The sequence below is a fragment of the Streptomyces sp. NPDC051104 genome, assembly GCF_040682835.1.
GTDB classification, from domain to species: Bacteria; Actinomycetota; Actinomycetes; order Streptomycetales; family Streptomycetaceae; genus Streptomyces; species Streptomyces cynarae.
Genome location: NZ_JBFBBS010000007.1, coordinates 168644 through 276641 on the forward strand (window position 1 = coordinate 168644; position 107998 = coordinate 276641).

At 70.5% G+C, this 107998-nt stretch carries 125 protein-coding genes, 1 pseudogene and 1 riboswitch (2 of these 127 cut by a window edge); of the genes and pseudogenes, 31 read left to right on the plus strand and 95 right to left on the minus strand.

What is annotated here, in order from left to right; translation table 11 throughout:
- From AB0N14_RS13540 to AB0N14_RS13620, 17 genes are all read right to left on the minus strand, one after another.
- On the minus strand, positions 1 to 530 hold the beginning of the coding sequence (locus tag AB0N14_RS13540; protein ID WP_366025803.1) for a hypothetical protein. 877 nt of this gene lie to the left of the window's left edge; the window shows 530 of its 1407 coding nt (coding positions 1-530); its start codon is at positions 528 to 530; its stop codon lies off the left edge, out of view.
- 610 nt (positions 531 to 1140) lie between these two features.
- Positions 1141 to 1998: an HNH endonuclease signature motif containing protein gene (locus tag AB0N14_RS13545; protein ID WP_366025804.1), complete on the minus strand. Its 858-nt coding sequence runs from the start codon at positions 1996 to 1998 to the stop codon at positions 1141 to 1143.
- 256 nt (positions 1999 to 2254) lie between these two features.
- Positions 2255 to 2548: an HNH endonuclease signature motif containing protein gene (locus tag AB0N14_RS13550; protein ID WP_366025805.1), complete on the minus strand. Its 294-nt coding sequence runs from the start codon at positions 2546 to 2548 to the stop codon at positions 2255 to 2257.
- Between the two features lie 514 nt (positions 2549 to 3062).
- On the minus strand, positions 3063 to 3215 hold the full coding sequence (locus tag AB0N14_RS13555; RefSeq protein WP_366025806.1) for a hypothetical protein: 153 nt from the start codon (positions 3213 to 3215) through the stop codon (positions 3063 to 3065).
- Between the two features lie 234 nt (positions 3216 to 3449).
- A complete protein-coding gene (locus AB0N14_RS13560) occupies positions 3450 to 3923 on the minus strand; it encodes a hypothetical protein (protein WP_366025807.1) in 474 nt (157 codons plus the stop codon).
- Between the two features lie 56 nt (positions 3924 to 3979).
- Complete coding sequence (locus tag AB0N14_RS13565) at positions 3980 to 4207, minus strand: DNA-binding protein (protein WP_366025808.1); 228 nt, start codon at positions 4205 to 4207, stop codon at positions 3980 to 3982.
- Between the two features lie 133 nt (positions 4208 to 4340).
- Positions 4341 to 4499, minus strand: a complete 159-nt coding sequence (locus AB0N14_RS13570) for a hypothetical protein (protein WP_366025809.1) — start codon at positions 4497 to 4499, stop codon at positions 4341 to 4343.
- 12 nt (positions 4500 to 4511) lie between these two features.
- Positions 4512 to 4994 carry a hypothetical protein gene (locus tag AB0N14_RS13575; protein ID WP_366025810.1) on the minus strand — a complete coding sequence of 161 codons (483 nt, stop codon included), beginning with the start codon at positions 4992 to 4994 and terminating at the stop codon, positions 4512 to 4514.
- A 19-nt stretch (positions 4995 to 5013) separates the two neighbouring features.
- Positions 5014 to 5340, minus strand: a complete 327-nt coding sequence (locus AB0N14_RS13580) for a hypothetical protein (RefSeq protein WP_366025811.1) — start codon at positions 5338 to 5340, stop codon at positions 5014 to 5016.
- Positions 5341 to 5559: 219 nt separating this feature from the next.
- Positions 5560 to 7683 carry an FtsK/SpoIIIE domain-containing protein gene (locus AB0N14_RS13585; protein ID WP_366025812.1) on the minus strand — a complete coding sequence of 708 codons (2124 nt, stop codon included), beginning with the start codon at positions 7681 to 7683 and terminating at the stop codon, positions 5560 to 5562.
- Entirely contained in the window at positions 7680 to 8942 is a 1263-nt protein-coding gene (locus AB0N14_RS13590; RefSeq protein WP_366025813.1) for a hypothetical protein, read from the minus strand. Before AB0N14_RS13590 ends, AB0N14_RS13585 begins: the two co-directional genes overlap by 4 nt.
- A 22-nt stretch (positions 8943 to 8964) precedes the next feature.
- The gene (locus AB0N14_RS13595) at positions 8965 to 9168 is read right to left on the minus strand and encodes a hypothetical protein (RefSeq protein ID WP_366025814.1); all 204 of its coding nucleotides are present in this window, start codon (positions 9166 to 9168) and stop codon (positions 8965 to 8967) included.
- Between the two features lie 97 nt (positions 9169 to 9265).
- Complete coding sequence (locus AB0N14_RS13600; protein WP_366025815.1) at positions 9266 to 9463, minus strand: hypothetical protein; 198 nt, start codon at positions 9461 to 9463, stop codon at positions 9266 to 9268.
- A 43-nt stretch (positions 9464 to 9506) separates the two neighbouring features.
- Complete coding sequence (locus tag AB0N14_RS13605; RefSeq protein ID WP_366025816.1) at positions 9507 to 9683, minus strand: hypothetical protein; 177 nt, start codon at positions 9681 to 9683, stop codon at positions 9507 to 9509.
- A 96-nt stretch (positions 9684 to 9779) separates the two neighbouring features.
- The gene (locus AB0N14_RS13610; RefSeq protein WP_366025817.1) at positions 9780 to 9905 is read right to left on the minus strand and encodes a hypothetical protein; all 126 of its coding nucleotides are present in this window, start codon (positions 9903 to 9905) and stop codon (positions 9780 to 9782) included.
- Positions 9902 to 10132 carry a hypothetical protein gene (locus AB0N14_RS13615; RefSeq protein WP_366025818.1) on the minus strand — a complete coding sequence of 77 codons (231 nt, stop codon included), beginning with the start codon at positions 10130 to 10132 and terminating at the stop codon, positions 9902 to 9904. Before AB0N14_RS13615 ends, AB0N14_RS13610 begins: the two co-directional genes overlap by 4 nt.
- Before the next feature lie 115 nt (positions 10133 to 10247).
- A complete protein-coding gene (locus AB0N14_RS13620; RefSeq protein ID WP_366025819.1) occupies positions 10248 to 10544 on the minus strand; it encodes a hypothetical protein in 297 nt (98 codons plus the stop codon).
- A gap of 226 nt (positions 10545 to 10770) precedes the next feature.
- On the opposite strand from AB0N14_RS13620, the gene AB0N14_RS13625 reads away from it, so the two are divergent.
- Positions 10771 to 11013, plus strand: a complete 243-nt coding sequence (locus tag AB0N14_RS13625) for a hypothetical protein (RefSeq protein ID WP_366025820.1) — start codon at positions 10771 to 10773, stop codon at positions 11011 to 11013.
- Between the two features lie 58 nt (positions 11014 to 11071).
- Here AB0N14_RS13625 and AB0N14_RS13630 read toward each other — a convergent pair whose 3' ends face one another.
- The 21 genes from AB0N14_RS13630 to AB0N14_RS13730 form a co-directional block, all read right to left on the minus strand.
- A complete protein-coding gene (locus AB0N14_RS13630) occupies positions 11072 to 11725 on the minus strand; it encodes a hypothetical protein (protein ID WP_366025821.1) in 654 nt (217 codons plus the stop codon).
- A gap of 44 nt (positions 11726 to 11769) precedes the next feature.
- On the minus strand, positions 11770 to 12462 hold the full coding sequence (locus AB0N14_RS13635) for a hypothetical protein (protein ID WP_366025822.1): 693 nt from the start codon (positions 12460 to 12462) through the stop codon (positions 11770 to 11772).
- Entirely contained in the window at positions 12459 to 12698 is a 240-nt protein-coding gene (locus tag AB0N14_RS13640; protein WP_366025823.1) for a helix-turn-helix transcriptional regulator, read from the minus strand. The genes AB0N14_RS13635 and AB0N14_RS13640 overlap by 4 nt, the downstream gene beginning before the upstream one ends.
- A complete protein-coding gene (locus tag AB0N14_RS13645; RefSeq protein WP_366025824.1) occupies positions 12695 to 12847 on the minus strand; it encodes a hypothetical protein in 153 nt (50 codons plus the stop codon). The genes AB0N14_RS13640 and AB0N14_RS13645 overlap by 4 nt, the downstream gene beginning before the upstream one ends.
- A gap of 298 nt (positions 12848 to 13145) precedes the next feature.
- Positions 13146 to 13325 carry a hypothetical protein gene (locus AB0N14_RS13650; protein ID WP_366025825.1) on the minus strand — a complete coding sequence of 60 codons (180 nt, stop codon included), beginning with the start codon at positions 13323 to 13325 and terminating at the stop codon, positions 13146 to 13148.
- Positions 13322 to 13951: a hypothetical protein gene (locus AB0N14_RS13655; RefSeq protein WP_366025826.1), complete on the minus strand. Its 630-nt coding sequence runs from the start codon at positions 13949 to 13951 to the stop codon at positions 13322 to 13324. Before AB0N14_RS13655 ends, AB0N14_RS13650 begins: the two co-directional genes overlap by 4 nt.
- A 47-nt stretch (positions 13952 to 13998) precedes the next feature.
- Positions 13999 to 14190, minus strand: coding sequence for a hypothetical protein (locus AB0N14_RS13660; protein ID WP_366025827.1), 192 nt, complete (start codon positions 14188 to 14190; stop codon positions 13999 to 14001).
- 57 nt (positions 14191 to 14247) lie between these two features.
- Positions 14248 to 14586, minus strand: a complete 339-nt coding sequence (locus tag AB0N14_RS13665; RefSeq protein WP_366025828.1) for a hypothetical protein — start codon at positions 14584 to 14586, stop codon at positions 14248 to 14250.
- Between the two features lie 54 nt (positions 14587 to 14640).
- Positions 14641 to 14883, minus strand: coding sequence for a hypothetical protein (locus AB0N14_RS13670; protein WP_366025829.1), 243 nt, complete (start codon positions 14881 to 14883; stop codon positions 14641 to 14643).
- Between the two features lie 71 nt (positions 14884 to 14954).
- Positions 14955 to 15329: a hypothetical protein gene (locus AB0N14_RS13675; RefSeq protein ID WP_366025830.1), complete on the minus strand. Its 375-nt coding sequence runs from the start codon at positions 15327 to 15329 to the stop codon at positions 14955 to 14957.
- 31 nt (positions 15330 to 15360) lie between these two features.
- Complete coding sequence (locus tag AB0N14_RS13680) at positions 15361 to 15786, minus strand: hypothetical protein (RefSeq protein WP_366025831.1); 426 nt, start codon at positions 15784 to 15786, stop codon at positions 15361 to 15363.
- A 109-nt stretch (positions 15787 to 15895) separates the two neighbouring features.
- A complete protein-coding gene (locus AB0N14_RS13685) occupies positions 15896 to 16180 on the minus strand; it encodes a hypothetical protein (protein ID WP_366025832.1) in 285 nt (94 codons plus the stop codon).
- A 300-nt stretch (positions 16181 to 16480) separates the two neighbouring features.
- Positions 16481 to 16696, minus strand: a complete 216-nt coding sequence (locus AB0N14_RS13690; RefSeq protein WP_366025833.1) for a hypothetical protein — start codon at positions 16694 to 16696, stop codon at positions 16481 to 16483.
- Positions 16693 to 16980, minus strand: coding sequence for a hypothetical protein (locus AB0N14_RS13695; RefSeq protein ID WP_366025834.1), 288 nt, complete (start codon positions 16978 to 16980; stop codon positions 16693 to 16695). Before AB0N14_RS13695 ends, AB0N14_RS13690 begins: the two co-directional genes overlap by 4 nt.
- A complete protein-coding gene (locus tag AB0N14_RS13700) occupies positions 16977 to 17285 on the minus strand; it encodes a hypothetical protein (RefSeq protein WP_366025835.1) in 309 nt (102 codons plus the stop codon). The genes AB0N14_RS13695 and AB0N14_RS13700 overlap by 4 nt, the downstream gene beginning before the upstream one ends.
- Positions 17282 to 17608, minus strand: coding sequence for a hypothetical protein (locus AB0N14_RS13705; protein ID WP_366025836.1), 327 nt, complete (start codon positions 17606 to 17608; stop codon positions 17282 to 17284). Before AB0N14_RS13705 ends, AB0N14_RS13700 begins: the two co-directional genes overlap by 4 nt.
- Positions 17605 to 17940, minus strand: a complete 336-nt coding sequence (locus AB0N14_RS13710) for a hypothetical protein (protein WP_366025837.1) — start codon at positions 17938 to 17940, stop codon at positions 17605 to 17607. Before AB0N14_RS13710 ends, AB0N14_RS13705 begins: the two co-directional genes overlap by 4 nt.
- A complete protein-coding gene (locus tag AB0N14_RS13715; protein ID WP_366025838.1) occupies positions 17937 to 18677 on the minus strand; it encodes a hypothetical protein in 741 nt (246 codons plus the stop codon). Before AB0N14_RS13715 ends, AB0N14_RS13710 begins: the two co-directional genes overlap by 4 nt.
- Complete coding sequence (locus AB0N14_RS13720) at positions 18674 to 19522, minus strand: hypothetical protein (RefSeq protein WP_366025839.1); 849 nt, start codon at positions 19520 to 19522, stop codon at positions 18674 to 18676. The genes AB0N14_RS13715 and AB0N14_RS13720 overlap by 4 nt, the downstream gene beginning before the upstream one ends.
- Before the next feature lie 75 nt (positions 19523 to 19597).
- Positions 19598 to 20434, minus strand: coding sequence for a hypothetical protein (locus AB0N14_RS13725; protein WP_366025840.1), 837 nt, complete (start codon positions 20432 to 20434; stop codon positions 19598 to 19600).
- Positions 20434 to 21153, minus strand: a complete 720-nt coding sequence (locus tag AB0N14_RS13730; protein WP_366025841.1) for a hypothetical protein — start codon at positions 21151 to 21153, stop codon at positions 20434 to 20436. The genes AB0N14_RS13725 and AB0N14_RS13730 overlap by 1 nt, the downstream gene beginning before the upstream one ends.
- Positions 21154 to 21279: 126 nt before the next feature.
- Between AB0N14_RS13730 and AB0N14_RS13735 the strand changes: the two genes are divergently transcribed.
- On the plus strand, positions 21280 to 21501 hold the full coding sequence (locus tag AB0N14_RS13735; protein WP_366025842.1) for a hypothetical protein: 222 nt from the start codon (positions 21280 to 21282) through the stop codon (positions 21499 to 21501).
- Positions 21502 to 21591: 90 nt separating this feature from the next.
- Here AB0N14_RS13735 and AB0N14_RS13740 read toward each other — a convergent pair whose 3' ends face one another.
- The 18 genes from AB0N14_RS13740 to AB0N14_RS13825 all read right to left on the minus strand — a co-directional run bounded on the left by AB0N14_RS13740 (position 21592) and on the right by AB0N14_RS13825 (position 33730).
- Positions 21592 to 24282 carry a DNA cytosine methyltransferase gene (locus tag AB0N14_RS13740; RefSeq protein WP_366025843.1) on the minus strand — a complete coding sequence of 897 codons (2691 nt, stop codon included), beginning with the start codon at positions 24280 to 24282 and terminating at the stop codon, positions 21592 to 21594.
- Complete coding sequence (locus AB0N14_RS13745) at positions 24282 to 25040, minus strand: hypothetical protein (RefSeq protein ID WP_366025844.1); 759 nt, start codon at positions 25038 to 25040, stop codon at positions 24282 to 24284. The genes AB0N14_RS13740 and AB0N14_RS13745 overlap by 1 nt, the downstream gene beginning before the upstream one ends.
- 203 nt (positions 25041 to 25243) lie before the next feature.
- Complete coding sequence (locus tag AB0N14_RS13750) at positions 25244 to 25468, minus strand: hypothetical protein (protein WP_366025845.1); 225 nt, start codon at positions 25466 to 25468, stop codon at positions 25244 to 25246.
- Positions 25465 to 25593 (minus strand): hypothetical protein, encoded by a 129-nt coding sequence (locus AB0N14_RS13755; protein WP_366025846.1) that lies wholly within the window; start codon positions 25591 to 25593, stop codon positions 25465 to 25467. The genes AB0N14_RS13750 and AB0N14_RS13755 overlap by 4 nt, the downstream gene beginning before the upstream one ends.
- Complete coding sequence (locus AB0N14_RS13760) at positions 25590 to 25934, minus strand: hypothetical protein (protein ID WP_366025847.1); 345 nt, start codon at positions 25932 to 25934, stop codon at positions 25590 to 25592. The genes AB0N14_RS13755 and AB0N14_RS13760 overlap by 4 nt, the downstream gene beginning before the upstream one ends.
- 199 nt (positions 25935 to 26133) lie before the next feature.
- Positions 26134 to 26904, minus strand: coding sequence for an ATP-binding protein (locus tag AB0N14_RS13765; RefSeq protein WP_366025848.1), 771 nt, complete (start codon positions 26902 to 26904; stop codon positions 26134 to 26136).
- Between the two features lie 11 nt (positions 26905 to 26915).
- The gene (locus AB0N14_RS13770) at positions 26916 to 27752 is read right to left on the minus strand and encodes a PD-(D/E)XK nuclease-like domain-containing protein (protein ID WP_366025849.1); all 837 of its coding nucleotides are present in this window, start codon (positions 27750 to 27752) and stop codon (positions 26916 to 26918) included.
- The gene (locus tag AB0N14_RS13775) at positions 27749 to 28087 is read right to left on the minus strand and encodes a hypothetical protein (protein WP_366025850.1); all 339 of its coding nucleotides are present in this window, start codon (positions 28085 to 28087) and stop codon (positions 27749 to 27751) included. Before AB0N14_RS13775 ends, AB0N14_RS13770 begins: the two co-directional genes overlap by 4 nt.
- 119 nt (positions 28088 to 28206) lie before the next feature.
- Positions 28207 to 28872 carry an HNH endonuclease signature motif containing protein gene (locus AB0N14_RS13780; RefSeq protein ID WP_366025851.1) on the minus strand — a complete coding sequence of 222 codons (666 nt, stop codon included), beginning with the start codon at positions 28870 to 28872 and terminating at the stop codon, positions 28207 to 28209.
- A 93-nt stretch (positions 28873 to 28965) separates the two neighbouring features.
- Positions 28966 to 29388: a hypothetical protein gene (locus AB0N14_RS13785; RefSeq protein ID WP_366025852.1), complete on the minus strand. Its 423-nt coding sequence runs from the start codon at positions 29386 to 29388 to the stop codon at positions 28966 to 28968.
- A 219-nt stretch (positions 29389 to 29607) separates the two neighbouring features.
- Positions 29608 to 30396, minus strand: coding sequence for a DNA methyltransferase (locus AB0N14_RS13790; protein WP_366025853.1), 789 nt, complete (start codon positions 30394 to 30396; stop codon positions 29608 to 29610).
- Complete coding sequence (locus AB0N14_RS13795) at positions 30393 to 30731, minus strand: hypothetical protein (protein WP_366025854.1); 339 nt, start codon at positions 30729 to 30731, stop codon at positions 30393 to 30395. The genes AB0N14_RS13790 and AB0N14_RS13795 overlap by 4 nt, the downstream gene beginning before the upstream one ends.
- Positions 30731 to 31036, minus strand: a complete 306-nt coding sequence (locus AB0N14_RS13800; RefSeq protein ID WP_366025855.1) for a hypothetical protein — start codon at positions 31034 to 31036, stop codon at positions 30731 to 30733. Before AB0N14_RS13800 ends, AB0N14_RS13795 begins: the two co-directional genes overlap by 1 nt.
- On the minus strand, positions 31033 to 31389 hold the full coding sequence (locus AB0N14_RS13805) for a hypothetical protein (RefSeq protein WP_366025856.1): 357 nt from the start codon (positions 31387 to 31389) through the stop codon (positions 31033 to 31035). Before AB0N14_RS13805 ends, AB0N14_RS13800 begins: the two co-directional genes overlap by 4 nt.
- On the minus strand, positions 31386 to 32057 hold the full coding sequence (locus tag AB0N14_RS13810) for a hypothetical protein (RefSeq protein WP_366025857.1): 672 nt from the start codon (positions 32055 to 32057) through the stop codon (positions 31386 to 31388). Before AB0N14_RS13810 ends, AB0N14_RS13805 begins: the two co-directional genes overlap by 4 nt.
- 533 nt (positions 32058 to 32590) lie before the next feature.
- Complete coding sequence (locus AB0N14_RS13815; RefSeq protein ID WP_366025858.1) at positions 32591 to 33154, minus strand: hypothetical protein; 564 nt, start codon at positions 33152 to 33154, stop codon at positions 32591 to 32593.
- A gap of 80 nt (positions 33155 to 33234) precedes the next feature.
- The gene (locus tag AB0N14_RS13820; RefSeq protein WP_366025859.1) at positions 33235 to 33546 is read right to left on the minus strand and encodes a hypothetical protein; all 312 of its coding nucleotides are present in this window, start codon (positions 33544 to 33546) and stop codon (positions 33235 to 33237) included.
- A complete protein-coding gene (locus AB0N14_RS13825; RefSeq protein WP_366025860.1) occupies positions 33533 to 33730 on the minus strand; it encodes a helix-turn-helix transcriptional regulator in 198 nt (65 codons plus the stop codon). The genes AB0N14_RS13820 and AB0N14_RS13825 overlap by 14 nt, the downstream gene beginning before the upstream one ends.
- Positions 33731 to 33984: 254 nt before the next feature.
- Between AB0N14_RS13825 and AB0N14_RS13830 the strand changes: the two genes are divergently transcribed.
- The 3 genes from AB0N14_RS13830 to AB0N14_RS13840 all read left to right on the plus strand — a co-directional run bounded on the left by AB0N14_RS13830 (position 33985) and on the right by AB0N14_RS13840 (position 36231).
- A complete protein-coding gene (locus tag AB0N14_RS13830; protein ID WP_366025861.1) occupies positions 33985 to 34566 on the plus strand; it encodes a helix-turn-helix domain-containing protein in 582 nt (193 codons plus the stop codon).
- Between the two features lie 136 nt (positions 34567 to 34702).
- Positions 34703 to 34888: a hypothetical protein gene (locus tag AB0N14_RS13835; protein ID WP_366025862.1), complete on the plus strand. Its 186-nt coding sequence runs from the start codon at positions 34703 to 34705 to the stop codon at positions 34886 to 34888.
- An 80-nt stretch (positions 34889 to 34968) separates the two neighbouring features.
- Positions 34969 to 36231, plus strand: coding sequence for a hypothetical protein (locus AB0N14_RS13840; RefSeq protein ID WP_366025863.1), 1263 nt, complete (start codon positions 34969 to 34971; stop codon positions 36229 to 36231).
- Positions 36232 to 36354: 123 nt separating this feature from the next.
- On the opposite strand, the gene AB0N14_RS13845 is transcribed toward AB0N14_RS13840, so the two are convergent.
- Positions 36355 to 37578: an acyl-CoA dehydrogenase family protein gene (locus AB0N14_RS13845; RefSeq protein WP_366025864.1), complete on the minus strand. Its 1224-nt coding sequence runs from the start codon at positions 37576 to 37578 to the stop codon at positions 36355 to 36357.
- 188 nt (positions 37579 to 37766) lie between these two features.
- On the opposite strand from AB0N14_RS13845, the gene AB0N14_RS13850 reads away from it, so the two are divergent.
- Complete coding sequence (locus AB0N14_RS13850) at positions 37767 to 38411, plus strand: TetR family transcriptional regulator (protein ID WP_366025943.1); 645 nt, start codon at positions 37767 to 37769, stop codon at positions 38409 to 38411.
- Between the two features lie 127 nt (positions 38412 to 38538).
- Here AB0N14_RS13850 and def read toward each other — a convergent pair whose 3' ends face one another.
- Entirely contained in the window at positions 38539 to 39078 is a 540-nt protein-coding gene (def, locus tag AB0N14_RS13855; protein WP_366025865.1) for a peptide deformylase, read from the minus strand.
- A 142-nt stretch (positions 39079 to 39220) separates the two neighbouring features.
- On the opposite strand from def, the gene AB0N14_RS13860 reads away from it, so the two are divergent.
- The 7 genes from AB0N14_RS13860 (at position 39221) to AB0N14_RS13890 (ending at position 47233) form a co-directional block, all read left to right on the plus strand.
- On the plus strand, positions 39221 to 40459 hold the full coding sequence (locus AB0N14_RS13860; RefSeq protein ID WP_366025866.1) for a MurT ligase domain-containing protein: 1239 nt from the start codon (positions 39221 to 39223) through the stop codon (positions 40457 to 40459).
- Positions 40460 to 40478: 19 nt separating this feature from the next.
- Positions 40479 to 41207: a glutamine amidotransferase gene (locus AB0N14_RS13865; RefSeq protein ID WP_200422046.1), complete on the plus strand. Its 729-nt coding sequence runs from the start codon at positions 40479 to 40481 to the stop codon at positions 41205 to 41207.
- A gap of 198 nt (positions 41208 to 41405) precedes the next feature.
- On the plus strand, positions 41406 to 42431 hold the full coding sequence (locus tag AB0N14_RS13870; protein ID WP_366025867.1) for a 6-phosphofructokinase: 1026 nt from the start codon (positions 41406 to 41408) through the stop codon (positions 42429 to 42431).
- Between the two features lie 120 nt (positions 42432 to 42551).
- Entirely contained in the window at positions 42552 to 43502 is a 951-nt protein-coding gene (locus AB0N14_RS13875; protein WP_366025868.1) for a cytochrome c oxidase assembly protein, read from the plus strand.
- 129 nt (positions 43503 to 43631) lie between these two features.
- Positions 43632 to 45179 carry a DUF6777 domain-containing protein gene (locus AB0N14_RS13880; RefSeq protein ID WP_366025869.1) on the plus strand — a complete coding sequence of 516 codons (1548 nt, stop codon included), beginning with the start codon at positions 43632 to 43634 and terminating at the stop codon, positions 45177 to 45179.
- A gap of 58 nt (positions 45180 to 45237) precedes the next feature.
- Positions 45238 to 47058, plus strand: coding sequence for a protein kinase (locus AB0N14_RS13885; protein WP_366025870.1), 1821 nt, complete (start codon positions 45238 to 45240; stop codon positions 47056 to 47058).
- A gap of 13 nt (positions 47059 to 47071) precedes the next feature.
- Positions 47072 to 47233, plus strand: a complete 162-nt coding sequence (locus AB0N14_RS13890; RefSeq protein ID WP_200422051.1) for a hypothetical protein — start codon at positions 47072 to 47074, stop codon at positions 47231 to 47233.
- A gap of 3 nt (positions 47234 to 47236) precedes the next feature.
- Here AB0N14_RS13890 and AB0N14_RS13895 read toward each other — a convergent pair whose 3' ends face one another.
- The 5 genes from AB0N14_RS13895 to AB0N14_RS13915 form a co-directional block, all read right to left on the minus strand.
- A complete protein-coding gene (locus tag AB0N14_RS13895; protein WP_366025871.1) occupies positions 47237 to 48442 on the minus strand; it encodes a histidine kinase in 1206 nt (401 codons plus the stop codon).
- Positions 48439 to 50151, minus strand: a complete 1713-nt coding sequence (locus AB0N14_RS13900; protein WP_366025872.1) for a cation acetate symporter — start codon at positions 50149 to 50151, stop codon at positions 48439 to 48441. Before AB0N14_RS13900 ends, AB0N14_RS13895 begins: the two co-directional genes overlap by 4 nt.
- A gap of 10 nt (positions 50152 to 50161) precedes the next feature.
- On the minus strand, positions 50162 to 50521 hold the full coding sequence (locus AB0N14_RS13905; RefSeq protein ID WP_366025873.1) for a hypothetical protein: 360 nt from the start codon (positions 50519 to 50521) through the stop codon (positions 50162 to 50164).
- 9 nt (positions 50522 to 50530) lie between these two features.
- A complete protein-coding gene (locus AB0N14_RS13910) occupies positions 50531 to 51286 on the minus strand; it encodes a LytTR family DNA-binding domain-containing protein (protein ID WP_366025874.1) in 756 nt (251 codons plus the stop codon).
- A 166-nt stretch (positions 51287 to 51452) separates the two neighbouring features.
- The gene (locus AB0N14_RS13915) at positions 51453 to 52646 is read right to left on the minus strand and encodes an RNA-guided endonuclease TnpB family protein (protein ID WP_366025875.1); all 1194 of its coding nucleotides are present in this window, start codon (positions 52644 to 52646) and stop codon (positions 51453 to 51455) included.
- 123 nt (positions 52647 to 52769) lie between these two features.
- Between AB0N14_RS13915 and AB0N14_RS13920 the strand changes: the two genes are divergently transcribed.
- The 3 genes from AB0N14_RS13920 (at position 52770) to rocD (ending at position 55448) form a co-directional block, all read left to right on the plus strand.
- Positions 52770 to 53285, plus strand: coding sequence for an Lrp/AsnC family transcriptional regulator (locus AB0N14_RS13920; RefSeq protein ID WP_366025876.1), 516 nt, complete (start codon positions 52770 to 52772; stop codon positions 53283 to 53285).
- 124 nt (positions 53286 to 53409) lie between these two features.
- Positions 53410 to 54231: a dimethylargininase gene (ddaH, locus tag AB0N14_RS13925; protein WP_366025877.1), complete on the plus strand. Its 822-nt coding sequence runs from the start codon at positions 53410 to 53412 to the stop codon at positions 54229 to 54231.
- Positions 54228 to 55448 (plus strand): ornithine--oxo-acid transaminase, encoded by a 1221-nt coding sequence (rocD, locus tag AB0N14_RS13930; RefSeq protein WP_366025878.1) that lies wholly within the window; start codon positions 54228 to 54230, stop codon positions 55446 to 55448. The genes ddaH and rocD overlap by 4 nt, the downstream gene beginning before the upstream one ends.
- 595 nt (positions 55449 to 56043) lie before the next feature.
- Here rocD and AB0N14_RS13935 read toward each other — a convergent pair.
- The 4 genes from AB0N14_RS13935 to AB0N14_RS13950 all read right to left on the minus strand — a co-directional run bounded on the left by AB0N14_RS13935 (position 56044) and on the right by AB0N14_RS13950 (position 61156).
- Positions 56044 to 56520 carry a TIGR00725 family protein gene (locus AB0N14_RS13935; RefSeq protein ID WP_366025879.1) on the minus strand — a complete coding sequence of 159 codons (477 nt, stop codon included), beginning with the start codon at positions 56518 to 56520 and terminating at the stop codon, positions 56044 to 56046.
- A gap of 8 nt (positions 56521 to 56528) precedes the next feature.
- A complete protein-coding gene (locus AB0N14_RS13940; RefSeq protein WP_366025880.1) occupies positions 56529 to 59621 on the minus strand; it encodes an FAD-linked oxidase C-terminal domain-containing protein in 3093 nt (1030 codons plus the stop codon).
- A gap of 115 nt (positions 59622 to 59736) precedes the next feature.
- Entirely contained in the window at positions 59737 to 60768 is a 1032-nt protein-coding gene (locus AB0N14_RS13945; protein ID WP_366025881.1) for an SDR family oxidoreductase, read from the minus strand.
- 58 nt (positions 60769 to 60826) lie between these two features.
- A complete protein-coding gene (locus tag AB0N14_RS13950) occupies positions 60827 to 61156 on the minus strand; it encodes a helix-turn-helix domain-containing protein (RefSeq protein WP_366025882.1) in 330 nt (109 codons plus the stop codon).
- A gap of 296 nt (positions 61157 to 61452) precedes the next feature.
- On the opposite strand from AB0N14_RS13950, the gene AB0N14_RS13955 reads away from it, so the two are divergent.
- The 3 genes from AB0N14_RS13955 to AB0N14_RS13965 all read left to right on the plus strand — a co-directional run bounded on the left by AB0N14_RS13955 (position 61453) and on the right by AB0N14_RS13965 (position 63015).
- A complete protein-coding gene (locus AB0N14_RS13955; protein WP_366025883.1) occupies positions 61453 to 62286 on the plus strand; it encodes an anti-sigma factor antagonist in 834 nt (277 codons plus the stop codon).
- Between the two features lie 208 nt (positions 62287 to 62494).
- Positions 62495 to 62785, plus strand: coding sequence for a hypothetical protein (locus AB0N14_RS13960; protein WP_366025884.1), 291 nt, complete (start codon positions 62495 to 62497; stop codon positions 62783 to 62785).
- A gap of 35 nt (positions 62786 to 62820) precedes the next feature.
- Positions 62821 to 63015, plus strand: coding sequence for a hypothetical protein (locus AB0N14_RS13965; protein WP_366025885.1), 195 nt, complete (start codon positions 62821 to 62823; stop codon positions 63013 to 63015).
- Positions 63016 to 63151: 136 nt separating this feature from the next.
- On the opposite strand, the pseudogene AB0N14_RS13970 reads toward AB0N14_RS13965, so the two are convergent.
- From AB0N14_RS13970 to AB0N14_RS14020, 11 genes and pseudogenes are all read right to left on the minus strand, one after another.
- Positions 63152 to 64535 (minus strand): annotated as a pseudogene (locus tag AB0N14_RS13970) (L-serine ammonia-lyase).
- 251 nt (positions 64536 to 64786) lie between these two features.
- Complete coding sequence (locus tag AB0N14_RS13975; RefSeq protein ID WP_366025886.1) at positions 64787 to 65389, minus strand: sarcosine oxidase subunit gamma family protein; 603 nt, start codon at positions 65387 to 65389, stop codon at positions 64787 to 64789.
- Entirely contained in the window at positions 65382 to 68690 is a 3309-nt protein-coding gene (locus tag AB0N14_RS13980) for a sarcosine oxidase subunit alpha family protein (protein WP_366025887.1), read from the minus strand. Before AB0N14_RS13980 ends, AB0N14_RS13975 begins: the two co-directional genes overlap by 8 nt.
- Positions 68691 to 68701: 11 nt before the next feature.
- Positions 68702 to 69934 carry a sarcosine oxidase subunit beta family protein gene (locus tag AB0N14_RS13985; RefSeq protein WP_366025888.1) on the minus strand — a complete coding sequence of 411 codons (1233 nt, stop codon included), beginning with the start codon at positions 69932 to 69934 and terminating at the stop codon, positions 68702 to 68704.
- Positions 69931 to 71217, minus strand: a complete 1287-nt coding sequence (glyA, locus tag AB0N14_RS13990) for a serine hydroxymethyltransferase (protein WP_366025889.1) — start codon at positions 71215 to 71217, stop codon at positions 69931 to 69933. The genes AB0N14_RS13985 and glyA overlap by 4 nt, the downstream gene beginning before the upstream one ends.
- Positions 71214 to 72074, minus strand: coding sequence for a bifunctional methylenetetrahydrofolate dehydrogenase/methenyltetrahydrofolate cyclohydrolase (locus AB0N14_RS13995; RefSeq protein ID WP_366025890.1), 861 nt, complete (start codon positions 72072 to 72074; stop codon positions 71214 to 71216). Before AB0N14_RS13995 ends, glyA begins: the two co-directional genes overlap by 4 nt.
- 22 nt (positions 72075 to 72096) lie before the next feature.
- The gene (locus tag AB0N14_RS14000) at positions 72097 to 74535 is read right to left on the minus strand and encodes an FAD-dependent oxidoreductase (protein ID WP_366025891.1); all 2439 of its coding nucleotides are present in this window, start codon (positions 74533 to 74535) and stop codon (positions 72097 to 72099) included.
- 207 nt (positions 74536 to 74742) lie between these two features.
- Positions 74743 to 75708, minus strand: coding sequence for an ABC transporter substrate-binding protein (locus AB0N14_RS14005; protein ID WP_366025892.1), 966 nt, complete (start codon positions 75706 to 75708; stop codon positions 74743 to 74745).
- Between the two features lie 13 nt (positions 75709 to 75721).
- On the minus strand, positions 75722 to 77698 hold the full coding sequence (locus tag AB0N14_RS14010; RefSeq protein ID WP_366025893.1) for an ABC transporter permease subunit: 1977 nt from the start codon (positions 77696 to 77698) through the stop codon (positions 75722 to 75724).
- On the minus strand, positions 77698 to 78789 hold the full coding sequence (locus AB0N14_RS14015) for a glycine betaine/L-proline ABC transporter ATP-binding protein (protein WP_366025894.1): 1092 nt from the start codon (positions 78787 to 78789) through the stop codon (positions 77698 to 77700). The genes AB0N14_RS14010 and AB0N14_RS14015 overlap by 1 nt, the downstream gene beginning before the upstream one ends.
- A 20-nt stretch (positions 78790 to 78809) precedes the next feature.
- The gene (locus AB0N14_RS14020) at positions 78810 to 80279 is read right to left on the minus strand and encodes an aldehyde dehydrogenase family protein (protein WP_366025895.1); all 1470 of its coding nucleotides are present in this window, start codon (positions 80277 to 80279) and stop codon (positions 78810 to 78812) included.
- A 207-nt stretch (positions 80280 to 80486) separates the two neighbouring features.
- Between AB0N14_RS14020 and purU the strand changes: the two genes are divergently transcribed.
- A complete protein-coding gene (gene purU, locus AB0N14_RS14025; protein WP_366025896.1) occupies positions 80487 to 81359 on the plus strand; it encodes a formyltetrahydrofolate deformylase in 873 nt (290 codons plus the stop codon).
- 108 nt (positions 81360 to 81467) lie between these two features.
- Here purU and AB0N14_RS14030 read toward each other — a convergent pair whose 3' ends face one another.
- On the minus strand, positions 81468 to 82301 hold the full coding sequence (locus AB0N14_RS14030) for a 5,10-methylenetetrahydrofolate reductase (RefSeq protein WP_366025897.1): 834 nt from the start codon (positions 82299 to 82301) through the stop codon (positions 81468 to 81470).
- A 3-nt stretch (positions 82302 to 82304) separates the two neighbouring features.
- Positions 82305 to 83975, minus strand: coding sequence for a choline dehydrogenase (gene betA, locus AB0N14_RS14035; protein WP_366025898.1), 1671 nt, complete (start codon positions 83973 to 83975; stop codon positions 82305 to 82307).
- Positions 83976 to 84134: 159 nt separating this feature from the next.
- On the opposite strand from betA, the gene AB0N14_RS14040 reads away from it, so the two are divergent.
- Positions 84135 to 84932 carry an IclR family transcriptional regulator gene (locus AB0N14_RS14040; protein ID WP_366025899.1) on the plus strand — a complete coding sequence of 266 codons (798 nt, stop codon included), beginning with the start codon at positions 84135 to 84137 and terminating at the stop codon, positions 84930 to 84932.
- A 49-nt stretch (positions 84933 to 84981) separates the two neighbouring features.
- Here AB0N14_RS14040 and AB0N14_RS14045 read toward each other — a convergent pair whose 3' ends face one another.
- The 5 genes from AB0N14_RS14045 to AB0N14_RS14065 form a co-directional block, all read right to left on the minus strand.
- Entirely contained in the window at positions 84982 to 86115 is a 1134-nt protein-coding gene (locus AB0N14_RS14045; protein ID WP_366025900.1) for an aromatic ring-hydroxylating dioxygenase subunit alpha, read from the minus strand.
- A 125-nt stretch (positions 86116 to 86240) separates the two neighbouring features.
- The gene (locus AB0N14_RS14050; protein ID WP_366025901.1) at positions 86241 to 87404 is read right to left on the minus strand and encodes an FAD-dependent oxidoreductase; all 1164 of its coding nucleotides are present in this window, start codon (positions 87402 to 87404) and stop codon (positions 86241 to 86243) included.
- A complete protein-coding gene (locus AB0N14_RS14055) occupies positions 87401 to 87763 on the minus strand; it encodes a bifunctional 3-phenylpropionate/cinnamic acid dioxygenase ferredoxin subunit (RefSeq protein ID WP_200422084.1) in 363 nt (120 codons plus the stop codon). Before AB0N14_RS14055 ends, AB0N14_RS14050 begins: the two co-directional genes overlap by 4 nt.
- Positions 87764 to 88009: 246 nt before the next feature.
- A complete protein-coding gene (locus AB0N14_RS14060) occupies positions 88010 to 88639 on the minus strand; it encodes an MBL fold metallo-hydrolase (protein ID WP_366025902.1) in 630 nt (209 codons plus the stop codon).
- Positions 88639 to 89724, minus strand: coding sequence for an S-(hydroxymethyl)mycothiol dehydrogenase (locus tag AB0N14_RS14065; protein WP_366025903.1), 1086 nt, complete (start codon positions 89722 to 89724; stop codon positions 88639 to 88641). The genes AB0N14_RS14060 and AB0N14_RS14065 overlap by 1 nt, the downstream gene beginning before the upstream one ends.
- Positions 89725 to 90840: 1116 nt before the next feature.
- On the opposite strand from AB0N14_RS14065, the gene AB0N14_RS14070 reads away from it, so the two are divergent.
- Positions 90841 to 91566 carry a lysophospholipid acyltransferase family protein gene (locus AB0N14_RS14070; protein WP_366025904.1) on the plus strand — a complete coding sequence of 242 codons (726 nt, stop codon included), beginning with the start codon at positions 90841 to 90843 and terminating at the stop codon, positions 91564 to 91566.
- Positions 91567 to 91642: 76 nt separating this feature from the next.
- On the opposite strand, the gene AB0N14_RS14075 is transcribed toward AB0N14_RS14070, so the two are convergent.
- The 8 genes from AB0N14_RS14075 to AB0N14_RS14110 form a co-directional block, all read right to left on the minus strand.
- Positions 91643 to 93241 (minus strand): alpha/beta hydrolase, encoded by a 1599-nt coding sequence (locus tag AB0N14_RS14075; RefSeq protein ID WP_366025905.1) that lies wholly within the window; start codon positions 93239 to 93241, stop codon positions 91643 to 91645.
- 138 nt (positions 93242 to 93379) lie between these two features.
- Positions 93380 to 94144 carry an urease accessory protein UreD gene (locus tag AB0N14_RS14080; protein WP_366025906.1) on the minus strand — a complete coding sequence of 255 codons (765 nt, stop codon included), beginning with the start codon at positions 94142 to 94144 and terminating at the stop codon, positions 93380 to 93382.
- A complete protein-coding gene (gene ureG, locus AB0N14_RS14085) occupies positions 94132 to 94809 on the minus strand; it encodes an urease accessory protein UreG (protein WP_366025907.1) in 678 nt (225 codons plus the stop codon). The genes AB0N14_RS14080 and ureG overlap by 13 nt, the downstream gene beginning before the upstream one ends.
- Positions 94810 to 95050: 241 nt before the next feature.
- Entirely contained in the window at positions 95051 to 95725 is a 675-nt protein-coding gene (locus AB0N14_RS14090; RefSeq protein ID WP_366025908.1) for an urease accessory UreF family protein, read from the minus strand.
- Complete coding sequence (locus AB0N14_RS14095; protein WP_366025909.1) at positions 95725 to 97446, minus strand: urease subunit alpha; 1722 nt, start codon at positions 97444 to 97446, stop codon at positions 95725 to 95727. Before AB0N14_RS14095 ends, AB0N14_RS14090 begins: the two co-directional genes overlap by 1 nt.
- The gene (locus tag AB0N14_RS14100; RefSeq protein WP_366025910.1) at positions 97439 to 97750 is read right to left on the minus strand and encodes an urease subunit beta; all 312 of its coding nucleotides are present in this window, start codon (positions 97748 to 97750) and stop codon (positions 97439 to 97441) included. Before AB0N14_RS14100 ends, AB0N14_RS14095 begins: the two co-directional genes overlap by 8 nt.
- A 14-nt stretch (positions 97751 to 97764) precedes the next feature.
- Positions 97765 to 98067, minus strand: a complete 303-nt coding sequence (locus tag AB0N14_RS14105; protein WP_366025911.1) for an urease subunit gamma — start codon at positions 98065 to 98067, stop codon at positions 97765 to 97767.
- Positions 98068 to 98370: 303 nt separating this feature from the next.
- Positions 98371 to 98646 carry a type II toxin-antitoxin system Phd/YefM family antitoxin gene (locus AB0N14_RS14110; RefSeq protein WP_263228719.1) on the minus strand — a complete coding sequence of 92 codons (276 nt, stop codon included), beginning with the start codon at positions 98644 to 98646 and terminating at the stop codon, positions 98371 to 98373.
- Between the two features lie 364 nt (positions 98647 to 99010).
- On the opposite strand from AB0N14_RS14110, the gene AB0N14_RS14115 reads away from it, so the two are divergent.
- From AB0N14_RS14115 to AB0N14_RS14130, 4 genes are all read left to right on the plus strand, one after another.
- Positions 99011 to 99646 (plus strand): ATP-dependent Clp protease proteolytic subunit, encoded by a 636-nt coding sequence (locus AB0N14_RS14115; RefSeq protein WP_366025912.1) that lies wholly within the window; start codon positions 99011 to 99013, stop codon positions 99644 to 99646.
- A gap of 7 nt (positions 99647 to 99653) precedes the next feature.
- Entirely contained in the window at positions 99654 to 99959 is a 306-nt protein-coding gene (locus tag AB0N14_RS14120; RefSeq protein ID WP_366025913.1) for a hypothetical protein, read from the plus strand.
- A gap of 315 nt (positions 99960 to 100274) precedes the next feature.
- Positions 100275 to 100470: riboswitch (cyclic di-AMP (ydaO/yuaA leader) on the plus strand.
- A gap of 3 nt (positions 100471 to 100473) precedes the next feature.
- Positions 100474 to 100947, plus strand: coding sequence for a C40 family peptidase (locus tag AB0N14_RS14125; protein WP_366025914.1), 474 nt, complete (start codon positions 100474 to 100476; stop codon positions 100945 to 100947).
- 282 nt (positions 100948 to 101229) lie between these two features.
- Positions 101230 to 101766: a DUF6328 family protein gene (locus tag AB0N14_RS14130; protein ID WP_366025915.1), complete on the plus strand. Its 537-nt coding sequence runs from the start codon at positions 101230 to 101232 to the stop codon at positions 101764 to 101766.
- Positions 101767 to 101819: 53 nt separating this feature from the next.
- Here AB0N14_RS14130 and AB0N14_RS14135 read toward each other — a convergent pair whose 3' ends face one another.
- A complete protein-coding gene (locus tag AB0N14_RS14135; protein ID WP_366025917.1) occupies positions 101820 to 102281 on the minus strand; it encodes an ATP-binding protein in 462 nt (153 codons plus the stop codon).
- Positions 102282 to 102532: 251 nt separating this feature from the next.
- Here AB0N14_RS14135 and AB0N14_RS14140 point away from each other — a divergent pair, with 251 nt between their 5' ends.
- Positions 102533 to 103393, plus strand: a complete 861-nt coding sequence (locus AB0N14_RS14140) for a helix-turn-helix transcriptional regulator (protein ID WP_366025918.1) — start codon at positions 102533 to 102535, stop codon at positions 103391 to 103393.
- A 9-nt stretch (positions 103394 to 103402) separates the two neighbouring features.
- A complete protein-coding gene (locus tag AB0N14_RS14145; protein ID WP_200422102.1) occupies positions 103403 to 103621 on the plus strand; it encodes a DUF397 domain-containing protein in 219 nt (72 codons plus the stop codon).
- Between the two features lie 151 nt (positions 103622 to 103772).
- On the opposite strand, the gene AB0N14_RS14150 is transcribed toward AB0N14_RS14145, so the two are convergent.
- Positions 103773 to 104900 carry an 8-amino-7-oxononanoate synthase gene (locus AB0N14_RS14150; protein ID WP_366025919.1) on the minus strand — a complete coding sequence of 376 codons (1128 nt, stop codon included), beginning with the start codon at positions 104898 to 104900 and terminating at the stop codon, positions 103773 to 103775.
- 146 nt (positions 104901 to 105046) lie between these two features.
- Between AB0N14_RS14150 and bioB the strand changes: the two genes are divergently transcribed.
- The 3 genes in view from bioB to bioD are tightly spaced (at most 1 nt apart) and all read left to right on the plus strand, a layout consistent with a single transcriptional unit that may run on beyond the window.
- Complete coding sequence (bioB, locus tag AB0N14_RS14155) at positions 105047 to 106237, plus strand: biotin synthase BioB (protein WP_366025920.1); 1191 nt, start codon at positions 105047 to 105049, stop codon at positions 106235 to 106237.
- Positions 106230 to 107510, plus strand: a complete 1281-nt coding sequence (locus AB0N14_RS14160; protein ID WP_366025921.1) for an adenosylmethionine--8-amino-7-oxononanoate transaminase — start codon at positions 106230 to 106232, stop codon at positions 107508 to 107510. Before bioB ends, AB0N14_RS14160 begins: the two co-directional genes overlap by 8 nt.
- 1 nt (position 107511) lies before the next feature.
- Positions 107512 to 107998, plus strand: the 5' portion of a protein-coding gene (gene bioD, locus AB0N14_RS14165) for a dethiobiotin synthase (protein WP_366025922.1). 230 nt of this gene lie beyond the right edge of the window; only the first 487 of its 717 coding nucleotides appear in the window; its start codon is at positions 107512 to 107514; its stop codon lies off the right edge, out of view.

Sequence of the window (107998 nt, forward strand, 5' to 3'; positions counted from 1 at the left end):
GAGCCGTCGTCGCCATCCAGCGGAGGTGACGACGTGTAGATGATCTGCGGGTTCGGGCGGGCCGACATCGCCGGCATCAGCGCATCCTGCTGCAGCGCGTTGTACGAGAACGCCTCGTCGATGATGTTGCAGTCACCCGAGAAGCCGCGACCCGAGCCCTTCGACCTGGCGATGAACTTGACGCGGGCGCCGGTGTCGAGGCGCTCGAACGACTCCTCGCCGTTCGTGTTGATGACCTTCACGTGCACGCCGTCGACGTCGATCAAGTTGTCCGACAGCGGCTCCCCCAGCGCCTTCACCAGCGCCTTGAAACGCCGGAAACCCTCCATCGCCGTCTTGTACTCGTGAGCGCTCCACATGATGAGCTTCTCGTCGAGCAAGAACAGGCCCGCCAGCGCCCGGCATTCAAGGATCGCGCCCTTACCGTTCTGCCGCGCGACGATCTCCCCGAACTCGAAGCAGGCCCACTTGCCGTCCTCGCGCACGGACAGCATCAGATCGATCGAATCCGCCTGCCACGGATCCAGCACCAAACCAGCCCGCCCCGCCAACTCCACAGCCTCCGAACCCAGCGAAAAAGCCCGCGGAGGCGTGCACTCAACCCTCGGCCTTCGCGCGCCTTTCAGCGATTCGCGCCGAGAGATCCGCGACACCAGAACCCCCCGCCCTCGCCGCCGGCCTGCCCGAAGCCGGGACCGAACCCTTCTGCGCCTGCCGAATCTCCGCCACAAGACCCCGAAGAGCAGTCGCCTGCTGCCGAGCCTCAGCGAGAAGCGGCCCAATCGCAGGAGATTCACCGTCGTCATCCCCGTCATCCGCCTTGACCGGCGAACACACCCGCGAGAGAATCGAGTCGAGCCAATCGAGCCGGTCAGCGAGACGGCAAGCCTCCTCCAAAAGCACCAAGTGCGCCGGAGTCAGAGAGCCCGAAGCCGTCATCTCCCGCCAGAGCCGAGAACCGCGGGAACCGAGACCAGGCGGAAACTCAGAAGCCACAATCCCCCCGATTCAAGATCACGCCCCCCCTGTGATTTTTTGCGGGGGGATAAATTTTTCAGGTGGGCGTCGGGTCAATACACCCGATAAGCAAAAAACGCGTGTAATGTCCGTTTCGCCCACCTATGGAGGCATTCACGCAGGTCAGGCGGCTGCCTGGTTCGACCATCTCCGAGCCCCAGGCCACTTGGCGATCACCTCGGGGTCGCCAAAGCGCTGAGCCGCGTAGTAGGCAGTGCCAGGTCCACTGAAGCCCAGCAAGTCGCTGATCTGCTGCCACTTCGCTCCGTCTGCCCGCATCACGGCGGCACGCACACCGTCTTCAGTTCGCAGAGCCTTCCGCTTCGGCTCACACTTGCGACATCGGCCATCTCGGAGCTTCGCGCCACATCTGCATCGAGGTGGCACCACGACAAGAGCAGCAGCGAGAGTTACGTCGTTTGCCCACAGGGTGGGCTGATGACCCAGCAGGTCAGAGCCATCCTTAGGGCGGGATAGGTTGCACGTCCGGCAGATGATCCTGACGTTGCCGATGGTGTGGGTACCACCTATGGCTATGGGGATGATGTGGTCTAGGTGCTTGCTAGTGGGCAGGCCCTGCTCGTCCGACAGGACCACAGAGCACAGTAGGCAGCGCCCGGTCCGCTTGCGTAGGGACCTTTCGTACTCGGCTGTGATGTCCGTGAACGCCAGGGGAATGCGACGCCTGTGATTCTTCCTTGTGTTGCGCGCCCTCTTGCGCTCGTTCGCACACGCCTCACAGAAGCGGCCAGCTGAAGTACTACCCCGCCGAGTAGGCGCCCCACAGTCACTACATATGAGCGGCCATCTTGGACCGCTGCAGTTCTTCTGGCTGCAAGATGCGCAGCGAACGCCACGTTCAGATCGGGGCGTGAACTCGCCACCGCAGCGAACACAGGTACGGGTTGTTAGCGGCATCGCCCTAACGGTTCCGCGAGCCACATCAGAGCAGCGCTTTGAGCAAGTCTTGGCCTTGAGCATCTTGTGGCTGATGTCGGCACCACACGCAATGCAGGCTCTAGTTGACTGACGTTTCTTGTCGGGGTGGCTACGTGCCCACCGTCGGCAGGCTTCGCTGCACCACACTCTGGGCCTTCGGCCAGTCGCCGGAGGTACCTCGCAGTCGCAGGCAGGGCACAGGGTCACGTTCTGCTCCCGGAAATGCGGAAGCCCCGAGCCGGGAGACTCGGGGCTTCCTACCTGCGGTAGCTAGCCGCAGGGTGCTGATGATGTTCGGTTAGAGAGCCGTCGTGTTGACCGTGAAGGCGGCGCGTGGGCGCCCCTTGGCTCGGGTCGTGTTGGACTTGCTGGTGTTGCAGCGCCGGTGCGCCAGTCGGCAGTTGGCGCGATCAGTTGGGGCGCCCTGCTGCCACAGTTCGACGACGTGGTCCACGGTGCGGGACATCGGGTGCGTGCGCGGTAGCTCCTGGTCCACATACTTCCCGCAGATCCAGCAGTCCGTTTCTTCGGCGAAGACCTGGGCTCGGAGCTTGTTCCATGCCGTGCCGGCGCGGCCCTTGCTGTACGCCACGGCCACCTCCGTGCGAGTGCTAGCAGGTGGGGCGCCACTGCAGGACCCAGCACCTGGTGCCGTCCTCTGCTGTGGGCTTGCCCTGCACCGCGGCCAGGTAGAGGCGTCCTGCACTGCTGGCGTACCGGCGCTGGAAGCTGTTCCGTGCAGCCCACACCACCAGCCATTGAGGCGTCCACCAGCGGCCTGCCATCAGGTACCGCACATCGGGGCGGTCAGAAGAGCAGGAGCTTTGGATGGTGCGGGCGATACCGCGGCGATGCAGCCAGCGAGCTACTCGATCCTTCACGCCGCACCTCCAGCCGCGGGCTATCCCCTGCCTCGCTGGCACCACCGGTATCCACAGTCCACCAGCGCAGGGTTGTAGTACTGGTCCACTAGGTCACCCTCTGCTGGGCTCTGCTGTAGCCCTAGCTCCTGCTCCAGCTGCCTGATGCGGTACTGCGAGGGAGCGTCATGGGTGGAGCAGCGTCGGGGTCTACGGCTGAAGGGCCACATGGCAGCAGGGTAGGCCCTACTGGGCGTCACCCTTCGAGGTCGTTCCCTGCTCCGCCTTCTGCGACTCGTACTCAGCCCGGATCTCGGCGAGGCAGACGGTGTACGGCTTGCCTGTTGCGGCCTGCCGCTCACGAGCCAGCCGCTTTTCCTTGCCGCCAGACTTAGGCACCAGCGACTCCTCGGTCAGGCCGTGTCGGCCGGGTCGGTGCCGTAGTCGCCAGCAGCGAGCCGCTCTGGCTGGCGGCAGATGTTCCAGTCGCATGGGGTGCCGGGCTCGGTGTGCCAGCACTGCACCGGCGGATCGTCCTCGTCGTCCGAGCACGGAGCTTCACCGCAGTTGCAGCACTGCTCCCCGACGCATCCGCAGCAGCGATCCGGGAGATCGTCGCCGTCCCAGGCCATGTCACTTCCCGATGTAGCTGCCGTCGGCACGCCACCATTCGATGCCCATCACGGTGACTGAGCGGCCCTCATGAGTCTCGAAGATGGGGGTCATCGTTGCCGCATCGGCGGGCGCGTCAGGGACGTACATCCGGTAGATGTACTGCAGCGCGTAGAGGGACTTCTCGCGACGGATCGCGCGCCCCGGGACCAGGCTGAGGTGCTGCTCGAAGTCGCAGTACTCGGCGAGCTCGACGGAGACGGGCAGGGCAATGAGATGTTCGAGGAACTGCGCCCGCTGGTTGCGCTTGTAGTTGACGCGCGCTTGCCCTGATCGGGTGCTCGCAGGCCGGGGCTTCGGGGGTGGCGGGTAGACGGCGGGGCGTCCGTAGGGCTGACCTGGGGTTCCGTAGTAGGCGTATTTGCGGGCCTGCTCGCGGGAGTAGCGGCGTCGATCAGAACGCGTCCAGCTCCTCGGAAAGATGATTTCCGGCATCGGCCACCTCCAAGTGCGAGCCCCGCCGTCCGGGAACGGTGCGGACGACGGGACGATCAGGCGGCGCGGGCACCCGCGGGTAGCGGCGGCGGCTTCCCGGGCTCCAGCAGTTCCCGCGTCCATTCGTCCCGCCGGGCCTTGGGCAGGTCGAACACGTTGTATCCGGCGCTCTTACCGCGCCCGGTCTTCCCGATGCGGCCTTCGGATGCCCAGCGCCAGATGGTGCCGACGGGAACGCCCGCGTAGTAGGCGGCATCCGCAGCACAGACGTAGCCGGGAGGCATCGTCACCTCCCCCGGGAAACACCGAAGGGCCACCGCGCGCGCGATGACCCTGGGGACACGTGTACTAGATTGATCGCAGTTTGCTTCGGCGCTGGTCAGCTTGTCAAGTGACCGCTGATGCAGGTGTGTCGGCTCACCACCACGACCGTGCCGTACCGACGATCGCGACGATAGCGACCAGGATCAGCGCCCACATCGCCATTCGCCGGATGAGCCAGCGGTTCAGCCGCTGCTGCTCACGGTCCAGCGCTTCATTCGCGCGCCGCCTGGCCTCGCTCGGGTCGTCGCTCATGCGGCCATTCTCCTACTGCTGGCTGGTGTTCTTGACCCACACGCCGCGGTTCTCGGTCCGCTGCTCGCGCTGGTCCACGATGGCGCCGTCGTAGTGGTGGTGGTGCACGTCCGGAGCGACGGCCTTGGCCCGCCGCACGAGCCGCCCGAGGGCGAGGACGAGGGCGGTGGGAGCGCCGAAGACGAGCGCGACGACGGTCGGGTCGGCATACCCGGACGCCCACAGGACGCTCGTCGCGGACCCCCCGACGACCGCGGTGAGAACGCTGCTCGTCAGGATCGTCGTGTTCAGGTCGACGGCCCGCTGCGACATCGGCGGCCGGCCCGGCTGCGGGACGGGCGGGGCGGTGCCGATGACGACGTCGGGGCTGGTGCCGTGGCGCTTCGCCTTCTCGATGGCGTGGTCGACGGCCGCGCTGATGACGGCGTCGGTGAGCGGGTTGGCAGCCTGCCCGGCCGCGGCAGCGGTGGGCGTCGGCTCGGGCAGGGCGGTCATGGTCGGGGTCTCCTTCGTTTCAGCGGTACTTGCGGGCGGCGGCGTCGGCGCGGCGCACTTTCGCGGCGGCGTCGTTGCGGGCTCGGCGGGCGGCCGTCTTCTCCGGGCCGCGGGCGGTACGCAGGGCGACCTCGGCGCGGGCGAGTTCGTCTTTGGCGGTGTCGAGCTGGCCGAACGCGTGGCCGGCCTCCCGCTCCCACCGTTCCTGGGCGCGGTCGTGGATGCGGTTCTGCGCGCGGTCGCTACCGCCAGCGTTCTCGTCACCAGCCGCGATGACACGGCGGGCGGCCTTGGTTTCGAGGCGGAGGAGATCGAGCTTCTCGCCGAACGTGTACCTGCCGGGCATTGGGTTCTCCTTCACGTGATCGTTTTCGGTGTTGTGAGGCTGTTCGGCCCGTCCATGGGGCCGTCCTGGGGTGCGTTTCCCCTGGTCACGGCCCGGCGTGGGGCCGTCTGGCGGGGTGGTGGGCCCGTCCTGGCCGGACGGGGTTGCGACTGCCAGGACGAACCACGGACGGGGGCATATGGGCACAAACCAGGTCGTCGGACTGGGGTTCGACGGGCCTTAGACGGCGATCCCGTACCGGTCCGCGACCGCCCGACGGACCGCGGCGAGCGGATAGACAGACACCTTGCTGCCGTCGATCTCCTGCCGCTTACGCTCCTCGTCGGTACGCGGCACCAACACGGCGAGCCGGTCCGCCGTGACCGTGTGCCCAGCCGCGTTCAGGCCCTCAAGGACCCGCGCCGCGGGCAGCAACTGGACGCCCTCAGCGGCATACAGGTCGACCAGGTCGGCGAGGATCACACCGTCATCGCCGGCGGCGCGCATCTTGTCGAGCGGCCCCATCGGCAGCGTGCCAGCCTCCTCGCGGAGGGCGTAGGCGCGCTTGAGGATCGCGTCGACCTCATCGTCGTCGTAGTAGTGCGCCCGGGCGAGCTCCGGGTCGGCGTCGCCGTCCATCAGGAACCCGACGCCCTGCTGCGACTTCAGCACCTGCTGCGCATTGAAGCCGGCCGACGCGCGGCCCTTGGTGAGGATCGTGTCCGACGCCTCCGGGGTGAGGCAGCGCATCGCCCACCGGATGCTGAGGATGTCGCGGATCCCAGTCGGAACAGAGTCCGAGTCGGGCTTTTGCGTCGCTGCGAGGGTGATGATCCCGAGGGCGCGGCCCTGCTGCACGATCAGCCGCAGCAAACGGTCAAGTTCCTGCCGCAGCTTCAGCTCGGCCATCGCGCTGTACGACGACCACTCATCGACCAACAGCACTGCAAGGCAGACCCGCGGGTCGACGGCCGCCATCTCCGCGGTCAACTTCCGCGACCCGTGCTCCTTCGCGAGAGCACGCCGCTCCGGAACCTCCACCGTCCAGACGTGTTCGAAGATCTCCAGCAGCCGCTCGGGGTCGCCGTCGGTGTCGTACATGGTGGCGATCGGCTCGAACGGGGTGACGTCGGCCCCAGCCTTACCGTCCGCGAGGTACATACGGACGGTCGGGTCGAGGGCGGCGGCGAGGAGCAGCGTGTTCGCGGCACTCGACTTTCCGGAGCCGGGCTCGCCGCCGAACAGGCCGGAGCGCTCCACCCAGTACAGGTCGACCGGCTCGCCACGCAGGTTCACGCCAGCTGGGACCGGCCGCCACAGGTTGATGCGCTCCGCGGCCAGGAGCGGCTTCGGCCCGGTCTTATCGGTGAACGGCACCGTGAGCGACACCCGCAGGTTGATACGGCCCTCGCGCTCCCCGCCGGTCTGGTGCAGCTGCTGCACGGCCACACCGAACGCCCCCGCCAGGCCCTCCCGGGCGCTGAACGCCTTCTTCGCGGGCGTCCCCGGCGGCAGATCGAACGTGACCTGCCACGCCCGGCCGTCCTTCGTGAGCAGGCACGGCGTGACCAGCTTCAGCTCATCGTCGACGCCGATGACCCTCGCGGCCCGGTACGCCTGGTTGAGCATGGTGTCGGTCATGGGGTCGCCGTCACCGATGGACAGGCGGCGCTCCTCCCAGATGCTGCCCGAGTTGGTGTGGCGCCCGATCCAGCCCAGGCCGGTAGCGACTGCGAGGGAGGCGGTGGTCAGGCCGAGCGTGCCGCCGTAGATCCCGGACGCGGTGACCGTGGCGGCAGGCATCCCGACGGACGCGACCGCACGGAACGCGATGGCACGCCGGGCCGCCGCCCGCGTCTTCTGCAGCACGTTGTGCGCGGCGATGGCCTCGTCCTTCTGCTGCTGCGCCACCGCGAGGAGCCGGTCCTTCTCCTTGCCGGGGAGCATCTTCCGGCGATACTTCCAGTTGGCGCGCTCGGCTTCCTCGGCCTGCACCTGCGCGTCTATCCGGGCGGCGTGGACGGTCGCGCCTTCCGCGCCGGCGGTCCACCGGTACACGCGGGCGACCCCGCGCCCGAGCATCGGCAGGTAGCCGTGCTCGGTCCGCTGCCGGCGGAGCCAGTGCCGGGAGTTCCGCACGGTCTGGCGGGCGGCGATCCGGCTGCGGGACTTCCACCCTTCCCGGCTCTTGATCCACTGCGGGGTGATCGGCGTATCACCGCCGAGGTCTTCACCCAGGGTGGTCTTGCCGAGGTTGGCGGGGCGGGGCTGGACGGGCTCCGTTTCCGGCTCGTTGATGTAGCCGGAGACGATGCGCTCCCACTCCGGGTCGGGGCTGCTGCTGGGGGTCGTCTCGATGCTCACTTGGTGTCCTTGTCGGCGGCGGCGTTGCGGGCGGTGATGGAGGCTTGGCGACGGGCGCCGGGCGTGTACTTCACGTCGCCCTTGGTGCGCACTCCGCGCCGCGCGGGCGGGTTGTACACGCGGGTCTTCTTCGAGCCGAGCACTTGCGAAGCGACCTGCGGTGACGATCCGCTCACAGGGCGCTTCTGGCGGGCTGCTTCGACCCTCGCCTCGGCGGCGTTGCGCAGTCGGATAATCTCCGCGGACTCGGCCGGGTCGGCGCCCTCGACATCACGGTGCGCGCGCTTCCACACGGCCTCGGTGACGGTCGTCTCGCCGAGCGCGGCAGCAATCTTCAGGGCGTGCTCCCACACCTTCGGGAACTCCCTCGCGCGCGCCTCGTCCAACTGCTTCCGCGCCTCCGCAGCAGCCTTCTCCGCGGCCTGCTTCTCAGCGGCGCGCCGCTTCTCCTCCGCGGCCTTCGCGGCAGCCTCCGCCTTGGCGGCCTTCTCCTGCGCGCGACGCTCCTTCCGCGTGAGCACGCCATCCCGCTTCCGGATCCGGCCGTGCTCGTGGAGATCCCACACGCCCGGGCCGGCGATCGACGCGAACGCCGTGCCGATCGCGGTCGCCGGATCGAAGGCTGCCATCCCGTGCCACAGGTTGATGCCAGCCGCGATGGCCGCGAGCAGCCAGGCGATCAGCCGGTAGTGCCAGTGCGGGCGGTGACTGGCCACTGCGGCGGCGGCACCCTTGAGGACGACCCACGCACCACCCTCCAGCATCAGCGGGGCGGCGATCAGCCACGGCGCACGGGGGCTCCAGAAAGCGGCCACCTGCACCGGCAGGGCGACGATCGCGCACACGATGTAGAAGGTGAGTGCGTAGGTGCGCCACCGGCTGTCCGCCTGCTCAACCTCGGCGACCTTCGCCTGCTCGGCCTTCTGCGCCTCCTCTGCTGTACGCCGTGCGGCCTCGCGGGCACGGGCGATCTCCTCACGCTTCCGCTCAGCCTCTTCGATCTTCGCGAGCTGCTCGGCCTCCTCCCGCTTGAAACGGAGCGCGGCCCGCTCGTTCGCGAGCTGCTGCTTCTCGTTCTCCAGGTGCAACTGCTTCGCCTGCTCGATCTTCAGGGCCTTCTCGCCCTCGGCTTTGATGCGTTCGGCCTCGGCGTGCTTCCGGATCGCCTCCGCCTCGGCCAGCACACGCGGATCAGGGCGCGGCTCGGCATGCGAGGCAACAGGCGACCCGTTGACCTTCTCGACGGATACGGCGGTCACGGTGATCAATCCCTTCAGGGGTTCAGGCGGTGGCGACGGGTGCGGGGCGGTGCTTCAGCCAGACGACGAGGCCGGCGAGCAGCAGGACGGGGCCGGGGATCGCGCCGATGACGACGGCCAGGCCGGCGCCAGCAAGAGCGATCGGGGCGACAGCGGCCGGCCACGCGCCGATCACGATCAGAACGGCGGCCAGGAGCGACCAGCGGAAGACGGGGTTGCGGAGCATGGCGGTGATCCCTTCCGGGAGTCGGTGGTCATCGGGGTGGTGCTGGCCAGTTCTCCGCCCACCCCGGCGTGGGGTGCCGGGGCGGACAGACAGCCGGTCAGCCGTGGAGCTTGATGTCGCAGGCGGTGACGACGTGGCCCTCCTTGCGGGCCTCACCGCGCACGAAGTCCTGGATCGCCGCCTTGGCCTGCAGTTCACCGGCCTCGCCGGGCGCGACCTCGACGGTGCCGCGGGCGTAGCCCTCTTCGCCGGTGCGGTGGTCACGGACCTTCGCGGTCCAGCCGAGCGTTGCCATGGGATGTCCTTTCGGGTTACGGGATGGGTGGTCGTGGGCGGGTTCAGGCGGCGGCGGGGAGGTGCAGGCCGCGGATCTCGTCCATCAGCGGCGGCTGGTCGGGGTGCTGCTCGTCGTGGTCGATCGCGCCGAGAACGATGTCCAGGGCGCGCTGGAAGTCATCGGCCGCACGCGCGGCCCGGTACTCGGCGAGCACGGCAACACGGGTCTGCTCAGACATGGGGTGGTTCCTCACTGGTCAGGCGGGGATGGGATGGGGTGGAGCGCCGCGGTGGCGGGACGGGGGCGGACACCGCCACCACGGCAGTCGGGGGGGTTAGCGCTGCTGGGCAGCCTGTCGGGCGGCCTCGGCAGCGGCGGCGGCCTGCTTCGCCGCCTCCATGTGCTGGCGGGTCTGCTCAGCCAGCGCCTTGGCAGCCGCGCCCTGCTCGGCGGGGCTCACCGGCCGGCCTCTTCCTCGCGGAGCTTGCGGCGCAGCCAGTCGGCGTTCCAGGTGAACGCGTCCGGCCTTTCCGCGGCCTCGCCGAGGGCCCCGTCCACACTGACGCGGGCGAAACCGGCCCGCTCGAGGATCCGCCGGTCGTAGTCGTCGACGTCGAACGGCAGCGTCAGCGCCTCCAGGACGGCGGCCAGCAACTCGCGCTCGGGGCTGCTCGGGGTCTCAGCCACCGTCACCACTTCCTTGCGGCGATCGCACGACGGCGAGCGGCCGGCTGCTGCGGCAACGGGGGCAGGTCCGGGGTGGGTTCGACGCGGCGCGTGTCCACGGGCTTCTGCTCGGCCATCACTGCACCTCGATCAGGTGCAGCTGGCCGGCGGCGGCGAGGGTCGCCTGGGAGGCGGCCATCACGTCCTGCGCGAGGACCAGGGAGTCGAACTCGGCGCCGGTCAGCTGGCGGGTGTCCATCGCCGCCGACAGCTCGACCGTCCGGGCGGACGCCACCTCGTACCGGGTGACAGCGCGGGCGATCTCCGGGGAGGCGAGCGCCAGCTCCGGGCGGTGCATCGCGTCGCGAGCGGCCAGGGGAAGGACCGCGTGGTCGGCGAGCATCTGCGCGCCGATAAGATCGGGGTTAGCCACGTGGGTCTCCTTGTCAGACCTGGTGGTGAGGGCCGGCCCGCGAGGTAGGAGTCGCGGTGTCCGGCCCGTCTTCGGTTGTGGCGGTCGTCCTCGGACCGGGGTCCGGTAGGAGTGGACGACCAAGCGCCTCAAGCTTGCGCTTGGGACGTCTTCGACGGTAGAGGGATTCTCCAGCCGCGTCAAGCGATTGCTTGATGTCGCCGGAAAACAGCCCTACTCTCAACGCATGACCGAATCCCCAGACGCGCTCCGCCGCAGACTGATCGCCGCACTCGACGCCATCAGCAACCCTGAAGAGCGCCTCGGGGAATACCTCGACATCGAAACGAAACTCAAAGACGACATCCGCATGGGCAAGGCCCACATCGCCCGGCAACTCAAAGGCGACGGCCGGACATGGGACCAAGTGGGTGAAATCTTCGGCGTCACGGGGTCACGCGCCGAACAGATCTCCCGCGGCGCAAGGTGACCAAACCGTAGCCGGGCACGCGAAAGGGCCCCGGCCGCCGATGCGGTCGGGGCCTTCGTCATGCGGCTTGGGTGGCGACGGCGAGAGCGATGAGGGCGTGGTGGCCGTAGTCGGTGCCGCAGCTTTTGCAGTGCCGGATGGGGGTGTCGAGGTGGAACTTGATGCGGGTTCCACAGGGGCAGATCGCGGAGAGCGGCCGGGGCGGGACAGCTCCGATGATCAGTGCCTCGCAGGTGCCGCGGATCATCTGGAGTTCCTCGGCGAAGCTGTTGATCGCTTCATGCCGACGGACGGCCGTGTCGAGGTTGAACCGGAGCGTGGTGACGGCCTGGTCCATGCGGTACTGGGGTCGGACGCCGTTGCAGGGGGTGGCGTAGCCGCGGCTGGCCCAGTCGCGGACCCATTCCTCCAGGTCGTTGACGAGGCCGCCGTTCGCGGAGTCGTTGAGCGGGCCCATGCGGGCGGGTATGGGTGCGCTCTTGCTGCCGGAGATACGCGGGCCCGCGCCGCGGGCGCCGGGTTCCAACTCTTCGGGGAGGGCGGCGAAGAGGCCGGAGACGAGTCGGCGTCCGCGTTTGGTGTCTTGCCAGACGGGCGGGCCGGCCAATGCGGCGAGGTTGTCGTCGATGCGGTGCTGGCAGGGGCGGCAGCAGTAGCGGTCCCATTCGTCGTCGTACAGGTCGTTGCGGCAGACGATGCAGACGGCGTCCATGGCGGGCTCCTTGGTGCGGGTGTGCGGGCGGGGCGGTGGTGCGGCTATTCGCCGTGCTTCTGCAGCGGCCAGCGCAGGTCGTCGGCGCGGCATTCGGTGACGGTCGGCCCGGCGTTGTGGGCGGGCGCGGGCGACTGGAGGGCGGCTCCGATCACGGCGTACAGCTCCGCTGTGCTGATCAGTTGCTTTCGGTGGAGGGCGGCGGCGTCCTGCACCCGCGCAATGGCGGCCTCGGCCCGTTCGGCGCGCTCCCTCACCAGGGTGGTGAGGTGGGCGGCTGCGGTGGCCGTGGCGTTGGCCTCCTGCTCGGCCTGTTCGGCGCGGTCGTGTTGCCGCATCGTCTCCTCCTCCTGCTCGGCCAGGCGGGCGCGGAGCTGGGTGCGTTCGGCGGTCAAGTTGGTGATGCGGCGCGCGCGGTCCTCGGCGGTCCGGTCGAGCCGGTCCAACTCGGGCTGTATGACGGCGAGGACGGTGTCGGCGAGGGCGTCGATGTCGTTGACGCATAGTGCGCACCAGCCGAGGTATCCGGACTCACCGGGCTGGTGGTGGCTGGGGAAGCCGAGCGCGGTGGCGGCGGCGAGCGCGCTGGGTGTGGTGCGCAGCGCCTCAGCGACCTGCTCCCGCAGCGGGCTTCGGTGGCATTTGCACCAGCGGCAGTTCGTGGCGCTGGGGTGGTGGATGCCGAGGCAGGGGCAGGTGTCGGCCTCGGTCGCTGCCTGCTCGGGCTGGTCGGTCATCGGGGCTCCGGGGTTTGGTCGGGGCGGGTGTCGATCACGAGGCTCATCTGGCAGAGGCCGAGGAGTCCTTCGGCCCAGGTGAGGGTGAGCGGCGCCTTGCCGGTGAGCATCTGGCTGAGGTGCTTTTGGCTCAGGCCGAGTTGGCGGCAGGCTTCGGCCTGGCTGACGCGGTGGGTGGCGAGGGCGCGGCGGACGTGGGCGCGGAGTTGGTCTTCGGCGGTCTGGTCGTCGGTCACGCCGCCGCCTCCTTGCTGGGGTAGGCGCGGGCGTATAGGGCGCGGACAGCGGTGCGGAGTTGGGCGGCTTCGGCGGGGAGGATCACGCCGCGTTCGGCCCGGTCGACGAGGTGCAGGAGGCGGGCGAGGGGCGCGGGTCGGTCGGTCATTGGGGGCTCCGGTCGGTTGGCGGGGCGTCGTGGCGGCTCTGAGGGGCGTTCTCGGGTTCGTCCGCACGGATCGGTGCGCGCGGGGAGTTCGGCCGCGAGAGGGGCGCTGAGGCCGTTTCTCGGCCCTCCTGCGCCCCGACGCGTCCCCGCCGTCGCTTCGCGGCCCGTCGTGCGGCCCGGTTCGCGCGCGGCTCCGCACCGTCGACGACGACCCGCTCCCCGGACCACACGAGTTCCGTCTCCCACCGCGCGCCCGGCGTCCCAGCCCGCTCGGCGCGCGGAGTCGACGACGGCCCGGTCACGTCCGCCTCCCGCTCTTCGGCCGCCCGTCAGCGCCGAGCAGCCCGTCCGCGGTGGCCTTGAGGACCGCGGCCTGCTCCAGGACGTCTTCGGGGATCTCGCCCCGGTAGCAGCGGCGCAGGATGTCCACGGTGCGGGCCGTGACACGCACCAGCGGACGACGCGCGGCGGCGGTCACGACGCCGACCCGTCCTGCTGCGCCTCGCCAGCCAAACGACGCAGCCCCTCGCTGACCGCTAGCTGCACGTAGGCGATGAGCGCGTAGGGGCCGCCGTTCTTGAGTGCCTGCTCGGCTGCCTCGGTGTTGTACGGGGTCCGCCCGGTCTGCACGTGGGCGGCAGCTTCCAGCAGCACGGCGGCCCGCTGGTCGGGCGCGGGCAGCACAGCCAGCACCGCGTCGGCGATAGCGAGGACGTCGGCTTCCTCATCGAGATCGGCGAGCGTGCCACCTTCGTTGAGGCCGCGAATGGCCTCGGCGATGCGGTCCCGCACGGCCGCCCGGTCTGCGGCAGGCGCCCGCCCGGCAGACGAGGCGGCCTTCGCGCGAACCTTCCGGCGCGGCACAGCCCCGGATTCCAGCCGCTCACGGATCGCTGCGCAGGTTTCGGCGCTCGGCGGGGTGTTGATGGCGCGGTCGTAGGCGTTGGCGCCTGCCCGCTCCTCGATCGCTTCGTGCGCGGCCTCGGGGCTCGGGCACTCCAGTCGGCTACAGGTGATGTAGCCGCCGTCGCCAAGGAACAGGCTGGCCCACCCGCAGGCGGGGCAGCGGCCTTGGACGGTGGTCATGCGGTCGGTCACGGTCATCTCCAGGTTGGTGGCTGCGCGGGGTGCGGGCGGACGACGTGGCCCCGTCATCGGGTGGCTCCTGCCGGGGTGTGGTCGGGGCAGTAGTCGCGGCCCTCCAGGTCGGTCCATCCGTCGGCGGCAAGCTGGGCGCGATGTTCGGCGGCGACCTGCTCGGGGTGGTCGTTCTGCAGGGCCGCGGTGATGGACCACTCGCCGCAGTCGTCGTGCGCACAAGTGATCTGGTGAGTACGAGGCATCGGGTTCTCCAGGCGGGTTGGTGGCTGCCCGGGGTGCGGGCAGCCAGGGGCGGACGGTCAGGCGGCGTTGATGCGGCGGGCGAGGGCGAGGGCTCGGACAACGTGGGTCGGAGTGGTGACGTTGAAGTCGCAAAAGTCGGCCGTGGCCGTCAGCCAGTCGGCGAGGGCGGCCCCGACACCGGGATGCATGGCGGCGATCAGTTCGGCGTTCGCGGAGTTGCTGACCGGCTCGTCGACCACGTAGTCGGCCGGGCCGAACTCGATGCCGGGGCCGTCGTGGATGATCCGGTCCCCGCCGTCGAGGCAGAGCCACGGGCCAGGGGTGACGTCGGGGTGGGTGGCGATGGCGCGCAGCTTCTCGGCGGCGGCCCGTAGTTCGTCGGCGGGTGTGGGCATGGTGCGGTTCCTTCCGGGCGGGTTGGGGCCCGGCCTGCGGGCCCCAGAGACGGATCAGGCGGAGGAGACGGCGGCTGGGATGGTGGCGGTGGACGACCACCAGGCGTCGCGGGTCTCCGGGTTGTCGGGGCCGGTACGGCGGGAGAAGTCCTCGCCCGCCGTGACCCGGTACTCGTAGGAGCCGTCCGGCCACGGGCCCTTGACCTCGCGGACGGTGGCGGTCCCGGAGCGGGCTGCGGGCCACTGCTGGCCGTAGTGCCGGACGCGGGTGCCGACGGGAAGCGGGTGGTCGGTCACGGTCATCTCCTGGGGTCGTTGGTACGGTCGGCGGCAGACCCCCGCCACAGCCCGGCGGGGGTCGCCTGCGGTCACGGGGCGGCCGGCTCGCGGAGTGCGGCTTCGAGGTCGGCTTTGCTGATCCGGCCGGGAGCTGCCAGCAGGCCGCGTATCCGCTTGTGCCGGGCGTCCAGCTCCCGGATGGCGTGCAGCGGCGGCAAGCCGCGGAGGCTGCGCTGTGCGGCCTCGGCCTGCCGCTGGTACTCGGCGGCGTTCCACTCGGCCAGACGCAGCCGCCGCATCAACTCCAGCAATGGCACACCGGCGTAGTCGCGGGCGAACTCGGCGAGCTCGATCGGGTTGGCGTCGGCGAGGGACAGGTCGCCGCTGTCGAAGGGGTCGCCCTCAACGGCGGGCCACAGGACGGCCCGGCATTTGACTGTCGGCTGGCCGGCGGGTGTGGGCACGGTTTCCTCCAGGCGGGCGGTCGGGCGGGGATCAACGCGCGACAGGCGCGGCAGGGGCGGTCACGGCGGCGCGTTGGCGCATGTCCTCGGCGACGGCGCAGTGGCAGTCCATCCACACGCCGTCCTGGTCCTGCGGGCTGTGGTCCGGGCAGTGGAGGACGATCTCGTCGGCCTCCGTCGTCAGGGTCTTGGCCCGCAACTCGGCGAGTTCGGCGCGGAGGCGGCGGATCTCGGCGGCCAGCGCGGGCACGTCGGTCCGGGCGTGGGCCATGAACTCGGCGTCGGCCTTGGCGCCTTCCGGGTCTTCGATGCGGAGGGTCTCGGCCTTCCACTGCTCGATGTCGAGGACGCCACAGCCGCTGCCGTAGATCTCGTGGCCGTCGGCCATCCACGGTCCGGGGGTGGCGGCGTTGGCGCGGGCTTCGATCGCGTCGAGGTTGAGGGGCGTGGTGCTCATCGGTGTGCTCCTTCGTTGGCGGGCGTGCAGGGGCGGGCGGGACGGTGATGCGGCGGGTAGGGTCCGGGACAGGCCCGGGCGCGGTAACGGCGCGCCCGGGTCGCGGTGTTCACGGGGTGGGGAAGACGAGCTTGGCGGCTGCTCCCCGACGCCGCTTCCCGCCAGTCCGGCCGGTGCGGTTGTCGTAGTCGCGCATGTAGGGCCGCATGTAGGCCGTGTTGGCGGCCTTCGACTCCTTGCAGGCGGGCAGGTTGCCGGTGCGCTGGTGCCACTGGTAGCCGCGCCGGTCACCCGAGCAGCAACTGGGCGTTGTGGGCTCCGGCTCGGGCTGGGAGGTCGGCTTGGTGGTGGGGATGGCTCGGAGTTCGGCGAGCGCACGCTGGATCGGGTCCATGTCAGTCCTCGCATTCGTGGTCGTGGCCTGCTCCGGCGCATTGGCCGCAGTCGAGGCAGGTGTCGCAGTGGGTGCAGTGGCCGCAGGGCCGTCGTGTGGGCGGCGTGCAGCCGCAGCTGGTCAGGGTTGGTGTGGGGTCGGGCCAGATGGGGAGTTCGATCTGGCCGAGACAGGGGGCGCGTTGCGGCATCGGGTCCTCCGGTGGGTGGGACGGTCAGGCGGCGGGGTCGTGGCCGTGGTGGGCGGCCGGGGCGGGGACGGGCCGGTGCAACGCGCACACGCAGCGGCCAGGCGGCGGGGTCAGGCGGCTTGGCCGTCGATGACCCGCAGTTGGGGCCGGCGCGGGCCGCGGGTCTCGGTGCCATCGAGGGCGGCTTCGAGCGCGGCGAGGTGGGCGGCCTGCTCCTCCGGCGTCCAGGCGGGTGCCGGGGCGGCGTTGCGGCGGCGGGTGGGGCGGGCTTCGCCGAACGTGCCGGTCGGCAGGGCCTCCGCCATCAGGCGCTCGTAGGGGGTCACGGCTTCGCCGCCTCGCGCTTGGCGGACTGGTCGAGCCAGTCGATCCAGCCGCACATCGCATCGTGCAACGCGTCGAGGGCCGTCGTGACTGCGGGCGGGACGTCGGTCCGTTGCAGGGCCTTGATCGCGTGATGCCAGTCGCCGACCTCCTCCAGGAGGGTGCTCGCGATGTGCTCGGCGGGCCGTTCGGCGTAGGACACCGCGGACGCGTCCGGGTCGTCCATCGAGCACATGAACATCCACGGCGTGTGGACGCCGGGGTGCGGCTTGAAGTCCGTGCTCATGCGGCGGTTTCCTCGGCTTCCTGGTAGCGGCGGGCGTGGACGGATCCGCGGGCGCGGCCTTCGTCGTGGCAGGGCGTGGTCGGTTCGACCTGGCACTCGGGGCAGCACGCGGAGGCTTGCGCCCACGCGGAGATCCGCTGCGGGTGGGGCTGCGCGAGGAGTCGGCCGGTGGAGCGCAGGCGGCACGGCCGGTGGGCGGCGGCCCCGCAGTGGGGGCATTCGACGGCGCGGGCCGGGTTCTGGGGGGCGCGCAGCGTGTGGCGGATCGACTCCGGCATCGGAGCGCCAGTACGGCGGGCGGTCATCGACGGGCCTCCATGGCGATGGCGTCAGCGACGGTGAAACCGTTGACGGTGATGTGCGGGGCGGCTTCCTTCGCGAGCTTCAGCGCGGTCTCGAGGTCGAAGCGGTGCTCGGCCAGCCACTCGTCGGTGCGCTCGGACGGGATCGACTCGTAGGACCAGGTGCCGTCGGCGCCAAGGCAGGAGCCCATGCGGATCACGGCCCACAGGCCGCGCCCCCGGTACTCGACGGCCAAGTTGAAGACGGCTCCCTCGTGGTCGTCCGGCTGGAAGCAGGAGACGACGTAACGCGTCGCCTGCACGGTGGGCTCGGGTACGGATGTCATCGGGTCTCCTCAGGCGGGCAGTTGCCGCAGTCGCAGGGCTGGTCGGGTCGGTGCTCGGTGTTGCGGTAGTGGCGGACGGCCGCATCCCAGGCGGCTTTCGGATAGCGCCAGTCGAGTGGAGGGCCGGGCGGGTGGGAGCCCTTCGGCCAGGCGCCGGGCTTGTGGCCGGGCGGGGACGTCACCGCGGGCTTCGGCTTGTCGTCGCGGCGGGACCGACCGATCGCGATCTGCGCCCGCATCAACGCCCGGAGCTCGCTACGCCCCTCGGCGCGGACCGCCTTGATGTCGTCGATCTGCAGGTTGTCGTCAGCCGGGATCTGGGAGTCGGTCACGACGCGGCCTCCCCGTCGACGATCTCCGCGTCGTGGATCTCGTCCTCGAGGCGCTCGAGCGCCCGCCGGGAGGCTTCGCGCACCCGCTGCTCCTCGGCGGCCCGCTGCTCTGCGGTGAGCTCCGACTCCCCCGAGGCGGCCCGCAGCCGGGCGCTGTGCGGCTTGGAGCGGGGCTTGCCCAGCGGCTGACGGTCGTTGCCGCCGGGCGTCTTGCACGGCCGGCCTATCGCCGCGCCGCAGGCGGGGCACTCGACGCCGAGCGGGCCGGACCGGCGGACCGTCTCGGCAAGCGACTCCTCGTCGGAGTCCGGGACGGCGCGGCCAATGCCGCCCGCCTCGAGGGCCTTGGCGACGTCGCGGTGCGGGCCGCCCTCAAGCGCCAGCGGGCCCGTGGGCGGGGCGACATGACCGGAGGCGATGGCCTGCACCTGGCCCCGGTAGCGGGCGATGTATTCGCGGACGGTCTCGTCCGGGCGCGGCTCGTACTGGAAGTTCTCCAGCCGCTGGGAGCGGATCTTCGAGCGGAGGGTACGGACGTGGTGCGGCAGGATCCACAGCTTCGCGTCCGGGTCCTTCGGCGGCGTCGAGTAGTAGGCGGCGACCGCGGCCTTGGCGTCGGCGTCGAGGGGGATGTCGTGCAGGGCGGAGGCCCAGGCGACGGCGGCTCCCTGGCTGGGCTTTCGGCCGTCGAACATGGCGCAGTGGCCAAGCAGCTCGGCTGCTTCTCGCGGGTTCATGCGGAGTCCTCGGTGTCGAAGGAGGCGGCAACAGCGGCCCAGCCGGCGAGGGTGGTGTCTGGACCAGGCAGGGGCTGGCCGGAGGCGAGGGCGATGACGTTGTTGGGCTGGTAGCTGCCGCGGATCTTGGAGAAGGCGAACTGGAGGGTGTTCGCGGTGACGGGCTTGCTGGTGTCGCCGAGCTGCTCGAGGGCGCGCCACAGCTCGCTGGGGTCCGTGTTGTTGGCGAGCGCGTCGGCGATGGTCGTGCGTACCTGGCGGCGCTTGTAGGAGTTGCCGCGGGCGAAGCGGTCGAGGAAGGCGTCGGTCATCCGGTCTTCGATGGCCCTCTCGCCCGTCTGCACGACGGCGGGGCTGCCGGACGACTGCCGGGGGGTAGGGGGGTTTCCCTTCCCTTCCCTGTTCCCTTCCTTTCCCTTCCTTTCCTGTGGTGAGCCCTCACTGAAATGTGCGTGAGCGTTCAGTGAGTCACTTTCGTACCTGGTCACAGGGTCGGGAGGCGTCGGATCGCCCTCTTCAGGGGCCGGAAGCTTGCTGTCCGTCGGACGGTTGATCCTTTGGTGCTCGCGCCAGTTCGTGACGGCGATGTACCGCTTGCGATTGAGCGTGTAGCGAGTAATCAGTGAGAGCTCAGTGAGTGCCTTCAGGTCGATCTCGATATCGGCCGCGGTGCGGTCGTCGAGGGGCCAGATCGCTGCCTTGATGAGGCGCGGATCGTCGACGCATCGGCCGGCGTCGTCGACGTGCGTCCACAACCCGATGAAGGTGAGCCGCTGCTCCGGCGTGAGGTCAGCGATCGTGAGCGAGGTGAAGAACTCCGGCTTGATCGTCCGGATGCGCGCCATGAGTCGGTCTTCCTTCAGGCGGTGTGGATAGGGGGTAAGGCGGGGCCGCCGCGCGCGGCGGCCCCGCAGGTGCGGCTACTTGGGCTGGGGGAACTTCTCCGGGTTAGCGCCACCGGGCTTGAAGGCGAGAACCTTGATCTGCTGGCCGTCGCGGTAGGCGTTCCATGCCTTGATCACGCAGGCAAGGAGCATGTCCTCGGGCACGCGCCCGGTGTTCTGGTCAGCCAGTTCGGCGCGCCTGCGGAGAGTCCAGACCGGGTGGTACTGGTCGAGATTGGCGCCGGTGCCGAGCTTGTCGAAGAACCAGGCCGCGTCCTCCGCGTGGATGCGGGAGAACAGCCAGTGCGTCAGGCCGAGGACGGAAGCAGGAAGCTTTGACGGCTTGCGGAGCGCTGCGGCGACCTGAACGGATTCGCGCACCTCCGGGTGTTCCTCGAGGAAGGTGAGGCATTCCGTGTTGGTCGGCGTGTAGGTGCCGCTGTTCCGGTAGGAACCGTGCTCCCACATCAGGGTGCGCCGGAGGATGGAGCCGAGGATGGAGGAGTTGGTCTCCCCGCGGAGGTGGAGGGCGTCGGAGAGGGACCGCTTGCGGCCAGCGTCCATCGTTTCCTGGTCCGTGTGGTCGAGGCCGGTCACGACGAGCATGCGCACGGAGACGCCCGCTTCGGTGATCGCCCAAAGCCGGTGCTGGCCGTCCAGGAGAGTGCCGTCCTTGGCGAACTTGATGGACTCGCCGTTCTCCGTCCAGTTGCCGGCCTGCATGTCGCGTGCGTATGCCGCGACAGCACGGTCACGCAGGTTACGGTTGTGGGTGTTCTGGCTGAGCCACTTCTCGGCGAGATCCGGCGTGACGTCGACGACGTTGTACGTCGGGCCTTCGGGGATGATCCCGGGTACGGTGTTCTTAGGCATTACAGCTCCTTCTCGAGGGAGTTGGCGACGTCGGTGAGGGCGTCGCTGATCTTGTGGAGGCTCGTCGCCCACCAGCGGCGGGCCTCTTCGCTTGCGTTGGCGGCGGGCAGGTTCATGGCCTGCACGAGCCGGGTGGTGTGTTCCAGGGCGCCGAGGAGTTCGGGCATCTGGTGGTGGGTGGTCTCCCGGTTCCGTGCGAACCGGTCGTCTTCGGTGAGCCGGGCGAGGCGCTCGGCGGCTCGGGTGAGGTCGCGGCCGGCGTCGGTGAACGCCTCGGGCAGCGGGCGCCGCTTGACCTTCGGCGGTTCGGGGCTGACGGGCTCGTCGATGAGTTCGGCGTCGATGACCTCGGGCTCGCGGGTGACGATGTACGTCTTGCCGTCGGTGCCGCGGATTTCAGGTGTGGTACTTGACGACACCTGAAGGTCCTTCTGCACGGTCCGCGTGCTGTTGCCTGTCGCCGCTGCGATGGCACGGACGCTGAGCCCGCTGTCTCGTAGCGACGCCACGACTTCCTGTCGCTCCTCACGCGGCAGTCGGAGGCGTGTCTCGCCGAACTCGGCGGTGCAGTAGGCGTCCCAGGTGTCGTAGCCGAGGACCGCCCAGGTGCGGCTGGTGTACGCCTCGCGGATGAGCTGCCAGGTGCCTTCGACGGCAATCTTGATGCGGTCGGTGAGGGCGCGTGCCTCTTCCCTGGTCGGCAGGGCGATCTCGTTCACGCGGTCCTCCTTTCGGTTGAGAGGCAGGGGGAAGCAATGCGGTCTGGCGGTGCCAGCTGCGCACCACCCATGCTACTTTAAAGATTGGAAAGATTGGAGAGATTGACCATGACTTACACTCTTGCCATGGCTGCTGAGCAGGGCATTGAGATCGCCGAGGACGGCGTCGCCGAGGTCTCGATGACCAAGGCCCGCGCATCGCTGACCGCGCTCATCCGTGAGGTCGCATGGGGCCGCAAGGTCGGCGCCTTCAAGGAACGCGGAGAACGCACGGCGTACCTCGTCACGCCCGACTTCTACCGACAGGCCCTCGAGGACCGTGCTCGTCTCAAGTCGCTGGAGACCTAGCTGCTCCACGTCTCTTCCTCTCCCGCCCCGCGCTGTGCGCGGGGCGTTGTTGTGTCGGTCAGGGCTGGGTGCGCGGCCGGCGGACGGCGGTCACGCGGCGAGGGCCTGTTCGGGCTCGGCGTGGCGCTCGATGTCCTCGCCGCTGATGGCCTCCACCAGGGCGGAGACGATGACTTCGGCGCAGTTCGGGGTGACGGCGTTGCCGTACTGGCGGACCTTCTCCCGCTTGTTGCCGAGCACGACGTAGGCGTCGGCGAAGGACATCGCGCGGCCGATTTCGTGGGGTTCGAGCATCCGGAAGCGGACGTCGTCCAGGTTGACGTCGCCCTGGACGAGGGCGTACCGGTCGCGGGTGGAGAGGGTGCCGACGGGCTCCCGGACGGTGCGCGCGGTGCCGTTTCCGTAGTACGGGACGAGCAGCGACTCCCAGGTGACGAGGGACTGGTGGCCCATCGTCGTCAGGGTGCGCATCGGGTCGGCGGCGCTGGTGCAGTGCTCGCCGCCGTCGCCTTTGCTGCCGTTGTTCCGCATCACGAACGCCGGGATGTCCGGGGTGACGACGCCGTGGTGGTTGCCGTCAGCGGAGACGGTGCCGAGGGCGTCGAACACCGACAGCGCCCGGCCCTGGTCGCCGCCTCCCCGGAGCTTGATCATGAACGGCAGCCAGGCGAGGCCGGTCTCGTTGCGGGCGGTCTGGGTGCGGAGCGGGTTGTTCGCGCTGGCGGGCTCCTTGCCGTCACGGCCCTCGACGGGGATGAGGAGCGGCGGGATGGCCAGCCCGTCGTTCTCCCGCGTCGTCCGGGTCGGGATCGGCTCGGCGATGGGAGTGGCGTCGTTGCGCCACGTCCCGCCGGCGGGGACGACGAGGGGCTGCGCGAACTTCTTCAGCCCCGCCTGGATCCGCGCCAGGGTCTTCTCGGCGAGCGGCTTCGTGCGGTCGCCGATGCGCTGTCCGGGCAGGTTCCAGTCGATCGCGACGGCGGCCGGGAGGGTCTCGGGTTCGATGATCTGGTTGCGGCAGGTGGTGTTGGGGCAGCGGTAGACGTACTGCTGGCGGTAGCGGCCCATGTCGCGGCCGGGGTCCTTGAACCGCTGCACGGCCTGCACCCACGTCTCGCATCCGGGGCACCAGGCGCGTGGGCGGAGCCACTTGTCCCAGTCGGGGGTGCGGCCGAGCGACTTGTGCCAGTAGGCGACGTACAGGCGGTCCCTGCTCTGCGGGGCCTTGTGCACGGTGCGCGGGTCGGCGTGCATGCTGTTGAGGGCGATGACGCGGGTCTTGTAGCCGAGCTTGCGGATCTCTCCGATCCAGCGGTCCCACTGGTCCCAGGCGCGGACGTCGACGACGTTCTCGACGACGCCAGCCTTGACCAGTCCCCCGCGGGCGATGACGCCGCGCAGGTACATGGGGACCTCTTCCATGAGCGCGCGGGAGCGTTCGACTTCTTCGGACGGGCCGAAGCCGTCGAAGAGGTCGCCCTGGAGGCTGGCGTCGAAGTCGCGTCGCTTGCCGCGGGCGTTGGACCACTGCGGGCATTCCGGGGACGCCCAGAAGATGTCGGTGACGGGCCACTTGTCGACGGGGGCTTCGCGGATGTCGCCGCGGTAGTGGTCGACCTCCGGGAAGTTCGCGGCGTGCGACTCGATCGCCCGCTCCCAGTGGTTCGCCGCGCGGGCCATGCGGACACCGGGGATCGAGTGCATGCCCTGGGAACTGCCGCCGGCCCCGCAGTTCCCGGTCCAGTGCACCAGGCCGTTGCGGCGGCACAGCCACGTGCCGTGTTCGACGGTGGGGCACCACACGATGCCGGAGTAGGTGGTCCACTCGGCGGTCGCCTGGCGAAGCGGCTTCGCGGTGACCCGCTCCAGCAGCGACACCCGCCACATCGGGTAGACGGCTCCCTTGTGCTGCATCTCCCATCGGTGGATGGAAGTCGCCCGCCCGGCAAGAATGGCTGCGAACTGGAAGGCTTCGGCACGGTCCTGCCGGTTCTGCGAGAGGGAAGAGTCCCGTGCGCCGTTGCGCACTCGGGTCGTGCCGTCGGCGAGCATCGACGTTTCCACCAGCAGGTTCAGCTGCTTGGCTGTGAGCGTGAGCAGCCAGGCCGGGTCCAGGACGTGGTCCGGAGCGGCGGCGATGATGGGCGCAGCGGCGGCGACGTTCAGCCGCCAGTACCTGGTCCCCTCGTACTCGGCGACGTTCCAGGCTGGCTTACCGACCTGGCGGCCGGCCCGGCCCATCGGCGCCCCGTAGAGCGCTGTCAGTGCCTGCTCGATCCGCTCACACTTGCCGGGGTTCACCGACGGTGATTGGGACAGGTGAAGGCCGCCGTTCGAGCGGTAGCTTCCCTCGGTCCAAGCCCACCCGACGAGTTCAACGAGCGCGTCCTCGTGGACGCTGGTCTCGGGGTGCTCAAAGGGAGCACTACGGACCACCGACGACTCCAGGTTGAGCTGGTCAGAGGTTCGGATCTGCCATTCGAGTCGACGCCCGGAGGGAGTGCCGGCGCGCTGCTGGACGGGCCAGCGGTGCCCGGTCGTCACCAGCGCGGAAAGGGCCTTGCCCTCGATCTTCAGCATCTTCTCGTCGGTCAGCTCGAAGATGTTCATCCTCTGGACCGGGACCCAGCGGGCGACTCCGTCCTCGATGCTGAGGCTGGCCACCAGGTCCCCGACCTCGACCTGGTTGTAGCGCCGCCATCCACGGGCGGTGAGAATCTCGGTCTCCGTGTCGGCGCAGAACCAGTCCATGACCGTCAGCTCGTTGTCGTGGCGGAACATCAGGCGGCGGCCCTTTCGGTCTCGGGGTGGCGGATGAGTGCTTGCTGGAGGTGCTGTCGGGTGACGCCGAGTCGTTCGGCGGCCTGTTCGGTGTTGGCGCCGAAGCGGATGAGTTCGCGGGCGTCGTGGGCGAGGTCGGCTTCGCGGGAGAGGGCGCCGGCGCGGGCTTTGAACATGGCCTGGTTGCGGAGCTTGGGGTCCAGGTGGGCGTGCTCGGCGAGCCACTGTTCGTGTGCGGCTTCGCAGCGCAGGCACATTGGCAGCTGCTGCCGCTTGTGGACCCACCAGCCGCGGTCGGTGCCGCAGTAGCCGGTCCAGTCCGGGACGGCCGCTGGGTCGTCGATCGTTTCGTCGTCCCAGGCGCCGGGCGGCGCCCATCCCTGGTTGGCGGCGCGGCGGGCGGCCTTCCAGCTGGTGCCTTGGGTGTCGCCGAGGAGGCGGTAGGCGAGGCGGATTGCGGCGTCGATACGGCCGTCGATGCTGGTGTAGCGGCTGTTGGCGATCTGGCCGATGGTGCAAACCGACAGGCCGCAGGCTGCGGAGATGCTTTCCCGTCCGTGGCCGATGGCGTAGAGGGCGCGGGCTCGGCGGCATGCTCCGATGGCGGGTCGTTCGGCGAGTTCGTCGAACTGGCCGGGTTGGACGGCGAGGATGCCGAGCGCCTTGGCCCGCTGGCAGGACTGGATCTTTCCGTTGAGGAGGTAGCTGATGGTGGTTTGCGAGACGTGGGCGTGGCGGGCGATGAGGGCTTGGCTCATGCCGCTGTCTCGGAGGGCGTCGAGGTGCGGGAGGAGAATGTCGCGCCCGATGAGGAGGTCTTCGCCGGCCGCGCGGGCTCGGGCTCGTCGGATTCCGGCGAGTCGGTTGGCGCGGGTGCAGAGCTTGCAGCGGCAAGGGGGACGTCCGAAGCGCGTGCCCTTGTAGCGGGCTTCGCTTCCGTGCGGGGGGATTGGGCGGCGGTTCACAGCTCCTCCTCTCGGGGCTGGTGGCGGTGGTTGGCGGGATGGTTGGCGTGGCGCTCGAGGCGCCGGATGCAGGCGCGGATGTGGCACCGGACGATGGCGTTCCCGGTCCGGTATCCGGCGGCGATGGCGAGGGCGGTGGCTGCGTTGGTGAGGAGCACGGCGGCTCCGACCCCGGTGGCGAGTACGCCGTCGATGACCGCGTCGACGAAGTGGAGGCTCACGGTCGCCTCCGCTTCTCGGCACGCCGGTTGCACCAGCCGGTGAACCCGCCCGCCGCGGCGACCAGGCCGCCCAGGGCGATCAGGCACAGCCAGGTCAGGCCGAGGTTGAGGTGGGCGTTGATCACGCTGCGGCCCTCCTGGCTGCTGCGGTGCCCTTCCAGGTGCGGACGCCGGAGTGGTGGGCGGTGGGCCGGTTGGTGCAGGCCCATCCGGCGGTGCGCACGTAGCCCTCGTCCTTGAGCAGGGTCATGAGCCGTCCCCAGTGGGCTTGTGGGTTGGGCGGGTCGGGGAGGTGGTGGGCGTCGGCTATCTCGAAGCAGGTGAAGGTGCGGCCGGTCGCGGCGGCGGCTATGAACTTGGGCCAGACCTCGGCGAGCCACGTCTCGTAGTCCTCGGCGCGCTGGACGGTGCGGGTCTTCCGCGGCTCGGGCAGGGTTCCGTCGAGGGCGGGCTGGATGGCGGTCATGTCCGCATTCGAAGCCTCGACACTGACACGTTCGGTTTCACGCGATGTTCCACGATCACGCATGGCGGGTGTTCTCCCTGGTCATCGGCCGGGTGGCGGCTTCTTGATGTGGCGGGTGCTGGTCACGAAGCCGAACTCGGCGTCTACTTGGGGTGGGGGCCGCCCGCACTGCCCGCGGGCGGCCTCCGATGTGTGCGGGCTACTGCTGGGTGGGCTCGGGGCTGGTGTTGAGCCAGGCGAGGAGCGGGGCGGCGATGTCGCGGGCCCCGTTGGGCCGCTGGATGACCTTGCGGTGGAGGTCGGGGCACCGGGACTTGAGGACTTCGAGCTGGTTGTCGAGGTCCATGGCGACGGCGACGTCGAACTCGTACTCGATGCCCTTGCGCTGCTCGGGCCGGGTGCCGACGCGCTGAGGTTTGCCGCCTTCCAGCACCCACTCGGTGTAGGAGCGCATCGAGGCGACGACGTGCCCGGGGTAGGCGAGGATGGCGGCGACCATGTCGTTCTGGAGGGGGGTGCCGTCCTTCCAGCCGGCGAACTTGTTGCCGCCGTACCGGCTGCTGGCCTTCTCGACCTGGTCGAGGGTGCCGTCGGTGCCCTTCCAGAAGTGGGAGAGGCTGTCGACGAACACGGTCGGGTATCCGGCCTGCGCGGCGGCGTCGAGGACGCGGATCAGGTCGCGGGGGTCGTAGCGGTCCATGGGGCAGCTGTCGAACTGGATGCCGCGGTGTCCGGCGTAGAGGCTGGCGGCGCCCTTCTCGGTGTCGATGACGGCGAACTTGCGGCCCTCGGACAGGCCGCTGGCGATGGACAGGCCGGTCCAGGTCTTGCCGGAGCCGGACATGCCCTGGATGGACAGGCGAGCCTTGCGGCCGGCCTTGCTGGCGGGGCGGAACGCGAACTGCCCGGCGTTGGTGTCCTGCTGCTGTGCAGGGCGCGCGGTACGGACGGGCGGCGGAAGCTGCGACATGGGGGTTGCTCCTAGGCGTACTGGCGCTCGACCCACGAGGGCAGAGCGGTCATCGGGTTGGGCGGATAACCAGGCCACTCGTCGCGTTCGCGACAGATGGCGTAGGTGTTCAGGGCGACCTCGTTGAGGTGGCGGCCGATACCGCGGGCCATCGGGTCGCAGGTGGTGACCACCACGAGGTAAGGCGGGTCTTTCTCTTGCAGCACGAACTGCATCGGCAGTTCGGGGTCGGCGACGTCGAGCGCGGCCCCGGCGTCCTCGTACCAGCCCTGCTGCTGCGCATAGCCGTGCTCGTTGAAGGCCTTTTCGAGGTCTTCGCGGCGGCAGGAGCGGGCCGTCTTGTAGTCGACGATCTGGCCGTCGTGGCGCAGCCAGTCGAAGCGGGCCCGGCGCCAGATGCCGTTGTCGCACCAGAACGCGGACTGTTCGGCGACGCCGGATCCGGGCTCCAGCAGGCGGGCCGCTTCCTCGTGCTCGCGGAGGGCTGCGGCCATGGCCTTGACCTGCTCGAGCTCGTGGCGCTTCAGCGGGATGTTGCCTTCGGCCCGTATGGCGGCGATCTCCGCCTTGATGGTGTCGGTGTTCCACTTCTCGGCGTCGACGAGGACCAGTTCGGGTCCGTCGTCGAGGACGAGCTTGTGGGCGGCGGTGCCGAGCTCCAGCTCCTTCTTGTAGGGCTGCGGGTTGTCGAACTGCCACTTGAAGGCGGCCGGGCACTTCTTGACCAGCGTGCGGGCGCCGGTCGAGGAGAGGCTGCCTCCTGGTACGGGGTCGCTGTGGTAGAGCTCGGCGGAGATGTTGTAGACGCCGGGCTCGACCTCGGCCGGCGCTTCTACGGCGGCGGTCACTGCTGGGTGCCCTTCTCGTAGCAGGGCTCGCACAGCGGCTGCTTGGGCGCTCCGACGAACGGCCCGTCGGTGTCGCCGCAGCGGATGCAGCGGATGGCAACCACGAGACGCTGGAGGTGCTCCACGCCGTTCGGGTCGTACTGGATGGCGGCGACCGCGGCGACGTAGTCGGGGAAGCCGGCGGCCAGGCGGTCGAGGTTGGCGGGGTCGGCCATGCCGATGGTGGTGAGGAGTTGTTCGGTGAAGCCGCCGGGCTGGTAGCCGCCTTCGTGGCCGTAGTGCCAGAGGACGTGCGCCGCGACGTCGGCGGGGATGGTGGGGCTGCTGGTGTGCATGGGACCTGCTTTCGGGTGTCGTGTGGCCGGGCAGCCGCCCCGTTGGGGGTGGCGGGGCGGCTGCCCTGGGGTGCCGCGGAGCGCCGGGGGGTGCGCTCGACGCGGCGTATGGAAAGAGCTCAGGCAGCTTTGCGCCTGCGCTCCCGGAGGGCGGCTTGGTTGTCCCTGAGGCACTGCCTGCAGCGCGGGCGCCGCTCATCGGAACCCGCCCGCCACTTCTCCCAGACAGTGTTCTCAGGGCTCATGGGGTGACCTCTGTGGCACGCGTCCTCACGGCGCGCTCCCCGAAGTCCTCCCTTGCGGCCCCATGTGGCAGTGGGTCGCTGGGCGGCTCGCTTCGTGTTCTCGCTCGTCGGCACAGGCTCGAGGTGGTTGGGGTTCACGCAGCGTCGGTGCAGGCATTCGCGCCCGCCGCGGCAAGTGAGTGATCGGTTGTGGCAGACGTGATCGATGGTCATGCCGTCCGGTATCGGGCCAACGAGGAGTTCATAGGCCAAGCGGTGGGCGCTGGCCTCTCGGCCACGCCCGAGGGAGACGCCGCCGTACCCTTCTCCTCGCTCCCGGCCCGTGAAGATGACGCATCCTTCGGGGCCTGGGGTCGTTCGGGCAAAGACCCGCGCGAAAGGGTCCACCAGTCCCGTACTGCGAGGTTTGGCGCCTCGCTTGCGCCTCTTGTAGCGCTCATAGCAGGTAGGGCACAGACCACGTTTGAAGATGGCGGTCTTCTCTAGCTGGCATTCGCCACAGACGGCCCTGCGTGGGGGACTTGGCATCGAACTCTCCATGGGATCGTTGGTGGTGGACCCCCGTCGGCTGGACCCCGGCGGGGTTCTTGCTGCGCCGGCCGGGCGGGGCGGGTCACCGCTCCGGCCGGCGGGTCAGGTGGCGGGGATGTGCGCCGGGTTGGTCGCGTCGGGCTGGGCTGGGCGCTCGGTGACCTGGAACCTGGGACGCTCGGGGATCGGGACGACGGGGAAGATCGCGCGAACCTGGCTGACGTCGGTCGGTACAGTGGGCCGCTCGTCCACCGGCCGCAGGTCTCGGGGTGCGGGCACGTGGACGGGGTGGGCGTTGGCCCAGCGCGCTTCCCACGCCCGTAGTGCGGCCTGGAGACGCTTCTGTTCGCTGGCGTGCCGGGCTTCCGCATCGGCGAGCTGGCCGTGCAGGGTCTTGATGAGGGAGTCGGCCCACTGCAGCCGCCGGGTGAGCCGCTCCACCTCGTCGACGGCGCGGTGCCGCGGCTTGCGGGTGGGCCGCTCCCACAGGTGGCCGAGGCGTATCGGCTGGATGCTGGTGCTCACGACTCGGTCTCCTCGTTGACAGTGCTTTCACGTATGCGGCGGTTGGCGATGTGCTCCCCGGCGAGGAGCAGGAAGACGGTGGTCGCGCAGAGGGCGATACCGATCGCGGTGATCACGGCTTCTCCCTGATGGCGTGTTCGAGGGCGATGACGGTGTGCAGGGTTGTGGCGAGCCAGGCGAGGAGGGCCGTGTACAGCGCCAGATGCAGGCCCGGGGCGGTCACGCTGCCTCCATCTGCGCGGCGAGCCGTTCGGCTGCCTGGACGCGCCGCACGGCCAGCTCGGCGAACTCGCGCTTGTACTCAACGAGGAAGCAGCGGCGGCCTTCGAGGACTGCGGCCACCCCGGTGGAGCCGGAACCGGCGCACGGGTCGACGACCAGATCGCCGAACACGCTGGAGGACTCGATCAGTTGCGCCATGACCTGCCAAGGTTTTTCCGTCGGGTGCCGCAGGACGCCGCTGGGGCGGGGCCAGCGGATGACGGAGCCACGCCTGAGGCGGGCGGTGAGTGCGCCGCGCCCGGCGTTCCGATCGCTAGGGCGCTTGAAGTGCACCCCGAACGTGATCGGTTCGTGGCTGGTGGCCCACACGGAGGCGACGTCACCGGATCCGGGGATGACCTTGTCCCAGATGAGTTCGATGGTGGCGCTCAACCGCAGAGGCTGTGCGAGCGTGTCTGCGTCGTAGCCGAACACCATGACGTGCCGTTTGTCGGCCATCCCCACGCTTTGGGTGCCGTCCGGGCCGACCCACTCGCCGAGTACGGCAGGCCAGTCGACACTGCCGTCGTCGCCGGCGAGCTGGTCGAACTGCTTCGACCAGTTGGATCGGTAGCCGATGCCGTAGGGCGGGTCGGTGGCGAGGAGTCCGTAGCCGCGAGGCACGGAGGCGATGATCTGCGGGTCGCGGCAGTCACCCCAGATGATCGTGGCTCGGTCGGAGGCGTGCAGTACCTTCCCGCCCGGCGGGGGCTCGACGGCGAGGTCGAGCATGTCCATCGCGGTCACGCTGTCCTCCATCCGGTGAGCTGGTTCGAATCGGCGCGCCAGGTGTGGGTGCGGTCCCAGTCGGCGGTGGGGTACGCGCCTTGGATGAGGGCGGCGATGTCGCGGGAGGCGCCGCGCGGGAGGCGGAGCTGCTGGCCGGTGGTGTCGCGGCAGACGATGACGAAGACGCGCTCCATCGGGCCCTTCGCGTCGCTCCACACGGGCGTGAGCAGGATCGTGGCGGCGCCGGGGACTATGCGGTGCAGCCTGTAGCGGAGCTGCGTGACGTGGCGGCGGCGACGGCCCGCAGAGGCTTTACGCGGGCGGACGGGCAGGTACTCGTGGACCAGAGCCATCACGCCACCTCGGCTTCGGCTTTGAGGCGGGCGATCTCCGCGCGGGCGACGGCGAGCTCGTCGACGGTGGTGCGTTCGCGTTCGACGTCGCTGACGATCTGGTCGCGCCAGGCGGTGACGTTCTTCAGGAACTCCTCGGCGATCTTCACGCGCTCGTCCGAGGACAGGCCCTGCTTCATCTGGAAGGAGACGTCGCTGGGGCCGTGCCAGCCGTCGGGCTCGACGTGCAGGACCGGGTTCGGTATGCCCGTGCCGCGCACGTTGGTCTTGCGGTCCAGGAACACGGTGATGTGGTAGGCGCTCACGGCTTCCGTCCCTTCCGGAGGTCGACGAACTGGCGGGTGGTGGCGTCGGGGTCGGCGTCGATGAGGAGGTGCCGCAGTTCGGCGGCCTCGCCGTCGGTGGCGTGCGTCCGGACGTCGATGTGGCTGAGGGCGATGCAGGCGCTGTGGCCGTGGACCCAGACGACAGCGGTGTGGCCGCCGAGGACGGTGGCCTTGCTGCGGGTCGTCGTGACGATGCGGGTGGCGTCGGGGTCGTCCTCGGGACGGAAGCCGGGGTAGGCGATCACTGGGGTGCCGACTGGGTGGGCGAGGTTCCAGGCCTCCGCCTCCACCACGGGCAGCGGCACGTCCAGGTCGGAGATCGGGCGGGTCATGACGCCGACTCCCATTTGATGACCTCGTAGCGGCCGAAGCCCTGCGAGCGGGATGCGCCGACGCCCTGCTGCTCACCGGTGAGCCAGAGCATGGCCCACTCCTCGTCGGTGAACGCGTAGTCGGAGATGATCGTGAAGTTGAATTCGGCGACCTCGATGAACTCCGTGTACTGGATGCCGGTCTGGCCGGTCCGCGGGTTCTTCGGGAACGACTGGAGGACGCCGGTCGGTTCGGTGACGCCGAGGTGGAGGATGTCCTCGACGACCATGATGTGTTCGGCGACGAAGCCCTGGACGCCCTTGTTGGTGGAGCCCCAACGGGCCTTGAGCTTGTCGACGGAGCGGGCGACGGAGGCGGCTTCCTTGATGGCGGCCTTGAGCTGCCGGCCCTCGATGTAGAGGCCCTGGTCGTCGCGCTTGAAGCCGTTGAGGTGCTTGTTCTGGTCGACGAGCTTGGCGGCTTCGTCGGCGGTGACGCCGCGGTCGACCATGGTCTGGGCGACGGCTTCGCGGATCAGGTCGTCCTTGTCGGCGAGCTTGGTGCGGAGCCATCCCTCGGCGACCTTGGGGTCGGTGGGGACGCCGCCCGCGAGGTTGCGGACGCGGATGGTGCCGTGGAAGCGGTGGGGCCACGCCTTGTCGGTGTAGCCGGCGAAGATGCTGGTCATGTGGTGAGTTCCTTTCGGTGACCTGGGTGGTCGTTTGGGATGGGCGGGATTGAGATGGGCCAGGCGGGGTCGAGATGGGTCGTCGCTCAGAGGCGGCCTGAGACGAGAAGGCTGGGCATGTCGCTAGGGATTGGGATGGGCCGGGTCAGGACGACTTGCGACGGCTGGGCTTGTCGGTCAGTGCGGGGTCGGATCGGGATGGGTAGAACCGTCGGCCAGGGCGGGGTCGGATCGGGATGAATAGGGCCGTCGGGCGGGGTGGGGATGGGCGAGCGGACAGGGCAGGAGTCGCGTCGTCGCCTCGTGTAGTGCTGGGATGCGCGGAGCAGGCGGGGGCAGAAAAGTCGGCGGGGCAGGGAAGCGTCGGTCCGGTGGGAGATGAAAAGTCGCTTGGGCCGGGCGGAGGTGTGGTGAGGTGGGTAGTCGGTGGGGGCAGGCTGGGGCCGGGCCGGCGGGGACGGCTCGGAACTGGAATGACCTGGGGCGGACTGTCGAATTGGCGTGGGGCGCGGTGTGTCGGCCGGTGCTCTTCGTCATGCCGCTGCTCGCGGTACCGCTCGCGGACCCTGCTGGGTCACGGACCGGTACATCTCCAGGTACTGCTCCTCGGTGAAGACCTCGCCTATGACCTGGCCGCCGATCTTCTTCGCGACCGCCCGATGGAACGCCGCCTCCAACTTCGAGATCCGCGCCGCCTCCTCGTACCTCGACGCTACGAACCTGCAGTCGTCGGCGGTCATGTGCGCCACCGTCCGCCGCGTGTTCGCCTCGTCGACCACGTACTCGGCGGCGAACGGGCTCAACGCTCGAACGTCTCCGTCGGTGCTGAAGCTGCGGGCCGCCTCGGCGAACGCCCGACGCGGAGCGGCGATACGAGCGGCCTGCCGCTTCGAGTTCGACTGGCGGGCCACAACGTCCGCGAGGATCACCGGCGCCTTCAGGTGCAGCCAGCCCGAGAGCAGCTCCGGGTCCTCCTCCCGCAGGCGGTCCACGAGCTCGGCGGCGACCACCGACGCCACGTAGTCCCCAGCGGGGATCGCGTCCTCTACCGCCTGCCGCATCTCGGCTATGTAGTCGCGGTCTGTCACACTGGTCATGCGGCCTTCCCCTTGTGGTGAGTTCAGGACGGTCGTGCTGGCCGGTCGCCTCTGGTGGCCGGCCTTCTGCTTTGCCGGGCTCATGCGGCGATCGGCCTGGCGTACTTGTGGGGCAGGACTTCGCCCTGCTGCTGGATCCAGCGGATGTGCGCGGCGGTGAGCCGAGGTGACTTGCCGACCCTGGTGTGTGGGATGCGGCTGTCCTGGCAGGCTTCGACGATCCAGTTCGGTGACTTGCCGATGAGCGGTGCGGCCTCTTCTGGGGTGAAGAGCTTGAGTTCCAGCTCGGCGGCGCTGGGGGCTGCGGCAAGGCGCTCGACGGCTGCGGTGAGTTCCGCGAGCCGGAGGATCAGGGTGTCCTCGGTGGGGGGAGCCAGGTCATTCCTGGTCACGGGATGTCTCCTTGTGAGTGATGGCTTCTATGGGCACGTCGAGCTCTTCGGCGTAGCGGTGGAGGGTGCCGTCACCTGCTCCCTGTTTGCCGTTCTCGACGCGGGAGAGGTAGCCGGGATCGATGCCGATGGCTTCGGCGAGACGCCTGAGGCCAATCCCCCGTGCCCTGCGGATGGCTTTCATTGCGTCTCCATTGGGTCTCACGGGACTCAACGTAGACCCATTAAAGGCAGAACCGCAAGGCGTTGCACGGGGTTCGTTGGGTGTTACTCGGGCTTCGTTGGGTGTTGCGTGGGCAAAACAGACCGCATCCGTGGCCAGAGGTGCGCGGAGCGCAGGGGCGCATGTACGGGGCGCAAGCGCAAGGAGGCGCTAATGAGGCAACAAAAAAGCTTCCCTAAGACCGATCAATCCTGGTCAATTAGGGGATCCGGTGGGTGCGTGTTGCCAAACCGTGCGGCATGATGAAACTCATGACAGAGGACCGGACCAAACTGCACTGGGCCGAGCTCGCGGTAGCCATCAGGTCAGCCCGCGAAGCGCGCGGGCTCTCGCAGGGTGCCCTCGCCGAGCTCGCCGGGGTCAGCGAGGGGAGTGTCCAGAACCTCGAGGGCGGCAAACCGCGCAACCGGATGCCGCAGACCCTCACCAAGATCGAGCCTCACCTCGGATGGGCGCCAGGTTCCGGTCGCGCCGTCCTCGAGGGCGGCAAGCCCACGCCCGTCGCCGTCGTCCACGACATCTCAGCCGACCTTGTTGCCGCGGAGAACAAGCTGCGCCGCAAGCTTCCGCTCCGGATCGTCGACGAGCTGGAAAGCGACGATCCGCTGCTCGACTCCACCGTGATTCAGCTTCCCGGCGTCGATGGGGCACGCATGACCGTCGTCGTCCACGGTCGACCCGACGCCACGCCCGAGCAGATCCAGGAGGCCCTCCTCGCCTGGCGTGCCGCGGAGCGGAAGCTTCGCCGTCTGCCTGATGGTGGAGACGATGAGCCTCAGGCTGCGAACGGTTCGTAACTTCTCGCACACTGATCGCATACGCACCCTCGCCATATCACCCGCCCCTGTGGTGTCATATGCGGACACCACAATGGGGGGCGCCCGCGGTGGTCTTGGGGGACCTATGTCCGTGCGGGTTCTGCCTGTGTCTGGAATGCCTCACAACGTCAAGGTCTGGGTTGATGACGATCCGGATTGCTTCCGGGTGTACATCGACAAGGAACTGATCACCGACCAGGGCGCCAGGGCTCTTGAGGCTGTGCTCCAGAGGCACGTCAAGGGCTGGCGACGCCTCGACGAGTCCTTCGTGCACCGCACCTTGCGGGCGATCACCGGTTGACAATGAGCATGGGTCGACCACGCCGTTCCCCCACCGGCGTTATCGGTCTCGCTCCTTTCAACGGCTCCGCGAGGTGAACTATGGCGCACGCCGAGAAGCGCACATACGACAAGCGCGCACGCAAGTGGCGCTACCGCGGCCGGTACAAGCTGCCCAACGGCAAGTGGGGCTCCGTCAGCCGGGACGACAACGGCCAGCCCTTCTACACCGAGCGGGCCGCCGAGCAGTACGCGCACGGCCTCGAGGTCGACGTGCGGCGCAAGACCTTCATCAACCCGCGCGACGGCAGGATGACCGTCGCTGAGTGGGCAGAGAAGTGGCTGCCGTCCATCGACGTCGGCCCGCTCACCGAGAAGGAGTACCGCCTCCGCCTGAAGAACCAGATCCTGCCCGAGTGGGGAGACGTCGCCGTCGGTGACCTGTCCCCCACCGGCATCGCGGCCTGGGAGAAGCAGCTGCGGAAGCGGATCTCCAAGAACTACGCGGACGGCGTCCTGAGCGTCCTCCGCACCATGCTCGACGACGCTGTTGCCGAGAAGATCCGCGGCGACAACCCTGTGGCCGCGCGCAAGTCCGGCCGGCGCGGAAAGTACAAGCCGAAGCCGAAGGACGAGAAGGTCCTCGCGACACCGCGGCAGGTTCTGCTGATCGCCCGCAACGGGCTGGAGATGTATGGGCTCAACGAGTATGCGCTCGTCATCGCTGCCGCCTACACGGGCCTGCGGATCGGGGAGCTGGCCGGCGTCCATCGCAGCCAGCTGGAGCTGACGGACCGCGGTCGGGGTGCCCGCATCCACGCGGAGCAGCAAAGCCAATACGTCGAGGGGGCCTTCACCGAGATCCCGGCGAAATACGATTCTGGCCGCGGGCTCATCATCCCCCCGTTCCTCGCCGAGCTCCTGCATCAGCTGCTGGACTCGCGGCCGAAGTCGGAGTGGGTGTTCACCGCGCCGAAGGGTGGTCGTCTGCTGCGCAGTGGCGACTGGTACTCGGGTCCGTGGCGGTTCATGGTGGAGGGGCGTCCGGAACGGCCGGCCAAGCCTCGTGTCGGCTACCGGCCCGGGCTTCGCCCGGTGTTGGGCGTGGAGGGCCTGGTGCCGCACGGGTTGAGGCACTCGCACAAGGTCTGGCTGGATGAGGACGGGCATCCTAGAGTGGCTGTTGAGGAACGCATGGGCCACGCGCTCCAGGGCGTTGAGGGGACGTACTCCCATACGACGTTGCCGATGGAGCTGAAGATTGCCGAGACGCTTCAGTCTCGTTGGGAGCAGTCTCTGCGGCCGGTCGTTGACCGCCGCGAGTTCGGCCCGGTTCCCCCCGCTGATCCCCCCTCCGCTAGTTGATCTCCCAGCCGTCTCCCAGGTCGCTTATTGATCATCAGGGAGGCGCAAGCAACCGCCCTCCCGATGCGTCGGGAGGGCGGCCTTTTGCTTGTTGATCTACGCGCGTCTTGCTGCCAGGATGAGCTAGCGAATGGGCATGCCGGAAAGCGTCCGGGCGATCACCAGCCGCTGGATCTCGCTCGTACCCTCGAAGATCGTGTAGATGGCCGCGTCGCGGTGCATGCGCTCCACGGGGTACTCCCGGGTGTACCCGTTGCCCCCGAGGATCTGTATCGCCTGCGCCGTGACCTTCTTCGCCGTCTCGCTCGCGAACAGCTTCGACATCGACCCCTCGGCAGCGGTGAACGGCTTGCCGTTGATCGCCATCCACGACGCCCGCCACACCAGCAGCCGCGCCGCGTCGATCTGCGTCCGCATGTCCGCGAGCTGGAAGGCGACGCCCTGGTTGTCGATGATCGGCCGCCCGAACTGCTCGCGCGTCCTGGCGTAGTCGAGGGCCACCTCGTAGGCGGCGCGGGCGGTGCCCACCGCCATGGCTCCCACCGCGGGGCGGCTCGCCTCGAACGTGGCCATCGCCGCGTTCTTCACGCGCTCGCCCTTCCTGGCCCTCTCCCGGGCGCGGGCGAGCCGCTCGTCCAGCTTCTCCTTGCCGCCGAGCAGGCAGGAGCCGGGGACGCGGACGTTGTCGAGGATCACCTCGGCGGTGTGCGAGGCGCGGATGCCGTGCTTCTTGAACTTCTGGCCCTGGGCGAGGCCCGGCGTGTTGGGCGGGACGATGAAGGACGCGTGGCCCTTGGAGCCCAGCTCGGGGTCGACGACCGCGACCACGACGTGGACGCCCGCGATGCCGCCGTTGGTCGCCCAGGTCTTGGTGCCGTTGATCACCCACTCGTCCTTGGCCTCGTCGTACACGGCGCGCGTGCGCATGGAGGCGACATCGGAGCCGGCGTCGGGCTCGGAGGAGCAGAAGGCGGCCACCTTGACGTCGTTGGCGTCGCCGTACATCTGGGGGATCCAGGTGCCGATCTGCTCCTCGGTGCCGTTGGCGAGGACACCGACGGCGGCGAGTCCGGTGCCGACGATCGACAGGGCGATGCCCGCGTCGCCCCAGAACAGCTCCTCCATCGCCATGGGGATGCCGAGACCCGTGGAGTCGAAGTACTGCTGGGCGTAGAAGTCGAGGGAGTAGATGCCGACCTTCGCGGCCTCCTGGATGACCGGCCAGGGAGTCTCCTCACGCTCGTCCCATTCGGCGGCCGCGGGGCGGATGACATCGGCGGCGAAGCCGTGCAGCCAGTCCCGGACCTCCTTCTGTTCGTCGTTGAGCTCCATGGTGAACTCGGCCATGTCCCCTCCAGCACTGCGCTAACGTGTTACTTGCGGTAACAGCAGTCTGTTACTCACCAGTAGGAGAAGTCAAATCCCGGGCCCGGCCGGGCCGCCTCCTCGCGAGTCGGCAGCTCGTTCGATACCGACCCGCCTTTCAGTGTTACTTTGCGCAGGCGTCACCGAATCAGGACGGGTGGGGAGAGATGATGGACACCACGCAGCGGACCGATCAGGAGCGGTCCGCCGACCGCCGACGGCGGGAGTTGCTCGAGGCCGCCGACCGAGTGGTGCTGCGCGACGGCCCCGGGGCGTCCATGAACGCCATCGCCGCCGAGGCCGGCATCACCAAGCCGATCCTCTACCGCCACTTCGGCGACAAGGGCGGGCTGTACGCGGCGCTCGCCAAACGCCACACGGACGCGCTGCTCGACTCGCTGCGGGCGGCGCTGGACGCCCCGGCCGACCGGCGCGAGCGGGTGGAGTCCACGCTGGACACGTACCTGGCGGCGATCGAGACACGACCGCAGGTGTACCGCTTCCTGATGCATCCGGCGGAGGGCGGCTCGCAGAACGACCAGGGCTTCGACACCGGCCGCCACTCGATCCCGCTGCTGCGCCGCATGGGTGAGGAACTGGCGCAGGTCATCGAGGAACGCCTGGACCTCGGCCCGGACACCCACCAGCTGGCGCGGGTGTGGGGCCACGGCATCGTCGGCATGATGCACGCCGCCGGCGACTGGTGGCTGGGGGAACGACCTTGCTCCCGGGCGGAGTTGGTGCGGAGCTTGGCCGACCTGTTGTGGGGTCGCTTGGCCGCAGCCGGGGATCGCATGGGAGGCCCCGGGTTCTGAAGCGCGCCGAGAGGGGCGCGGGGCTGTGTCGATATGCGGCTCCGCCGCGACGGGGGTTCCCCCTGTTCGAGCGAAGCCGAGAACTTGGGGGAGCGACAAGCCACGCCGCACCCGCAGTCGCCGACGCTCATCGCCCCCACGGCGCTCGCGCGGCCTGCCGCAACACCCTCCGCTTGCGCCACCCCGCCAGGTGGTCCACATACAGACCACCGGCCAGGTGATCGCACTCGTGCTGAAGGCACCGGGCGAACCACCCGGTGCCCTCCACCCGCACCGGCTCTCCAGCCACCGTGACCCCCTCGACGAGCGCCCGGTCGAACCGCTCCGTCCCCGCCTCAAGCCCCGGCAGGGACAGACACCCTTCCGGCCCCCGGATCACCACACCGTCCGCCTCCACGAGCCGTGGGTTCACCACATGCCCCAGGTGACGCACGTCTTCGTCGTCCGGACAGTCGTACACGAACACGCGCAATGCCTCGCCGACCTGATTCGCGGCCAGGCCGACCCCCCGCGCGGCGTACATCGTCGCGAACATGTCCTCGACGAGCCGGGCGAGTTCGGGTCCGAAGTCGGTGACGTCCCTGCACGGCTCGCGAAGTACGCGGTCACCGAGCACGGTGATGGGCCGGACGCGCCCTCGGGCGCCCGGGATGGTGCGATGTGGCATGCGGGCAAGGGTACGGTCGGCAGGGCCGCGCGGGCGCCGGGGTGGTGCCGCGGTTCGGGGGCGTGCGGGGATCTCGATAGGCTGAGGCCCACACGTTGCCGGAACAGGGCGCGGCGCTGTACGCAAGGAGGATCGAGAACTGATGGCAGGCAACTCGGACCCGCTGACGCCGCGGGCCAAGCTGGCCGTGACCGCGGGCAAGGCGGTCGCTGCGGCATCGCGCGCCGCTGGGCGCGGCAGCGGTTCGGTGATCGGCGGCCGAGTGGCGCTGAAGCTCGACCCCGACCTCCTCGCCCGGCTCGCCCAGAACCTGGACGTCGTCCTGGTCTCGGCGACCAACGGCAAGACCACGACCACCCGCCTGATCGCGGAGGCGCTGGGTGCCGCGGGCCCGGTCGTCTCCAACGCGCTCGGCGCCAACATGCCCGCCGGCATCACCTCGGCGCTGGCCGGCGGTTCGGACGCCAAGTTCGCCGTGATCGAGGTCGACGAGAAGTACCTCGCCGGGGTCGCCCGCGACACCGACCCGAAGTGCATCGCGCTGCTGAACCTCTCCCGCGACCAGCTCGACCGCGCCGCCGAGACCCGTATGCTCGCCGAGAACTGGCGTGAGGGCCTGGCCGGGTCCAAGGCCGTCGTCGTCGCGAACGCCGACGACCCGCTGGTCGTGTGGGCCGCGTCCTCCTCGCCCAATGTGATCTGGGTCGCCGCCGGCCAGATGTGGAAGGACGACGCCTGGTCCTGCCCGTCCTGCGGCGGTGTGATGCAGCGCCCCGGCGACGACTGGTACTGCGGCGAGTGCGGCTTCCGCCGGCCGACCCCGAGCTGGGCGTTGTCCGGGGATCACGTCCTCGACCCGCACGGCTCGGCCTGGCCCATCCACCTCCAGCTGCCGGGCCGCGCCAACAAGGCGAACGCCGCCAGCTCGGCCGCCGTCGCCGCCGTGTTCGGCGTGCCCCCGCAGGTGGCGCTGGAGCGCATGTACCAGGTGCAGGCGGTGGCCGGGCGCTACGACGTCGTCCAGTTCCAGAACCGCGACCTGCGCCTGCTGCTGGCGAAGAACCCGGCCGGCTGGCTGGAGACGTTCTCGCTGATCGATCCGCCGCCGACCCCGGTCATCCTCTCCGTGAACGCGCGCTCGGCCGACGGCACCGACACCTCCTGGCTGTGGGACGTCGACTACACGCGGCTGACCGGCCACCCGATCTTCGTCATCGGCGACCGCAAGCTGGACCTCGCCGTGCGCCTGGAGGTCGCGAACCAGTCCTTCCAGGTCTGCGAGAACCTCGACCAGGCCGTGCAGCTCGCGCCGCCGGGCCGGATCGAGGTCATCGCCAACTACACCGCGTTCCAGGACCTGCGCCGCCGCGTCGGCAACTGAGCACGAAGGACGATCATCGATGAGTGACAACCAGCTGCGTCTGGTGTGGATCTACCCGGACCTGCTGAGCACCTACGGCGACCAGGGCAACGCGCTCGTCGTGGAGCGCCGGGCCCGTCAGCGCGGCCTCGACGTGGCCCGCCTCGACGTGCGCAGCGACCAGCCGATCCCGACCTCCGGCGACATCTACCTGATCGGCGGCGGCGAGGACCGTCCGCAGCGGCTCGCGGCCGAGCGGCTGCGTCGTGACGGGCATCTGTACCGGGCCGTGGAGAACGGCGCGATCGTCTTCTCGGTCTGCGCCGGCTACCAGATCCTCGGCCACGAGTTCATCAACGACCTCGGGCAGCGCGAGCCGGGCCTCGGACTGCTCGACGTGGTCTCGGTGCGCGGCGAGGGCGAGCGGTGCGTCGGCGACGTCCTCGCGGACATCGACCCGCGCCTCGGCCTGCCCCCGCTCACCGGCTTCGAGAACCACCAGGGCGTCACCCACCTGGGCCCCACGGCCCGCCCGTTCGCGCAGGTGAAGCTCGGCAGGGGCAACGGCACGGGCGACGGCACGGAGGGCGCGTACAACGACACGGTCTTCGGCACGTACATGCACGGTCCCGTGCTGGCGCGCAACCCGCAGATCGCGGACCTGCTGCTGAAGCTGGCGCTGGACGTCAACGCGCTGCCGCCGGTCGACGACCGCTGGTACGAAGCGCTGCGCAACGAGCGCATCGCGGCCGCGCAGCAGCCTGCGTAGGCACCGCCCAGGTCAGTACACCCGCCGGCCAACCTGCGGCAACCGGCCCGTCTGACAGTACGTCCGCACAGCTGAGCGGGGGCGTCCAGCAGGCGGACGCACGGTGCGGCCCCGCCCCCCTCCGCCGGTAGGGTGGCGGGGATCGAGCCGGACAGCGCGGTCCGGTCCCGTGCCCACGTTGAGAAGGTTGTTCGGGCTATGCGCATTGGTGTCCTCACGTCCGGTGGTGACTGCCCCGGTCTGAACGCCGTCATCCGGTCCGTCGTGCATCGCGCCGTCGCCGACCACGGCGACGAGGTCATCGGCTTCAGGGACGGCTGGAAGGGTCTCCTGGAGTGCGACTACCTCAAGCTCGACCTGGACGCGGTCAGCGGCATCCTGGCCCGCGGCGGCACCGTCCTCGGCTCCTCCCGGGTCCGTCCCGAGCACCTTCGGGACGGCGTGGAACGGGCCCGGGGCCATGTCGAGGAGCTGGGTCTCGACGCGATCATCCCGATCGGCGGTGAGGGCACGCTCAAGGCGGCCCGGCTGCTGTCCGACAACGGTCTGCCGATCGTCGGCGTGCCGAAGACCATCGACAACGACATCGCCGTCACGGACGTCACCTTCGGCTTCGACACGGCCGTCGGTGTGGCCACCGAGGCGCTGGACCGGCTGAAGACCACCGCGGAGTCGCACCAGCGGGTGCTGATCGTGGAGGTCATGGGCCGCCACACCGGCTGGATCGCGCTGCACTCCGGCATGGCGGCCGGCGCCCATGCGATCGTCGTGCCGGAACGCCCCTTCGACATCGAGGAGTTGACGGCCCGGGTCGGCGAACGGTTCGCCGCGGGCAAGCGGTTCGCGATCGTCGTCGCCGCGGAGGGGGCCAAGCCGAAGCCCGGCACGATGGAGTTCGACGAGGGCGGCAAGGACATCTACGGGCACGAGCGGTTCGCCGGGATCGCCCGGCAGCTCTCACTGGAGCTGGAGCAGCGGCTCGGCAAGGAGGCCCGTCCGGTGATCCTCGGCCATGTGCAGCGTGGTGGTACGCCCACGGCGTACGACCGGGTGCTGGCGACGCGGTTCGGGTGGCATGCGGTCGAGGCCGTGCACCGGGGCGAGTTCGGCATGATGACCGCGCTGCACGGCACGAAGATCGTGATGGTGTCGCTGGCGGAGGCGGTGGAGACGCTCAAGACGGTGCCGATGGAGCGCTACGCCGAGGCGGAGTGTGTTCTGTAACGCATCGGCAGACTTCAGCCGCCCCCGGTCGCAGCCGCGGCCGGGGGCGGTTCTACTCTGGGTGCGGACAGACAGCTGTGGACAGACAGCGCACAACCCCCACGAAACAGGAGCCGGCGGATGGATCACAGCGGGCACGGCATGACCATGGATCTGCCGCCGTTCACGCTGGGGCGGGGGCTCGTCTGGTCGACGGACCCGTTCTTCCTCGTCGCCTGCCTGATCGGGCTCGGGCTGTACGGGTGGGGCGTCGTCCGGCTCGTGCGCCGCGGGGACAAGTGGCCGGCCGGCCGGACCCTCGCGTACGTCGTCGGGGTACTGATCGTGCTGCTCACGATGTGCACCAGGCTGAACGACTACGGCATGGTCATGTTCAGCGTGCACATGGTGCAGCACATGCTGATCAGCATGCTGGCGCCGATCCTGATCCTGCTCGGTGCGCCGATCACCCTGGCACTGCGCGCCCTGCCGACCGCGGGCCGCGGCCGCAAGGGGCCGCGCGAACTGCTGCTGATGCTGTTGCACAGCCGCTATCTGCGGGTCGTCACGCACCCCGCCTTCACGATCCCGCTGTTCATCGCGAGCCTGTACGGGCTGTACTTCACCCCGCTCTTCGACTTCCTGATGGAGTCCAGGGCCGGGCACATCGCGATGATGGTGCACTTCCTCGCCGTCGGCCTGGTGTTCTTCTGGCCCATCATGGGCGTCGACCCGGGCCCGCACCGGCCCGGATATCTGATGCGGATGCTGGAGCTGTTCGCGGGTATGCCGTTCCACGCGTTCTTCGGTATCGCCCTGATGATGGCGTCCACACCGATGGTCGACGCCTACCGGAACCCGCCCGCCTCGCTCGGCATCGACGCCCTGGCGGACCAGACGTCGGCGGGCGGCATCGCCTGGGCGTTCAGCGAGGTCCCGTCCGTGCTGGTGCTGCTCGCGCTGCTGTTCCAGTGGTACAAGTCCGAGCAGCGGCAGGCCAAGCGGAAGGACCGGGCCGCGGACCGCGACGGCGACAAGGAACTCGAGGCGTACAACGCCTATCTCGCCTCACTGGACGCACGCGGCCGCTGAGTTCCGTCACACCACTGAACTCCCTTTCTTTTCAGGCTGCCTGAAGTACCGCTCCATTCGGTAGCCTGGTGCGGTGACGCCCTGCCGCCGCTCTGCAGGGCGCCGGGGGGACCGCAGGGGGGAGCGGTGATGACAATGCGTGCGTCTCTGCACAGGGCGGGGAAATCCCTGGCCCGCAGGATCGGCGTTCTGCTGGCCGCGGTACTGGTCGTCGCCGGCTGCGGAAAAAGCGCACAGACGTTCGCGGTGAAGGCCGTCGCCGTCGGGAGTCCGTCGCTGAATCCCTTTTTCGACGAGCGCAGCGGTCTCGGGCACGACACCACGGTCCGGATCCGGGAGCTGCCCGGAGGTCTGCAGGCCGGAAGCACGCCCGGGCTCTACGGCGGTTCCCGGCAGCCCACGATCTGTGACGTCGAGCGGCTGAAGGAATTCCTCACCGATCCCGGGAACGACCGCAAGGCGAAGGTCTGGGCGCAGGTCCTCGGAATTACCCAGGTACAGATCCCCGCCTATCTCGAGCGGCTCACACCGGTCCTGCTGCGTCACGACACCCTCGTTCAGAACCACGACTACAAGAAAGGCAGGGCCACCCCTTTCAACTCGCTGCTCCAGGCCGGAATCGCCGTATTGGTGAACGACCAGGGGCAGCCCACGGTGAAATGCTCCTGCGGAAACCCGCTGCGCCCGTTCCAGGGCGACTCCACACGGATTTCGGTCACGTTCGAGGACGGCAACAGGAAATGGGCCGGATATGACCGTTCCTCGGTGGTGGCGGTCAGGCCCGCGCCGCAGCCGCTGACCCGGCTGGTGCTCGTCGACGTCGACGACCCGGGCCGCGGGATCAGCCGCCCTGTCGGGACGACCGGTGGTCATGACTCCCTCTTCGACGCCCGGGCACGGCACCGGGTGCCCCGGGTCACGGGGATGCCGTTCGCCGAGGCCGGCCGGCGGCTGACGGAGCTGGGACTCGCGGTCGCCTACGCCGGGAAGGGGGCGCCGCCCGACGAAGCCGTGGTCACGGGCTCGGATCCCGCGCCGGGCACCGAGCTGGCGTTCGGGCAGTACGTCACGCTGTCGGTGGACACCGCCACGACGGACGGACCCGGCGGCGGCACGAGGGCGACGCCCACTCCCCCACCGTCGGGCGGGACGACGGCACCGGGGAAGGGCGGCGGCGCCTCTCCCTCGACGCCGGCCGACAGCGGGAAGGCGTCCTCCCCACCGGCGTCGGGCGGCTCGTCCTCGCCACCGGCGAGCGGCACGGGCACCTCGGGCGGCTCCTCACCGTCCAGGACCGCCCAGCCTCCCACGTCGAGCAGCGCGGCCCCGTCCGGTACGGCGCCCGAAGCGACCGGTTCCCCGACCGCCGGCAAACCGGGCTCGAGCAGCGCGCCCGCGACGTCGACGCCCGGCCCTTCCAAGACGCCCGGCTCGTCCAAGTCGCCCGGCCCCTCGAAGTCGCTCGACCCGTCCGAGCCACCCGACTCGCCCAAGCCATCCCCGTCCAAGCCATCCAAGCCCGTCACCTCGGTGCCCGAGACCAGCAGGCCGTCGACAGGCACGCCGCCGACCGGGAGACCGGCCACGAGCAAGCCCGCCACCAGCGCACCGGCCACGAGCAGGCCCGCCTCCCGCACACCGGCCACCAGCGCGTCACAGGTCACGCCCAGCCCGTGACCGGCCGGCTCACGGACGTCCCGCACCAGACCGCCGCATCAGACCGGGGAGCGACGCGATGCCATCAGGATCACCGCAGTCGGGTGTGGGCCGGACCATCGCCGGTCGTTACCTCCTGCTGAACCGGCTCGGCAGCGGCGCCATGGGCCATGTGTGGCACGCCCATGACCAGCGGCTGGACTGCGAGGTCGCCCTCAAGGAGGTCGTGTTCCGAAACCCGGTGGAGGCGGTCGATGAGCGGGCCGCCCGGGTCGCCCGCGCCCGGGCCGAGGCCCGGCACGCGGCCGGGCTGCGCGGGCATCCGCACGTGGTGACCGTGCACGACGTACTGGAGCACGAGGGCCTGCCGTGGATCGTCATGGAGTACGTCCCGGGCGCGCTCGACCTGCGCGAACTGGTCCATCGTCGCGGCCCTCTGGCCCCCGCGGAGTGCGCCCGCATCGGGCTCGCCGTGCTGGACGCCCTGACCGCCGGGCACGAGCGGGGCGTCATGCACCGGGACGTGAAGCCGGCGAACATCCTGCTGGCGCCGGACCGCGGCGGGGCCCCGTACGCCCGGGTCCTGCTCACCGACTACGGCATCTCGGTGCAGCCGGACGCGGGCGAGCCCCGGTACACACTGACGTCCGCGCTGGTCGGCACGCCCGGCTATCTGGCGCCCGAGCGTGCGACCGGCGGGCCGCCCACCGCGGCGGCCGACCTGTTCTCGCTGGGCTGCACGCTGTACTTCACGATCGAGGGGTGCGGGCCCTTCGAGCGGGACACCCAGCTGGCCGAGATCACCGCGGTGGTCCTGGAAGAGCCCCGGCATCCGGTGCGGGCCGGGGCTCTGGGACCGCTGCTGTCCGCCGTACTGGTCAAGGACCCGGCCCTGCGGATCACGGCGGCGGACACGGCAGCCGCACTGACGGCGATCGCGGCTCCGAGCCACCCGGTCCCGGGCTCGTGGACGCGGTGGGCACGTCCGCACGCGCCGACCGAGACCTCGCACAGCCCGGCGAGAGGCGGCCTGCCGGTGTCCCCGGCCGCGCCCTCCCCGCCGACCGGGCAGGCACATCACCCCCACCGCGCGCACCTCCTGCGCGCCCTCCTCGCCTGCGCCCTGGGCCTGGTCCTCGCCCTGGGCGGGGTCTGGTACGCCGTTGTGCACCCGTCCGGCGCTGGGGCGGCCAAGCCGTACGGGGACGCCGTCGGCCTCGCGCGGCCCCTGAAGGACGGTGACTGCGTGGTCGCCGACTGGCCGGGGAGCCCCTTCCAGGGCGGTCCTCCGCGGCTGACCGTGGACCCGACCTGCTCCGAGAGGACCCCGGACGGGCAGGTCATGGCGCTCGTCAGCAGCCCGTCCGCGGACGAGGCCCGTCGGCACGGGCCCGACGCATGCGAGCAGCGCACACAGGAGGTCCGCGAGAAGCTCGCCGACGTGCGCGGTTACGCCATCGTCCCCACCCGGGCCGGGTTCGAGGCGGCCGGGCGGCGCACCGCGTGTCTGGTGCTGGGCGCGCACGGGCCGGTGTACGGGCCGCTCGGGGACCACCGCAAGCCGGGGATGCCGTTCGTGGACACCGCCGACATGCAGAAACGGGACTGCCTGGACGCGCCCTCCCTGCGGGTCGCCCGCCTGGTCTCCTGCACGGGGACACAAGACCAGCAGGTGCTCGGCTTCACCAGGCTCGGCCCCGACACCACCCTGACCGAGGCCAAGAGTCTGTCCGACGCGGCGTGCGCGCGGGACGTGCCGCCGAAGGACTACGGCTTCGACCCGTCCCGCTACGAAGCCGCGTCCTGGACGGGCACGAGCGCCTGGTTGTCCGGAACTCATCTGGTCGTCTGCACCGTGCGCAAGCAGAACGGGGGCACCATGGGTGAGGACGAACCATGAGGAGGGTGTTGCCATGCCCGGTTCCACGAAAGCGATGGGGGTGCTCACCGTCGGTGCGCTCGTCGTGGTGACGGCCTACACGGTGGCGCTCGGCAGCAGCGGCTGGCTGTGGTTCGGCTGGGTCGTCCTCGGCCTGATCACCCTCGGCATGGTGGTCACCACCCGCAACCCCTGACGCTCACGGGCGCGGCAGTCGCCCCGCCGAGTGCACCCCCGGCTGGTACTTCGGCAACCGGATCGTGATCTTCATGCCCGCTCCCGGCGCGGTCTCGATGACAAGTGCGTGCTCATCTCCGTAGACCTGGCGCAGCCGGTCGTCGACGTTGGACAGTCCGATACCGCCGGACGGGCTGATCTCCCCGGCGAGGATGCGGCGCAGCAGCTCCGGGTCCATTCCCGCGCCGTCGTCCTCGATGACGACCAGGGCCTCGGCGCCCGCGTCCTGCGCGGTGATGCCGATGTGCCGTTGGTCGGTGGTGCCCTCCAGGCCGTGCTTGACGGCGTTCTCGACGAGCGGCTGGAGGCAGAGGAAGGGCAGGGCGACCGGCAGTACCTCCGGCGCGATCTGCAGGGTGACGGTGAGCCGATCGCCGAAGCGCGCCCTGACGAGGGCCAAGTAGTGGTCGATGGCGTGGAGTTCGTCGGCGAGCGTGGTGAAGTCGCCGTGCCGGCGGAACGAGTAGCGGGTGAAGTCCGCGAACTCCAGCAGGAGTTCACGGGCCCGCTCGGGGTCGGTGCGCACGAACGAGGCGATGACGGCGAGCGAGTTGAAGATGAAGTGCGGGGAGATCTGGGCGCGCAGGGCCTTGATCTCGGCCTCGATGAGCCGCGTACGGGACCGGTCGAGGTCCGCCAGCTCCAGTTGTACGGAGACCCAGCGGGCCACCTCCCCCGCGGCGCGGACGAGGACCGCGGACTCGCGGGGCGCGCAGGCGACCAGCGCGCCGTGGACGCGGTCGTCGACGGTGAGCGGCGCGACCACGGCCCAGCGCAGCGGGCAGTCGGGCGCGTCGCATTTCAGCCGGAAGGCCTCGCCGCGGCCGGTCTCCAAGGGGCTAGCGAGCCGCTGGAGCACCTCCTCGCGGTGGTGCTCCCCCGCGCCGTCCCAGGCCAGCACGGTCTCCCGGTCGGTGAGGCAGAGCGCGTCGGTGCCGAGCAGGGAGCGCAGCCGTCGCGCGGACTTGCGGGCGGTCTCCTCGGTGAGCCCGGCACGCAGCGGGGGTGCGGCCAGGGAGGCGGTGTGCAGGGTCTGGAAGGTGGCGTGCTCGACCGGGCTGCCGAGCCCGCCGAGGCGCTCGGGGCGGGCGGTGCGCCGGCCGAGCCAGAACCCGGCGGCCAGCAGGGGCAGGACGGCCACGCACAGCCCGGCGAGGAAGCCGCTCACGCCGTCACCTCCGCCCGCAGCTCCTCGGGCAGGTGGAACCGGGCCAGGATCGCCGCCGTCCCGGCCGGCACCCGCCCGGGCGTGGCCCGGGACACCAGCACCATGGTCAGGAACCCGAGCGGCACCGACCACAGCGCGGGCCAGGCGAGCAGGGCGTGCAGGGTGCCGCTGCCGGGACAGCCCGCCATCGTCGCGGCCACCGCGAGGAACGCCGCGCCGCCACCCGCCAGCATCCCGGCCGCGGCGCCCGGCGGGGTGAGCCGGCGCCACCAGATGCCGAGCACGAGCAGCGGGCAGAACGACGACGCGGACACCGCGAAGGCGAGGCCCACCGCGTCGGCCACCGGGAGCCCGCCGACCAGCACGCTCGCCGCCAGCGGCACCGCCACCGCCAGCAGCGTGCCGAGCCGGAAGTGCCGCACGCCCCGCGTCGGCAGCACGTCCTGGGCGAGCACCCCGGCCACCGCCATGGTCAGCCCGGAGGCGGTGGACAGGAACGCGGCGAAGGCTCCGCCCGCGAGCAGTGCGCCCAGCAGGTCCCCGCCGGGTCCGCCGATCATCCGGTCGGGCAGTAAGAGGACGGCGGCGTCGGCGTCGCCGGTGAGGGTGAGTTCGGGGGCGTAGAGCCGGCCCAGGGCGCCGTAGACGGGCGGCAGGAGGTAGAAGGCACCGATCAGGGCGAGTACGGCGACGGTGGTGCGGCGGGCGGCGACCCCGTGCGGGCTGGTGTAGAAGCGGACGACGACGTGGGGCAGGCCCATGGTGCCGAGGAAGGTGGCGAGGATCAGCCCGTACGTGGCGTACAGCGGGCGTTCCGCGCGGCCGGAGACGAGCGAGGTCGACATGCCGCCGTTGCTGCCGTGCTCGGCGACGGGGACGGGGTCGCCCCGGGTGAAGGTGAGCCGGGTGCCGCGCTCGACGCGGTGGGTGCCGGCGGCGAGGTCCGCGCGCTGTCCGTCGTACCGGCGGCCGTCGACGCTGCCCGAGGCGGTGACGGCGAGCGGGCGGGACAGCGTCAGGTCGAGGGTGTCGTCGATCCGTACGACGCGGTGCTCGCGGAAGGTCGCCGGTTCGGCGAACGCCCCGCGGGGTGCGCCGTCGCCCTGCCAGGCCAGCACCAGGAACAGTGCGGGGACGAGCAGGGCGGTGAGTTTCAGCCAGTACTGGAACGCCTGGACGAAGGTGATGCTGCGCATGCCGCCCGCGGCGACGGTCGCCACCACCACGACGGCGACGATGATCCCGCCGAGCTGCTGGGGAGCCCCGGTCAGCACGGCCAGGGTGAGTCCGGCGCCCTGGAGCTGGGGCAGCAGGTACAGCCAGCCGACGCCGACGACGAACGCCCCGGCGAGCCGCCGCACCGGCTGGGAGGCGAGCCGGGCCTCGGCGAAGTCGGGCAGGGTGTAGGCGCCGGAGCGGCGCAGCGGCGCGGCGACGAACAGCAGCAGGACGAGGTAGCCGGCGGTGTAGCCGACCGGGTACCAGAGCATGTCCGGGCCCTGGACGAGGACGAGTCCCGCGATGCCGAGGAAGGAGGCCGCGGACAGGTACTCACCGCTGATCGCGGCCGCGTTCAGGCGGGGACCGACGGCGCGGGAGGCGACGTAGAAGTCCGAGGTGGTGCGGGAGACGCGCAACCCGAAGGCGCCGACGAGGACGGTCGCGAGGACGACCAGGGCGACGGCGGGGACCGCGTAGTTCTGGTTCACTGCCCTGGCCTCAGCGGTCCTCGACGAGCCGGACGAAGTCCTTCTCGTTGCGTTCGGCGCGGCGCACGTACCAGCGGGCGAGCAGGATCAGCGGCGGGTAGAGGCCGAACCCGAGCACCGCCCATTCCAGACCGCCCGTGCGGGTGGCGGCGAAGAACAGGGGAAGGGGCCCGATCAGGAGCACCAGCACCGTGAACACGGCGAGGGCCACGCGGAGTTGGCTGCGGATCAGTGAGCGGACGTAGGTGTGGCCGAGGGTGGTCTGCTCGTCGATCTCGGTGCGCGGGCGGTAGTAGCCCAGGGCGCGGCGGCGTCCGCTCCGGGGCGGCCCGGTGACGACGACGCGGCGTTCGGTGGGGTCCTGCGGCACGTCGTCCCCCTAGCCCGCGGTCCGGCGTATCAGCATCTCCCGCAGTTCGCGGGCGTGCCGGCGGCTGACCTGGAGTTCGACGGAGTCGACGAGGACGCTCACGGTGCCGGCGTCCAGACGGAGTTCCTCGATGTGCCGCAGGGCGACGAGGTGGCGGCGGTGGATGCGGACGAAACCGCGCGAGCGCCACCGCTCCTCCAGGGCGGACAGCGGGATCCGCACGAGATGGCTGCCCTGGGCGGTGTGCAGGCGGGCATAGTCGCCCTGCGCCTCGACATGGGTGATGTCCTCCACGGGCACGAACCGTGTCACGCCGCCGAGTTCCACCAGGACGTGGTCTGGATCCGGCTCGTGCACCGGGATCAGTGGCGTGGTCTCCCTTAGCTGTTCGGCGCGGCGCACCGCCTCCGCGAGCCGCTCACGGCGTACGGGCTTGAGGACGTAGTCGACGGCCTTGAGGTCGAACGCCTGCACGGCGAAGCCTTCGTGGGCCGTCACGAACACGACGAGCGGGGGCTTCGCGAACCCGGTGAGCAGCCGGGCCATCTCCAGGCCGTCGAGGCCGGGCATGTGGATGTCGAGGAAGACGACGTCGATCGCTTCGGGGCCGTCGGGCCCGGACTCCAGGGCGCGGTTGATGCGGCGCAGTGCCCCGGTGGCGTCGCCCGCGCCCTCCACGCTGCCGATCCTGGGGTCCGCGCGGAGCAGGTAGAGCAGTTCCTCGAGCGAGGGGCGTTCGTCGTCGACGGCGAGGGCGCGCAGCATGGACGTGGAGTCTAGGAGCAATCCGTACCTGTGGGCATGTGCGGAGCATGGACGGCGCCGCTGGACGCGGTGGCGCCGCGGCGCCGCGGCGCCGGACACGGTGCCGGTCCGGGGTCTGGTTACAGTGCCCGCTTGGCTTCTTCCCCCTGCTGAAGGAGAGGGATTCCTACGGCTCGCGCCGTGGGGTTTCCTGCTTCGTCGCCGATTGCCCGCCCGGAGTGCTCCGTTGAGGTCTTACACCGGCTCCACAGGCCGACACCGCCAGCCCGGCGGCCAGAAGATTCTTCGCCGCGTTCCTGTCGCGGTCATGGGTGACGCCGCAGTCACACGTCCAGGTGCGGACGTGTAGCGGCATTGTGCCCTGCAGTCGCCCGCAGCTCGAGCACAGCTTGGAGGAGGGAAACCAGCGGTCGACCGCGATCACCTCACGGCCGTACCACTGGGCCTTGTACTCCAGCATGCTGCGGAACTCGCTCCACGCCGCGTCGGAGATGGCGCGGGCGAGCCTGCCGTTCTTGAGCAGGTTGCGAACGGTGAGGTCCTCGATCACGATCGTTTGGTTTTCACGAACGAGTCGAGTGGTGAGCTTGTGCAGATGGTCGCGTCGCCGGTCGGCGATGCGCGCGTGGATGCGGGCGACCTTCCTGCGCGCCTTCTCCCGGTTCGTCGACCCGTTGGCCTTTCGGGACAGCTCCCGCTGGGCCCTGGCCAATTGGGTGCGGTCTCGCCGTTCGTGCCGGGGGTTGGTGATCTTCTCCCCGGTGGACAGGGTCAGCAGGTGGTTGCGTCCCGCGTCCACGCCGACGGCCGTGTCCTTGGTGGGGAGCGGCTTGACGTTGGGGTCTTCGACCAGAAGGGACACGTACCAACGCCCGGCCGGATCCTGAGAGACGGTCACCATGGACGGCTGTGCCCCCTCGGGCAGGGGACGGGACCAGACGATGTCGAGCGGCTCGCTCATCTTCGCCAGGGTCAGCTTCCCATCACAGAACCGGAACGCGCTGGTGGTGTACTCAGCTGTTCTGCGGGATTTTTTCTTCGACTTGAACCGCGGATACTCGGCCCGCTTGCCGAAGAACGCCGTGAAGGCCGCCTGCAAGTGCCGCAAGGCCTGTTGGAGAGGGACGGAGGAGACGTCGCCCAGGTAGGCGAGTTCCTCGGTCTTCTTCCACGCCGTCAGCATCGCCGACGTCGCGTTGTAGTTGATCCGCTCGGCCCGCAGCGTCCACGCCTCCGTGCGCGCCTGGAGCGCCATGTTGTAGACCTTGCGCACGCACCCGAACGTCCGCGACAGCTCGGCGGCCTGCGCATCGGTCGGATGGAAGCGGTACTTGAACGCCCGCTTCACGTGCGTGATCATACCTCACAAACTAGCATTTCCAATTGTGAAATCCGGGATGAGAGTGGCGGCGATGCGGCTGCTCACTCCGCACAAGCCCCGTTTCTTCCCCGCCTGAGAACGGGGTTTCCTCGGAGGTTCCAGGTGAACAGCAGGCCGGCATCGTTCGACGAGCTCGACCGGAAGATCATCACCGCTCTGATGGCGAACGCCAGGACCAGTTTCGCCGAGATCGGCGCGGCCATCGGCCTGTCGTCCACGGCGGTCAAGCGCCGGGTGGACCGGCTGCGCGAGACGGGTGTGATCACCGGGTTCACGGCCACGGTGAGGCCGTCGGCGCTGGGCTGGCGCACGGAGGCGTACGTCGAGGTGTACTGCGAGGGCGCGGCGCCGCCCCGGCGCCTGGCGGAGGTGGTGCGCAACCATCCGGAGATCACGGCGGCGATGACGGTGACCGGCGGCGCGGACGCGCTGCTGCACGTGCGGGCGAGGGACGTCGAGCACTTCGAGGAGGTGCTGGAGCGCATCCGCGCGGAGCCGTTCATCCGGAAGACGATCAGCGTGATGGTGCTGTCCCACCTCCTCCCGGACAGCCCTGAGGCGGGCGCGACCCAGGCCGCGCCCGACGCCGCCGCGGGCGACGCAGCAGACGTGCGCTGACCGGCTCCAAGACGCAGCATTGCTGCGCGAACACGCAGCTCTCGTTGCTTGTCGTCCGTATCCGCCGCTTCCTACCTTGGTGTCAGCCCTCAGTCGACACTCCAGGAAACCGAGGAACCCCTCTGTGCCTGACAGCCGTGTGCCGCGCCGGCGGCGCTTCCTCGTCTGCGAACCCAGACACTTCGCCGTGCAGTACGCGATCAACCCGTGGATGCATCCCGACACCGCGGTCGACGTGGATCTGGCCCGTGAGCAGTGGCAGGGGCTGATCCGCGCCTACCGCGCCCACGGCCACGCCGTCGACGCCGTGGACCCGGCCCCCGGTCTGCCGGACATGGTGTTCGCCGCGAACTCGGCGGTCGTCGTCGACGGCCGGGTCTTCGGCTCGCTCTTCCACGCGCCCGAGCGCCGCCCCGAGTCCTTCCACTACGAGACATGGTTCAAGGCGGCCGGTTACGACGTCCACCGCCCCGAGTCCGTCTGCGAGGGCGAGGGCGATCTGGTGTGGACGGGCCGGTACCTGCTGGCCGGCACCGGGTTCCGTACGACCCGGGAGGCGCACCGTGAGGCGCAGGAGTTCTTCGGCCACCCGGTGATCAGCCTGACGTTGGTGAACCCGTACTTCTACCACCTGGACACCGCGCTGTTCGTCCTCGACGACGACAACGTCGTGTACTACCCGGAGGCGTTCTCGCCGGGCAGCCGGGAGGTGCTGGCGCGGCTGTTCCCGGACGCGGTGCTCGCGACGCACGAGGACGCGATGGCGTTCGGGCTGAACTCCGTCTCCGACGGGCGCCATGTCTTCATCGCGCCGAAGGCCGAGGCGCTGGCCTCACGCCTCGCCGACCAGGGTTACGACCCCGTCCCCGTCGACCTGTCCGAGTTCCACAAGGCCGGCGGAGGCATCAAGTGCTGCACCCAGGAGATCCGGGAGAACCGTTCATGACCGCACCCGCCCGTACGCGTTCGTCCGCCGAGTTGATCCAGGCCGAGGAGCCCGTCCTCGCCCACAACTACCACCCGCTGCCGGTGGTCGTCGCCCGCGCCGAGGGCACCTGGGTGGAGGACGTGGAGGGCCGCCGCTACCTCGACATGCTCGCCGGGTACTCGGCCCTCAACTTCGGTCACCGCAACCCGGTGCTGATCGAGGCGGCGCACCGTCAGCTGGACCGGCTGACGCTCACCTCGCGGGCCTTCCACAACGACCAGCTTGCCGAGTTCGCGGAGTCGCTTGCGGAGTTGACGGGCCTGGACATGGTGCTGCCGATGAACACCGGCGCCGAGGCGGTGGAGGGCGCCGTCAAGGTGGCCCGGAAGTGGGCGTACGAGGTCAAGGGCGTGCCGGCCGACCGGGCGACGATCGTGGTGGCGGCCGGGAACTTCCACGGCCGTACGACGACGATCGTCAGCTTCTCCACGGACGAGACGGCGCGGGCGGGATTCGGGCCGTTCACGCCGGGTTTCCGGATCGTCCCGTACAACGACCTGGCGGCGCTTCAGGCGGCGGTCGACGAGACGACGGCGGCCGTGCTGATCGAGCCGATCCAGGGCGAGGCGGGTGTGGTCATCCCCGACGAGGGCTACCTCACCGGGGTCCGTGAGCTGACCCGCCGCGCCGGGTGCCTGTTCATCGCGGACGAGATCCAGTCGGGTCTCGGGCGTACCGGCCGCACGCTGGCCGTGGAGCATGAGGGCGTCCTGCCGGACGTGCTGCTGCTCGGCAAGGCGCTCGGCGGCGGGATCGTGCCGGTGTCGGCGGTCGTGGCGCGCCGGGAGGTGCTCGGGGTGCTGCGGCCCGGTGAGCACGGATCGACGTTCGGCGGCAACCCGCTGGCCGCGGCGGTCGGTTCCGCGGTCGTCGGGCTGCTGAAGACGGGGCACTTCCAGCTGCGGGCGGCCGAGTTGGGTGTGGTGCTGCGGGACGGGCTCACCTCGCTCGTCGGCAAAGGCGTCGTGGGCTTCCGCTCGCGCGGGCTGTGGGCGGGCGTGGACGTCGACCCCACGATCGGCACGGGACGCGAGATCAGCGAACGCCTGATGGTGGAGGGGATCCTGGTCAAGGACACCCACGGCTCGACGATCCGCCTGGCGCCGCCGCTGACGATCACGGAGGAGGAGCTGCGGTCGGCGCTCGGGGCTCTGGAGAAGGTACTGGCCGCTTGAGCACGGCGCCACACCGACTGTGATCCGCCCCCGCCGCCCCTGCCCTTCCCGTCCCTGGGGGCTGCGTCCCCAGACCCCCGCTGTCGGCCTGACGGCCTCGTCCTCAAACTCCCCGAACTCCCCCAAGCTCTTCGAGCAGGGGGAACCCCAGACGGGCTGAACGATGCCGACCCGGCGCTGACACATCAGCCCCGGAAATTCAGCCTCTCCGGCGTTTGAGGAGCGGGGGTCCGGGGACCGGCCCCCGAAGGGGTCTGGGGCGGAGCCCCAGCGGGGTGCCGGGGGCGGAGCCCCGCGAGGGGTCCAGCGGACGCAGTCCCCGCCGGGGTCCCGGGGCGGAGCCCCAGCGGGGTGCCGGGGGCGGAGCCCCGCGTGGGTGCAGGGGACGCAGTCCCCGCCGGGATGCCCGGGGCGGAGCCCCCCGAGGGGTCCAGCGGACGCAGTCCCCGCCGGGATGCCCGGGGCGGAGCCCCCCGAGGGGTCCAGCGGACGCAGTCCCCGCCGGGATGCCGGGGGCGGAGCCCCGCCGGGGTGGAAGGGGCGGAGCCCCTGGGGACGGGAAGGGCAGGGGCGGCGGGGGCGGAACCGGTGTCGGTCAGGGCCAGAGTCCCGTCACGTCCAGCGCCTCCGTCGGCGTCCGCGCGTACCGTACCCCCCGCACCTCCCGCCCGTCGGCGTCCACGAGGCGCCAGCCGTCGCCGAGTTGGACCACGGGCACGCCGCCCCGGCGCATCGCCAGGGCCAGTTCCGAGAGCGTGCCCCAGGAGCCGCCGATCACGATGACGGCGTCCCCGCTGTGCACGATGACGCTGTTGCGCGCCTGCCCGAGGCCGGTGGCGATCGCGACGCTCAGGTCCGGCCCGGCGCCGGTACGGTCGGCCCCGGGCAGCACCCCGACGACGACGCCGTCGCGCGACCGGGCACCCGCCGCCACCGCGGCCATCACCCCGCCGTGCCCGCCGCAGATCACCACGGCCCCGCGCTCCGCCAGCAGCCGACCCACCCCGTACGCGAGGGCCCGCTCGCTCTCCCCGCACTGCGCGGGCCCGCACACCGCCACCTGTACCGCCATGGCCGCGCTCAGGTACGCCGCCTCAGACGGCGGGCGAGCGCCGCCACGGGGGCCGTCGCCACGGCAGCGGCGACGGCCGTCGTCGCCCAGGCGCCGACGCGTGAGGGCGGCTCGGGGCGCTGCGCCAGCCGCTCGGGAAGCTCCGCGGGCAGGGGTCCGTCCAGACCCAGGGCCAGCGCCTCGGCCAGGTGCAGGGCCCGGCGGCCCGTACCGCCCTGCTCGATCTGGGTGCGGCAGCTGAAGCCGTCCGCGAGGACCAGACCGGACGGGGCGGCCCCGCGCACGGAGGGCAGGACGCCCTGTTCCGCGACGGCCATGGACACCTCGTGGTGGCCCCGCTCGAACCCGAAGTTGCCGGCGAGCCCGCAGCAGCCCTCGTCGAGGACCTCGGCGTCGAGGTGGGCCCGCCGCATCAGTGCCTGGTCGGCCTCGAACTTCATGATCGCGTGCTGGTGGCAGTGGGTCTGCACGGTCGCCTGCCGGGCCAGGGCGGGCGGCCGCCAGTCGTCGGGGGCGTGGTGGACGAGGTGTTCGGCGAAGGTGCGGAACTGCCCGGCCAGGCGCTGCACGTCCTGGTCGGCGGGCATCAGTTCGGGCGCATCGGCCCGGAACACGGCGGTGCAGGACGGTTCGAGGCCGATGACGGGGGTGCCGGCCTCGATCCACGGGCGCAGGACGTCGAGCGAGTGCCGCAGGACCTTCTTCGCCACCGGGAGCTGACCGGTGGAGATCCAGGTCAGTCCGCAGCAGACGGGCCTGGAGGGTACGGCGACCCGGAAGCCGGCGTCCTCGAGGACCCGCACCGCGGACTTCGCGATCGAGGGGTGGAAGTAGGTGCTGAAGGTGTCGGGCCACAGCACCACGGCCCGCTCGTCGCCGGGCTCCGGCTCCTCGCTGCCGCGCGCCCGCCACCACTGCAGGAAGGACTCCTCGGCGAACACGGGGGCCTGGCGCTCGCCGTCGACGCCGGCCAGCCGTTTGCCGGCGGCGGCCAGTCCGGGCGCGTGCAGCAGGCTGTTGACGACCGGCTGGGCGAGGCGGGAGAGCCGGGCCCACAGGGGCAACCAGCCCATGGAGTAGTGGGCGGCCGGGCGGGGCCTGCCCGCGTAGTGGTGGGCGAGGAACTCGGCCTTGTAGGTGGCCATGTCGACGCCGGTCGGGCAGTCCGACTTGCACCCCTTGCACGCCAGGCACAGGTCCAGGGCGTCGCGGACCTCGGTGGAGCGCCAGCCGTCGGTCACGGCGGAGGCCGCGTGGCCGTCGAGCATCTCGAACAGCAGCCGCGCCCGGCCGCGCGTGGAGTGCTCCTCCTCCTTGGTGGCCCGGTAGGACGGGCACATCACCCCGCCGTGGTGGCTGCGGCAGTTGCCGATTCCGACGCAGCGCAGCACGGCACGGGTGAAGGAGTGTTCGTCCTCCGGGTAGCCGAAGTGCGAGTCCAGGGTGGCGGGCCGCCAGGCGGGGCCGAGCCGCAGCTGGCCGTCGACGGGGTTGGGGTCGACGACCTTGCCGGGGTTCATCCGGTTGTGCGGGTCGAAGAGCGTCTTGAGTTCCCCGAACGCGGCCACGAGCCGCTCGCCGAACATGCGGGTCAGCAGCTCGCCCCGGGACTGGCCGTCCCCGTGCTCGCCCGACAGGGAGCCGCCGTAGGAGGCCACGAGGTCGGCGGCGCGCTCCAGGAAGCGGCGGAAGCCGGCCACGCCCTCGGCGGTCTTCAGCCCGAACGGGATACGGGTGTGCACACAGCCCTGCCCGAAGTGCCCGTACAGCGAGGGGTGGTCGTAGTCGAACTCCTGGAACAGCCCCATGAGATCGCGCAGGTAGTCGCCGAGGCGGGCGGGTGGGACGGCGGAGTCCTCCCAGCCCTCCCAGGTCTCGCGGTCGTCCGGGGGCCGCGCGGTGACGCCGAGTCCGGCCTCCCGGGCCTTGAGCATCCGCTGCTCGCGCTCGGGGTCGTCGGAGAACGCGACGGTGGGTTCCTTCTCGCTCCGGCCGACCGCGCGCAGCAGCGCGTGCGCCTTCTCGTCGACCTCCTCCTGGCTGTCGCCGCTGAACTGCAGCAGCAGCCAGCTGTCCCCCTCCGGGAGGGAGTTGAGGGACTCCAGGTAGGCGTGCTCCTCGCGCATCAGCTGTGCCATCCGCCCGTCCAGGGCCTCGAGCTGGCTGGGTGAGCAGTGCTCGAGGAGGTCGGGGACGTCGTCGGCGGCGGCGCAGATGTCCTCGTATCCGAGGACGAGCAGCGACTGGTAGCGGGGCACGGGGACCAGGTCGAGTTCGGCGCGCAGCACCGTCACCAGGGTTCCCTCGCTGCCGACCAGGGCCTTGGCGACGTCGAAGCCGTTCTCCGGGAGCAGGGAGTCCAGGTTGTATCCGGAGACGCGGCGCGGGATCTTCGGGAAGCCCTGGCGGATGTCCGCCAGGTACTCGGTGACGATGCGGTCGAGACCGTCGTAGATCTCCGCCCGGCGTCCGCCCTCGGCAGCGATCTGCACCCGCTCGGCCTTCGAGGTCGGCCCCACCCACATGCGGGTCCCGTCGTAGGTGAGGACTTCCAGACGGCGTACGTTGTCCACGGTCTTGCCGTACGCCTGCGCCGACGCCCCGCACGAGTTGTTGCCGATCATGCCGCCGAGCGCGCAGTGGCTGTGCGTGGACGGTTTGGGCCCGAACTGGAGGCCGTGGTCGGCGAGCTTGCGGTTGAGCTCGTCCAGGACCAGCCCGGGCTCCACGACGCAGGTGCGGGCGTCGGGGTCGACCGACACCAGGGCGTCGCAGTACTTGGTCCAGTCGATGACGACGGCCGTGTTGGTCGTCTGGCCGGCCAGGCTGGTGCCGCCGCCCCGGGACAGGACGGGCGCGCCGAACCGCGCACACACTTCGACCGCCCGGGCACCCGCCTCCACACCGCGCGGGACGACGACGCCGATGGGGACCTGGCGGTAGTTGGAGCCGTCCGTGGAGTACGCGCCCCTGGTGCCCGCGTCGAACCGGATCTCCCCGTCCACGGCGCTGTGCAGCGCCGCCTCCAGCCCGGCCACATCGAGCTCGGCTCCCGCCCGGCCGAGGGCCGGGGCCGTGTCGTTGCGGGATGTCAGGGCCATCGATCGAGACCGCCTTTCCTGCACCGTGGACTATGCAAGGGAGTTTCGCGATCCGTGCCGCCCAAACGGGCGCACATGGGCGACCTGTGGGCCCTCGGTGACCCCACCGGGGGTGTCAGCCGACCTTGCGGCCCTGCAGCGGTGCCGTCGGGGCGCCGGCGCCCTCCTGAAGCCCGTGAAGGAACTCCTCCAGCACCTCGGTAGCCGTCCGCCGCGGCTGCCAGCCGAGCACGGTGCGCGCGCGGGTGCAGTCCATGAGCGGCAGCCTCAGGACGGCGTCGAAGAGGTGGGGGGAGGCGGGCAGCAGCCGCAGCCCCCAGGCCGCGGCGATCGCCGACCGTGCGGCCGTGCGCGGCAGCCGTACGGGGCGGGATCCGAGCAGCTCGCCCAGGATCTCGGCGTCGAGGGGCGGATCGGCGGCCAGGTTGAAGGCGCCCCGGACCTCGGTGTGGATGGCGAGCTGGTAGGCGCGGGCCGCGTCGTCGGTGTGCAGGGCCTGCACGCGGAGCCCCTGAATGTCCGGCAGGAAGGGCAGCAGTTCGGGGCGGGCCAGCGGTCCGGGCAGGAACTTTCCGCCGAAGATGCGCCGCTGTTCGCTCGCCGATTCGCGTTTGAACAGGAACGCGGGCCGCATCCGTACGACGCGGATCCCGGGGTGCCGGAACTCGAAGGTGTCGAGATACCGCTCCAGATAGGCCTTCTCCCGGGTGTAGGCGGCGTCGGGCCAGCCGTGCGTGGGCCAGGACTCGTCCACGGAGCGGTTCTTGGGCCCCGGGGAGTAGGCCCCCACGGAGGAGGCGTGCACCAGTGTGGGCACCGTCGCGGTGGCGGCGACGGCTTCGAAGACCCGGATGCTGCCGAGCACGTTGGTCCGCCAGGTCGCGACCGGATCGTGCGTCGGCTGGAACGCCCACGCCAGGTGCACCACCGCGTCGGCGCCCCGGAACTCCCGTAGCAGGTCGACGTCCTTCGCCGCGAGGTCCACCTGCGACCACTCCACGCGGTCCGGGCCGAGGTCGGGGATGCGGCGCGCCAGGCCCCGTACGCTCGCGACGGCCGGATCCTCGGCGAGCAGCCGCACGAGGCTGGTGCCCACATTGCCGGTGGCCCCCGTGACCACGATCTTCCTGCCTGCTTCGGTGCTCACTTCGGGCTCCTCTCGGTGACCGGTGACCGAGACCTGCGAGTACCCACGGTGAGGGGCGTTACTGCTGCTGGCGCCGCCTGCTGTGTTCGGCGTCCTGACGGACGAGGAGGGCGAGCAGCTCGGCGACTGTGAGGCTGGCCTCCGCGGGGTGGCGCAGCGGCGTGCCCGGCTGGATGTGGTACGTGTTGCTGCGCCCCTCGCGGGTGTGCGTCAGATAGCCGTCCTGCTCGAGATCGGCGATGATCTTCTGAACGGCACGTTCCGTCAGCCGGCAGTGGGCCGCGATGTCACGGATGCGGACACTCTGGTCGTCGGCGATGGCCGCCAGCACGCGTGCGTGGTTGGTGAGGAACGTCCATCCCATATGCGGCTCCCGCACTCCACCCATGCATAGAGAGTAGGCGCCGCGATTCGCGAATACAAAAAGGTGAATTCCAATTCGTGTATCCCTTGACATATGACCTGGGGCGGGCAGAGGCTGGCTAGGGGGTGTCCGTCAGTTCGCGCCGGATCAGCGCGAGGCGTCTGGTGCGGTGCATCGCAAGGCGCAGGATCTTCCGCGTACTGGGCGTACGCGGAAGATCCGACAACGGCGAGGCGCGGTGCCATGCGTCGCGCGCCCGACGCGAACTGCCGGACACCTGGGTCCGGGGGGCGCGGTATGGGCGAGCTCGGGAGGCTGCCATGGTCGAGCGCGTACTTCCCGAGCCCGACAGCGCTGACGGTGACGTCCGGGTGACCTGGGCGCACCCGCCGCAGCACCTCCTGCCCCCGAGCCTGCGGGTCGAGACCCACCAGGACGGGGACCGGGTGGCCGTGGTGGTGTCCGGTGAGCTGGACATCGACACCGAGCAGGCTCTGCAGGACGCCCTGCGGGAGGCCGTACGGCGCTCGGTGAGAGGTGTCGACGTGGATCTCGGCGGTGTGGACTTCTGCGACTGCTCCGGCCTCAACGTGCTGCTGAGCGCCCGCCGCCAGGCCCTGGCGGACGCCAAGACGCTCACGCTCGGCCCCATCGGCCCCTCCGTGGACAGGCTGCTGTCGCTGACCGGCACCCGAGCCCTGTTCGACACCTCCCCCACCGCCGGTACGGCCGCCGGAGACGGCCAGGACGGGCGGATCCCGCAGCGGCACGGCCCTCCGCGGCTGGAGGAGCGGCCCGAGGACACCGACCGGGACCCGCACATCGCCCAGGACCTGGCCCCCGACCGGGACCTGGACCCGGCGAGCGAGCGGGACCTGCACATCGAGCTGGTCCAGCTCAGGCGGGCCATGCAGACGCGGCCGGTGATCGACCTGGCCCGGGGGGTGCTGATGGCGTCCTTCGCGCTGACCCCGCAGGACGCCTGGGACGTCCTGGTCACCGTCTCCCAGAAGACCAACACGAAGTTGCACAACGTCGCCGAGGACCTGGTGGCGGCCGTCAACGGCGACGCTCCGCCCGGCCCGCTGCGTCAGGAGCTGGCGGCCGCGGTCACCGCGCTCAAGGAGCCCTCGGGCGCGCATTCCACGGACTGAGGTCCGCCGCGCGGTGGGGTGCGGTTCGGGGGGGGTGCGGTTCCCCCGCCCGGGTGCACGCCACGGGGTGCGACCACCCGTCGGCGGTACGCGCACCGCCCCGGAAACAGCGGCAGGGTAAGCCTTCCCCCATGACCTTCAAGAGTCCCGCCCACCGCGGCGGCCCCAACGCGGGATGTTCGAGGAACTGGCGGAGAGGGCCTCCAACTTGACGAGCTCTCCACTCTTCTTCCTGATCTGCCTGGCCTTCGTCGGCTTCTTCACCGCCGCGCACGCCGCGCACCTGCCCCTGGAGCTGCTCCTGCTCGCCGGGGAGTCGATGACCGCGGTCACCCTTCTCCTCCTCGCCCTGCTCAAGGACTCGGAGATGCGGGCGGAACACGCCACCCAGCGCAAGCTCGACGCCATCGCACGCGCTCTGCTGGACATGAACGAGGACAGGGACAGCCGTGCCCTGAGAGAGCTCAAGGAATCGATCCGCATGGAGGAAGAGACATAAGATGACATTCATCGATATGACGGGAGTGAACCGATATGACCGACCGAGAGCATGGCCGGTACGCGGATGACTCCGGCCACCTCAGGGACATGACCGAGGAAACCCTCGGCGCCCAGGAACAGGCACGCCAGGAGCGTCAGCACCGGCTCGAGCAGCAGAGCGGCCGTCGGGCGGACGACGAGTCCACCTACCCAGAGCTCTTCGACCAGGGAGAGGACGACTATCTGTAAGGGCCGTTCCCGCGGTGTGACCGCTCCCCCTTCGAACACCGCATGGCCGGCGGGACGACCCTCAGGTCGGTGGCGACGCGGCAGAAGGTGTCGATGAGCACGGCTGCGGCCCCTTTCCCGCTCCGACAGCCTCCCCTCAGCACTCGATGACTTTGACGGCGAGGCCGCCGCGGGCGGTCTCCTTGTACTTGACCTTCATGTCGGCTCCGGTCTCCTTCATGGTCTTGATGACCTTGTCGAGGGAGACGTGATGCCGGCCGTCGCCGCGCAGGGCCATCCGGGCGGCTTGTCACGGCCTTGACCGCCGCCATGCCGTTGCGCTCGATGCAGGGGATCTGGACCAGGCCGCCGACGGGGTCGCAGGTCAGGCCGAGGTTGTGCTCCATGCCGATCTCGGCGGCGTTCTCCACCTGCTCCGGGCTGCCGCCCAGCACCTCGGCGAGGCCGCCGGCGGCCATCGAGCAGGCCGAGCCGACCTCGCCCTGGCAGCCGACCTCGGCGCCGGAGATCGACGCGTTCTCCTTGAAGAGCATGCCGATGGCACCCGCCGCGAGCAGGAAGCGGACGATCCCGTCCTCGTCCGCGCCGGGCACGAGGGTGAGGTAGTAGTGCAGAACGGCGGGGACGATGCCCGCCGCGCCGTTCGTCGGGGCGGTGACGACCCGGCCGCCTGCGGCGTTCTCCTCGTTCACCGCCATGGCGTACAGGGTCACCCACTCCATCGCGCGGGCCGCGGGGTCGCCCTCGCTGCGCAGCGCCCGGGCCGCCGCCGCGGCCCGCCGGCGGACCTTCAGGCCGCCGGGGAGGATGCCCTCGCGGGACAGGCCGCGGGAGACACAGCCCTCCATGACGCGCCAGATCTCCAGCAGACCCGCACGGATCTCCTCCTCCGTGCGCCAGGCCTTCTCGTTCTCCAGCATCAGCGCGGAGATCGACAGGCCGGTCTCCCGGGAGAGCCGCAGCAGCTCGTCCCCCGTGCGGAACGGGTGGGGCAGCACCGTGTCGTCGAGCTTGATCCGGTCCGCCCCGATGGCGTCCTCGTCGACCACGAAGCCGCCGCCGACCGAGTAGTACGTCTTCTCCAGCAGCGGCAGTCCGTCGGCGTCGTAGGCGAAGAGGATCATGCCGTTGGCGTGGTACGACAGCGCGCGCCGACGGTGCAGGACCAGCTGGTTCGAGACGTCGAAGTCGATCTCGTGGGCGGCGCCGATCTCGGCACCGAGGAGGCGAATGCGCCCGGTGGTGCGGATCCGCTCGATGTCCAGCTCGGCCTGGGCGACGTCGACCGTGTGCGGCTCGTTGCCCTCCAGGCCGAGCAGCACGGCCTTGGGGGTGCCGTGGCCGTGCCCGGTGGCACCGAGGGAGCCGAACAGTTCCGCCCGCACCGCGGCGGTCTGGGCGAGCAGGCCGTCCTTCTTCAGCCGGGCGGCGAACATCCCGGCCGCGCGCATCGGGCCGACGGTGTGCGAGCTGGACGGGCCGATGCCGTTGGAGAACAGGTCGAAGACGCTGATTGCCACGCCATACTCCGTGGGGTGGGAGAGGCGTGCCGAGATGTCACGGGCGCGCCCCTGCGGGAGGTTGTCGGTTACGGGCCTGGGTGGAGCGGGTGCTTCTCCCGGGTGCCGAAACGGCTGTGAGCCCTTCTTGTCCTCATGGTTCGAACAGGCGGGCAGCCGGGCGGTCCGCACGCATGCCGCGGCGGTGCCAGGCCGCCTGCCCGAGACGGCCTGGCACCGCCAGGTCACCCCTTACCGCCGTCCCGGGCCGCTCACCCGTATTCCACGGCCGCGTCCAGCAGCCAGTCCGTCAGGTAGCCGGCGAAGGAGGAGCGCACCAGTACCCAGAAGCCGGCCCTGGCTTCGTCGCGGGCGACCAGGACGACCTGCGTGCGCGCCAGCGTCGTCTGGGCGCAGCGACCGGGGCCGAAGGCGCGCGGGTGCAGGTCCAGCGCGCAGCCGTGGGACAGCAGGTCGCGGGCGCGGGGTCCGGCGACCAGGAGGGTGGTGCGCTGGGCGGAGACGTCGGTGACGGAGACGGGTTCGTCCCCGGCCGCCGCACGGATCCGGCCCTCCAGTTCCCGCTGGGTTCCCGGCGGGCCCACCAGCAGCCATTCGTCGGGACCGAGCCACACCGAGGTCAGGTCGCCGGCCCGTACCACGGTGTTCGGCTCCAGGGGCAGCTGGAACCCCAGGGCGAGACCCACGGCGTCCGCCGCCGGGCTCTTGGCGTCGAGGCGGACGCTCACCTGGGCCAGGAAGGGGAGTTCGGCCAGGCGGACGGCGCCCCCGGAGGAGCGCGTCGCGGCGGCCAGGCGGTCGGCGGCGTGCGCCAGGGGGCTGCGCTGCCGTGCGGTCAGGACGGTGTCAGCCATCGCGGCGGGCTCCCTCGGGGTCGTAGAGGACGGGGTTGGCGACGGTCACCGGGACCAGCCGGTCGCCGACCGGCGCGTAGAGGCGTTCCCCGATGCGGTCGCGGCCGCCCTTGATCAGGGCGAGTGCGAAGGTCCGGCCGAGCGCCGCGCTGCGGTAGCTGGAGGTGACGTGACCGAGCATCGGGACGGGCGGGGCGGGCAGTTCGCTGTCGGCGACCAGGTGGGTGCCCTCGGGGAGGAAGGCGGCCGGATCCTCGGGGAGGAGGCCGACGAGGTGTTTGCGGTCGGGGCGCACGGTGTCGGCGCGGGCGTAGGAGCGCTTGCCGATGAAGTCCGGCTTCTTCTTCGACACCGCCCAGCCCATGCCGAGGTCCTGCGGGGTGACCGTCCCGTCGGTGTCCTGGCCGATGATCGGGTAGCCCTTCTCGGCGCGCAGGACGTGCATGGTCTCGGTGCCGTACGGGGTGATGCCGTACGGGGCGCCGGCCTCGTACAGCGCCTCCCACAGGGCGAGGGCGTCCCAGGGCGACACGTTGATCTCGTAGGCGAGTTCGCCGGAGAAGCTGATCCGGCACACGCGCGCGTCGATGCCGGCGACGGTCGTCTCACGCCACGCCATGAACGGGAAGTCGTCGTTGCTCACGGCCAGTTGGGGCGCGAGCGCACCCAGGACCTCGCGGGAGCGGGGGCCGACGAGGGCCACGGTCGCCCACTGCTCGGTGACCGAGGTGCAGTGGACGCGCAGTTCGGGCCACTCGGTCTGGAGCCACTCCTCCATCCAGTCCAGGACGGCGGCCGCGTTGCCGGTGGTCGTGGTGACCAGGAAGCGGTCCTGCGCGAGCCGGATGACCGTGCCGTCGTCGAAGACCATGCCGTCCAGACGGCACATCACGCCGTAGCGGATCATGCCGACCTTCAGGGTGCTCATCATGTTGGTGTAGAGCCGGTCGAGGAAGAGCGCGGCGTCCGGGCCCTGCACGTCGATCTTGCCGAGGGTGGAGGCGTCCATGAAGGCCACGCCCTCGCGGGCGGCGCGGCACTCGCGCAGTACGGCGGTCTCCATGTCCTCGCCGTCCTGCGGGTAGTACCAGGGCCGCTTCCACTGGCCGACGTTCTCGAAGAGCGCGCCGTGCTCGACATGCCATGCGTGCAGGGCGGTGGTGCGGATCGGGTCGTGCAGCGGACCGCGGTCGCGCCCGGCGAGGGTGGCGAAGGAGACGGGGCTGAACGGCGGCCGGAACGTGGGCAGGCCGAGCGCCGAGATGTCCACGCCGAGGAGTTCGGCGACGACGCCGCTCGCCAGGACGCCGGCCGTCCTGCCCTGGTCGCCCCCGGTGCCGGCCGTGGTGTAGCGCTTGGTGTGCTCCACCGAGCGCAGGCCCGCCCCCGTGGCGCGCGCCAAGTCGTCGACTGTCACGTCGCGTTGGAGGTCGACGAAACGGGGGGCGCCGGTGGAGGTGGGGACGGTGAAGACCTGCATGGGCGGAGTGTGCGGCTGGGCGGCCACGGCCGGGAGGGCGGGCGCCTCGGCGGTGTAGCCCTCCGCCTCGACCGCTCGGGTGCCGGCGGCCGCGCCCTGCGCGAGAGCCGTGGCGAGGTCGAAGGCCCCGCTCGCACTGCCCGCGACCTCCACCGCCTGACGGCAGCTGTCGGGAACGAACGTGCCGAGTGCCTCGTCGTGGCGGAGCTTGCCGCCCGCCTGGCTGAACAGGTGCGCCACCGGGTTCCAGCCGCCGGAGACCAGGAGCAGGTCGACGGCGAACTCCCGTTGCCCTGCGGACTCCCCGTACGGGGCGACCGTCACGGCGGTGAGGCGGGCCCCGCCCTCGGTGCCGGTGACCGCGTGTCCGGCCAGCACCTCGATCCCGGCGGTGCGGGCGAGCTCGGCACAGTCCCCCGGCTCGGGCCGGGTGTCGACGATCGCCGCGATGCCCACTCCCGCCGCCGCCAGGTCGAGTGCGGCGGCGTAGGCGCTGTCGTTGGTGGTGAACACGACCGCGCGACGGCCGGGCAGAACGGCGTACTTGTGGAGGTACGTCCGGGCCGAGGCGGCCAGCATCACGCCGGGGCGGTCGTTGTCGCCGAACGCCAGCGAACGCTCGTGGGCACCGGTCGCGAGGACCACGCGGCGGGCGCGGATCCGCCAGACCCGCTCGCGGGAGACGTGGTCCGGGGCCTCGGCGCCGAGGTGGTTGGTGCGGCGCTCGACGGCGAGGAGGTGGTTGTCGTCGTAGTGGCCGAAGACGGTGGTGCGGCGCAGGACGCGTACCTCGGGAGCGGCCTCGAGTTGAGCGCGCGTCGCCTGCACCCAGTCGAGGTGTTCGCCGGAGCCGAGCAGGCTGCCGCCGAGTTCGGGCTGGTCGTCGGCGAGGATGACGCGGGCGCCACTGTTCGCCGCCGCCGCTGCGGCTGCGAGGCCGGCGGGGCCTGCGCCGACGACCAGCAGGTCGCAGTGGGCGTGCACGGCGTCGTAGCGGGCGGGGTCGGGTTCGGTGGCGAGGCGGCCCTGGCCGGGGAGGCTGCTCGCGACGAGGCCGTCGTAGAGCTCGACGGTCGTGGCGGGGAGCATGGGCTCGGGGAAGGGGGCCTCGATCTGGACGACCGCGTTGGGTTCTTCGACGCCGGCCGAGAAGATGCCTCTCGGTCGGCCGAGTTTGATGCTGGTCGCTGCCGCGATGACGCCGTTGGCGAGGAGGGCGGAGGCGAGGGTGTCGCCGCGGTAGCCCTGGTATTCGGTGCCGTCGAAGACAAAGGTGAGGGGGGTGCCTCGGTCGACTCGGCCGCGGGTGGGGAGACGGAACGGCTGGTTGTTCTCCCCCGCTCCGCCCCTTCCCGCTGTACCCGACGTGCGGCTGCCGCCGCGTGGCAGGGGCTCCGCCCCCGGACCCCCGGATCGCCCTTCGGGCTCAAACTCCCCCAGAGGGGGCACCCCCAGACGGGCTGGTTGTGCCGATCCTGACTCGATGGTGACCGGACGCGGCGGTGCAGTAACCGGACGCGGCCCCGTCGTAGCCGGACGCAGCCCAGCCGATTCCGGACGTGGCTCCCCCGCCCGGTACACCGCCAGGATCTCGTTCGTCGCCGTGTCCCGTACCGCGTTGAACCACTTGCGGCAGCCCGCCGCATGGCTCCACCGTTCGGCGAACGGGCCCTTCGGGTTTGCGCGGAAGAACAGGTAGCGCGCCCACTCCTCGTCGGTGAGGGCCGCGGGGTCCTCGGGGTAGGGCACATGGGCCTGGCCACCGTAGTGGAACTCGGCCTCGTCACGGGGCCCGCACCACGGGCAGGAAATGAGCAGCATGGTTCGGCTCCCTAGTGGGCCACCGCGGCCGCGCCGTGCTCGTCGACGAGCGCGCCGGTGGTGAAACGGTCGAGCGAGAAGGGGGCGTTCAGGGGGTGGGGCGTGTCGTGGGCGATGGTGTGGGCGTAGACCCAGCCGACCCCCGGGGTGGCCTTGAAGCCGCCCGTTCCCCAGCCGCAGTTGAGGTAGAGGTTGTCGACCGGGGTGAGGCCGACGATGGGCGAGGCGTCCGGGCTGACGTCGACGATGCCGCCCCAGGTGCGCAGCACGTGGGCGCGGGCGAAGACCGGGAAGAGTTCCAGGGCGGCGGACATCTGCTCCTCGATGATGTGGAACGCGCCGCGCTGGGTGTAGGAGTTGTACGCGTCGATGCCGGCGCCCATGACCAGCTCGCCCTTGTGGGCCTGGCTGACGTACACGTGGACGGCGTTGGACATGACGACCGTCGGGTGCACCGGCTCCAGGAGTTCGGAGACCAGGGCCTGCAACGGGTGGCTCTGGAGCGGGAGTTCGATGCCTGCCATGGCGGCGAGGACCGAGGTGTGGCCGGCGGAGCACAGGGCCACCTTGCCCGCCGCGATCGGGCCGAGCGTGGTCTGCACGCCGACCACCCGGCCGCCGACCACGTCGAGGCCGGTGACCTCGCAGTTCTGGATGATGTCGATGCCGGCGGCGTCCACGGAGCGGGCGAAGCCCCAGGCCACGTAGTCGTGCTTGGCGATGCCTGCGCGCGGCTGGTAGGTGCCGCCGAGGACCGGGTAGCGCACGTCGGGTGAGGTGTTGACGATCGGGCAGACCTCTTTGACCGCTTGCGCGTCGAGCCACTCGGCGTCGACGCCGTTGAGCCGGTTGGCCTCGACACGGCGCACGCTGTCCCGGACGTCCTGCAGGCTGTGGGCGAGGTTCAGCACGCCGCGCTGGGAGAAGAGGATCGGGTAGTCGAGCTCCTCCTCCAGTCCCTCCCAGAGTTTGAGGGCGTGCTCGTAGATGCCGGCGCTCTCGTCCCACAGGTAGTTGGAGCGGATGATCGTGGTGTTGCGCGCCATGTTGCCGCCCGCGAGCCAGCCCTTCTCCAGGACCGCCACGTTGGTGATGCCGTGGTTCTTCGCCAGGTAGTGGGCGGTGGCCAGGCCGTGTCCGCCGCCGCCCACGATCACCACGTCGTACGACCGCTTGGGCTCGGGGGTGCGCCAGAGCCGGTCGGGGTGGTCGGGGAGGTCGGCGCCGGGGGTGCGGGGGCTCATCGGGCGTCTCCTGAAGGACCGGAAAGGTGCGGGTAGAGCGGGTGCTTGGCGGCCAGGGCCGCTGTGCGGGCGCGCAGCGCGGCCACGTCCGGCTCGGGCTCGAGGGCGAGCGCGATCACCTCGGCGACCTCCGCGAAGTCCTCCTCGGTGAAGCCCCGGGTGGCGAGCGCCGGGGTGCCGATGCGCAGGCCGGAGGTGACCATGGGCGGGCGCGGGTCGAAGGGGACAGCGTTGCGGTTGACGGTGATGCCGATCTCGTGCAGCAGGTCCTCGGCGCGCCTGCCGTCGAGTTCGGACTCACGCAGGTCGACGAGGACGAGGTGGACGTCCGTGCCGCCCGTCAGCACCTTCACTCCGGCGGCGGCCGCGTCGGGCTGTGTGAGGCGCTCGGCGAGGATGCGGGCGCCGGTCAGTGTGCGGGCCTGGCGCTCGGCGAACTCTGGCGATGCGGCGACCTTGAAGGAGACCGCCTTCGCTGCGATGACGTGCTCCAGGGGGCCGCCCTGCATGCCGGGGAACACCGCCGAGTTGATCTTCTTGGCGAGGTCGGCGTCGTTGGTGAGGATCACTCCGCCGCGGGGACCGCCGAGCGTCTTGTGCGTGGTGGTGGTGACCACGTGCGCGTGCGGGACGGGGCTGGGGTGCAGTCCGGCGGCGACCAGGCCGGCGAAGTGCGCCATGTCGACCATGAGGAGGGCACCGACCTCGTCGGCGATGCGGCGGAAGACCGCGAAGTCCAGCTGCCTCGGGTACGCCGACCACCCCGCGATGATCATCTTGGGGCGGTGTTCCTTGGCGAGCCGCTCCACCTCGTCCATGTCGACGAGGTTGTCCGCCTCGGAGACGTGGTACGGCACGACGCTCAGCATCTTGCCGCTGTAGTTGATGCGCATGCCGTGGGTGAGGTGACCGCCGTGCGCGAGGTCGAGACCGAGGATGGTGTCGCCCGGCTGGAGGAGGGCGAAGAAGACCGCCGTGTTCGCCTGCGCGCCCGAGTGGGGCTGCACGTTGGCGAAGCCCGCGCCGAACAGGGACTTGACGCGCTCGATGGCCAGGCGTTCGGTGACGTCGACGTGTTCGCAGCCGCCGTAGTAGCGGCGGCCTGGGTAGCCCTCCGCGTACTTGTTGGTCGCGACCGAGCCCTGGGCCTCCATGACGGCGGAGGGCGCGAAGTTCTCGGAGGCGATCATCTCGAGGGTGGACTGCTGGCGGTGCAGCTCGGCGCCAAGGGCGGCGTGGACCTCGGGGTCCAGCTCCGCCAGCGGGGTGTTCAGCACGTTCATACGGTGTTCGCGTTCCTCTCGGCGGCCTCGACGACGTTGGCGAGCAGCATCGCCCGGGTCATGGGTCCCACTCCCCCGGGCATCGGCGCGAGCCATCCGGCGACCTGGGCGGCCTCCGGGTGGACGTCGCCGACGAGCCCGTGCTCGGTGCGGGTGATGCCGACGTCCAGGACGGCCGCGCCGGGGCGCAGCATGTCCTTGGTGATCAGTCCGGGCGATCCGGCCGCGGCGACGACGATGTCCGCCTCGCGTACGTGCCAGGCCAGTCCCTTGGTTCCGGTGTGGCACAGGGTCACGGTGGCGTTCTCGGACCTCCGGGTGAGCAGGAGCCCGATCGGCCGTCCGACCGTGATGCCTCGGCCGATCACGCACACGCGCGCTCCGGCGAGCGGGACCTCGTACCGGCGGAGCAGTTCGACGATGCCGCGCGGGGTGCAGGGCAGGGGCGCGTCGACGCCGAGGACGAGCCGGCCGAGGTTGACGGGGTGCAGTCCGTCGGCGTCCTTGGCGGGGTCCGTGCGCTCCAGTACGGCGCCCGAGTCCAGGTGGCGCGGCAGCGGGAGTTGCACGATGTAGCCGGTGCAGGCGGGGTCGGCGTTGAGTTCGTCGATGACGTCCTCGACCTGCTGCTGGGTGGCGTCGGCGGGCAGCTCCCGGCGGAGGGAGGCGACTCCGATCTGCGAGCAGTCGCGGTGCTTTCCTGCGACATAGGCGTGGCTGCCCGGGTCGTCGCCGACCAGGACCGTGCCGAGACCCGGCGGGCGGCCGGTCGTGGCGGTCGACTTGGCCACGCGCTCGGCGAGTTCGCGACGGATGGCGGCTGCGGTCGCCTTGCCGTCGAGCAGTTGTGCGGTCACCGGCGATACCTCTTCCCCACGGTCAGCCACGAAGTCGGGACATGGTCGGGTCGAACAGGGGCTCCTCGACGACGACCGCCTCGACGCGCTGGTCGAAGTAGCCGATGTGGACCGTGGTGCCGGGAGTGGCGAGCTCGGCCGGCAGCCAGGCGTAGGCGATGCCCTTGCCGATCGTGTAGCCGTAGGCGGCGCTGGTGACGTAGCCCACGGCACGGTCGCCGTCGTACACCGGCTCCTTGCCCATGACGACCGAGTGCGGGTCGTCGATGGTGAGGCAGGTCAGCTTCCGCCGTACGTCCCCCTTGCGGCGCTCCAGTGCGGCCTTGCCGATGAAGTCGCCCTTGTCGAGCTTGACGGCGAAGCCGACGCCGGCCTCGTAGGGGTCGTGCTCGTAGGTCATGTCGGTGCCGAAGGAGCGGTAGCCCTTCTCCAGGCGCAGGCTGTTGAAGGCGCCGCGGCCGGCGACGATGCCGCCCAGCGGTTCCGCCGCCGCCCACAGGGTGTCCCACAGCTTCTGGCCCAGGTCGGCGGTGGTGTACAGCTCCCAGCCCAGCTCGCCGACGTAACTCAGGCGCATCGCGGTGACGGGGACGGAGCCGATGTGGGCGCGCTTGGCGCGGAAGTACTTCAGGCCGTCGCCCGAGAAGTCCTCGTCGGTGAGGGGCTGGAGCACCTTGCGCGCCAGCGGGCCCCACAGGCCGATGCAGCAGGTGCCGGCGGTGATGTCGCGGACCTGGACCGTGCCGTCGGCGGGGAGGTGGCGGGTGAACCAGTCGAGGTCCGGGTTGCCGTTGGCGCCGACCTGGAAGAGGTCGCGGGCCAGGCGGGCGACGGTGATGTCGCTGCGGATGCCGCCGTCGTGGTCCAGAAGCAGGGTGTACGTCACCGAGCCGACGGACTTGGCGACCTTGCCGGTGACGAGGCCCTCCAGGAAGTCGGCCGCACCGGGGCCGCTGACCTCCAGGCGCTTGAGGGCCGTCATGTCGTACAGGGCGACCGTCTCTCGGGTGACCTGGGCCTCGGCGCCGACGACGGGCGACCAGTACTGCGCGGCCCAGTCGTTGGGCGTGGGGACGGAGCGCCCCTCGACCAGATGCGCGTTGGACTCGTACCACTGGGGGCGCTCCCAGCCGTTCGCCTCCAGGAAGAACGCGCCGTGTTCCTGCTGGCGGGCGTAGAAGGGGCTGGTGCGGATCGGGCGCGGCCTACCCGAAGGCTGGAGGGGGTGGAGGATGTCGTAGACCTCGACGAAGTTCTGGCAGTCCCGGGCCAGGACGTACTCCGGGGAGAGCTGGTGCGGCTCGAAGCGGTTGACGTCGCACTCGTGCAGGTCGAAGGAGGAGCAGTAGCCGTCGACGAGCCATTCGGCGACGGCCCGGCCGACGCCTGCGGAGTGGGTGACCCACACGGCCTCCGCGACCCAGAAGCCCTTGACGTCCGGGGACTCACCCAGCAGCGGGTAGCCATCGGTGGTGAAGGAGAACAGGCCGTTGATGCCCTCCTCGACCTTGGCCTCGCGGGTCGCGGGGAGCAGCGATTGGGTCTCGCTCCAGGCGTCCTCGAAGTCCTCCTCGGTGAACTTCAGGACCGAGGGCATCTCCTCGGCCTCGTCCACGGAGAGGATGTCGTCGGCGGAGACGGGCATGGGGCGGTGGCCGTAGTAGCCGATGCCGATGCCGTCGAAGCGGTCGCGGTAGTAGAGGTCGGCGTCCTGGTGGCGCAGGATCGGGCGGACCGCTTCCTCGGTCTGGCCGGCGAGGGCGGGAATCGGGCCGGTCCAGGCGAGCTGGTGGGCGAGCGGGGTGAGCGGCAGGTTCATCCCGACCATGCGGGCGATCTTCGGGCCCCAGATGCCGGCGCAGCACACGACGATGTCGGCGGGGATCTCCCCCTGGTCGGTCAGCACGCCGGTCACCCGGCCCTCGCTCTGCCGCACGTCGAGGACTTCGTGGCGGGCGAGGAAGCGGACGCCGCGCCCGGTGGCCCGGCGGACCTGCGCCTCGACGGCGAGGACGGCCTTGGCGAGGCCGTCGGTGGGGACCAGGAGACCTCCGAGGACCTTGTCGCGGTCGACCAGCGGGTGTTGCTCCACGCACTCGTCGGCGGTCAGCAGGCGCGCCTCGATGCCCCAGGCGGTGATCCAGCCGTGGCGGCGGTGGAGTTCGGCGAGGCGCTCGGGGGTCGTCGCCACTTCCAGGCCGCCGACCTGGAGGAAGCAGGGCTTGCCGTCGACGTCCAGGGAGCAGAACTTCTCGACGGTGTAGCGGGCCAGCTCCGTCATGGTCTTGGAGGGGTTCGTCTGGAAGACGAGGCCCGGGGCGTGCGAGGAGGATCCCCCGGTGGCCGGGAGGGGGCCCTGGTCGACCACGGTCACCTCGGTCCAGCCGCGTGCGGAGATCTCGTCGGCGAGGGCCGCTCCCACGACGCCCGCTCCGATGATGACCACTCGGGGTCCCGCCATCGCCCAACCTCCGAACTTGAAACCGGTTCAGTTGCTTTCTGCGCAACTCGATTCAGGCTGCGCAACTCAATGTGCCTGTCACCGAGGAGAGGTGTCAAGGGGTCCGTGACGTCGGAAAACAGCCCGAAACACGGCAATGCCCGGCGGGCGGTGCGCACCTGAACGCACCGCCCGCCGGGCGTGTTCGACCTGCTCGTCCGGGCTCGGCTACTTCAGCCAGGCGTCGACCTTGTCGCGGTTGGCGTCGACCCACTTCTTGGCCGCCGCGTCGTCCGACATCTTGTCCACCGCGATGTACTTGGCCACGGTGTTCTGGTCGTCGTTCGTCCAGTTGAAGTTCTTCACCAGGTTGTACGCGGGACTGCCGGACTTCGCGAAGCTCGCGCTGACGACCTTGTCCAGGTTGTAGACGGGGTAGTCGCACGCCACCTTGGCCGCATCCGCGTCACAGCCCGTCTTGTACGCCGGCAGGTTCACCTTGACCAGCGGCACCTCGGACATGAACCACTGCGGCTCGTAGAAGTAGCCGATCATCCACTGCTTGTTCTTCTCGGCGGTCCGGAACGCCTGGATGAGCGCGGTCTCGCTGCCCGCGTACACCACCTTGAAGTCCAGCTTGAGGTTCTTCACCAGCGCCGCGTCGTTGGTGACGTAGGACGGGTCGCCGTCGAACAGCTGGCCCTTGCCGCCCGACTCGGAGGTCTTGAACTTGTCGGCGTACTTGTCGAGGTTCTTCCAGTCGGTGATGTCCGGGTGCGCCTTGGCCAGCCACGGCGGCACGAACCAGCCGATGATGCCCTTGTTGCCCGTCTGCCCGGCCTCGACGGCGGTCTTCTGCTCGGTGATGTACTTTTTCTTCAGATCGTCGTGGCCCCAGTTCTCCAGGACGGTGTCGACCTCGCCGGTCCCGAAGCCCTGCCAGGCGATCTCCTCCTTCAGGTCCTTCTTGTTGACCGTACAGCCGAGGTCGTGCTGCGCGACGTACGCGACGACCGCCGCGTCCGCCTCGTAGCCCACCCACGGGTTGACGGCCAGGTTGAACGTGCCGCACTTGCCGCCGGAGGACTTCGAGCCCGCGGAGGAGTTGTCGCCGACCTTCGCCCCTGCGCACGCCGTGAGGGTGAGGCCGAGGACGGCCAGGCCGGCCGCGCCGGCTCGCCAGTGTCTTGCCATGGTGTCGTGCTCCTTATGCCCTGGTGCGTCGCGCCGCAGCCTGAGTGATCCGGTCGAACATGACTCCGAGCAGTACGATGGCGAGTCCCGCCGCCAGCCCCTTGCCGTACAGCTCTCCCTGCGAGAATCCGGCCACGACGTCGTAGCCGAGGGCGCCGGCCCCCACCAGGCCGCCCACAACAACCATCGACAGCACGTAGATCAGCCCCTGGTTGGTCGCGAGAGTCAGGGCGCTGCGTGCCATCGGCAGCTGAACCTTGGTGATGATCTGCCAGGTGTTGCACCCGGCCGAGGTGGCCGCCTCCACGGTGGACTCGGAGACGTTCCGCACACCGTCCGCGATGATCTTGATCGCGACGGGTGCCGCGTAGACGACGGCCGCGACGATCGCGGTGAAGCGGGTGGCGCCGAAGAGCGCCAGGAACGGCACGAGATAGACGAACGGCGGCATCACCTGTGCGGCGTCCAGGGTGGGCCGCACCAGCCGGTCCACGAGCAGGCTGCGTCCCATCCACACACCGAAGACGACACCGAGCAGCATCACCAGCACTGTGGCCACGGCGGTCGAGGCGAGGGTCGTCATGCCGTCCGACCACAGGCCCGTGCCGACGAGCAGCCCGACGCACACGGCGGCCGTCACCCCGGCGCGCCAGCCGCCGAGCACCGCGCCGAGCGCGGCCAGGGTGACGCCGACGAGCCACCACGGGGAGTCGGTGAGCAGCGTCTGGAACGGGTTGAGCAGGCCGTTGGTGATGACGTCCCGAAGCGCGTTGGTCAGGCCCGAGAGATGGTCCTGCAGCCAGGTGGTCGTGGTGTCGGCCGCGCTCGCGATGTGACTGCCGGTGCCGCCGTTGCCGGGGAACTCGGCCGCCCAGACGTAGGTGTGGGACAGATAGACCAGGACCGCGGCCGTGATCCCGCCGGCCACCAGCATCGGCCGGCGCCACTTGAGGAGCCGGCCGCCCGTGCGTCGGGCCGCCTCGGTTCGTGCGGCAGCGGCCGTGGTGACCCGGTCGAGGACGATGGCCATGACGACGATGGCGAGGCCGGCGTTGAAGGCGGTGCCGACGTCGAGCGACTGCAGGGCCTGGACGACGGTCTTGCCGAGCCCGGGCGCGTCGATCAGGGCGGCGATGGTCACCATGGCCAGGGCGGCCATGATGGTCTGGTTGACGCCCATGACCACCGTGCGCTTGGACATCGGCAGCAGCACTTTCAGCAGTTGCTGCAACCGCGTCGTGCCGAGCGAGTCCGCCGCCTCGACGGTGGTCTCGGGCACGGAGCGGATGGCGTGCGCGGTGATGCGGATGGCGGGCGGTGCCGCGTAGATCACTGTGGTGATCACGGCGGATGCCCCGCCGATGAGGAAGATCAGGGTCAGCGGGGCGAGGTAGACGAAGGTCGGCATCGTCTGCATGAAGTCCAGGAAGGGCGTCATGATCCGGTTGAACCGGTCGGAGAGACCGGCCCACACGCCGAGCGGGATGCCGATGACCAGCGCCACGATGACCGCCGACAGGGTCAGCGCCAGGGTGTCCATGCTCTCCTGCCACAGCCCCTGCAGCCCGAAGAACGTGAAACCGGCCACGGCGAGCAGGGCGACCCGCCAGTTGCCCACGGCCCAGGAGACGTAGCCGGTGAGGCCGACGACGCCGAGCCAGCCGATCTGCGGGACCGGGCGGCCGCCGGTGGGCTGCGAGACCAGGGACTGGACGAAGGTCACCAGGTTGTCGATGACCAAGCGGATCTCGTTGAAGAAGTACAGGAAGAGCGGGTTGGAGTTGCGGTTGGCGCCGATGCTGTCGTTGACGTCGTTCAACCAGCGGTGCAGACCGGTCAGATCGGCCGCGGCGAGGGACAGCGTCTGCCGGCCGCGCAGCACGGCGAAGAGCACCACCCAGACGATCAGGATCGCCGCCAGCACCGTGGGACGGCTGACCTTTCTGCGTACGGTCGCGATCGGCGCGGCCGCGTCGGCGGCGACGGCCATCACGCACCGCCTTCCTGTCCGGCGACGACGGAGAGGATCTCCTCGTCGCCGACGATGCCGAGCAGCTTGCCGCCCTCGACCACCTTGACCGGCTTCTCGGCCGCCAGCACCGCCCGGGTGGCCTCGCGCACCACGACGTCCGGGCCCAGCTCGGGGCCGTCGAGTGCGTCGTCGGGCTGGGCGGGGCGCATGATCCAGCGCAGGGTCAGGACATCGCCGCGCGGCACGTCCTTGACGAAGTCCCGTACGTAGTCGTCGGCGGGGGCGCCGACGAGTTCGTCGCCGGTGCCGCACTGGACCATCCTGCCGTCGCGCATGATCAGGATGCGGTCGCCCAGCTTCAGGGCCTCGGAGAGGTCGTGGGTGATGAACACCATGGTCTTGCCGACCTCGTGGTGCAGGCGGATGACCTCGCTCTGCATGTCGCGGCGGATCAGCGGGTCGAGGGCGGAGAACGGCTCGTCGAAGAAGAGGACGTCGGGGTCACCCGCGAGGGCGCGGGCGAGGCCGACGCGCTGCTGCATGCCGCCGGAGAGCTGGTCGGGATAGGAGTTCTCGTATCCGGCCAGGCCCACCAGCTCCACGACCTCCAGAGCGCGCCTGGTCCGCTCGGCCTTGCCCATGCCCCGGATCTCCAGGCCGAACGCCACGTTCTCGACGACCCTGCGGTGCGGCAGCAGGCCGAAGTGCTGGAAGACCATGGAGAACTTGCTGCGCCGCATGTCCCGCAGCCGCTTGGCGTCGGCGCCGCGGATGTCCTCGCCCTCGAAGACCACCTCGCCCGCGGTGGGTTCGATCAGCCGGGTCAGACATCGCACCAGGGTGGACTTGCCGGAGCCGGACAGGCCCATGACGACGAAGACCTCGCCGGGCGACACGTCGAAGTTCACGTCGCGTACGGCGGCGGTGCACCCGGTGCGGTCCATGAGCTCGCGGCGAGTCAGCCCGCACAGTTCCTCGGAGTCCGGCACCTGGTCGGCCTTCGGCCCGAACACCTTCCACAGCCGGCGCACGGAGATGACCGGGGTCCGGTCCTGGGAGTCCTGGGACGTGCCGCGCCGCTGCGACACCTCGGTCTGTGTGGGGGTCACGATCGACCTCTTTTCGGCGTTCAGCCGCGGAACCAGTGCTGCGGCCGGGGTTGGATGTTCTGCCAGACGTGCTTTGGCTCTCGGTATTCGTCGAGGCCGGTCGGTCCCAGCTCCCGGCCGACGCCCGAGTGCCCGAAGCCACCCCATTCCGCTTGCGGCACATAGGGGTGGTAGTCGTTGATCCAGACCGTGCCGTGGCGCAGCCGGCGAGCGACCCGCTGGGCCTTGCCGGCGTCCTGCGTCCAGACGGCGCCGGCGAGTCCGTACTCCGTGTCGTTGGCGATGCGGACGGCGTCGTCCTCGTCACGGAAGCGCTCGACGGTGAGCACGGGGCCGAAGGACTCCTCGTGCACCACCCGCATGTCCTGCCGGCACTCGTCGAGGACGGTGGGCGGATAGTAGAAGCCGCCCGCCAGCGCGGGGTCGTCGGGGCGCTCGCCGCCGCAGCGCAGTACGGCGCCCTCGGCGAGCCCTGCGGAGACGTACGCCTCGACCTTCTCCAGGTGCTGTGCGGAGATCAGCGCCCCGGTCTCGGCCTGGGGGTCGAACGGGCCGCCGAGGCGGATGAGCCGGGCGCGGCGCACGATCTCCTCGACGAAGGCGTCGTGCAGGGAGTCCTCGACGATCAGGCGGGCGCCGGCCGAGCAGACCTGTCCGGAGTGCAGGAAGACGGCGGTGAGCGCGAAGTCGACCGCCGTGTCGAAGTCGGCGTCCGCGAAGACCACGTTGGGGTTCTTGCCGCCGAGTTCCAGGGCGACCTTCTTCACCGTCGCGGCGGCGGTGGCCATGATGCGGCGCCCGGTCTCAAGGCCCCCGGTGAAGGACACCATGTCGACGTCCGGGTGCACCGACAGGGGCGCGCCGACCTCCGCTCCGGCGCCCAGGACGAGGTTGGCCGCGCCGGCCGGGAGTCCGGCCTCCTCGAGCGCCTTCATCAGCAGGATCGAGGTGGAGGGCGTGAGCTCGCTGGGCTTGAGCACGATGGTGTTGCCCGCGAGGAGTGCCGGGGCGACCTTCCAGGACGCCTGGAGCAGCGGGTAGTTCCAGGGGGTGATCAGTCCGCAGACGCCGACGGGTTCGTAGGTGACCCGGCTGAGGGCGTCGTCGCGGCCGGTGTCGACCACCCGGCCGGCGCTGGTGCCGGCGATGCCGCCGTAGTAGCGGAAGCAGGAGACGACGTCGGCGATGTCGTACTCGCTCTCGACCAGGCGCTTGCCGGTGTCGAGCGACTCGGCGCGGGCGAACTCCTTGGCATCGCGTTCGAGGATGTCGGCGGTGCGCAGCAGCAGGACGCCGCGCTCGCGCTCGGGGGTGCGCGGCCAGGGGCCTTCGTCGAAGGCGCGTCGGGCCGCGGCGATCGCGGCCTCGGTGTCGGCGCGTGTCCCCTCGGACACGGTCGCGACCGGCGTGCCGTCGGCGGGACAGCGGATCTCACGGTGACCTCCGGCCACCGCCTCGCGCCATTCTCCGTCCACATACAGGTCTGCCACGCGCGGAGCCCTTCGACCGTTCGTTGCGCATCGCGCATCGAATTGCTTGTGGGGGAACCCTGACCGAAGGGCCGACGTACGTCAAGAGGTCCCGTCGTTTTCACAAGGGACGAACGTCCCCCGTCTTGACCGCCGACCGCCTTCACCCCAACTATGTTGCGTATTGCTCATCGCGTTGTGCATTACGCACCCGACGGAGGCCTGCGCATGTCCCCTCGACCGCAACCCGGCGACGAGTACGTCCTCACCTTCTCCTGCCCGGACAGAGCCGGACTGGTCCATGCCGTGAGTGGCTTCCTGGTCAGGAACTCGGGCAACATCCTGCAGAGCCAGCAGTTCGACGAGCGCCTTCGGGGCCGCTTCTTCATGAGGGTCCACTTCGATGTGTCCGATCCGGACATCACCCTGGAACATCTGCGTTACCGCTTCGGCCCCGTCGCCGAGGCCCACGGCATCTCCTGGACCCTCCGGGACGCCGCGACGCCGACGCGGACGCTGATCATGGTCTCGAAGTTCGGTCACTGCCTCAACGACCTGCTCTTCCGCCGCCGCACCGGCGCCCTCAACATCGAGATCCCGGCCATCGTCTCCAACCACCGGGACTTCGAGACCCTCGCGGAGACCTACGACGTCCCCTTCCACCACATCCCGGTGACCAAGGAGACCAAGCCCGAGGCCGAGGCGCGCCTGCTGGAGCTGGTCCGGGAGCTGGACGTCGACCTCATGGTCCTGGCCCGCTACATGCAGGTGCTCTCCGACGACCTGTGCAAGGAGCTGGAGGGCCGCGCCATCAACATCCACCACTCCTTCCTGCCGAGCTTCAAGGGCGCGAAGCCCTACCAGCAGGCGTACGAGCGCGGTGTGAAGCTGGTCGGCGCGACGGCCCACTATGTGACGCCGGACCTGGACGAGGGCCAGATCATCGAGCAGGACGTGGTCCGGGTGGACCACTCCCTCGACCCCGACGAACTGGTCACGGTCGGCCGCGACGTCGAGGCCCAGGTCCTGGCCCGCGCGGTGAAGTGGCACACCGAGAGCCGCGTGATGGTGGACGGCAACCGCACGGTCGTCTTCCGCTGAGGCGCTCCTGCCGATCGGGCGGGGCCGGAACCACCGGGGTTCCGGCCCCGCCCGATGTTCGTACACGGCTGTTGTATACGGCTGTCCGGTACATACGGCTGTCCGGGCTCAGCCGAGCCCGTCGAGCAGTGCGCGGCGCCAGCTCTCGGTCTCCGCGATCTGGTTGAAGGTGAACAGGTGCAGGCCCGCCACGCCCGACGAGGGCGCCGTGAGCGTCTCCGCCGCGCGCGTGAGCAGTCTCTCGGGCGCGTACCCGCCCGGCGTCGCGAACCGCAGGAACCACGACGGGTGCCGGCTCAGGAAGCGCGTCGACTCCCCCACGCCGATCTTCGTCGCCATGGTCAACAGCTTGGCCCGCTGCACCGGCCCGGCGACCCCCACGTACACGGGCAGCGTGATTTCCCGGCGCCTTATCCGGGGGATCCAGTCGCCGAGCACGCGCGGGTCGAAGCACAGGTTGCCGACGATGTACGTGGCGTGCGCGCGCTTGTCCCACATCGCCTGGATGGTGATGTCGTCGTGGATGAGCGGATGGCTCTCCGGATAGCCGGTGATCCCCATGTGCGCGAAGGGCCTGCCCAGCTCGCTGAGCCTGCGCAGCACCGGCAGGGCCCCGTCGTAGGTCCCGGCCGGCGGATCGGCGTCTCCCGCCGGCACGAACACGTCGTCGACACCCGCCGCACGCAGCCGCTCGGCGACGTCCTTCAGGTGCGCGTCGTCCCGCAGCAGACGTGCGGGCACGTGCGGGACGACGCGGAAGCCGTGCGCGGTGAGCCGTTCGGTGAGGGCAAGGGTCGGCTCCAGGCCCTTGACCGGCGACGCCGTGACCGTGACCACGACGTCGGGCGGAACATGGGCGAGGACCTTCTCCTCGGTCGCCTTCGCCGGCAGCACCTCGTAGCGGACGCGGCCGAGCAGCGCCCGCAGGGCCTCGGCGCCCAAGGCCTACCCGGCCTGCTTCTGGGCGTCGCGGTGCCGGTAGTAGGCGGCCTTGGAGGGCGCCGGCGGCTCCTTGCCGAGGATGAGGTCGGCCGCCTTCTCGGCGATCATCATCACCGGGGCGTAGATGTTGCCGTTGGTGACGTACGGCATCACCGAGGCGTCCACCACGCGCAGCCCCTCCAAGCCGTGCACCTTCATGCTCAGCGGGTCGACGACGGACATCTCGTCGGTGCCCATCTTGCAGGTGCACGAGGGGTGCAGGGCGGTCTCGCCCTCCTTGGCGACCCAGGCGAGGATCTCCTCGTCGGACTCGACGGAGGGTCCGGGCGAGATCTCGCCGCCGTTGTAGGGGGCGAGCGCGGGCTGGTCGAGGATCTGGCGGGCGACGCGGATGGCCTCGACCCACTCGCGGCGGTCCTGCTCGGTGGACAGGTAGTTGAAGCGCAGCGCGGGGTGTTCGCGCGGGTCCTTGCTCTTGATCTTCACGGAGCCGATGGCGTCGGAGTACATGGGCCCGACGTGCACCTGGTAGCCGTGGCCCCCGGCCGGTGAGGAGCCGTCGTAGCGGACCGCGACGGGCAGGAAGTGGAACATCAGGTTGGGGTACTCGACGTCCTCGTTGCTGCGGGCGAAACCACCGGCCTCGAAGTGGTTGGTGGCCGCCGGGCCCTTGCGGAACAGCCACTGCAGCCCGATGAAGGGGGCGCGCCACTTCGCCATGTACGGCTGCATGGAAACGGGCTGCTTGCAGGCGTACTGGACGTACACCTCCAGGTGGTCCTGCATGTTCTCACCGACACCCGGCAGGTCGTGGACGACGTCGATGCCGAGGGCGGACAGCTCGGCGGCGTTGCCGACGCCGGAGAGCTGGAGCAGCTGCGGGGAGTTGATGGCGCCGCCGCACAGGATGACCTCACCGGCCCTGACCTGCTGAGGCGCGCCACGGCCGTGCCGGTACTCGACGCCGACGGCGCGCTTGCCCTCGAAGAGGACTCGGGTGACGAAGGCGCGGGTCCTCACCGTGAGGTTCGGCCGCTTCATCGCGGGCTTGAGGTACGCCTTCGAGGCCGACAGCCGACGCCCGCGGTGGACATTGCGGTCGAACTTGGCGAAACCCTCCTGCCGGTAGCCGTTGACGTCGTCCGTGGGGGCGTAGCCCGCCTCCTGGGTGGCCTTGAGGAAGGCGGTGAAGAGCGGGTTGGTCGCCGGGCCGCGCTCGAGGACGAGGGGACCGTCGTGGCCGCGGAACTGGTCGTCGGGGTCGGCCGCGAGGCAGTTCTCCATCCGCCGGAAGTACGGCAGACAGTGCGCGTAGTCCCAGGTCTCCATGCCGGGGTCGGCGGCCCAGCGCTCGTAGTCCATCGGGTTGCCGCGCTGGAAGATCATTCCGTTGATGCTGCTGGAGCCGCCCAGCAGCTTGCCGCGGGCGTGGTAGATGCGCCGACCGCCCATGTGGGGTTCGGGCTCGGACTCGTACTTCCAGTCGTAGAAGCGGCTGCCTATGGGGTAGGTCAGCGCCGCGGGCATGTGGATGAACACATCCCAGGGGTAGTCGGAGCGGCCCGCCTCCAGCACGAGCACCCGGTTTCCGGGGTCGGCCGAGAGCCGGTTCGCCAGTGCGCTGCCGGCTGATCCACCGCCGACGATGACGAAGTCGTAATGCAGGGGAGCCATGGTGCCTCGTCTCGCTCGCTCGCTCGCGCCGTCGATACGCGGGGCATGCTAGTACGGGTATCGCTATACGCACTAGGTTGCGGAAAGCGCAACTTGCAAGGTCTTCGTTTCGCGGGGGTTACTTGCATGGTCGTTGTTTACTGCGCGTATAGTTTCACCATGAGCAACTTCAGTCCGGATACCGAAACGAACGGTTCACACGCCGGCGGGGTGCAGTCCGTCGACCGCGCCATCAGTGTGCTCGAGATCCTGGCCCAACGCGGCGAGGCAGGCGTCAGCGAGGTGGCCGCCGAGATCGATGTCCACAAGTCCACCGCGTTCCGGCTGCTCGGCGCCCTGGAGGCGCGCGGTCTTGTGGAGCAGTCGGGCGAGCGCGGCAAGTACCGGCTCGGCTTCGGCATCGTACGCCTGGCGGGCGCGGTCACGGGGCGCCTCGACCTCACCCAGCAGGGCCGTCCGGTGTGCGAGCGCCTCGCGGAGGAGATCGGCGAGACGGTCAACATCGCCGTCATGCAGGAGCACTACGCGATCAACCTGTACCAGGTGCGCGGTCCCGCCGCCGTCGCCGCGCACAACTGGGTCGGGGAGCTGACCCCGCTGCACGCCACCTCCAGCGGCAAGATCCTGCTGGCCCACCTGCCCGCCAAGGAGCGCGCCGCGCTGCTGGCGGAGGCCGGCCTGAAGAAGGTGACCCCCCACACGGTCACCGCCAAGACGAAGCTGGAGAAGAACCTCGCGGAGGCCCGCGAGCGCGGCTACGCCTGGACGCTGGAGGAGCTGGAGATCGGACTGCACGCGATGGCGGCGCCGATCCGCGACCGCGAAGGCCAGGTCATCGCGTCGATCAGCGCCTCCGGACCCTCGTACCGGTTCACCGAGGAGCGCATGCACGAGCTCGCGCCGGTGCTCCTCAAGGGTGCGGAGGAGATCAGCCACCGCATGGGATACCTCGGCTGAGCGTGCTTTCGCGTGCGCGCCGGCCGCGGCCCCTCCGCCTCCCCCAGGGCTACTCCGGCTGCCGGGTGCCGAGGCGCTCGTGCACCCAGTCGTGGAAGGCGCCGATGTGGTGCTCGCTGGGCACGAGCACGCCGCCCTTGGCGTACAGCCGGGAGCTCATACCGGGCTGCGTGCGCTCACAGGCGTCGAAGTCCTGGCGGTTGACGCGGTCGAAGAGCTCCACGGAACGGCTGACGTCCTTGCCGCTCTCCACCACGCCCGGCAGGTAGAGCCAGTCGCACTCGACGATCGTGCGGTCGACCGCCACCGGGTACATGCGGTGGAAGATCACGTGGTCGGGCACCAGGTTGATGAAGACCTGCGGCTTGACGGTGATCGCGTAGTAGCGGCGGTCCTGCTCCTCGGAGACCCCGGGGATACGGTCGAGGCCCTCGGAGCCGTCGACGGTGAAGCCCTGGATCTCCCCGCCGAACTCGGCGCCGTGGCCGACGTAGTACTGAGCCGCGTAGCCGTCCGCGAACTCGGGGAGCACCTCGGTCAGTTCCGGATGGATCGTGGCGCAGTGGTAGCACTCCATGAAGTTCTCGATGATGAGCTTCCAGTTCGCCTTGACGTCGTAGACGATCCGCTTGCCCACCGCCAGGTTGTCGATGTCGTAGCGCTCGATCGACTCCACGTCGCCGAGGCGGGTGATCACCTCGCCGATGACGTCCTCCTCGAAGGAGGGCGGGTTCTCCGCGAGGCACACCCAGACGTAGCCGAGCCATTCGCGGACGGCCACGCTCACCAGGCCGTACTCGGTGCGGCCGACGTCGGGCATCTTGGTGAGGTTGGGGGCCGCGACGAGCTTGCCGTTCAGGTCGTAGGTCCACGCGTGGTACGGGCACTGGAAGGCGCGCTTGACCTCGCCGGTCTCCTCCGTGCAGAGCTTGGCGCCGCGGTGCCGGCAGACGTTGAAGTAGGCGCGTACGGAGTTGTCCCGGGCCCGGGTGACGAGGATGCTCTCGCGGCCCACGTCGACGGTGCGGAAGGCGCCGGGCTTGGGCAGGTCGGACGCCCGGGCGACGCAGAACCACATCGTCTCGAAGATCCGCTCCTGTTCCTGGGCGAAGATGCCGGGGTCCGTGTAGGAGGAGCCGGGGAGGGTGGCGATCAGGCTCTCCGGCAGGCTTGTCGAGGTCACGCTGCACTCCTCGGGAAACGTCATGGAAGGGTCGGGCACGCGCCGGGAAGAGCACGGGCTGCGTTGTGTATGAAGCAACGCTGCGTGTCATATGCAACGCAGCATGAGAGGCCGCATCGGCGGTGTCAAGACCTGGCCGCGGTGAACTGCTTGCGCCAACGGGTGAACAGCCTCGGCTGGTTCATCCCGAGCACGGCGACCGGCGTACCGGCCCTGCGGTAGACGGCCAGGAAACTCCGCTCGTCGGTGGCGCCTTCCTCGACCGTCACACTGTCGGCACCGGCGGCATGGCCGACGAACTGGATCTTCACGCCGTACTGGTCGGACCAGAAGTACGGCGGCCGCGGCACGCCCGGCTGCGTCGCGCCGTACGCGAGCAGCGTGGCCACGGCCGCGTCGGGCCGCTCCAGTGCGCCCGTCCAGTGCTCCACGCGCCGGTGGGTTCCGGTGTGCGGGTCGTACCAGTTGGCGCAGTCGCCGACGGCCACCACTCCGGCGAGGCCGGTGCGGCCGTCGGCCCCGCACTTCACGCCGTTGTCGAGCGCGACGCCGGATCCCTCGAGCCACTCGACGCAGGGACGTGCGCCCACACCCACGACGACGGTGTCGGCGGGGATGCTGCGGCCGTCCTCGAGCAGCACGGCTTCCACGCGCCGCTCCCCGCTCAGCCCCTTGACCCCCATTCCGCACAGGAGCCGTACGCCGTGGTCCGCGTGGAGGGCGGAGACGACGCCGCCCATGGTCTCGCCGAGCGGTCCGGCAAGCGGGGTGGGGGCCGCTTCGACCACCGTCACGTCCACTCCGAGGGTGTAGGCGGTGGAGGCGACCTCGGCGCCGATGAATCCGCCGCCGATCACCACCAGCCGCCCGCCGCGGGCCAGGTCGTCGCGCACGGCGCGGGCGTCGTCCAGGGTGCGCAGCACATGGACGCCGGCGAGGCCCTCGGTGCCGGGCAGCGTGCGCGCGGCCGCACCGGTCGCGATGACGACACCGTCGGCACGGATCTCCCGGCCGTCGGCGAGCCGGATCACCCGCTCGGCGCGGTCGAGCCCGGTGGCACGGGTGCCGAGCACCCATTCCGCCTGCAGGTCCTCGTCGTCCCTCTCCAGCGCGAGATCCGCTTCGCCGAGTGTGCCGGCGAGGAACTCCTTGGACAGCGGCGGCCTGTCGTACGGGCGGTGGGGCTCGTCGCCGATGACGACCAGCCGACCGTCGTACCCCCGTTTCCGCAGCGAGCGCGCGGCCGACAGTCCGGCCAGCGAGGCGCCCACCACGGCGACGGTCCTCACGCGGGGCCTCCGGCCAGGCGGGAGGCGATGCAGGGCGGCAGGTTGGGGGCCTCGGTCGACAGCTGGACGTAGATCATGCCGTCCTCGACCAGGACCTCGTGGGTCCGCACCGGCAGCTTGGCCGGCGGGGCGTCCACCGCTCCGGTCCTCAGGTCGAACTTCGAGGCGTGCAGCGGGCATTCCACCTCGCAGCCCTCCAGCCAGCCGTCGGCGAGCGAGGCGTCCTGGTGGGTGCAGGTGTCGTCGATGGCGAAGAGCTCGCCGTCATCGGTGTGGAACACCGAGACCGGCGGGTCGATGTCGAGCCGGTGGGCCTCGCCTCGCGGCAGATCCGCGAGACGGCACGCGGGAATCATCATGACACCTCGGTGCGTATAGCGAAACGGATTGCGATTAGCGCAACGTCAGTCTGCGGGCCGTCCTGAACCGTTGTCAAGGCGTCCAAGGCCCGGGTTGAGCCGGGTCCGCGGCCGGTTCTCCGCGCACGCCGAAGCGCCCTCGAAAGCGGAGGTGAGCAGGCGCGACAGGCGTGGGCGCGGGGCAGCGGCGGCCTCGCCGACGGCGCCGTCGTCGGACGTCACCGGGGCGAGGCCGTGCTGCGGCGGTCAGAAGCCGCGGTCGATCCACTCCTGAAGGTGCGGCGCTTCGGCGCCGATGGTGGTCGTCTCCCCGTGGCCGGTGTGTACGACGGTGTCGCCGGGCAGCGCCAGGAGGCGTCGACCGATCGAGTCGATGATGGTGGGGAAGTCGCTGTACGACCGCCCCGTCGCCCCCGGACCGCCGGCGAAGAGCGTGTCGCCACTGAAGAGGGCGCCGAGAGCCGGCGCGTACAGGCAGACGGCGCCCGGGGCGTGGCCGGGCGTGTGGAGCACGGTCAGCTCGGCGCCGGCGACCGCCACGGTCTGCCGGTCTGTCAGTTCCGCGTCGGGCGCCCGGTCCGGATGGGTCTGCTTCCACAGCGGCAGATCGTCGGGGTGCAGGAGGACCGGGGCGCCGGTGCGCTCGCCCAGGGCGGGGGCTGCGCCGATGTGGTCGTTGTGGGCGTGGGTGCACACGATCGCCGTCAGGCGCCGGTCGCCGACGGCGGCGGCGATGGCGTCGGCGTCGTGCGCGGCGTCGATGACGATCACCTCGTGGTCGTCGCCGACGATCCACACGTTGTTGTCGACGTCCCAGGTGCCGCCGTCGAGGGTGAACTGCCCCGAGGTGACGAGCCGTTCGATGCGCGCGTCCATCACAGCACCACCACCGAGCGCAGCACGTCGCCGTGGTGCATGCGCTCGAAGGCCTTCTCGACCTCGTCCAGTGCGATGGTCTCGGTGACGAAGGCGTCCAGGTCCAGGCGGCCCTGCAGATAGAGGTCGATGAGTATGGGGAAGTCGCGGGAGGGCAGGCAGTCGCCGTACCAGGACGACTTCAGCGCCCCGCCTCGGCCGAAGACGTCCAGCAGCGGCAGCTCCAACTGCATCTCGGGGGTCGGTACGCCGACCAGAACGACCGTGCCGGCCAGGTCGCGGGCGTAGAAGGCCTGTCGGTAGGTCTCCGGACGGCCCACCGCCTCGATGACGACATCGGCGCCGAATCCGCCGGTCAGGTCCCGGATCGCCGCCACCGGATCGGTCTCCCTCGAGTTGACCGTGTGGGTCGCGCCCAGTTTCTCCGCGGTGGCCAGCTTGCGGTCGTCGATGTCCACGGCGATGATCTTCGCCGCACCCGCCAGGTTCGATCCGACGACCGCCGCGTCCCCGACACCGCCGCAGCCGATGACGGCCACGCTGTCACCGCGTCCCACGTTCCCGGTGTTGATCGCCGCGCCGATGCCCGCCATCACGCCGCACCCCAGCAGTCCGGCGGCGGCGGCCGACGCCGCCCGGTCCACCTTGGTGCACTGCCCGGCCGCCACCAGCGTCTTCTCGGCAAAGGCACCGATGCCGAGCGCGGGCGACAGCTCCGTGCCGTCGGTCAAGGTCATCTTCTGCTGGGCGTTGTGCGTGTTGAAGCAGTACCACGGCCGACCGCGCAGACAGGCACGGCACTGGCCGCATACCGCACGCCAGTTGAGGATGACGAAGTCACCGGGCGCCACGTCCGTGACACCCTCGCCCACCGCTTCCACCACGCCCGCGGCCTCATGCCCCAGCAGGAAGGGGAAGTCGGCGCTGATGCCGCCCTCGCGGTAGTGCAGATCGGTGTGGCAGACGCCGCAGGCCTCTATCTTGACCAGCGCCTCGCCCGGACCGGGGTCGGGCACGACGATCGTTTCCAGGCTGACGGGGGCGCCCTTGCCCCGGGCGACGACAGCACGGACCTGGTGAGCCATGGCCACTCCTCGGCTGACAGAAGGTCGAGACGTTGCCGTTGCCTATTACGACACGCATCTCGTATTTCGCAACACAGCATCGTGGAGAGCGCAGCAGGGGTCAAGGATCCGTCATGCAATCCGAGGGAAGCTGTCGGCATTGGTCCGGGCAAGGGCGGACCGTATCGCGCTGCCGGCCACACGAGCGAGGCCGCGCTGCGCTGACGCCCGTCGTCAGCCTTGCCGGAGGTGACGACGAAGGTCACCAGCCTGCTCGCGGCTGGTGACAGCGGGCGGTGAGCCCCGGTCTGTACAAACCTTCGACGCGACGGGCTCAGGCCACCCAGCGGGGCCGGCCGGCGGCGGCCGAGGGCAGGAGGCCGTCGGCGAGGGCGGTGGCCATACGGCGCACGGCCTCGCGCAGGGTGTCGGGAGGCATGGTGCAGGGGATGAGGAGGCGTTGTTCGAAGATGCCGGGGTCGGTGTCGCGAAGTAGGCGCCGCCCTCGATCCGCACGCCGTAGTCCAGTGCGCTCTCGGCCGGCGCCGAGGCGATGGGCTCGGTACCAGCGCGCTGATCGCCTGGGCCAGGTGGCGGTAGGCGGGTCTCGTCCCGGCCGGGTCGGGCAGCATGGCGGCGAGCTGTGAGCCCCCGGTCTTCGCTCGACGCGATGCACGCTCTCCAGGGGCCGGTACGGAGTCGAGTCGGCCATACCACTCTCCCGGGAATTGGCCGTGCTGCCGGAGCCAATCACACGAACGGGCTCGCAGTCGGCGGCCTCGATGAACCGGGCGCTGAGGCCGACGGCTGGGCAAGGAGCGTCGGCATGTGGGCACGGCCCCGGTGATCGGGGCTTCCGTCCGCTCGGTCCCCTCTGCTTCACCGTGGCACCGTGGGCTGCCGCGCTCCCCCGGTGAAGCCGGAGGAACACAGACCTGCACGGGGCATCATCGCCCTGACGTCACTTCGAAGCGGGCGGGTGCGGCCGGCTTCTGAAGGAAGCCCTGAAGCAGCATGAGCCCGACCAAAGGCGGTTACAGATGACTACAGTCGCACCTGGGCCAACCCTTGGGACCCTGGCCTTGACCTGGGAAAAGCGCCGGTTCGAAGCCGACATGGCAGAGTGAGGGGCCAGCCGTGTTCTATTACCTGCTCAAATACGTCCTTCTCGGACCGCTGCTGAGACTGGTCTTCCGGCCGCGCATCGAGGGCCTCGAACATGTTCCGGCTCAGGGGCCGGCCATCATCGCCGGCAACCATCTCTCTTTCTCCGACCACTTCCTGATGCCCGCGATCCTCAAACGGCGCATCACATTCCTCGCCAAGGCCGAGTACTTCACCGGCCCCGGCATCAAGGGCCGGCTCACCGCCGCGTTCTTCCGCAGCGCCGGTCAGATCCCGGTGGACCGCTCCGGCAAGGAGGCCGGGCAGGCCGCGATCCGCGAGGGCCTCGGCGTCCTCGGCAAGGGTGAACTGCTGGGCATCTACCCGGAGGGCACCCGCTCCCACGACGGCCGCCTCTACAAGGGCAAGGTGGGCGTCGCGGTGATGGCCCTCAAGGCGAAGGTGCCGGTCATCCCCTGCGCGATGATCGGCACCTTCGAGGCGCAGCCGCCGGGCCAGGTCATCCCCAGCATGCACCCCGTGGTGATCCGCTTCGGCAAGCCCCTGGACTTCTCCCGCTACGCCGGCATGGAGAACGAGAAGGCCGTCCTGCGCGCCATCACCGACGAGATCATGTACGCCATCCTCTCCCTGTCCGAGCAGGAGTACGTCGATCAGTACGCGGCGGTCGTCAAGGCGGAGGAGGGGGCGAAGAACGCGGAGCGGGCTCGCAAGCTCCCGCGGCTGCCGCTGAGTTGAGGGCACGTCGGCGGACGACGAAGGGGCGGCCGGGATCGGCCGCCCCTTCGCGCGTGCGTGTGGCGAAGACCGCGTACTACGGCTTCGGCGTGGCGTGCGGCGTGCACGTCACGTCGGCGCCGTCCGTCCTGCCGGTGAGCAGGTAGGTGTCGACCCGGTTGTTGATGCACGGGTTGACCAGACCGGTCACACCGTGGGAGCCCGCGTCCTTCTCGATGATCAGGCGGGAGCCCTCGAAGCGCTTGTGGAGCTCGACCGCGCCGTCGAAGGGCGTCGCGGCGTCACGGGTGGACTGCACGATCAGGACGGTCGGCAGGCCCTTGCCGGTCCCCACGTCGACCGGGTTCTGCTGCTTGACGGGCCAGGTGGCGCACGGCAGGTTCATCCATGCGTTGGCCCAGGTCATGAAGGGGTAGTCCTTGTTGAGCCGGGTGTTGTCCCGGTCCCACTTCCGCCAGCTCTTCGGCCACTTGGCGTCGGTGCACTCGACGGCCGTGTAGACGGCGTTGCCGTTCTCGGAGGCGATGTTGCCCGCCGTGTCCGACGGGTCCGGCGCCGCCGCGTCGACGAGCGCCTGGGTGTCTCCGGCGACGTACTTGCTGAAGACGGTGGCGACCGGCACCCACGAGGAGTCGTAGTACGGGGCGCTCTGGAAGAAGGAGATCAGCTCGGCCGGGCCGACGACACCGCCGATCGGGCTCTTCTTCGCCGTGGCGCGCAGCTTCAGCCACTTCTCCTGCACCGCCGCGCGGGTGGTACCCAGGTGGAAGGAGGCGTCGTTCGCGGCGACCCAGTCCTCCCAGTCCTTCCAGCGGCCCTCGAAGGCGACGTCCTGGTCGAGATTGGCCTGGTACCAGATCTTCTCGCGCGACGGGTTGACCACGCTGTCGACGATCATGCGCCGGAGGTGGCCCGGGAACAGCGTGCCGTAGACGGCGCCCAGGTAGGTGCCGTACGACACGCCCAGGTAGTTGAGCTTCTTCTCGCCCAGCGCGGCACGGATGACGTCCAGGTCGCGCGCGGTGTTGGGCGTGGTCATCTGCTGGAGCATCGCGCGGCCGGTGCGCTCCAGGCAGCCCTCCGCGTACTCCCGCGCCAGCTTGCGCTGAGCGAGCTTGTCCGCCTCGGAGTCGGGGACCGGGTCCGCCTTGGGCGCCTTCACGAACTCCTGCGGGTCCGCGCAGGAGATGGGCGCCGAGTGGCCGACGCCGCGCGGGTCGAAGCCGACGAAGTCGTACGCCTTCGCCACGTTGGCCCAGACGGGGTTCTTGGTGGTGACCCGGCGCGGGAAGCGCAGCCCGGAACCGCCGGGTCCGCCCGGGTTGTAGACGAGGGCGCCCTGGCGCTCCTGCTTGGTGCCCGTGTTCCCGATGCGGTCGACGGCGAGCCTGATCTGCTTGCCGTTCGGGTGGGCGTAGTCGAGCGGGACGGTCACCCAGCCGCACTGGATGGGCTTCTCCAGGCCCCAGTCGGCCGGGCAGTCCTGCCAGTCGATCCCGTCCTTGGCGGCCCGTGCGGCGGCGATCGCGGCGCCGCGGGCCTCCCGGTCCTGGCCGTGGCGCGAGTCGGCGGTGGCCGACGGTGCCGCCACGGCGCCGGCTATCAGCGTCGCCGTGACGAGCGCCCCCGCGGAGCCGAGCGCGGACGCTCGCCTCGTCGGTCTGATTCCCCTCAAGAGGGACCTCCCGTACATCGTTGCGTTGGGTACGGGGGATCCTTTCGGCTGTGAGCTCCCTGAGAACAGGGGGTATTTGACTTTCTTTACCAATCCGATAACCGGTACAGCGCTGTCCGTTGAGCGGGGAGTCGGGTTTCAGCCAAGTGCGCGCAACGCCTCGTCCAGCGTCCGCCGCAGCCGCAGCGCGTCGGGCGCGACCGCGGTGACGAGCACGCCCGGCCCGGCCAGCGGGGTGAGCGCGGCGCACTCCCCGAGCGGCCGTGCCGTCGCCGGCGTTCGCTCGAACTCGGGCCGCACGACGAGCAGTTGCCCGAGCGCCCGATGTCCCGCCAGCACGGCGGCCCCGTCCCAGCCGCCGGGGGCGCCCGGTCCGCAGGCCACCTCCTGGTCGAGCAGCGGCCGTCCGTCAAGCCGTACGGTGAGACGGCTGGTGAGCCGCCCGGGCTCCTCACCGGCGCGCCCGAGGACCTGTTCCTCGCGGAAGACGAGACGGGCGCCCGGCGCGAGGTCGATGCGCGAGGAGACGTACAGCTCGCTTCCGTTGGCCGAAATCAACTGTTCGGGCAGCCAGCGCAGTTCACCGTCCGCGGCCACGTCGAGCCGGAGGTCGTAACGGGCCTCGCCCTTCGCCTGCCCGGGCAGCGCGATGGTCGCGGCGGCCGATCCGACGTGCAGCAGGGCGCCACTTCCCACCTCGGCCTCGACGGTGAAGTGGTCCCCGCCGAGCGGCCCGCTCATCGCGCCGACGAGCATCACGCGCGCCTCGTCGTCCCGCGCCCGCGTCCGGCGCAGCGCGAGCGGCCCCTCGCCCGCCAGCACCGGCAGGGCCGTACCGCCCCGGCCGTCGTCCCGGGCCACGATCCGCGCGGTGGCCCGTACCCCCGTGGTCACGCCGCCCATGCGGCGAGCCGCTGCCGCACCCAGTCGGCGACCGCGCCCACACCGGCCTCACTGCGCAACGACTGGAAGACGACGGGCAGCTCGCCCCGCTGCGCCTTGGCGTCGGCGGCCATCCGGGCGAGGTCGGAACCGACGTACGGCGCCAGGTCCGTCTTGTTGACGACGAGCAGATCGGCGGTCGTGACACCGGGACCGCCCTTGCGCGGGATGTCGTCCCCGCCGGCGACGTCGATGACGAAGATCTGCGCGTCGACGAGCCCCTTGGAGAAGGTGGCGGTGAGGTTGTCGCCGCCGGACTCGACGAGGATGAGGTCGAGCGGCCCGACGGCGTCCTCCAGGTCCTCGACGGCTTCGAGGTTGGCGGAGATGTCGTCCCGGATGGCGGTGTGCGGACAGGCGCCGGTCTCCACGGCGGTGATCCGCTCAGGCGGCAGCACGGCCTCCCGCAGCAGGAACTCGGCGTCCTCCCGGGTGTAGATGTCGTTGGTCACGACGGCGAGCGACAACTCGTCCCGCAGGGCTCGGCAGAGCGCGGCGACCGTGGCGGTCTTCCCTGACCCGACGGGCCCGCCGAGCCCGATACGCAGAGCTCGGCGGGATCCGTCGGGCCGGTGGGCGTCGGCGCTGAGGGCGGAGGGGCCGTCGTGAGTGTGGTCGAGGTGCATAAAGCGGCTCCAGGATTTCATGGCTGAGGTCGAACGAAGCTCAGAGGGCGGCGCCTTCTCAGCCGGGTCCGGCACCACCAGCCCGTCTGGGGATCCCCCTACTCGAAGAGCTTGGGGGGAGTTCGAGGACGAGGCCGTTCAGGCCGACGGGGTCCAGGGGGCGGAGCCCCCTGGTGGGGTCGCAGGAGCGGAGCCCCTGGGGGACGGGAAGGGGTAGGGGCGGGCGCGGGCGACAAACCTCCTAGGATGCGAACAGGCGCACGGGCCAGGCGGCATGCGCCTCAGCGCCGATCTCCAACAACGGCGCCGAAGCCGCAGGCAACCTCTCGACCCCGTCGTCGAGCACGCGCCGACCCGCCTCCACTGCCCGATCGGCAACACGATCGAGCTCCGGCGCGAGCCGAGCCAGAACCGCCGTGGCGTCGAACGGATCGAGACTCAACAACCGCACAACAGCGGTCGCCGGCCCGCTGACACTCTCATAGGCCGAGCAGTACGCCGCATCCTCGGCCCCCAGCCCTGCCGCGCGCGCCGTCACCCCCAGGACAACTGGCTGATGCGCCCCCTTGGGGAACGCGTGCGCAAGAGCGTCCAGTTCCCCGGAGGGCCATGTCGCCCGAGCGGCCCGCATCAGCTGCCGCCCCAGCCTGCGCGCGGTGACGCGCAGCGCGGCCGACGGCGTACGGGCGTCCGCGGCGGCGTCGAGCAGGGCCGGGTCGACGCCGAGGGCGGCCGCCGCGGCCAGCGAGGCGGACACCAGCCCGGCCGTGCGCAGCCGCCCGCGGCAGAAGTCCTCCAGACTCGCGGCCCCGGTGATCCGTCCCGCGCGGACGGCCGCCTCGGCCCCGCCGGAGTGGGCGTGCCCTCCGGCGGGGAAGCGGCCGTCGGCCAGGACGAGAAGCGCTGCCCGGGACATCAGAAGAGGAAGTAGCGCTGGGCCATGGGCAGTTCCGCGGCGGGTGTCGCCTCGACCAGCTCGCCGTCGATGTGGACGGCGAAGCTGTCCGGGTCGACCTCGACCCGGGGCCGGGCGTCGTTCTCGCGCATGTCCGCCTTGGTGACGCCGCGCGTCGACTCGATGGCCACGAACCTCTTCCCCAGTGCCAGCCGCTCCGGCAGCCCGTCCTCGATCGCGAGCGGTGCCACGAAGTTGAAGGAGTTGGACGCGGGCGCGCGCCCGATCGCCCCGTACATCGGGCGCGGCAGGATCGGCTGCGGGGTCGGGATGGACGCGTTGGCGTCGCCCATCTGGGCGTACGCGATCTGCCCGCCCTTGATCACGAGCTGGGGCTTGACGCCGAAGAACGCGGGCTCCCACAGCACGAGGTCGGCGAGTTTGCCGGTCTCGACGGACCCGATCTCGCGGGCGAGGCCCTGGGCGAGGGCCGGGTTGATCGTGTACTTGGCGACATAGCGACGTACGCGGTGGTTGTCCGCGCGGCCGTCGCCCGGCAGCGTGCCCCGCCGTCGCTTCATCACGTGGGCGGTCTGCCAGGTCCGCAGGACGACCTCGCCGACGCGCCCCATGGCCTGGGAGTCGGACGAGATGATCGAGATGGCGCCCAGGTCGTGGAGGATGTCCTCCGCCCCGATCGTGGACGGCCGGATCCGTGACTCCGCGAAGGCCAGGTCCTCCGGCACGGCGGGGTTCAGGTGGTGGCAGACCATCAGCATGTCGAGGTGTTCCTCGGCGGTGTTGACGGTGAACGGCCGGGTGGGGTTGGTGGAGCTGGGCAGCACGTGCGGCTCGGACACCACGGTCATGATGTCCGGCGCGTGCCCGCCACCCGCGCCTTCGGTGTGGTAGGCGTGGATGCCCCGGCCGTTGATCGCGGCGAGGGTGTCACCGACGAACCCGGCTTCGTTGAGCGTGTCCGTGTGGATGGCGACCTGGATGCCGGTGCGGTCCGCGACGGTCAGGGCGGCGTCGATGACGGCGGGCGTGGAGCCCCAGTCCTCGTGCAGCTTCAGGCCGAGGGCGCCGCCGCGGATCTGGGAGAGCATCGCGTCGTGCGAGACGGTGTTGCCCTTGCCGAGGAGGCCGATGTTGAGCGGGAAGCCCTCCATCGCCTCCAGCATCCGGGCGAGGTGCCAGGGGCCGGGCGTGACGGTGGTCGCCTTGGAGCCCTCCGCGGGTCCGGTGCCGCCGCCGACCAGCGTGGTGATACCGGCGGCGAGGGCCTCGTCGGCGATCTGGGGGCAGATGAAGTGGACGTGCGCGTCGATGGCGCCGGCGGTGAGGATGCGGCCGTTGCCGGCGATGATCTCCGTCTCCGGGCCGAGGACCAGGTCGGGGTGGACCCCGTCCATGGTGTCCGGGTTGCCCGCCTTGCCGATGGCCGTGATGCGGCCGTCGCGGATGCCGACGTCCGCCTTGACGATGCCCCAGTGGTCGATGATGACGGCGCCGGTGATGACGGTGTCGGGGGTGCCGTCCGCGCGGGTGGCGCGGGACTGGCCCATGGATTCCCGGATGACCTTGCCCCCGCCGAACACGGCCTCGTCACCGGCGAGCCCGGGACCGCCGGCACGATCCTCCTCGATCTCGATCAGGAGGTCGGTGTCGGCGAGCCGGATGCGGTCCCCGGTGGTCGGGCCGAACAGGTCGGCGTACGCGGCGCGCGAGATCTCAGGCATCGAGGGCACCTCCGGTCTCCCCGCGGAGTCCGGGCACCACACGGGCCCCGGCGAGCGGGACGAGTTCGACGTCCACGGGGATGCCGGGCTCGAAGCGCACGGCGGTCCCGGCGGCGATGTTCAGCCGCTTGCCGCGCGCGGCGGCCCGGTCGAAGTCCAGGCCGGGGTTGGCCTCGGCGAAGTGGTAGTGGGAGCCGACCTGGACGGGCCGGTCGGCGGCGTTGAGGACGGTGAGCCGGGTGACCTCGCGGCCCTCGTTGTAGACGATCGGGCCGTCGTCGAGCAGGATCTCTCCGGGAATCATGCGGCCTCCCCCCGTCAGACGATCGGGTCGTGGACGGTGACGAGCTTGGTGCCGTCCGGGAAGGTCGCCTCGACCTGGACGTCGTGGATCATCTCGGGGACGCCCTCCATGACGTCGTCCCGGGTGAGCAGCTTGCGCCCGGAGGCCATGAGCTCGGCGACGGTACGTCCGTCCCGTGCGCCTTCGAGGATGTGCGACGTGATGAGCGCGACCGTCTCGGGGTGGTTGAGCTTCAGCCCCCGGGCCCGGCGCTTCTCGGCGACGTCGGCCGCCACATGGATCAGCAGCCTCTCTTGCTCGTGCGGGGTCAGTTGCACGTCCCACCTCACAGTCCTCGCTCCGGACCGTGCGGGGCCCGGTTGCCGCAGCCACGGGGCAAAAGTGCCTGGTGGCGTGGAGGGGCAGGCTAATTGCAACGCGTTTCGAGCACGTTAACCGGGGACCGGCGGCCACTGCGCCGGGCGCGAGTCCGGCGCGTCGCTCGCCGAACGCAAAAAATCCGCGGCGCGGCACGGCTCGCGGAGCCCGAGCCCGGGTCCGGCGGCGCGCCGTTCATCGCACCTCGACCGTCCTGCAGGGCCTTCGCCCGCCGTCAGGAGCCGCCCGGCCACCGGCCCCCGTCAGGAGGCGCCCGGTCGCCGGTGTTCCGCAGCGATGCCGAAGCGGTGGCGTTCGCGGGGGGCCGAGCCGGCTTCGCGGACGCTGGAGACCGAGCTGATCACCTGCTCCTCCGCGGCGTCCAGCTCGGCGAGCCGCTCGAGGTCGGCGGCGGAGACCAGGGCGACGAGAGGCTTTCCGTGCCGCGTCACGACGACGCGCTCGCCGCCGTACACGACGCGGTTGATCAGATCGGCGAGCTCAGCCCTGGCTTGCGTCACCGGAATCTCGTAGGCCATGACGTCCAGCTTAGAGCCCCGAACAAAATGGGCGCCCGGCTCGCGACGCCTGGCACGCACTCCCCCAAGCTCTTCGAGCAGGGGGGACCACCCCCAGCCGCGCTGCCGGAAGGCCCTGGTAGCTCCGCCACGAGGACCTTCCGGCGCCTTGCGATCGGACGCGCCGGACGCCGCGAGCTGATCTGACTCCCCTCTTGTTCGGGGCTCTTAGACCGAAGCCTCCACCGGCCTCCCGGGATGGAAGCGGGGCCTCGGGCGGGCTCGATCCGACGCGCAGCCGTTTTCGCTGACAGCATGCTTCCCACCAAGGAGAACGTACGTCCTGTACATTTTTTTACGGAGCCAGCCCGAGGAGGCGTATGTCATGAACCGACCGTCCGCCCGCCATGTCCTGCCCGAGTTCACCGAACGCACCGGCTACGGCCACCGGACCCTCGATCCGTACGCGAAGCTCCTCCAGGAGCGGATCGTGTTCCTCGAGACGCCGGTCGACGACACGTCGGCCAACGACGTGATGGCGCAGTTCATGCACCTGGAGTACCTGGACCCGGACCGGGACATCTCGCTGTACATCAACTCCCCCGGCGGCTCCCACAGCGCGATGGCCGCCATCTACGACACGATGCAGTACGTCGGCTGCGACGTGGAGACGATCTGCCTCGGACAGGCGGCGTCCGCCGCGGCCGTCCTGCTCGCCGGGGGCACACCCGGCAAGCGGTTCGCGCTTCCTGGCGCCCGTATGGTCATCCATCAGCCGTCCCTGCCGGAGCCGGTTCAGGGGCAGGCCGGCGACCTGTTCATCCAGGCCGACGAGCTGACGCGGATCCGCGGCCGCCTGGAGGAGATGCTCGTCCGGCACACCGGGCAGAGCCCGCAGCGGATCGCCGCCGACATCGAGCGGGACACGATCTTCGACGCGCCGGCGGCGGTGGAGTACGGCCTGATCGACCGCGTCATCCCGAGCCGCAGGGCCTCGCGCACCACACCCGGCGCGAGGTGAGCCGCGGATGCTGCCACCGGAACTGCCCCCGCTGCCCGCGCTGACCCGGGCCGAGGCGGAGTTGATCGACCGTTATCTCGACGTGGTCGACCTGCTGGGCCGTATCAACCCGGCGCACTCCGGGGACACCTACCGTGGCCTGCGCGCCGCCCAGGCCCTGGTGACCAAGGCGACGGCGCTGCGCGAGGCGCTGACGCTGATGCACCAGCGCGGCGAGAACGAGCTGCACGGACCGACCCTCGCCCGGGCCCTCCGTGTCCTCGACGGCGAGCGCCGCGCGGCCCGCGTCACGCTGCCGCCGGACCCGGACTGACGAAGAGTGAGCGCTCCACGCACGGCGGACGGTTGCCCATGCGGGCCGAACGGGGTACCGCCGGCTGGGTAGTTCTCTCTCCTCCCGGAGGCCCGGAGCAGTCGCACAACATGTGGAGCGCCAGGGCGGAATGATCTGCTCCGATGCAGGTCCGGGCCTCGCCCGCCCTCTCAACCCCCTTCGAACAAAAGGTTGTCCACCCGAACGGGCGAGTGGTGAGTAATGCCACAAACCCCCGATTCCGTTGTGATTTTCCGACGCCTTTAGGTGAAGATCCCTTCCTGACGACAAGCCCCCGCCACCGCGGCGGGGCGGTCCGGGCGGACGCCGAGTCCTGCCGCCGCCCGGATGACCGGTCGACAGGAGTGGATCGGCAGGAGTGGAGGACCCAGCAAGGCGGGCCGCCGGAGAGATCCGGGTGGTCCTTGGGGTGAAGCCGCGTCAGCGGCCGGGCTACTTCGCCAGCCCGAATCCGACAGGTCATCCTTCACAGGCGGCTGACGAAGGGTTGCGCATGACTGCGCTCAATCGAGTCCCGTCGCTGCTGGGCCGGGCCGGAACGGCCTCCGCCCTCACCATCGCCGCCGTCGGCGGCAGCATTGCGGTCCCCGGCATCGCCTCCGACGCGTCCGCCGTGACCCCTGCGACGAAGGCACTGCAGGTCGCGGCGTCCAAGAAGGGATCTCCCTACCAGTACGGCGCCGCGGGACCGCGTCGCTTCGACTGCTCCGGGCTGACGCTGTACGCGTTCAAGAAGGCGGGCAAGACCCTGCCCCGGACGGCGGCGGCGCAGTACAACAAGACGCGGCACATCTCCGCCTCCCAACGGCAGTCCGGGGACCTTGTGTTCTTCCACTCGGGCCGGAACGTGTACCACGTCGGCATCTACGCCGGAAAGGGCAAGATCTGGCACTCCCCGAAGACCGGGGCGGTCGTCAGGCTGGAGAAGATCTGGACGAAGAGCGTCTGGTACGGCCGCGTCCGCTGAGGCCGTACGGCGGGGGTGACGGCGGTTGTCTGCCGTCACCCCTCGACGCGCTCCGGACCCGCCAAGCCCACCGCTGGGAGCAGAGGGCGCGCAGGGCACAGCGCGCACAAGGGCGCAACAGGGCGCTGGAACCCCCGTAGGTGCGGCGCGCGAACGTGTCGCGGACGCCCGCGCCCGTCACCCCGAGGAGCGACCGTCGGGAGCCTCCGTTCTCCCACGGGCGTGTGAGGACGGGCGCACCGGGGCGGGCGTGAGGAGAGGGGAAGCGGATACTCGTTGACCATGGCCGATCGACCTTCCGAGCAGGCACGACGCGAGACCCCCCTGGAGCGTGCCGACCGCAACTTCGCCGAGTTGCTGCAGGAGCTGCGTGTCACCCAGACAGGGGTGCAGATCCTGTTCGCGTTCCTGCTGACGCTGGCCTTCACCCAGCGCTTCCCGACCCTGGACACGGTGCAGCGCGCCACCTACGTGACGACGCTCCTGCTCGCCATGCTGGCCGCGGCCCTGTTCACGGCGCCCGCCGCACTGCACCGGTCGCTGTTCCAGCAGAACGCCAAGCCCGCCATCGTGAAGGTCTCCTCCCGTCTGGCCACGATCGGAATGGGCGTGCTGATGCTGGCGTTCACCGGATCGGTCCTGCTCGTGGTGGACGTGTCCCTCGGCCGCGTGGCCGGGATCGCGGCCGGCGCGGGAACGCTGCTGGTGTGCGTGGCACTGTGGCGCGTCCTGCCCTGGGTGGTGCGGCGCGCGGTCGTCGCACCGCGGCGGGCTACCGGAGCGCCGGAGAAGCGAGAGCCGCACGAGGGACACCGGTGACCGCCGGGTCCTCGGCAGCGGTACGCACGGCGGCGGCCCGGCGCGAGCACCGTTCACGCTTCCCCTGGTCCCGGTGATGCCGCGACCGGCTGCATCGGCTTCGTCCACGGCAGTTCGATCGCGACCGTCTTGCCGCCTTCGCGCGTGGGCCGCACGCTCAGCTTCCCGCCGCACTCGGCGGTCAGACACCGGATGATCACCATGCCCCGCCCGTTGTCCTGCTGCACGGCCGCCGGCAGGCGCTTGGGGAAGCGCGGGTGGCTGTCGGTGACCCCGATGCGCAGTAACTCGTCCCGGTCGAGCGCGATGTCGACCGTGAACGTGGGCGACTGCCCGAGGGTGTGCTGAACGGCGTTGGTGGCGAGTTCGGAGACGATCAGGCGGACGGTGTCGGCGACTTCGGCGTCGCCGGGCATCCCCCATTCGACGAGGACGCTCGAGACGTATTTTCGGGCGGCGGAGACCGAGGCGGGATCGCTCGGCAGAGTGACGGATGCTTCCTGATGGTCTGCCATGGCGACGTCGTCCCTTTCCTACGGGACCGGAGTCCGACACGGAGCGGTTGGTACGAGTAACGGTCCCGGACTTGGTGCTGCGCGCCAGACTGCCACCACCTGGGCCCTGTCGGGCCCGATCCCCCGAGATATGCATATATCTGTCGCTCGAAGCGGTGAACTCTGCGACGACCGAGCGAGTTCGGGGTGCGCTCGGGCTCATCCTCTACCGTCTCGCCCTGAAACCGCGCGCCGTGCGGAAGGAGTCGGCCATGCAGTACGGACCAGCGGTGCGCCGCCGCAAGCTCGGCGCCGAATTGCGCGCCCTGCGCGCCCGGGCGGGGCTCACGAGCGGGGAGGCTGCCGGCCTCGTCGGCTGGCACCAGTCGAAGGTGAGCCGGATCGAGACGGGCTCCAGCGGGGTCAAGCCGGCGGACGTACGCCTGCTGCTGGACGCGTACGACGTCCAGGATCCCGAGTTGCGGGACCTGCTGCTGGCGCTGGCGGGCTCGGAGGAGGGCGGTGGCCGGCAGAACTGGTGGCACGCCTACCGCGGGGTGCTGCCGCCGACCTACCGGGATTTCATCAGCCTGGAGTCCCAGGCGAGCGGCATGCGCACCCTGGAGACCTCCGTGGTGCCGGGCCTGCTGCAGACGCCCGAGTACGCCCGGGCCGTGACCCGGGCCGCTGTCGGCACCCTGGAGGACGCCAAGCTGGACGCCCTGGTGGAGGTGCGGCTGGCCCGCCAGGACGTGCTGCGCGCGGATCCGCCGCTGGAACTGAGCGCGGTCCTGGACGAGGCGGTGCTGCGGCGGGAGATCGGCGGGCCGGGGGTCATGGCGCGGCAGCTGAGGCGCCTGCTGGAGGCGGCCCGGCTGCCCCAAGTACGGCTCCAGGTCCTGCCGTTCACCGCCGGGGCCCACATCGGCATCACCGGACCTTTCGTTATCTTCTCATTTCCGAGCAGATCCGATCTGGATGTAGTCGTTCTCGACCACTTGACGAGTAGCCTCTATCTCGAGCGGAAAGAAGACCTCCAGGCCTACAGCGAGGCCTTCACGTCCCTTCAGATCCACGCCCTTTCGCCCGAGGAATCGTTGGATTACATCGCCGCGTTGGCCGGCGACGCGTAAGGAGGCAACATGTCAGCCCCCCACATCCCTTCCAGCACCTGTCTCGACGGTGTGCGGTGGTTGCGCAGCAGCCGTAGTACGGGAATGAACAACTGTGTCGAGACCGCCCGCCCGGGCCCCGGTCCCTGGGCCGGACGGGTGGCCGTACGCGACTCCAAGAAGGTGACCGGACCGGCCCTGACGTTCAGCCCCGAAGCGTGGAAGGAGTTCCTGAAAGGGCTGAACTGACCACGTCCATCGGCGGAAATCGGCGGTGAGTGAGCCGATTTCGAGCCACATTCCGAGTCGCTCCGCCAAGGGCACTTCCGTGGGACCGCCTCCGTACGACGGCGTACGGGTCAGGTCCCCGTGACGCGCGATGCACGGCCGTCCCGCCGACTCACGGTCGCGTCTCGCCGATCACCCGTACGGCGTGCTCGACCTGCCCGTCGGTGAGATCCGCACGGGCGGTCAGCCGCAGCCGTGAGATGCCGTCCGGCACGGATGGCGGGCGGAAGCAGCCGACGACGACCCCGGCCGCCCGGCAGTCGGCCGCCCACCGTACGGCCTGCTCCGGGGAGGGGGCCCGCACGGAGACCACGGCGGCGTCCGGACGCACCGTCTCATGGCCCTCGGCCGTGAGACGGGTGTGCAGGGCCGCCGCCACCGTGCGGGCCCGCTCGGCGCGCTCCGGCTCACGGCGCAGCAGACGCAGCGCCGCGAGTGCCGCGCCCGCCGCGGCCGGGGCGAGCCCGGTGTCGAAGATGAACGTCCGGGCCGCGTTGACCAGATGGTCGATCACATGCGCCGGTCCGAGGACGGCGCCGCCCTGGCTGCCCAGCGACTTCGACAGCGTCACCGTCGCCACCACGTCCGGCGCGCCCGCGAGCCCGGCCGCGTGCGGGGCGCCCCGGCCGCCGGACCCGAGGACGCCGAGTCCGTGCGCGTCGTCGACGACCAGCCCGGCGCCGTGAGCGCGGCAGGCGGACACCAGTTCGGCCAGCGGTGCCGCGTCGCCGTCCACCGAGAAGACCGTGTCGGACACCGCGACCGCGGGCCCTTCATGGGTGCCGAGGGCCTTGCGCACGGCGTCGGGGTCGGCGTGCGCGACGACCTGGGTGGTGCCGCGCGCCAGCCGGCAGCCGTCGATGAGCGAGGCGTGGTTGCCCGCGTCCGAGACGATCAGGGAGCCGTGCGGGGCGAGCGCGGTGACAGCCGCGAGGTTGGCCGCGTACCCGGAGGACAAGACGAGGGCCGCCTCGAAGCCGCAGAACTCCGCCAGTTCGCGTTCCAGCTCGCCGTGCAGCTCGGTGGTGCCGGTGACGAGCCGCGAGCCGGTCGAACCGCCGCCCCACCGCCGGGCCGCCTCCGCGGCGCCCTCGATGACCTCCGGGTGGCGGGCGAGGCCCAGGTAGTCGTTGCTCGCGAGGTCCAGGAGCGGGGAGTCGGCGGCGCGGGGGCGCAGGGTGCGGACCAGTCCGGCCCGGCGGCGTGCCTGTGCCTGCTCGTCGATCCAGCCGAACGCCATGGCTCCTCCGCGGTTTTGTAGGCAGTGCACAGACCCTAACGGGACGACCGGCCGCCCAGGATGTGGCAATACCCACACGTCGAACCGTCTCTGTTGTGCAAACTCTCCTTGGCCCGAGGCGGTCCCGTAGGACAGGATCGGCTCTCATGGACCTGCTGAACACGCTGGTGGACAAGGGGTTGCGGCGCGAGCCGCCGACCCGCGAGGAGGCTCTCGCCGTTCTCGCCACTTCCGACGACGACGTGCTCGATGTGGTGGCCGCGGCCGGCAAGGTGCGCCGCCACTGGTTCGGCCGACGGGTGAAACTCAACTATCTCGTCAACCTCAAGTCCGGCCTGTGCCCCGAGGACTGCTCCTACTGCTCCCAGCGGCTCGGCTCGAAGGCGGACATCCTCAAGTACACCTGGCTGAAGCCGGACCAGGCCTCCCGGGCCGCCGCGGCCGGTGTCGCGGGCGGCGCCAAGCGGGTGTGCCTCGTCGCCAGCGGTCGCGGGCCCACCGACCGGGACGTGGAGCGGGTCTCCGACACCATCAAGACGATCAAGGAGCAGAACGAGGGCGTCGAGGTGTGCGCCTGCCTCGGCCTGCTCTCCGACGGCCAGGCCGAACGGCTGCGCGCGGCGGGCGCCGACGCCTACAACCACAACCTGAACACCTCCGAGGGGACGTACGGGGACATCACCACCACGCACACCTACGCCGACCGGGTGGAGACGGTGCAGAAGGCACACGCCGCCGGCCTGTCGGCCTGTTCCGGTCTCATCGCGGGCATGGGCGAGAGCGACGAGGACCTGGTCGACGTGGTCTTCGCGCTGCGCGCGCTGGACCCGGACTCCGTTCCGGTGAACTTCCTGATCCCGTTCGAGGGCACCCCGCTCGCGAAGGAGTGGAACCTGACGCCGCAGCGGTGCCTGCGGATCCTCGCGATGGTGCGGTTCGTGTGCCCGGACGTCGAGGTGCGCATCGCGGGCGGCCGCGAGGTCCACCTCCGTACGCTGCAGCCGCTCGCCCTGCATCTGGCCAACTCCATCTTCCTGGGCGACTACCTCACCAGCGAGGGCCAGGCGGGCAAGGCGGACCTGGAGATGATCGCGGACGCCGGGTTCGAGGTGGAGGGCACGGACCAGGTGACCCTGCCCGGGCACCGGGCCGCTACGAGCGGATGCGGCTCGCAAGAGAGCGCCGGATGCGGCTCCCATGAGGGCGGCGGGTGCGGGTCCCATGAGGGCGGCGGTGTGTGCGGTTCCGCCGCGGTGCCGTCCGCCGACGAGCCCCGTACGGACCTGGTCGCCGTACGACGCCGCGGTGCCGGAACGGATCTCGCGCCCAATGCCTGACCTGCCCGTGGACGTGCTGCTGGCGCTGGACCGGCAGCACGTCTGGCATCCGTACGGTCCCATGCCGGGACGGCAGGAGCCGCTCGTCGTGGAGTCGGCGAGCGGGGTCCGGCTGCGGCTCGCGGACGGCTCGGGAGAGCTGGTCGACGGGATGTCGTCCTGGTGGTCGGCGATCCACGGCTACAACCACCCGGTGCTCAACGAGGCCGCGCGCGAGCAGCTGGCGCGGATGAGCCATGTGATGTTCGGCGGGCTCACCCACGAGTCCGCCGTCCGGCTGGCGAAGCTCCTGGTCGACATCGCGCCCGAGGGTCTGGAGCATGTGTTCCTCGCGGACTCCGGGTCGGTGTCGGTCGAGGTCGCGGTCAAGATGTGCCTGCAGTACTGGCGCTCGCTCGGCCGCCCGGACAAGCGGCGCCTGATGACCTGGCGCGGTGGCTACCACGGCGACACCTGGCAGCCGATGTCCGTGTGCGACCCCGAGGGCGGGATGCACGAGCTGTGGCAGGGCGTGCTGCCCCGCCAGGTGTTCGCCGACGCGCCGCCGGCGGAGTACGAGGAGGCTTACGCGGAGCATCTGAGCGCCCTGGTGGAACGGTACGCGACCGAGCTGGCCGCGGTGATCGTGGAGCCGGTGGTGCAGGGAGCGGGCGGGATGCGGTTCCACTCCCCCGCGTATCTGCGGGTGCTGCGCCAGGTGTGCGACGCGCACGACGTGCTGCTGGTGTTCGACGAGATCGCCACCGGGTTCGGGCGTACCGGCGCGCTGTTCGCGGCGGAGCACGCGGCGGTGACACCGGATGTGATGTGCGTCGGCAAGGCGCTGACCGGTGGTTACCTGACGATGGCGGCGACGCTGTGCACGCCTCGGGTGGCCGACGGTATCTCGCGGGGCGAGGTGCCGGTGCTCGCGCACGGGCCCACGTTCATGGGCAACCCGCTGGCGGCCGCCGTGGCGTGCGCCTCGGTGGACCTGCTGCTCGGCCAGGACTGGCGGTCGGAGGTCAAGCGGATCGAGACGGGCCTCAGGGAGGGACTCGCCGAGGCGGCGGACCTGCCGGGGGTGCGGGATGTGCGGGTGCTCGGCGCCATCGGGGTCGTGCAGCTCGACCACGAGGTGGACATGGCGGCGGCGACCCGGGCCGCGGTGCGCGAGGGCGTGTGGCTGCGGCCGTTCCGGAATCTCGTCTACACGATGCCGCCGTATGTGACCGGGGACGCGGACGTGGCACGGATCGCGCGCGCGGTGTGCGCGGCGGCACGGGAAGGGTGACATGACGGTACTGGTGATCACGGGGACCGGCACGGAGATCGGCAAGACGGTCACGACGGCCGCCGTCGCCGCGGTGGCAGTCGCCGCCGGGCGGTCCGTGGCGGTGCTCAAGCCCGCGCAGACGGGGGTACGGCCGGACGAGCGCGGGGACGCCGACGAGGTGGCCCGGCTCTCGGGGCCCGTGACGACGCGTGAACTGGCCCGCTACCCCGAGCCTTTGGCGCCCGCGACGGCCGCCCGGCGGGCCGGGATGGCGCCCGTGCGGCCGCACGAGGTGGCGGAGGCCGCCGCGAAACTGGCCGCCGAGCACGACCTGGTCCTCGTGGAGGGGGCCGGCGGGCTGCTCGTACGGTTCGACGACGAGGGCGGCACCCTGGCGGACGCGGCACGGCTGCTGGGGGCGCCCGTGCTGGTGGTGGCGTCGGCGGGCCTCGGCACGCTGAACGCGACGGAGCTGACGGTACGTGAAATGCGGTGCCGGCAGCTGG

Excerpts from the sequence above, each read along its gene's own strand:
- AB0N14_RS13630 (WP_366025821.1), bottom strand. The coding sequence starts at position 11,725 with ATGGACGCCGTCTGCATCGTCTGCCGCAACGACCTGTACGACGACGAA.
- AB0N14_RS13595 (WP_366025814.1), bottom strand. The coding sequence starts at position 9,168 with ATGCTCCGCAACCCCGTCTTCCGCTGGTCGCTCCTGGCCGCCGTTCTG.
- AB0N14_RS13935 (WP_366025879.1), bottom strand. The coding sequence starts at position 56,520 with ATGGCGGTACAGGTGGCGGTGTGCGGGCCCGCGCAGTGCGGGGAGAGC.
- AB0N14_RS13795 (WP_366025854.1), bottom strand. The coding sequence starts at position 30,731 with ATGGCTCTGGTCCACGAGTACCTGCCCGTCCGCCCGCGTAAAGCCTCT.
- AB0N14_RS14080 (WP_366025906.1), bottom strand. The coding sequence starts at position 94,144 with ATGGGCGGCGTGACCACGGGGGTACGGGCCACCGCGCGGATCGTGGCC.
- AB0N14_RS13655 (WP_366025826.1), bottom strand. The coding sequence starts at position 13,951 with ATGACCGTGACCGACCGCATGACCACCGTCCAAGGCCGCTGCCCCGCC.
- AB0N14_RS14145 (WP_200422102.1), top strand. The coding sequence starts at position 103,403 with ATGTCAGCCCCCCACATCCCTTCCAGCACCTGTCTCGACGGTGTGCGG.
- AB0N14_RS13725 (WP_366025840.1), bottom strand. The coding sequence starts at position 20,434 with ATGCCTAAGAACACCGTACCCGGGATCATCCCCGAAGGCCCGACGTAC.
- AB0N14_RS14150 (WP_366025919.1), bottom strand. The coding sequence starts at position 104,900 with ATGGCGTTCGGCTGGATCGACGAGCAGGCACAGGCACGCCGCCGGGCC.
- AB0N14_RS13720 (WP_366025839.1), bottom strand. The coding sequence starts at position 19,522 with ATGGCGCGCATCCGGACGATCAAGCCGGAGTTCTTCACCTCGCTCACG.
- AB0N14_RS14065 (WP_366025903.1), bottom strand. The coding sequence starts at position 89,724 with ATGGCTCACCAGGTCCGTGCTGTCGTCGCCCGGGGCAAGGGCGCCCCC.
- AB0N14_RS13870 (WP_366025867.1), top strand. The coding sequence starts at position 41,406 with ATGCGCATTGGTGTCCTCACGTCCGGTGGTGACTGCCCCGGTCTGAAC.
- AB0N14_RS14055 (WP_200422084.1), bottom strand. The coding sequence starts at position 87,763 with ATGATGATTCCCGCGTGCCGTCTCGCGGATCTGCCGCGAGGCGAGGCC.
- AB0N14_RS13605 (WP_366025816.1), bottom strand. The coding sequence starts at position 9,683 with ATGTCTGAGCAGACCCGTGTTGCCGTGCTCGCCGAGTACCGGGCCGCG.
- AB0N14_RS13775 (WP_366025850.1), bottom strand. The coding sequence starts at position 28,087 with ATGCACACCAGCAGCCCCACCATCCCCGCCGACGTCGCGGCGCACGTC.
- AB0N14_RS13635 (WP_366025822.1), bottom strand. The coding sequence starts at position 12,462 with ATGACCGACCAGCCCGAGCAGGCAGCGACCGAGGCCGACACCTGCCCC.
- AB0N14_RS13890 (WP_200422051.1), top strand. The coding sequence starts at position 47,072 with ATGCCCGGTTCCACGAAAGCGATGGGGGTGCTCACCGTCGGTGCGCTC.
- AB0N14_RS14140 (WP_366025918.1), top strand. The coding sequence starts at position 102,533 with ATGCAGTACGGACCAGCGGTGCGCCGCCGCAAGCTCGGCGCCGAATTG.
- AB0N14_RS13955 (WP_366025883.1), top strand. The coding sequence starts at position 61,453 with ATGGTCGAGCGCGTACTTCCCGAGCCCGACAGCGCTGACGGTGACGTC.
- AB0N14_RS13660 (WP_366025827.1), bottom strand. The coding sequence starts at position 14,190 with ATGCCTCGTACTCACCAGATCACTTGTGCGCACGACGACTGCGGCGAG.
- def (WP_366025865.1), bottom strand. The coding sequence starts at position 39,078 with ATGCCACATCGCACCATCCCGGGCGCCCGAGGGCGCGTCCGGCCCATC.
- AB0N14_RS13875 (WP_366025868.1), top strand. The coding sequence starts at position 42,552 with ATGGATCACAGCGGGCACGGCATGACCATGGATCTGCCGCCGTTCACG.
- AB0N14_RS13580 (WP_366025811.1), bottom strand. The coding sequence starts at position 5,340 with ATGCCCGGCAGGTACACGTTCGGCGAGAAGCTCGATCTCCTCCGCCTC.
- AB0N14_RS13840 (WP_366025863.1), top strand. The coding sequence starts at position 34,969 with ATGGCGCACGCCGAGAAGCGCACATACGACAAGCGCGCACGCAAGTGG.
- AB0N14_RS13765 (WP_366025848.1), bottom strand. The coding sequence starts at position 26,904 with ATGTCGCAGCTTCCGCCGCCCGTCCGTACCGCGCGCCCTGCACAGCAG.
- AB0N14_RS13865 (WP_200422046.1), top strand. The coding sequence starts at position 40,479 with ATGAGTGACAACCAGCTGCGTCTGGTGTGGATCTACCCGGACCTGCTG.
- AB0N14_RS14090 (WP_366025908.1), bottom strand. The coding sequence starts at position 95,725 with ATGTCCCGGGCAGCGCTTCTCGTCCTGGCCGACGGCCGCTTCCCCGCC.
- ureG (WP_366025907.1), bottom strand. The coding sequence starts at position 94,809 with ATGCACCTCGACCACACTCACGACGGCCCCTCCGCCCTCAGCGCCGAC.
- AB0N14_RS14060 (WP_366025902.1), bottom strand. The coding sequence starts at position 88,639 with ATGGACGCGCGCATCGAACGGCTCGTCACCTCGGGGCAGTTCACCCTC.
- AB0N14_RS13850 (WP_366025943.1), top strand. The coding sequence starts at position 37,767 with ATGGACACCACGCAGCGGACCGATCAGGAGCGGTCCGCCGACCGCCGA.
- AB0N14_RS14100 (WP_366025910.1), bottom strand. The coding sequence starts at position 97,750 with ATGATTCCCGGAGAGATCCTGCTCGACGACGGCCCGATCGTCTACAAC.
- AB0N14_RS14115 (WP_366025912.1), top strand. The coding sequence starts at position 99,011 with ATGAACCGACCGTCCGCCCGCCATGTCCTGCCCGAGTTCACCGAACGC.
- AB0N14_RS13885 (WP_366025870.1), top strand. The coding sequence starts at position 45,238 with ATGCCATCAGGATCACCGCAGTCGGGTGTGGGCCGGACCATCGCCGGT.
- AB0N14_RS13910 (WP_366025874.1), bottom strand. The coding sequence starts at position 51,286 with ATGCTGCGCGCCCTCGCCGTCGACGACGAACGCCCCTCGCTCGAGGAA.
- AB0N14_RS13940 (WP_366025880.1), bottom strand. The coding sequence starts at position 59,621 with ATGGCCCTGACATCCCGCAACGACACGGCCCCGGCCCTCGGCCGGGCG.
- AB0N14_RS14125 (WP_366025914.1), top strand. The coding sequence starts at position 100,474 with ATGACTGCGCTCAATCGAGTCCCGTCGCTGCTGGGCCGGGCCGGAACG.
- AB0N14_RS13565 (WP_366025808.1), bottom strand. The coding sequence starts at position 4,207 with ATGCCTCCCGGCTACGTCTGTGCTGCGGATGCCGCCTACTACGCGGGC.
- AB0N14_RS13570 (WP_366025809.1), bottom strand. The coding sequence starts at position 4,499 with ATGAGCGACGACCCGAGCGAGGCCAGGCGGCGCGCGAATGAAGCGCTG.
- AB0N14_RS13700 (WP_366025835.1), bottom strand. The coding sequence starts at position 17,285 with ATGACCGCCCGCCGTACTGGCGCTCCGATGCCGGAGTCGATCCGCCAC.
- AB0N14_RS13665 (WP_366025828.1), bottom strand. The coding sequence starts at position 14,586 with ATGCCCACACCCGCCGACGAACTACGGGCCGCCGCCGAGAAGCTGCGC.
- AB0N14_RS14120 (WP_366025913.1), top strand. The coding sequence starts at position 99,654 with ATGCTGCCACCGGAACTGCCCCCGCTGCCCGCGCTGACCCGGGCCGAG.
- AB0N14_RS13845 (WP_366025864.1), bottom strand. The coding sequence starts at position 37,578 with ATGGCCGAGTTCACCATGGAGCTCAACGACGAACAGAAGGAGGTCCGG.
- AB0N14_RS13980 (WP_366025887.1), bottom strand. The coding sequence starts at position 68,690 with ATGCTGCTCATTTCCTGCCCGTGGTGCGGGCCCCGTGACGAGGCCGAG.
- AB0N14_RS13680 (WP_366025831.1), bottom strand. The coding sequence starts at position 15,786 with ATGAGCACCACGCCCCTCAACCTCGACGCGATCGAAGCCCGCGCCAAC.
- AB0N14_RS14160 (WP_366025921.1), top strand. The coding sequence starts at position 106,230 with ATGCCTGACCTGCCCGTGGACGTGCTGCTGGCGCTGGACCGGCAGCAC.
- AB0N14_RS13545 (WP_366025804.1), bottom strand. The coding sequence starts at position 1,998 with ATGCTCAAGGCCAAGACTTGCTCAAAGCGCTGCTCTGATGTGGCTCGC.
- AB0N14_RS13985 (WP_366025888.1), bottom strand. The coding sequence starts at position 69,934 with ATGAGCCCCCGCACCCCCGGCGCCGACCTCCCCGACCACCCCGACCGG.
- AB0N14_RS13880 (WP_366025869.1), top strand. The coding sequence starts at position 43,632 with ATGACAATGCGTGCGTCTCTGCACAGGGCGGGGAAATCCCTGGCCCGC.
- AB0N14_RS13975 (WP_366025886.1), bottom strand. The coding sequence starts at position 65,389 with ATGGCTGACACCGTCCTGACCGCACGGCAGCGCAGCCCCCTGGCGCAC.
- AB0N14_RS14005 (WP_366025892.1), bottom strand. The coding sequence starts at position 75,708 with ATGGCAAGACACTGGCGAGCCGGCGCGGCCGGCCTGGCCGTCCTCGGC.
- AB0N14_RS13965 (WP_366025885.1), top strand. The coding sequence starts at position 62,821 with ATGACCGACCGAGAGCATGGCCGGTACGCGGATGACTCCGGCCACCTC.
- AB0N14_RS13645 (WP_366025824.1), bottom strand. The coding sequence starts at position 12,847 with ATGACCGACCGACCCGCGCCCCTCGCCCGCCTCCTGCACCTCGTCGAC.
- AB0N14_RS13740 (WP_366025843.1), bottom strand. The coding sequence starts at position 24,282 with ATGTTCCGCCACGACAACGAGCTGACGGTCATGGACTGGTTCTGCGCC.
- AB0N14_RS13745 (WP_366025844.1), bottom strand. The coding sequence starts at position 25,040 with ATGAGCCAAGCCCTCATCGCCCGCCACGCCCACGTCTCGCAAACCACC.
- AB0N14_RS13735 (WP_366025842.1), top strand. The coding sequence starts at position 21,280 with ATGGCTGCTGAGCAGGGCATTGAGATCGCCGAGGACGGCGTCGCCGAG.
- AB0N14_RS13835 (WP_366025862.1), top strand. The coding sequence starts at position 34,703 with ATGCCTCACAACGTCAAGGTCTGGGTTGATGACGATCCGGATTGCTTC.
- AB0N14_RS13760 (WP_366025847.1), bottom strand. The coding sequence starts at position 25,934 with ATGACCGCCATCCAGCCCGCCCTCGACGGAACCCTGCCCGAGCCGCGG.
- AB0N14_RS14000 (WP_366025891.1), bottom strand. The coding sequence starts at position 74,535 with ATGGCGGGACCCCGAGTGGTCATCATCGGAGCGGGCGTCGTGGGAGCG.
- AB0N14_RS14095 (WP_366025909.1), bottom strand. The coding sequence starts at position 97,446 with ATGCCTGAGATCTCGCGCGCCGCGTACGCCGACCTGTTCGGCCCGACC.
- AB0N14_RS13575 (WP_366025810.1), bottom strand. The coding sequence starts at position 4,994 with ATGACCGCCCTGCCCGAGCCGACGCCCACCGCTGCCGCGGCCGGGCAG.
- AB0N14_RS13695 (WP_366025834.1), bottom strand. The coding sequence starts at position 16,980 with ATGAGCACGGACTTCAAGCCGCACCCCGGCGTCCACACGCCGTGGATG.
- AB0N14_RS13815 (WP_366025858.1), bottom strand. The coding sequence starts at position 33,154 with ATGACCAGTGTGACAGACCGCGACTACATAGCCGAGATGCGGCAGGCG.
- AB0N14_RS13860 (WP_366025866.1), top strand. The coding sequence starts at position 39,221 with ATGGCAGGCAACTCGGACCCGCTGACGCCGCGGGCCAAGCTGGCCGTG.
- AB0N14_RS14010 (WP_366025893.1), bottom strand. The coding sequence starts at position 77,698 with ATGGCCGTCGCCGCCGACGCGGCCGCGCCGATCGCGACCGTACGCAGA.
- AB0N14_RS13705 (WP_366025836.1), bottom strand. The coding sequence starts at position 17,608 with ATGACATCCGTACCCGAGCCCACCGTGCAGGCGACGCGTTACGTCGTC.
- betA (WP_366025898.1), bottom strand. The coding sequence starts at position 83,975 with ATGGCTCCCCTGCATTACGACTTCGTCATCGTCGGCGGTGGATCAGCC.
- AB0N14_RS13780 (WP_366025851.1), bottom strand. The coding sequence starts at position 28,872 with ATGGAGAGTTCGATGCCAAGTCCCCCACGCAGGGCCGTCTGTGGCGAA.
- glyA (WP_366025889.1), bottom strand. The coding sequence starts at position 71,217 with ATGAACGTGCTGAACACCCCGCTGGCGGAGCTGGACCCCGAGGTCCAC.
- AB0N14_RS13560 (WP_366025807.1), bottom strand. The coding sequence starts at position 3,923 with ATGCCGGAAATCATCTTTCCGAGGAGCTGGACGCGTTCTGATCGACGC.
- AB0N14_RS13915 (WP_366025875.1), bottom strand. The coding sequence starts at position 52,646 with ATGATCACGCACGTGAAGCGGGCGTTCAAGTACCGCTTCCATCCGACC.
- bioB (WP_366025920.1), top strand. The coding sequence starts at position 105,047 with ATGGACCTGCTGAACACGCTGGTGGACAAGGGGTTGCGGCGCGAGCCG.
- AB0N14_RS13715 (WP_366025838.1), bottom strand. The coding sequence starts at position 18,677 with ATGAACCCGCGAGAAGCAGCCGAGCTGCTTGGCCACTGCGCCATGTTC.
- AB0N14_RS13825 (WP_366025860.1), bottom strand. The coding sequence starts at position 33,730 with ATGAAAGCCATCCGCAGGGCACGGGGGATTGGCCTCAGGCGTCTCGCC.
- AB0N14_RS13600 (WP_366025815.1), bottom strand. The coding sequence starts at position 9,463 with ATGGCAACGCTCGGCTGGACCGCGAAGGTCCGTGACCACCGCACCGGC.
- AB0N14_RS13805 (WP_366025856.1), bottom strand. The coding sequence starts at position 31,389 with ATGACCCGCCCGATCTCCGACCTGGACGTGCCGCTGCCCGTGGTGGAG.
- AB0N14_RS13950 (WP_366025882.1), bottom strand. The coding sequence starts at position 61,156 with ATGGGTGGAGTGCGGGAGCCGCATATGGGATGGACGTTCCTCACCAAC.
- AB0N14_RS14040 (WP_366025899.1), top strand. The coding sequence starts at position 84,135 with ATGAGCAACTTCAGTCCGGATACCGAAACGAACGGTTCACACGCCGGC.
- purU (WP_366025896.1), top strand. The coding sequence starts at position 80,487 with ATGTCCCCTCGACCGCAACCCGGCGACGAGTACGTCCTCACCTTCTCC.
- AB0N14_RS13625 (WP_366025820.1), top strand. The coding sequence starts at position 10,771 with ATGACCGAATCCCCAGACGCGCTCCGCCGCAGACTGATCGCCGCACTC.
- AB0N14_RS13810 (WP_366025857.1), bottom strand. The coding sequence starts at position 32,057 with ATGACCAGCATCTTCGCCGGCTACACCGACAAGGCGTGGCCCCACCGC.
- AB0N14_RS14135 (WP_366025917.1), bottom strand. The coding sequence starts at position 102,281 with ATGGCAGACCATCAGGAAGCATCCGTCACTCTGCCGAGCGATCCCGCC.
- rocD (WP_366025878.1), top strand. The coding sequence starts at position 54,228 with ATGACCGCACCCGCCCGTACGCGTTCGTCCGCCGAGTTGATCCAGGCC.
- AB0N14_RS14110 (WP_263228719.1), bottom strand. The coding sequence starts at position 98,646 with ATGGCCTACGAGATTCCGGTGACGCAAGCCAGGGCTGAGCTCGCCGAT.
- AB0N14_RS14130 (WP_366025915.1), top strand. The coding sequence starts at position 101,230 with ATGGCCGATCGACCTTCCGAGCAGGCACGACGCGAGACCCCCCTGGAG.
- AB0N14_RS13685 (WP_366025832.1), bottom strand. The coding sequence starts at position 16,180 with ATGGACCCGATCCAGCGTGCGCTCGCCGAACTCCGAGCCATCCCCACC.